This is a genomic window from Lactobacillus sp. W8174 (assembly GCF_016100975.1).
GTDB lineage: Bacteria > Bacillota > Bacilli > Lactobacillales > Lactobacillaceae > Lactobacillus > Lactobacillus juensis.
Genome location: NZ_JACFRN010000007.1, coordinates 1 through 108,443, shown reverse-complemented (window position 1 = coordinate 108,443; position 108,443 = coordinate 1). Strand labels below are relative to the sequence as shown.

General features: G+C 35.0%; 114 protein-coding genes, 5 tRNA genes and 2 pseudogenes. 21 read left to right on the top strand and 100 right to left on the bottom strand.

Going from position 1 to position 108,443, the window contains the following annotated elements; all coding sequences use genetic code 11:
* The first annotated feature begins 201 nt into the window (after window positions 1–201).
* Window positions 202–1,122: an NAD(P)/FAD-dependent oxidoreductase gene (locus H3U49_RS09730; RefSeq protein ID WP_338212384.1), complete on the top strand. Its 921-nt coding sequence runs from the start codon at window positions 202–204 to the stop codon at window positions 1,120–1,122.
* A gap of 9 nt (window positions 1,123–1,131) precedes the next feature.
* Window positions 1,132–1,782, top strand: a complete 651-nt coding sequence (locus H3U49_RS09725; protein WP_198181167.1) for a VTT domain-containing protein — start codon at window positions 1,132–1,134, stop codon at window positions 1,780–1,782.
* A 10-nt stretch (window positions 1,783–1,792) separates the two neighbouring features.
* Here H3U49_RS09725 and H3U49_RS09720 read toward each other — a convergent pair whose 3' ends face one another.
* From H3U49_RS09720 to H3U49_RS09700, 5 genes are read right to left on the bottom strand one after another with little or no spacing between them, the layout of a single operon-like run.
* Window positions 1,793–2,401 (bottom strand): TIGR01906 family membrane protein, encoded by a 609-nt coding sequence (locus H3U49_RS09720; protein WP_198181166.1) that lies wholly within the window; start codon window positions 2,399–2,401, stop codon window positions 1,793–1,795.
* Window positions 2,398–3,174, bottom strand: coding sequence for a TIGR01457 family HAD-type hydrolase (locus tag H3U49_RS09715; RefSeq protein ID WP_198181165.1), 777 nt, complete (start codon window positions 3,172–3,174; stop codon window positions 2,398–2,400). Before H3U49_RS09715 ends, H3U49_RS09720 begins: the two co-directional genes overlap by 4 nt.
* On the bottom strand, window positions 3,175–3,753 hold the full coding sequence (locus H3U49_RS09710; protein WP_198181164.1) for a YutD family protein: 579 nt from the start codon (window positions 3,751–3,753) through the stop codon (window positions 3,175–3,177). It lies immediately after the preceding gene.
* Complete coding sequence (locus tag H3U49_RS09705) at window positions 3,722–5,128, bottom strand: bifunctional UDP-sugar hydrolase/5'-nucleotidase (protein ID WP_198181163.1); 1,407 nt, start codon at window positions 5,126–5,128, stop codon at window positions 3,722–3,724. The genes H3U49_RS09710 and H3U49_RS09705 overlap by 32 nt, the downstream gene beginning before the upstream one ends.
* An 11-nt stretch (window positions 5,129–5,139) precedes the next feature.
* Window positions 5,140–5,472 carry a hypothetical protein gene (locus H3U49_RS09700; RefSeq protein ID WP_198181162.1) on the bottom strand — a complete coding sequence of 111 codons (333 nt, stop codon included), beginning with the start codon at window positions 5,470–5,472 and terminating at the stop codon, window positions 5,140–5,142.
* Between the two features lie 85 nt (window positions 5,473–5,557).
* On the opposite strand from H3U49_RS09700, the gene H3U49_RS09695 reads away from it, so the two are divergent.
* On the top strand, window positions 5,558–6,946 hold the full coding sequence (locus tag H3U49_RS09695; RefSeq protein WP_198181161.1) for a glycerophosphodiester phosphodiesterase: 1,389 nt from the start codon (window positions 5,558–5,560) through the stop codon (window positions 6,944–6,946).
* Window positions 6,947–6,977: 31 nt separating this feature from the next.
* On the opposite strand, the gene H3U49_RS09690 is transcribed toward H3U49_RS09695, so the two are convergent.
* The gene (locus H3U49_RS09690) at window positions 6,978–7,979 is read right to left on the bottom strand and encodes a substrate-binding domain-containing protein (protein WP_198181160.1); all 1,002 of its coding nucleotides are present in this window, start codon (window positions 7,977–7,979) and stop codon (window positions 6,978–6,980) included.
* 149 nt (window positions 7,980–8,128) lie between these two features.
* Here H3U49_RS09690 and H3U49_RS09685 point away from each other — a divergent pair, with 149 nt between their 5' ends.
* Window positions 8,129–9,229, top strand: coding sequence for an aminopeptidase P family protein (locus H3U49_RS09685; protein ID WP_198181159.1), 1,101 nt, complete (start codon window positions 8,129–8,131; stop codon window positions 9,227–9,229).
* 79 nt (window positions 9,230–9,308) lie between these two features.
* Here the strand turns inward: H3U49_RS09685 and H3U49_RS09680 are convergent, their stop codons facing one another.
* Complete coding sequence (locus tag H3U49_RS09680; RefSeq protein ID WP_198181158.1) at window positions 9,309–9,725, bottom strand: DUF1269 domain-containing protein; 417 nt, start codon at window positions 9,723–9,725, stop codon at window positions 9,309–9,311.
* A gap of 17 nt (window positions 9,726–9,742) precedes the next feature.
* Window positions 9,743–10,168: a DUF948 domain-containing protein gene (locus H3U49_RS09675; protein ID WP_198181157.1), complete on the bottom strand. Its 426-nt coding sequence runs from the start codon at window positions 10,166–10,168 to the stop codon at window positions 9,743–9,745.
* A gap of 111 nt (window positions 10,169–10,279) precedes the next feature.
* Between H3U49_RS09675 and H3U49_RS09670 the strand changes: the two genes are divergently transcribed.
* Window positions 10,280–11,095 (top strand): mechanosensitive ion channel family protein, encoded by an 816-nt coding sequence (locus tag H3U49_RS09670; RefSeq protein ID WP_198181156.1) that lies wholly within the window; start codon window positions 10,280–10,282, stop codon window positions 11,093–11,095.
* Window positions 11,096–11,185: 90 nt separating this feature from the next.
* Here H3U49_RS09670 and H3U49_RS09665 read toward each other — a convergent pair whose 3' ends face one another.
* Window positions 11,186–11,800 (bottom strand): XTP/dITP diphosphatase, encoded by a 615-nt coding sequence (locus H3U49_RS09665; RefSeq protein WP_198181155.1) that lies wholly within the window; start codon window positions 11,798–11,800, stop codon window positions 11,186–11,188.
* A 13-nt stretch (window positions 11,801–11,813) separates the two neighbouring features.
* Window positions 11,814–12,602 (bottom strand): glutamate racemase, encoded by a 789-nt coding sequence (gene murI, locus H3U49_RS09660; protein WP_198181154.1) that lies wholly within the window; start codon window positions 12,600–12,602, stop codon window positions 11,814–11,816.
* A 69-nt stretch (window positions 12,603–12,671) separates the two neighbouring features.
* On the opposite strand from murI, the gene H3U49_RS09655 reads away from it, so the two are divergent.
* Both H3U49_RS09655 and mscL read left to right on the top strand, forming a co-directional pair.
* On the top strand, window positions 12,672–13,091 hold the full coding sequence (locus tag H3U49_RS09655; protein WP_198181153.1) for a YslB family protein: 420 nt from the start codon (window positions 12,672–12,674) through the stop codon (window positions 13,089–13,091).
* Between the two features lie 72 nt (window positions 13,092–13,163).
* A complete protein-coding gene (gene mscL / locus H3U49_RS09650; RefSeq protein ID WP_046331689.1) occupies window positions 13,164–13,535 on the top strand; it encodes a large-conductance mechanosensitive channel protein MscL in 372 nt (123 codons plus the stop codon).
* 27 nt (window positions 13,536–13,562) lie between these two features.
* On the opposite strand, the gene trxA is transcribed toward mscL, so the two are convergent.
* From trxA to H3U49_RS09600, 10 genes are all read right to left on the bottom strand, one after another.
* Window positions 13,563–13,874, bottom strand: coding sequence for a thioredoxin (gene trxA, locus H3U49_RS09645; RefSeq protein ID WP_034980713.1), 312 nt, complete (start codon window positions 13,872–13,874; stop codon window positions 13,563–13,565).
* Between the two features lie 85 nt (window positions 13,875–13,959).
* Window positions 13,960–16,314, bottom strand: coding sequence for an endonuclease MutS2 (locus H3U49_RS09640; RefSeq protein ID WP_198181152.1), 2,355 nt, complete (start codon window positions 16,312–16,314; stop codon window positions 13,960–13,962).
* Between the two features lie 53 nt (window positions 16,315–16,367).
* Window positions 16,368–16,673: a DUF1292 domain-containing protein gene (locus tag H3U49_RS09635; RefSeq protein WP_045927649.1), complete on the bottom strand. Its 306-nt coding sequence runs from the start codon at window positions 16,671–16,673 to the stop codon at window positions 16,368–16,370.
* Between the two features lies 1 nt (window position 16,674).
* Entirely contained in the window at window positions 16,675–17,103 is a 429-nt protein-coding gene (gene ruvX / locus H3U49_RS09630) for a Holliday junction resolvase RuvX (RefSeq protein ID WP_198181151.1), read from the bottom strand.
* Window positions 17,103–17,360, bottom strand: coding sequence for an IreB family regulatory phosphoprotein (locus H3U49_RS09625; RefSeq protein ID WP_038521496.1), 258 nt, complete (start codon window positions 17,358–17,360; stop codon window positions 17,103–17,105). Before H3U49_RS09625 ends, ruvX begins: the two co-directional genes overlap by 1 nt.
* 52 nt (window positions 17,361–17,412) lie before the next feature.
* On the bottom strand, window positions 17,413–20,052 hold the full coding sequence (gene alaS, locus H3U49_RS09620) for an alanine--tRNA ligase (protein WP_198181150.1): 2,640 nt from the start codon (window positions 20,050–20,052) through the stop codon (window positions 17,413–17,415).
* 294 nt (window positions 20,053–20,346) lie between these two features.
* Window positions 20,347–21,177: an ammonia-dependent NAD(+) synthetase gene (gene nadE, locus H3U49_RS09615; protein ID WP_198181149.1), complete on the bottom strand. Its 831-nt coding sequence runs from the start codon at window positions 21,175–21,177 to the stop codon at window positions 20,347–20,349.
* Window positions 21,174–22,652, bottom strand: a complete 1,479-nt coding sequence (locus H3U49_RS09610; protein ID WP_198181148.1) for a nicotinate phosphoribosyltransferase — start codon at window positions 22,650–22,652, stop codon at window positions 21,174–21,176. The genes nadE and H3U49_RS09610 overlap by 4 nt, the downstream gene beginning before the upstream one ends.
* 75 nt (window positions 22,653–22,727) lie before the next feature.
* Window positions 22,728–23,819 (bottom strand): glycosyltransferase, encoded by a 1,092-nt coding sequence (locus H3U49_RS09605; RefSeq protein ID WP_198181147.1) that lies wholly within the window; start codon window positions 23,817–23,819, stop codon window positions 22,728–22,730.
* Between the two features lie 2 nt (window positions 23,820–23,821).
* Entirely contained in the window at window positions 23,822–24,553 is a 732-nt protein-coding gene (locus H3U49_RS09600; protein ID WP_198181146.1) for a WecB/TagA/CpsF family glycosyltransferase, read from the bottom strand.
* Between the two features lie 124 nt (window positions 24,554–24,677).
* On the opposite strand from H3U49_RS09600, the gene tagD reads away from it, so the two are divergent.
* Window positions 24,678–25,064 (top strand): glycerol-3-phosphate cytidylyltransferase, encoded by a 387-nt coding sequence (gene tagD, locus H3U49_RS09595; RefSeq protein ID WP_198181145.1) that lies wholly within the window; start codon window positions 24,678–24,680, stop codon window positions 25,062–25,064.
* Window positions 25,065–25,104: 40 nt separating this feature from the next.
* Here the strand turns inward: tagD and H3U49_RS09590 are convergent, their stop codons facing one another.
* The gene (locus H3U49_RS09590) at window positions 25,105–25,803 is read right to left on the bottom strand and encodes a GntR family transcriptional regulator (protein ID WP_198181144.1); all 699 of its coding nucleotides are present in this window, start codon (window positions 25,801–25,803) and stop codon (window positions 25,105–25,107) included.
* 81 nt (window positions 25,804–25,884) lie between these two features.
* Window positions 25,885–27,000: a hypothetical protein gene (locus H3U49_RS09585; protein WP_198181143.1), complete on the bottom strand. Its 1,116-nt coding sequence runs from the start codon at window positions 26,998–27,000 to the stop codon at window positions 25,885–25,887.
* A gap of 472 nt (window positions 27,001–27,472) precedes the next feature.
* Between H3U49_RS09585 and H3U49_RS09580 the strand changes: the two genes are divergently transcribed.
* Entirely contained in the window at window positions 27,473–29,212 is a 1,740-nt protein-coding gene (locus H3U49_RS09580; protein WP_198181142.1) for a BspA family leucine-rich repeat surface protein, read from the top strand.
* A gap of 40 nt (window positions 29,213–29,252) precedes the next feature.
* Here H3U49_RS09580 and H3U49_RS09575 read toward each other — a convergent pair.
* The 14 genes from H3U49_RS09575 to H3U49_RS09510 form a co-directional block, all read right to left on the bottom strand.
* Window positions 29,253–29,324: transfer RNA gene (locus H3U49_RS09575), tRNA-Gln, on the bottom strand.
* Between the two features lie 7 nt (window positions 29,325–29,331).
* A tRNA-Tyr gene (locus tag H3U49_RS09570) sits at window positions 29,332–29,413 on the bottom strand.
* Between the two features lie 63 nt (window positions 29,414–29,476).
* Entirely contained in the window at window positions 29,477–30,658 is a 1,182-nt protein-coding gene (locus H3U49_RS09565; RefSeq protein WP_198181141.1) for an aminotransferase class I/II-fold pyridoxal phosphate-dependent enzyme, read from the bottom strand.
* Between the two features lie 162 nt (window positions 30,659–30,820).
* Entirely contained in the window at window positions 30,821–31,549 is a 729-nt protein-coding gene (locus H3U49_RS09560) for a glycerophosphodiester phosphodiesterase family protein (protein WP_370466844.1), read from the bottom strand.
* A gap of 176 nt (window positions 31,550–31,725) precedes the next feature.
* Window positions 31,726–31,797, bottom strand: a tRNA-Gln gene (locus H3U49_RS09555).
* An 89-nt stretch (window positions 31,798–31,886) separates the two neighbouring features.
* Window positions 31,887–32,402: a GNAT family N-acetyltransferase gene (locus H3U49_RS09550; protein ID WP_198181139.1), complete on the bottom strand. Its 516-nt coding sequence runs from the start codon at window positions 32,400–32,402 to the stop codon at window positions 31,887–31,889.
* A gap of 79 nt (window positions 32,403–32,481) precedes the next feature.
* A complete protein-coding gene (locus tag H3U49_RS09545) occupies window positions 32,482–33,540 on the bottom strand; it encodes an SEC10/PgrA surface exclusion domain-containing protein (protein WP_198181138.1) in 1,059 nt (352 codons plus the stop codon).
* A gap of 329 nt (window positions 33,541–33,869) precedes the next feature.
* Window positions 33,870–34,574, bottom strand: a complete 705-nt coding sequence (locus H3U49_RS09540) for a GntR family transcriptional regulator (RefSeq protein WP_198181137.1) — start codon at window positions 34,572–34,574, stop codon at window positions 33,870–33,872.
* 236 nt (window positions 34,575–34,810) lie between these two features.
* Window positions 34,811–35,788 (bottom strand): SIS domain-containing protein, encoded by a 978-nt coding sequence (locus tag H3U49_RS09535; RefSeq protein WP_198181136.1) that lies wholly within the window; start codon window positions 35,786–35,788, stop codon window positions 34,811–34,813.
* A gap of 39 nt (window positions 35,789–35,827) precedes the next feature.
* Window positions 35,828–36,664 (bottom strand): PTS system mannose/fructose/sorbose family transporter subunit IID, encoded by an 837-nt coding sequence (locus H3U49_RS09530; protein WP_198181135.1) that lies wholly within the window; start codon window positions 36,662–36,664, stop codon window positions 35,828–35,830.
* A gap of 11 nt (window positions 36,665–36,675) precedes the next feature.
* Window positions 36,676–37,470: a PTS sugar transporter subunit IIC gene (locus tag H3U49_RS09525; RefSeq protein ID WP_198181134.1), complete on the bottom strand. Its 795-nt coding sequence runs from the start codon at window positions 37,468–37,470 to the stop codon at window positions 36,676–36,678.
* A gap of 19 nt (window positions 37,471–37,489) precedes the next feature.
* Complete coding sequence (locus H3U49_RS09520; protein WP_198181133.1) at window positions 37,490–37,960, bottom strand: PTS sugar transporter subunit IIB; 471 nt, start codon at window positions 37,958–37,960, stop codon at window positions 37,490–37,492.
* Entirely contained in the window at window positions 37,957–38,379 is a 423-nt protein-coding gene (locus H3U49_RS09515) for a PTS sugar transporter subunit IIA (RefSeq protein ID WP_198181132.1), read from the bottom strand. The genes H3U49_RS09520 and H3U49_RS09515 overlap by 4 nt, the downstream gene beginning before the upstream one ends.
* Before the next feature lie 207 nt (window positions 38,380–38,586).
* Window positions 38,587–39,582 carry an SIS domain-containing protein gene (locus H3U49_RS09510; RefSeq protein WP_198181131.1) on the bottom strand — a complete coding sequence of 332 codons (996 nt, stop codon included), beginning with the start codon at window positions 39,580–39,582 and terminating at the stop codon, window positions 38,587–38,589.
* A 183-nt stretch (window positions 39,583–39,765) separates the two neighbouring features.
* Here H3U49_RS09510 and H3U49_RS09505 point away from each other — a divergent pair, with 183 nt between their 5' ends.
* On the top strand, window positions 39,766–40,488 hold the full coding sequence (locus H3U49_RS09505) for a GntR family transcriptional regulator (RefSeq protein WP_198181130.1): 723 nt from the start codon (window positions 39,766–39,768) through the stop codon (window positions 40,486–40,488).
* A 133-nt stretch (window positions 40,489–40,621) separates the two neighbouring features.
* Here H3U49_RS09505 and H3U49_RS09500 read toward each other — a convergent pair whose 3' ends face one another.
* The 3 genes from H3U49_RS09500 to pfkB form a co-directional block, all read right to left on the bottom strand.
* Window positions 40,622–41,317, bottom strand: a complete 696-nt coding sequence (locus H3U49_RS09500; protein ID WP_198181129.1) for a hypothetical protein — start codon at window positions 41,315–41,317, stop codon at window positions 40,622–40,624.
* A gap of 693 nt (window positions 41,318–42,010) precedes the next feature.
* On the bottom strand, window positions 42,011–43,930 hold the full coding sequence (locus tag H3U49_RS09495) for a fructose-specific PTS transporter subunit EIIC (RefSeq protein WP_198181128.1): 1,920 nt from the start codon (window positions 43,928–43,930) through the stop codon (window positions 42,011–42,013).
* A gap of 1 nt (window position 43,931) precedes the next feature.
* Window positions 43,932–44,861 carry a 1-phosphofructokinase gene (gene pfkB, locus H3U49_RS09490; protein WP_198181127.1) on the bottom strand — a complete coding sequence of 310 codons (930 nt, stop codon included), beginning with the start codon at window positions 44,859–44,861 and terminating at the stop codon, window positions 43,932–43,934.
* Between the two features lie 123 nt (window positions 44,862–44,984).
* On the opposite strand from pfkB, the gene H3U49_RS09485 reads away from it, so the two are divergent.
* Window positions 44,985–45,746, top strand: coding sequence for a MurR/RpiR family transcriptional regulator (locus H3U49_RS09485; protein WP_198181126.1), 762 nt, complete (start codon window positions 44,985–44,987; stop codon window positions 45,744–45,746).
* A gap of 53 nt (window positions 45,747–45,799) precedes the next feature.
* Here H3U49_RS09485 and H3U49_RS09480 read toward each other — a convergent pair whose 3' ends face one another.
* Together H3U49_RS09480 and H3U49_RS09475 are read right to left on the bottom strand one after the other, a co-directional pair.
* Window positions 45,800–46,795, bottom strand: a complete 996-nt coding sequence (locus tag H3U49_RS09480) for a tagatose 1,6-diphosphate aldolase (RefSeq protein ID WP_198181125.1) — start codon at window positions 46,793–46,795, stop codon at window positions 45,800–45,802.
* A gap of 144 nt (window positions 46,796–46,939) precedes the next feature.
* Window positions 46,940–49,801, bottom strand: coding sequence for a TIM-barrel domain-containing protein (locus tag H3U49_RS09475; protein WP_198181124.1), 2,862 nt, complete (start codon window positions 49,799–49,801; stop codon window positions 46,940–46,942).
* 201 nt (window positions 49,802–50,002) lie between these two features.
* Here H3U49_RS09475 and H3U49_RS09470 point away from each other — a divergent pair, with 201 nt between their 5' ends.
* A complete protein-coding gene (locus H3U49_RS09470) occupies window positions 50,003–52,021 on the top strand; it encodes a hypothetical protein (RefSeq protein WP_198181123.1) in 2,019 nt (672 codons plus the stop codon).
* 67 nt (window positions 52,022–52,088) lie between these two features.
* Here the strand turns inward: H3U49_RS09470 and H3U49_RS09465 are convergent, their stop codons facing one another.
* From H3U49_RS09465 to H3U49_RS09355, 23 genes are all read right to left on the bottom strand, one after another.
* Window positions 52,089–52,490, bottom strand: a complete 402-nt coding sequence (locus H3U49_RS09465) for a PTS sugar transporter subunit IIA (RefSeq protein WP_198181122.1) — start codon at window positions 52,488–52,490, stop codon at window positions 52,089–52,091.
* Between the two features lie 59 nt (window positions 52,491–52,549).
* On the bottom strand, window positions 52,550–53,368 hold the full coding sequence (locus H3U49_RS09460; RefSeq protein ID WP_198181121.1) for a PTS system mannose/fructose/sorbose family transporter subunit IID: 819 nt from the start codon (window positions 53,366–53,368) through the stop codon (window positions 52,550–52,552).
* On the bottom strand, window positions 53,355–54,278 hold the full coding sequence (locus tag H3U49_RS09455; RefSeq protein WP_034980636.1) for a PTS sugar transporter subunit IIC: 924 nt from the start codon (window positions 54,276–54,278) through the stop codon (window positions 53,355–53,357). The genes H3U49_RS09460 and H3U49_RS09455 overlap by 14 nt, the downstream gene beginning before the upstream one ends.
* Window positions 54,279–54,288: 10 nt before the next feature.
* Window positions 54,289–54,777, bottom strand: a complete 489-nt coding sequence (locus tag H3U49_RS09450; protein ID WP_198181120.1) for a PTS sugar transporter subunit IIB — start codon at window positions 54,775–54,777, stop codon at window positions 54,289–54,291.
* Between the two features lie 166 nt (window positions 54,778–54,943).
* Complete coding sequence (locus H3U49_RS09445) at window positions 54,944–56,110, bottom strand: SIS domain-containing protein (RefSeq protein ID WP_198181119.1); 1,167 nt, start codon at window positions 56,108–56,110, stop codon at window positions 54,944–54,946.
* Window positions 56,111–56,133: 23 nt separating this feature from the next.
* Window positions 56,134–56,850: a GntR family transcriptional regulator gene (locus H3U49_RS09440; RefSeq protein WP_198181118.1), complete on the bottom strand. Its 717-nt coding sequence runs from the start codon at window positions 56,848–56,850 to the stop codon at window positions 56,134–56,136.
* Between the two features lie 156 nt (window positions 56,851–57,006).
* Window positions 57,007–57,252, bottom strand: a complete 246-nt coding sequence (locus H3U49_RS09435; protein ID WP_239386412.1) for a hypothetical protein — start codon at window positions 57,250–57,252, stop codon at window positions 57,007–57,009.
* Between the two features lie 26 nt (window positions 57,253–57,278).
* Window positions 57,279–58,697 carry a PTS transporter subunit IIC gene (locus H3U49_RS09430; RefSeq protein ID WP_045927620.1) on the bottom strand — a complete coding sequence of 473 codons (1,419 nt, stop codon included), beginning with the start codon at window positions 58,695–58,697 and terminating at the stop codon, window positions 57,279–57,281.
* A 21-nt stretch (window positions 58,698–58,718) separates the two neighbouring features.
* Window positions 58,719–59,033: a PTS fructose transporter subunit IIB gene (locus tag H3U49_RS09425; protein WP_045927619.1), complete on the bottom strand. Its 315-nt coding sequence runs from the start codon at window positions 59,031–59,033 to the stop codon at window positions 58,719–58,721.
* A gap of 11 nt (window positions 59,034–59,044) precedes the next feature.
* A complete protein-coding gene (locus H3U49_RS09420; protein WP_198181117.1) occupies window positions 59,045–59,533 on the bottom strand; it encodes a PTS sugar transporter subunit IIA in 489 nt (162 codons plus the stop codon).
* Between the two features lie 143 nt (window positions 59,534–59,676).
* Entirely contained in the window at window positions 59,677–60,474 is a 798-nt protein-coding gene (locus tag H3U49_RS09415; RefSeq protein WP_198181116.1) for a hypothetical protein, read from the bottom strand.
* Window positions 60,458–61,438 (bottom strand): sugar kinase, encoded by a 981-nt coding sequence (locus tag H3U49_RS09410; protein ID WP_198181115.1) that lies wholly within the window; start codon window positions 61,436–61,438, stop codon window positions 60,458–60,460. The genes H3U49_RS09415 and H3U49_RS09410 overlap by 17 nt, the downstream gene beginning before the upstream one ends.
* A 47-nt stretch (window positions 61,439–61,485) precedes the next feature.
* On the bottom strand, window positions 61,486–62,301 hold the full coding sequence (kduD, locus tag H3U49_RS09405) for a 2-dehydro-3-deoxy-D-gluconate 5-dehydrogenase KduD (protein ID WP_034980612.1): 816 nt from the start codon (window positions 62,299–62,301) through the stop codon (window positions 61,486–61,488).
* A gap of 12 nt (window positions 62,302–62,313) precedes the next feature.
* Window positions 62,314–63,147: a 5-dehydro-4-deoxy-D-glucuronate isomerase gene (gene kduI / locus H3U49_RS09400; protein WP_198181169.1), complete on the bottom strand. Its 834-nt coding sequence runs from the start codon at window positions 63,145–63,147 to the stop codon at window positions 62,314–62,316.
* 27 nt (window positions 63,148–63,174) lie between these two features.
* Window positions 63,175–64,752, bottom strand: a complete 1,578-nt coding sequence (locus tag H3U49_RS09395; RefSeq protein ID WP_198181114.1) for a hypothetical protein — start codon at window positions 64,750–64,752, stop codon at window positions 63,175–63,177.
* A 1-nt stretch (window position 64,753) separates the two neighbouring features.
* Window positions 64,754–66,673: a heparinase II/III family protein gene (locus H3U49_RS09390; RefSeq protein WP_198181113.1), complete on the bottom strand. Its 1,920-nt coding sequence runs from the start codon at window positions 66,671–66,673 to the stop codon at window positions 64,754–64,756.
* Window positions 66,660–66,917, bottom strand: a complete 258-nt coding sequence (gene yajC, locus H3U49_RS09385) for a preprotein translocase subunit YajC (RefSeq protein ID WP_232347694.1) — start codon at window positions 66,915–66,917, stop codon at window positions 66,660–66,662. The genes H3U49_RS09390 and yajC overlap by 14 nt, the downstream gene beginning before the upstream one ends.
* 33 nt (window positions 66,918–66,950) lie before the next feature.
* The gene (locus tag H3U49_RS09380) at window positions 66,951–67,379 is read right to left on the bottom strand and encodes a PTS sugar transporter subunit IIA (RefSeq protein WP_198181112.1); all 429 of its coding nucleotides are present in this window, start codon (window positions 67,377–67,379) and stop codon (window positions 66,951–66,953) included.
* 11 nt (window positions 67,380–67,390) lie between these two features.
* Window positions 67,391–68,206 carry a PTS system mannose/fructose/sorbose family transporter subunit IID gene (locus H3U49_RS09375; RefSeq protein ID WP_034980604.1) on the bottom strand — a complete coding sequence of 272 codons (816 nt, stop codon included), beginning with the start codon at window positions 68,204–68,206 and terminating at the stop codon, window positions 67,391–67,393.
* The gene (locus H3U49_RS09370; protein WP_034980601.1) at window positions 68,196–68,978 is read right to left on the bottom strand and encodes a PTS sugar transporter subunit IIC; all 783 of its coding nucleotides are present in this window, start codon (window positions 68,976–68,978) and stop codon (window positions 68,196–68,198) included. Before H3U49_RS09370 ends, H3U49_RS09375 begins: the two co-directional genes overlap by 11 nt.
* A gap of 2 nt (window positions 68,979–68,980) precedes the next feature.
* Entirely contained in the window at window positions 68,981–69,490 is a 510-nt protein-coding gene (locus tag H3U49_RS09365) for a PTS sugar transporter subunit IIB (RefSeq protein WP_034980599.1), read from the bottom strand.
* A 15-nt stretch (window positions 69,491–69,505) separates the two neighbouring features.
* Complete coding sequence (locus H3U49_RS09360; RefSeq protein WP_198181111.1) at window positions 69,506–70,684, bottom strand: glycoside hydrolase family 88 protein; 1,179 nt, start codon at window positions 70,682–70,684, stop codon at window positions 69,506–69,508.
* A gap of 92 nt (window positions 70,685–70,776) precedes the next feature.
* Window positions 70,777–71,529: an IclR family transcriptional regulator gene (locus H3U49_RS09355; protein ID WP_198181110.1), complete on the bottom strand. Its 753-nt coding sequence runs from the start codon at window positions 71,527–71,529 to the stop codon at window positions 70,777–70,779.
* 100 nt (window positions 71,530–71,629) lie between these two features.
* Here H3U49_RS09355 and H3U49_RS09350 point away from each other — a divergent pair, with 100 nt between their 5' ends.
* Entirely contained in the window at window positions 71,630–72,286 is a 657-nt protein-coding gene (locus tag H3U49_RS09350; protein ID WP_198181109.1) for a bifunctional 2-keto-4-hydroxyglutarate aldolase/2-keto-3-deoxy-6-phosphogluconate aldolase, read from the top strand.
* Between the two features lie 319 nt (window positions 72,287–72,605).
* On the opposite strand, the gene lacB is transcribed toward H3U49_RS09350, so the two are convergent.
* The 6 genes from lacB to H3U49_RS09320 all read right to left on the bottom strand — a co-directional run bounded on the left by lacB (window position 72,606) and on the right by H3U49_RS09320 (window position 77,169).
* Window positions 72,606–73,124: a galactose-6-phosphate isomerase subunit LacB gene (lacB, locus tag H3U49_RS09345; protein WP_198181168.1), complete on the bottom strand. Its 519-nt coding sequence runs from the start codon at window positions 73,122–73,124 to the stop codon at window positions 72,606–72,608.
* 69 nt (window positions 73,125–73,193) lie between these two features.
* Window positions 73,194–73,622, bottom strand: coding sequence for a galactose-6-phosphate isomerase subunit LacA (lacA, locus tag H3U49_RS09340; RefSeq protein WP_045927617.1), 429 nt, complete (start codon window positions 73,620–73,622; stop codon window positions 73,194–73,196).
* Between the two features lie 22 nt (window positions 73,623–73,644).
* A complete protein-coding gene (locus tag H3U49_RS09335) occupies window positions 73,645–74,400 on the bottom strand; it encodes a DeoR/GlpR family DNA-binding transcription regulator (RefSeq protein ID WP_198181108.1) in 756 nt (251 codons plus the stop codon).
* A 299-nt stretch (window positions 74,401–74,699) separates the two neighbouring features.
* The gene (phnD, locus tag H3U49_RS09330) at window positions 74,700–75,629 is read right to left on the bottom strand and encodes a phosphate/phosphite/phosphonate ABC transporter substrate-binding protein (RefSeq protein WP_046331650.1); all 930 of its coding nucleotides are present in this window, start codon (window positions 75,627–75,629) and stop codon (window positions 74,700–74,702) included.
* Window positions 75,630–75,940: 311 nt separating this feature from the next.
* Window positions 75,941–76,729: a PTS sugar transporter subunit IIC gene (locus H3U49_RS09325; RefSeq protein WP_198181107.1), complete on the bottom strand. Its 789-nt coding sequence runs from the start codon at window positions 76,727–76,729 to the stop codon at window positions 75,941–75,943.
* Between the two features lie 14 nt (window positions 76,730–76,743).
* Entirely contained in the window at window positions 76,744–77,169 is a 426-nt protein-coding gene (locus H3U49_RS09320; protein ID WP_198181106.1) for a PTS sugar transporter subunit IIA, read from the bottom strand.
* A 171-nt stretch (window positions 77,170–77,340) separates the two neighbouring features.
* Between H3U49_RS09320 and H3U49_RS09315 the strand changes: the two genes are divergently transcribed.
* Together H3U49_RS09315 and H3U49_RS09310 are read left to right on the top strand one after the other, a co-directional pair.
* Window positions 77,341–78,060 (top strand): GntR family transcriptional regulator, encoded by a 720-nt coding sequence (locus tag H3U49_RS09315; protein ID WP_198181105.1) that lies wholly within the window; start codon window positions 77,341–77,343, stop codon window positions 78,058–78,060.
* Window positions 78,060–78,833: a GntR family transcriptional regulator gene (locus H3U49_RS09310; RefSeq protein ID WP_198181104.1), complete on the top strand. Its 774-nt coding sequence runs from the start codon at window positions 78,060–78,062 to the stop codon at window positions 78,831–78,833. The genes H3U49_RS09315 and H3U49_RS09310 overlap by 1 nt, the downstream gene beginning before the upstream one ends.
* Before the next feature lie 68 nt (window positions 78,834–78,901).
* Here the strand turns inward: H3U49_RS09310 and H3U49_RS09305 are convergent, their stop codons facing one another.
* The 7 genes from H3U49_RS09305 to H3U49_RS09275 all read right to left on the bottom strand — a co-directional run bounded on the left by H3U49_RS09305 (window position 78,902) and on the right by H3U49_RS09275 (window position 85,919).
* Window positions 78,902–79,921, bottom strand: coding sequence for an SIS domain-containing protein (locus tag H3U49_RS09305; RefSeq protein WP_198181103.1), 1,020 nt, complete (start codon window positions 79,919–79,921; stop codon window positions 78,902–78,904).
* Between the two features lie 18 nt (window positions 79,922–79,939).
* Window positions 79,940–80,773: a PTS system mannose/fructose/sorbose family transporter subunit IID gene (locus H3U49_RS09300; RefSeq protein WP_198181102.1), complete on the bottom strand. Its 834-nt coding sequence runs from the start codon at window positions 80,771–80,773 to the stop codon at window positions 79,940–79,942.
* A complete protein-coding gene (locus H3U49_RS09295; RefSeq protein WP_046331647.1) occupies window positions 80,763–81,560 on the bottom strand; it encodes a PTS sugar transporter subunit IIC in 798 nt (265 codons plus the stop codon). Before H3U49_RS09295 ends, H3U49_RS09300 begins: the two co-directional genes overlap by 11 nt.
* Window positions 81,561–81,563: 3 nt before the next feature.
* Window positions 81,564–82,040: a PTS sugar transporter subunit IIB gene (locus H3U49_RS09290; RefSeq protein ID WP_045927611.1), complete on the bottom strand. Its 477-nt coding sequence runs from the start codon at window positions 82,038–82,040 to the stop codon at window positions 81,564–81,566.
* 21 nt (window positions 82,041–82,061) lie between these two features.
* Window positions 82,062–83,180, bottom strand: a complete 1,119-nt coding sequence (locus tag H3U49_RS09285; RefSeq protein ID WP_198181101.1) for an SIS domain-containing protein — start codon at window positions 83,178–83,180, stop codon at window positions 82,062–82,064.
* A gap of 472 nt (window positions 83,181–83,652) precedes the next feature.
* A complete protein-coding gene (locus H3U49_RS09280; protein ID WP_198181100.1) occupies window positions 83,653–85,053 on the bottom strand; it encodes a zinc ribbon domain-containing protein in 1,401 nt (466 codons plus the stop codon).
* 14 nt (window positions 85,054–85,067) lie between these two features.
* On the bottom strand, window positions 85,068–85,919 hold the full coding sequence (locus tag H3U49_RS09275) for a zinc ribbon domain-containing protein (protein WP_198181099.1): 852 nt from the start codon (window positions 85,917–85,919) through the stop codon (window positions 85,068–85,070).
* A gap of 309 nt (window positions 85,920–86,228) precedes the next feature.
* On the opposite strand from H3U49_RS09275, the gene H3U49_RS09270 reads away from it, so the two are divergent.
* Window positions 86,229–87,191: a D-2-hydroxyacid dehydrogenase gene (locus H3U49_RS09270; protein ID WP_198181098.1), complete on the top strand. Its 963-nt coding sequence runs from the start codon at window positions 86,229–86,231 to the stop codon at window positions 87,189–87,191.
* A 131-nt stretch (window positions 87,192–87,322) separates the two neighbouring features.
* Window positions 87,323–88,087, top strand: coding sequence for a MerR family transcriptional regulator (locus tag H3U49_RS09265; protein WP_198181097.1), 765 nt, complete (start codon window positions 87,323–87,325; stop codon window positions 88,085–88,087).
* Window positions 88,088–88,212: 125 nt separating this feature from the next.
* Here H3U49_RS09265 and H3U49_RS09260 read toward each other — a convergent pair whose 3' ends face one another.
* The 10 genes and pseudogenes from H3U49_RS09260 to H3U49_RS09220 all read right to left on the bottom strand — a co-directional run bounded on the left by H3U49_RS09260 (window position 88,213) and on the right by H3U49_RS09220 (window position 94,424).
* On the bottom strand, window positions 88,213–88,953 hold the full coding sequence (locus H3U49_RS09260; protein WP_198181096.1) for a BspA family leucine-rich repeat surface protein: 741 nt from the start codon (window positions 88,951–88,953) through the stop codon (window positions 88,213–88,215).
* 117 nt (window positions 88,954–89,070) lie between these two features.
* Window positions 89,071–89,823, bottom strand: coding sequence for a hypothetical protein (locus tag H3U49_RS09255; RefSeq protein WP_198181095.1), 753 nt, complete (start codon window positions 89,821–89,823; stop codon window positions 89,071–89,073).
* Window positions 89,824–89,861: 38 nt separating this feature from the next.
* Complete coding sequence (locus tag H3U49_RS09250) at window positions 89,862–90,572, bottom strand: uracil-DNA glycosylase family protein (RefSeq protein WP_198181094.1); 711 nt, start codon at window positions 90,570–90,572, stop codon at window positions 89,862–89,864.
* Window positions 90,573–91,005: 433 nt separating this feature from the next.
* On the bottom strand, window positions 91,006–91,299 hold the full coding sequence (locus H3U49_RS09245) for a HigA family addiction module antitoxin (RefSeq protein ID WP_198181093.1): 294 nt from the start codon (window positions 91,297–91,299) through the stop codon (window positions 91,006–91,008).
* 16 nt (window positions 91,300–91,315) lie between these two features.
* Window positions 91,316–91,600, bottom strand: a pseudogene (locus H3U49_RS09240) (type II toxin-antitoxin system RelE/ParE family toxin).
* 232 nt (window positions 91,601–91,832) lie between these two features.
* Window positions 91,833–92,248, bottom strand: a pseudogene (locus tag H3U49_RS09235) (replication protein); the annotation flags it as partial.
* Window positions 92,249–92,431: 183 nt separating this feature from the next.
* Window positions 92,432–93,052 carry a matrixin family metalloprotease gene (locus tag H3U49_RS09230; RefSeq protein WP_198181092.1) on the bottom strand — a complete coding sequence of 207 codons (621 nt, stop codon included), beginning with the start codon at window positions 93,050–93,052 and terminating at the stop codon, window positions 92,432–92,434.
* Window positions 93,040–93,270, bottom strand: coding sequence for a hypothetical protein (locus H3U49_RS09225; RefSeq protein ID WP_198181091.1), 231 nt, complete (start codon window positions 93,268–93,270; stop codon window positions 93,040–93,042). The genes H3U49_RS09230 and H3U49_RS09225 overlap by 13 nt, the downstream gene beginning before the upstream one ends.
* Before the next feature lie 70 nt (window positions 93,271–93,340).
* The gene (locus H3U49_RS09955; RefSeq protein WP_255528839.1) at window positions 93,341–93,469 is read right to left on the bottom strand and encodes a hypothetical protein; all 129 of its coding nucleotides are present in this window, start codon (window positions 93,467–93,469) and stop codon (window positions 93,341–93,343) included.
* Window positions 93,470–93,569: 100 nt separating this feature from the next.
* The gene (locus H3U49_RS09220; protein WP_198181090.1) at window positions 93,570–94,424 is read right to left on the bottom strand and encodes a matrixin family metalloprotease; all 855 of its coding nucleotides are present in this window, start codon (window positions 94,422–94,424) and stop codon (window positions 93,570–93,572) included.
* A gap of 194 nt (window positions 94,425–94,618) precedes the next feature.
* On the opposite strand from H3U49_RS09220, the gene H3U49_RS09215 reads away from it, so the two are divergent.
* Window positions 94,619–95,257, top strand: coding sequence for a hypothetical protein (locus H3U49_RS09215; RefSeq protein WP_198181089.1), 639 nt, complete (start codon window positions 94,619–94,621; stop codon window positions 95,255–95,257).
* A 296-nt stretch (window positions 95,258–95,553) separates the two neighbouring features.
* Here the strand turns inward: H3U49_RS09215 and H3U49_RS09210 are convergent, their stop codons facing one another.
* The 3 genes from H3U49_RS09210 to H3U49_RS09200 all read right to left on the bottom strand — a co-directional run bounded on the left by H3U49_RS09210 (window position 95,554) and on the right by H3U49_RS09200 (window position 97,984).
* Window positions 95,554–96,471: an SEC10/PgrA surface exclusion domain-containing protein gene (locus H3U49_RS09210; protein WP_198181088.1), complete on the bottom strand. Its 918-nt coding sequence runs from the start codon at window positions 96,469–96,471 to the stop codon at window positions 95,554–95,556.
* Between the two features lie 21 nt (window positions 96,472–96,492).
* Window positions 96,493–97,248, bottom strand: a complete 756-nt coding sequence (locus H3U49_RS09205) for a hypothetical protein (RefSeq protein ID WP_198181087.1) — start codon at window positions 97,246–97,248, stop codon at window positions 96,493–96,495.
* 136 nt (window positions 97,249–97,384) lie between these two features.
* Window positions 97,385–97,984, bottom strand: a complete 600-nt coding sequence (locus H3U49_RS09200; RefSeq protein WP_198181086.1) for a CFI-box-CTERM domain-containing protein — start codon at window positions 97,982–97,984, stop codon at window positions 97,385–97,387.
* A 235-nt stretch (window positions 97,985–98,219) separates the two neighbouring features.
* On the opposite strand from H3U49_RS09200, the gene H3U49_RS09195 reads away from it, so the two are divergent.
* Window positions 98,220–98,402: a YlcI/YnfO family protein gene (locus H3U49_RS09195; RefSeq protein WP_122051972.1), complete on the top strand. Its 183-nt coding sequence runs from the start codon at window positions 98,220–98,222 to the stop codon at window positions 98,400–98,402.
* 322 nt (window positions 98,403–98,724) lie between these two features.
* On the opposite strand, the gene H3U49_RS09190 is transcribed toward H3U49_RS09195, so the two are convergent.
* From H3U49_RS09190 to H3U49_RS09175, 4 genes are all read right to left on the bottom strand, one after another.
* Window positions 98,725–99,501 carry a hypothetical protein gene (locus H3U49_RS09190; protein ID WP_198181085.1) on the bottom strand — a complete coding sequence of 259 codons (777 nt, stop codon included), beginning with the start codon at window positions 99,499–99,501 and terminating at the stop codon, window positions 98,725–98,727.
* A gap of 17 nt (window positions 99,502–99,518) precedes the next feature.
* Entirely contained in the window at window positions 99,519–99,977 is a 459-nt protein-coding gene (locus H3U49_RS09185) for a DUF6287 domain-containing protein (protein WP_198181084.1), read from the bottom strand.
* 793 nt (window positions 99,978–100,770) lie between these two features.
* Window positions 100,771–100,843 (bottom strand) — tRNA-Thr (locus tag H3U49_RS09180).
* Between the two features lie 67 nt (window positions 100,844–100,910).
* Window positions 100,911–101,669, bottom strand: a complete 759-nt coding sequence (locus H3U49_RS09175) for an NADPH-dependent oxidoreductase (RefSeq protein ID WP_198181083.1) — start codon at window positions 101,667–101,669, stop codon at window positions 100,911–100,913.
* Window positions 101,670–101,809: 140 nt separating this feature from the next.
* Between H3U49_RS09175 and galE the strand changes: the two genes are divergently transcribed.
* The gene (gene galE, locus H3U49_RS09170; RefSeq protein WP_198181082.1) at window positions 101,810–102,802 is read left to right on the top strand and encodes a UDP-glucose 4-epimerase GalE; all 993 of its coding nucleotides are present in this window, start codon (window positions 101,810–101,812) and stop codon (window positions 102,800–102,802) included.
* 37 nt (window positions 102,803–102,839) lie between these two features.
* Here the strand turns inward: galE and H3U49_RS09165 are convergent, their stop codons facing one another.
* Window positions 102,840–103,388: a GNAT family N-acetyltransferase gene (locus H3U49_RS09165; RefSeq protein WP_198181081.1), complete on the bottom strand. Its 549-nt coding sequence runs from the start codon at window positions 103,386–103,388 to the stop codon at window positions 102,840–102,842.
* 185 nt (window positions 103,389–103,573) lie between these two features.
* Here H3U49_RS09165 and H3U49_RS09160 point away from each other — a divergent pair, with 185 nt between their 5' ends.
* Window positions 103,574–104,944 carry an amino acid permease gene (locus tag H3U49_RS09160; RefSeq protein WP_198181080.1) on the top strand — a complete coding sequence of 457 codons (1,371 nt, stop codon included), beginning with the start codon at window positions 103,574–103,576 and terminating at the stop codon, window positions 104,942–104,944.
* A gap of 116 nt (window positions 104,945–105,060) precedes the next feature.
* On the opposite strand, the gene H3U49_RS09155 is transcribed toward H3U49_RS09160, so the two are convergent.
* The 5 genes from H3U49_RS09155 to H3U49_RS09135 all read right to left on the bottom strand — a co-directional run bounded on the left by H3U49_RS09155 (window position 105,061) and on the right by H3U49_RS09135 (window position 108,443).
* Window positions 105,061–105,423 (bottom strand): DUF956 family protein, encoded by a 363-nt coding sequence (locus tag H3U49_RS09155; RefSeq protein ID WP_046331633.1) that lies wholly within the window; start codon window positions 105,421–105,423, stop codon window positions 105,061–105,063.
* A 6-nt stretch (window positions 105,424–105,429) separates the two neighbouring features.
* Window positions 105,430–106,344, bottom strand: a complete 915-nt coding sequence (locus tag H3U49_RS09150) for a PTS system mannose/fructose/sorbose family transporter subunit IID (RefSeq protein WP_198181079.1) — start codon at window positions 106,342–106,344, stop codon at window positions 105,430–105,432.
* A 27-nt stretch (window positions 106,345–106,371) separates the two neighbouring features.
* Entirely contained in the window at window positions 106,372–107,181 is an 810-nt protein-coding gene (locus H3U49_RS09145) for a PTS mannose/fructose/sorbose transporter subunit IIC (protein ID WP_187161169.1), read from the bottom strand.
* A gap of 17 nt (window positions 107,182–107,198) precedes the next feature.
* Window positions 107,199–108,209, bottom strand: a complete 1,011-nt coding sequence (locus H3U49_RS09140) for a PTS sugar transporter subunit IIB (protein WP_046331630.1) — start codon at window positions 108,207–108,209, stop codon at window positions 107,199–107,201.
* A 176-nt stretch (window positions 108,210–108,385) separates the two neighbouring features.
* A tRNA-Asn gene (locus tag H3U49_RS09135) sits at window positions 108,386–108,443 on the bottom strand.

The following is a 108,443-nucleotide window of genomic DNA, read 5'->3' as shown; positions in this document are numbered from 1 at the left end:
CCTTAGGGGCCTCTTGCCTTGCGGCTCATTGCCCGACGACAGTTATTAATACTAGCAATTATTTTTCCCTTTTGCAAGTACTTTTTACAATTTATTGAAGAGACTTACTTCTTTTTTTATGATAAAGTTGTTATATCAAGGTTTAGAGGGGAGTTTTTTAAAATAAAAAATTTTGATTTAGCAATTATTGGGGCAGGTCCAGTGGGATTATTCTGTGCTAATTTTGCCCATCTTCACGGTTTAAAAACTGTAGTTTTTGACTCACTCGCAGAAGTTGGGGGACAGCCAAAACTACTTTATCCATTTAAAAAGATTTTGGACATCCCAGCTTTTAATTCTGTTCTTGCTTGCGAATTAATCGAAAAGTTACAAACTGAAAACAAGCAAAATGCAACTTTTATCTTAAACCATCCTGTCGTAGATCTTAAAAAAATAGATAGAAAATTTATTATTGATAACAGTTTTTCTGTAAAAAGCATAATTATTGCAACTGGAACCGGATCGTTTACTCCTAAAAAATTTCCGTTAAAAATGGATAATGAAATTGAAAAAAGAGTTCACTACTATGTTAGAGATCCTCAAAAATTTAAAAATCAAAAAATAGGAGTCTTCGGTGGAGGAGATTCTGCCCTCGACTGGGCAGCTGAACTAGCAGATCAGCCAGGAACGAAAATTATTTTAATTCATAGAAGAAATGAATTTCGGGGTTTGGAATCCAGTATTCAAAAACTTAAAAGTTTAAAAAATGTTGAAGTACAAACACCCTATCTTCCTAAATCAATTCAAATTAGAGATAATCTACTTAACATTGGTTTAAAAGAGATAGGAACCAGCAATATTATTTACGAACAATTTGATCAAATAGTCGTCGGATATGGTTTCCGTGCTAATAACCAATTTGTAAAAAAGTGGGGTGTCCACTTAAACAATAACCAAATTGAAGTATCACGCTCTATGGAAACAAACATACCCGGCATCTATGCAATTGGCGATGTATCAACTTATCCCGGACGTGTACCTCTTATTGGACTTGGATTTGGAGAAGCACAAATTGCAATTACTACGATTATGCGTGCGCTTTTTCCCGAAAAGACCTTAACAATTCATTCAACCAGTATTTAGGAGATGTTTATGACAATAATCAACTTTATTTTGCATATCGACCATCATCTGATTGAAATAGTTAATCAGTTTGGCAATTGGACATACTTGATTATCTTTGCCATTATTTTTATTGAAACTGGATTAGTTATTTTTCCCTTTTTACCCGGTGATTCACTAATTTTTGCCGCCAGTTCTTTAGCAGTTAACCCAGAATATAATTTGAACATTTGGTGGATTTATTTTGCGGTATTACTTGCAGCTATCTTAGGTGATGCCTGCAATTATGAAATAGGAGCCTGGTCTGTAAGACAAAGTACAAAACATACTTGGTTTAACAGGCTGATTAACCAAAAAAATCGTCTGGCTGCTGAAAATTTTTTTAACAGACACGGACCAATTACCATTGTTATCGGCAGATTCATTCCCTTTATTAGGACATTTGTTCCCTTTATCTCTGGTGGCAGCAATATGCACTATGGAAAATTTGCTCTTTATAACGTAATTGGAGGAATAATCTGGAGTGGTTTATTTACGATATTGGGTGCATTCTTTGGTAACATACCATTTGTGAAAGAGCATTTCTCAATGTTACTGATCGCAATTATCCTAATTTCTGTTTTGCCGATTTTAATAGTTGCATTAAAAAAACGTATTAAAAACAAAAAGGAGTTTCATTAAGAACTCCTTTTTATTTTTGCAATAATTTATCAGCAAAATACAGTTCATAAACAATACCCGCAATTGCAAAACAAGATGCAAAAAAACCTTCAGTGAGGACATTAATAATTGGATCTGTCACTGGATCAAATAACCAGGTGTTGCTACCCGCAAAAAACAAATGATGAAAAGTGATGAAAAAATTATCAAAATTAGTCAGTGCAAATGGCAATATTGCAACTGGTAATAATAAGAACAATAAAGCCCATACTTTATTCAAACGTAAAAATTTTTTATTTCTTTTTTTACTCCAAAAAAGTATTATTAAACAACACAAAAAGGCAATAATTGCCAATACGAACAATTTTTTGACATCGGCGAAATGACTTGCAGCCATTGAGGAAGTAGGCAAATTACTCATTCTTAATTTTCGCTTAAAAGGCCAAATTAAATACCACATTAATTGATTATAATTGCTCATTACTTGTCCAATTGATAAATTCACCGTTTTATTCGTTTTTTGCACCAAAACAAAGACAAATAATAAGGGCCAACTAACAACGAGTGCCGTTACAACACTAGTAGAAACAGCAAAAATAAAATGGTAAATAATAGTTAGAATATTATTTCTTTTAGTCATAATTTAACCTGATCTAAGCTGTCAACCAAAATTGTCGGCTGCTTTTTTCCTTCAATGTCCGCAACTTGTGTAATACCAGTAGTTACCAGCAGTTGGTCAACATGACTGTTAAACCCTGCCTTAATATCAGTATCGTAATTATCGCCTACTAAAAGCGTATCTTTTTTAGCAAAATGAAATTTATCTAACAACATATCAATAATCACAGAAGAAGGCTTACCAATAAAAAACGGTTTTTGCCCACTAGAAGCTGCAATCATTGCACACTGAGATCCATTGCCTGGCATTAAACCTTTTTCACTAGGCAAATTTAAATCCGCATTAGTACCAATAAAGGTTGCTCCCTTCCTGATTGCACTCACAGCTACTTGAATTTTGTGGTAAGTCAAATCCGTATCCATCCCGACCACAACATATTCTGGATTAGAATCATTAAGCTCAAAAGCCGGGTTTTGCATAAATTCACGCCATAAACCAATTTGGCCAATGATATAAACACCAATTTTGTTAGTGCGCTTTTTTTCATTATTTAGAATATAACTTACTGTTGCCATACACGGCGTATAAATATGTGCAATATCAGTTTGGACGCCATGAATTTTAAGCTTATTCACTACCATTTCCGGAGTGCGAGTCGTATTATTAGTTAGAAAAATATAATCCTTATGCGCTTTTTCAAGGCGCTTAACAAAACGAACCCCAGAAGCAATAGTTTCCTTACCGCGATAAATTGTGCCATCGAGATCGATTAAAAATAAACGGTAATCTTTCACTTACTTACTGCCCTTTCTTTTTTTAATTACAAAAGAATGATGGTTCGCTCGTTGCTTTTTTACAGCTACTGTTTCAGGCCTTTTTATTCTGCTTGGACGCACATGATAGCTTTTAAAAGATTTATTCAGTTTTTTTCTATGCAAACCCTGCGCCTTATTCTTAAACGAATTTTTCCGCCTTTTTCTTTTATTGTAATGATAATGATGCACCGGGCTCAAAAGCTGTAGCACAAAATATGGCCCTCCCGGATTACAGTATTCCAGTAAATAGTCAGCAATAGTCTGCTTTTTGCGATCAATTGCTGTTGGGGCATTATCCTGGTAGAAGCCTTTTAAGCGCAAATGCTCACTTGATACATCGCCCACAATAAAATCATATTGATCTAAATATGGATCATATTTTTGCCGCAAAAGCTCAAGGTCAAGAGCATCATTCTTATTAACCACAACCTGATAAAGTTGTTTATTTATTTTTAGTTGATCATCATCCAAACTAACGACAGCCAGAGGATGCCGCAATGGTTGTTCTCGTTCAAATTTATTATCTTTAGCTTTTCTGTTGCTCGTTTGTTCTACCATTATTTTCACTTCCCGTTAACGGATATTTCTTTGCTAAATAATCCCCTATTACTTCACGCAAAAATTTGGGAAATAAGAAATCATTATCACCAACTATTGCCAAAGTAGGGAAAAAAGGCACTAGAACATAATGATCCAAAACAGCAATTTGATATTCCTGGTAGGGATCGACTTCCTTGCCATTTACAAAAACTACTCTGGTCATGGGATCAAACTTGATTCCTTTGTAGTACATTTGACCAAAAATTTTCCCCCTAAAACTCATACCCTGTAAAGGAAACTGGTCTAAAAAGTGCCGGTTTTTTTCGATTTCCATGACTAGGCGCCACAAATCACTGCCTTTTAAAGTAGAGCGTACAACATGCATTGAATGAGGCAAAGCTCTTTGTAAGTCATATTTAGTTAAAATGCCCTTTTTAAATGGAGTTAAAAAAAGACCTGAACTTAGCATAGCTAGGTTTGTTCCGGCAAAATTTGCAATGGCATCCATAGAAACCTGCAGAGCAGCTTCACGGTCATTATCATATTTCTCAGGCAAATCAGCCACAAGTTCATGACTTAAAATTTCTTTACCCTTTTGCCTGTAACCTAAAATAGTATCTTCATCATCAGAGTGAGACTTCATCAAACTAGTTGGCTCAACATGTGGCGTAATCTGACACACATGGTGATTGTCGTCAATTTCCATATAAGTATTACCCACATAATTGCCCCATTTACCTGTTTGGGTAATCCAAACACCCTTAACTTCTTTACCATGGGGTAGCAGATCGTGGCTATGGCCACCCACAATCAAATCAATTTCCGGATAATTCTTGGCTAAAAAGGTATCCATATTTAAGCCAATATGAGTTATTAAAATTAACACATCATATTGCCCCTTCATTTTAGGCAGAACGCTGTCCATGGTTTCTTTCAACATTTTAACGTGCCAATGATTAGGTTCATAAGAAAGAGGATACGCTGCAGTCAGCCCAATTAGACCAATTCGAGTGCCCTTTTTGGTAAGCAAAATTTTATCTTGAACAGCCCAATGAGGCATGGAACCGTCTTCTTCGCGCAAGTTCGCTAAAATAACGGGAAAATTAGCATGATCAAACAATTTTTCTACAACACAATGTGAATTGGAAATTCCTTCATTGTTACCGATAGTGATTGCATCGTAATGAAAAGAGTTCATTAGCTTAATGTTAGCTTGGCCGTACGTCGCATCAGTCAAGGGATGCGAGCGATCCATGAAGTCACCAGCATCAAAAGTAAGAACCTGGTCAACAGATTTATCTTTTTGCGCTTCTTTTAAATAACGACCAATTTTGGGGAAATGTTCGAAATGTGAATGTAAATCATTAGTGTGTAAAATGCGAATTTTTTCCATTATCCTGCTCTCTATCCAATTTGATTAGATTTCAAAACCATGTTATAGGCATCTAAGACTTTCCCTTTTGGCTTTTTCCATTCCACCCAATCGGGATTTTTCCAGTCATCTTCATTGGTCAAAGTTTCAAGTTTGTAGTTTTTATTAATATATTCTTCATAGGTAATAAGGGCTTTAGTACGTGGAATGTTCAACTGCAAAATACGCACGCTTTTTATTTTTCCGCGATCAGCAGCCAGTTCAGCTATCCCATTTTGATCAATATTGGCAATTTCAAAATACTTACTGCCGTCGTTGCGCACTATTTCCTCAATTAAATCCAACTCTTCATATTGTTCATTCATTAATATCCCCCACATAAATTAAATCTGTGACATGTAGCAAAAAATGTGCAACCATGCTATTGTAGTTAACAATAGAGGTGTACACATGAAATATCAAAGCCAATTAATCAGGGCTCTAGTTTTTAGCATCATTTTTATTACAACCTGTGGTTTCACTGTGGTCGGCCATCGGGGCGATCCCAGCAAATATCCTGAAGAAACTATTCAAAGTGACAACTCTGCTTTTAATTCGGGTGCTGATTACGTTGAACTTGACCTCCGTCTTTCTGCAGATGGAGAGTTAGTTGTTTCACACGATGATGACTTGTTTCGAGTGACCCATACACATGCAATTGTATCACAAAATAATTGGCGGGCACTTAGCGAGTTAACCTATGACAATGGTGAACATGTCATGAGTTTACCACAATTATTTGATTACTATCAAAAAAGACCAAATACAAAATTTATTCTCGAAACCAAAATAGATCATTCGCTAGATCCGTCTTATGAATTAGAAGACCAAATCGCAGCGACTATCAAAAAGTATCATATGGAGAAACGGGTTATGATTCATTCTTTTTCAGTTGCCAGCTTATTTCATTTCCGTAAGATTATGCCCGATGCCTACTTAATTTTAATTGTCGGCAGTCTTAAAAGAATGAATTTTAGTAATTTACCGCAAGTAAATGCCGTTAATGTTTCCTCTGATTTGATTTTAAATCATGCCTGGCTGCTACATTGGCTGCACCAGTTAAATAAACAGGTTTTTGTGTGGACTGAAATGGATGAGTCCCCTAATTTATGGCAATGGCTAATTAACAAAAATGTCGATGGCGTTGTAACTAACTTTCCAAGTACTGGTTTTAAATACAAACTGGCAAAGGAAGGTACCAAAAAGTACGATATTCACCGCAGTGGCAGTTATTTTGGCAAAAAAAAGACTAAGACTATGATGAATCCTTATGTGCGGGATAAACAAGATAAATTTGTTTATCCGGGGCAAAAATTTGAGGTAATGTATGGGGTCAGAGCTCATAATCAGCTTTATTATCAAATTGCCAATCAGACCTTTATCTCGGCAGAATTTGTTAATATGGATTTAAAGCCTGAAGATATCGCATCTTATCAAAATAAGCAAGTATTAGCCAAGCCTCAAAAAAACGTGCATATTTACCGCTTTCCTGATAATCAATCAAAAACTAATAAAGTTTTACCTGGTAATACTTTGTTAAAAATAGAGAACTTCAATGGCAGTCCCAAAAGTTTATGGCTGTATACATCTTTAGGCTGGGTTAAAGCAAGTGATATTCTGTTCTACGGCTTTTTTGACGAAACTAGTTGGCAAAATTATCGTCATTTACCACGCATAAGTCGCTATTCCAATATTGCCTTAACTCCTTACTTACCATTACAATCCGCTAAACCGCTCAATACTTGGCAGCGAATAAAACATGTGCAAAAATTAACCACTAAAAAAGTGCTGCATAACTAACATGCAGCACTTTTTATATAATAAACAATTTTTACTCATTTGTTGTACTTTGTTTTTTCAATATTTCATAAGGCAGCTCGATCTGGGTTTCTGGCACTTCTTCATTATTCATCAGTTTAGTGAGCATTCTCATGGCTACTGCGCCAATATCATAAAGTGGTTGCCGAATAGCTGTTAAAGCGGGACGTACAACTGACGCAATTTGCGTGGCACTTGCAGTAATTATTTCTAATTCTTCCGGCACCTTTTTACCAGCATCAATTGCTGAATTCAAAATTCCGACAGCGGTAACGTCACGGGTGACAATTACACCATCAACACCATCGCGGTCTAACTTAGACAATAAATTATAACCATCAGAGTGATCTTTAACATTAGAATAAATATGGCCCTCACCCAAATTATGATCCGCCATAAATTTCTTATATGCTGGAACTCTGTTTTGGGCATTAACTACTGTATCGGGATCGCCTAGCACTAAAGCCAAATTCTTTCTACCATCATTATAGAGCAAGTTTAAAGCTTCTGTATCAGCTTTTTGATAATCTATAGCAACTGAAGGAAATTCACTGTGGCTATCCTTAGTTCCTGCCAGAACCACAGGAGTATCAGTACGCTTAAAGGCTTTAACAGCTTCTTCAGGCAGTGCATCTGACATGTAAATTACGCCATCAACCTGTTTGTTAAGCAAGCCTTGAATTGCCTGATCTTCTCTCATCAAACGGTTTTCAATACTAGTGATAATAATGTTGTACTTATATAAAAGCGCAATATCATCAATCCCTTTTGACAATTCTGCAAAATAAAGGTTGGTTAGATCTGGCACAATTAAACCGACCGTAGTAGTTCTCTTGGAAGCAAGCCCTTGTGCTACTGCATTGGGCTGATAATGCAAACGGTTAATTACTTTCATTACCCGATCACGCGTATCTTTACGCACATTTGTATTGCCATTAACTACTCGTGAGACTGTGGCCATCGAGACTTTAGCCTCACGAGCTACATCATAAATTGTAATATCTTGTTTACGCATTCTTGGTTCCCCCATCTTAATTTTACTAGTATAAAATTTATCATTTTTTTCCAAAAAGTGCAAACGTTTACAACTATTCTTTCATTTTTTCAAGTCAAGAACATGATATACTTTCTTTAACTGTAAATTCAAAATGGAAGGAAGAAGCTATGAATTTAACAAAATTACAAGAATGGCTGCAAAGTTCTGATAAGGATGTAGCCTATATTTCTAACCCAACTACAATTGCCTACTTTACCGGATATGACATGGAGCCGCACGAACGAATTTTTGCCCTTTTAGCATTTAGGGATCAGGATCCGTTTGTCTTTGTGCCGGCTTTAAACGTTGAAGAAGCCAAAGACTCCGCCTGGAATGGTGATGTTTACGGTTATCTGGATTCAGAAAATCCCTGGGAGATTATCGCTGACAAGGTAAAAAGCAGAACAAAAGAGTATCAAAAATGGGCTGTAGAAAAAAACAACCTGTCTGTTTCTCACTACCAACTCATTCACGCACAATTTCCCGACGCAAATTTTGACGGCGACGTTTCGAATTTTGTTAATAAAATTCGCCTGTATAAAACTCCTGAAGAAATCAAGCAATTGCAAGCCGCTGGACGTGAAGCTGATTTCGCATTTCAAATTGGCTTCGATGCTATTAAGGAGGGCGTCACTGAAAGATATATAGCAGGACAAATTGAGTATCAGCTCAAAGTGCAAAAAGGTGTCATGCATGAAAGTTTTGAAACTATTGTGCAAGCGGGTGCCAACGCCGCCAATCCTCATTTGGGTCCTACTATGAATAAAGTTAAGCCAAATGAATTAGTTCTCTTTGACCTTGGAACAATGCACAATGGCTATGCTTCAGATTCCAGCCGTACTGTTGCTTATGGCGAGCCGACCGCTAAAGAAAGAGAAATTTACGAAATTGATCGTGAAGCTCAACAAGCTGCTATCGACGCAGTTAGACCTGGTATGACTGCTTCTGAACTCGACAGTGTCGCTCGCAATATCATTACAAAAGCCGGCTATGGTGAATACTTCATCCACCGTTTGGGACATGGTATTGGCAAGGAAGTGCACGAATATCCTTCAATTGTCCAAGGTAATGATCTTATAATTGAGGAGGGCATGTGCTTTTCGATTGAACCCGGAATTTACATTCCAAATGTTGCGGGTGTCAGAATTGAAGATTGTGGTGTCGTTACTAAAGATGGCTATGAACCTTTTACTCATACCAGTAAAGAACTCAAAGTTTTGCCTCTTTAAACAAGAATTTAAATCACTTGACCACACAAAAATGGCACTAGCAGCAATATCTTATCTGCTAGTGCCATTTTTTATTAATTTATGGTCTGGAATATGGATCAACTGGTGCATCAGACGGATCAGATGGACCTTCTGGTTTTGGAGGCTCCGGTTGATTAAAATCGTCTGTTGTTTCTGCATGATGCAGATCATTGGCTACATCTTGAGCATGATCTTTTTGTTGAACATCATCATCTTTTGAATTATCAATAACGATATCATCAAAATCCTTTAGTTCTGAATCATCTTCTACATTCTTAGGGAATGAAGCCAGTTGATTCTTCACTATTTCGGTACCGTTATCATATTTCTTCTTTAAATCCTGAACAGTTTCATTGTTCTTAACTTTTTTCTTTAACTCGTCGATTTGATCATCACTTACTAAGAGAGAACCAGCAAGAAAACCTGCGGCAGTCCCAACAATAGTTCCCAAAACAAAACTTACAAACTTTTTCATAAAAGTAACTCCTTTTACTAATCTTCACCTTTACGTCGCTTATGCCGTGCAAACACCGATGCTAAAGCAGATGACATTAATCCGTTACGCTTCCAATGAAAATTATTGAAACGTTTTGCCATTTTTCTGGTAGAGGTATTAACATCTGAAACGCTTTCGCCCAGATCAGCTGCTGCCTGAACAACAGGATCAATAGTTTTCATTTTAACATTAACATCTGCTAACAAGACATTGGTTTTGTCCAGCAAATCTCCAGTCTGATGCAGTAAACCATTAACATCTTCAGAAATTTGCTGAATAGACTCGTTAGCACTTTGGATTGCTTTTTCAGCTTCTTTAGTCGCCTTTGCGGCACGAATAAGCACTGGAATTGTGAAAAGTACTAAAATTAATAATGCAATGGCAGCAATCAACCCTGCTAATGCACCATAAGAAAATTTCATCTTTTACCTCCAATTCTATACCTAAAAAAAGTCTAGCATGAAAATGCTTTAATCTCAATCTATATGTCATATTTTGTTATAGTTAATATGCATATACGAAAGGTAATTACCATGAATAAAATATTTCAAATCAACAAAAACGTCCTCAAATTCAACTGGGACAGACTGGGTGAACAAGTTTTGGCAATTGTCTGGCAGTTAGCAATTTCTTCCTTAGTTTTTTATTTAATTGACCATTTTGGCAAAAAAATTATCAGCCATTATTTGAAGCGCAGTAAAAGAAAACAAAATAAGAGAACACAAACTGTTACAGCATTAATTAACAGTATCTTTGAATATACAGTAATCTTCTTTTACTTATTTGCGGTTTTATCCATTTTAGGCATTCCAATTGGAACTCTGCTTGCAAGTGCCGGTATTTTTTCACTAGCTTTAGGTATGGGAGCGCAAGGATTTGTCAGTGATTTGGTTAATGGCTTTTTCATCTTAAGCGAAGATCAGTTTGATGTGGGTGACATTGTTTCCATCAACAATCAAACAGGAGTTGTTGTTCAGTTGGGTTTAAGAACTACCAGACTTAAAGGATCGGATGGTTCTATTATCTACATTCCTAACCGCAACATTTCAATAGTCCAAAATTTGGCCCATGGCGGCATTGGTTTGGATATAACAATGCAGCTTAAAGCCAATAATGACTTTGCAAAAGTTCATGAACTTATCAATCAAGTTAATAAAAATTTAAGCACTAATATTAACTTTTTAGTGCAGGAGCCCAAAATAGTTGGAATCACAGAACAAACAGCACAAACTGTCAATTATGTTATTCATTTTCAAGTTAAACCTGGCCATGAAAAAGAAGTCCAAGATGAGTACCTCACACAATATTTAAAAATATTACCTCAAAATAAAATTTTACTGGCAGAATAAAACAAAAACTGATAAACATCACATCAGACAAATTCAACGAAATTATTATTCTTGTTGAAATAGTACTTGAGATTTTTATCAGTTTTTTACTTATTCAAATTGAGCCAGCCATTGAGGTAATTCTTTGAGCAGTTGGGATATCGCTTTCCCTCGATGAGAAAGGCTGTTTTTTTCTGCAATTGTCATCTCTGCAAATGTTTTCTGTTTTTCTGGTACATAAAAAAGCGGATCATAACCAAATCCATCATCGCCTTGAGGAGCTGGCAAAATCAAGCCTTCGCATTGTCCTGAAACAACTAAATCCTGGTCAAAATGACCTGGCTTAGAAACTACGATTGTAGTATTAAATCTAGCAGTCCGTTTTTTTAAGGGTACTCCGCCAAGTTCTGCTAGCAATTTGGCATTATTTTTTTGGTCATTATGTTCGGGGCCGGCAAAACGTGCAGAATGAACTCCAGGAGCACCATCAAGTGCATCAACAATTAACCCGGAATCGTCTGCTATTGTCAACATATGGCTGTAATCTGCTAACTCGTGGGCCTTCAACTTAGCGTTTTGCTCAAAAGTTATTCCATATTCATCAACTACAGGTGGTCTATCTAAATCAGCATTGGTTTTGAGGCTAACATTAATTGCAGCCGTTTTAAATGCTGATTTTAGCTCCTTGACTTTTCCTTTATTGGTGGTAGCAAATAATATTTCCATTTTTTCTCCTTTACTAAAGGTGCTGTGCACTAAATTTCTGATCCTGTAATACTTTTTTACCAAGTTCATCAAACATTTTGACATCACCTGTAGTATAGTATTTGTGTTTCCCCTCAGCTGAACTATCCGTGAACATCTGATCACGTTTCATAATATTATATGTATACTGGGCAACTTGATCGGCAGGGTCAATTATTTGTACATCGGGTTTCAAGCACTGGGTAAATTCACTGCGGATAATTGGATAATGAGTACATCCTAAGACTAAAGTATCAACACTTAAATTGTTTATTGGTAATAAAATCTTTTTAAGTGCAGCTACATAAGCTTGATGTCCCGCATTGGCTTCAATTAGGGGTACAATTTGTGGAGCAGCTATCTCGTTCACAGTTATCTCAGGATCACGTACCTGTATTTCCTTTTGATATGCATGTAAGCCAACAGTCATCTTGGTGGCCACGACTGCAACATTTTTGTTTTTGGTCGCATTTGCTGCTGCTACAGCACCTGATTGGATTACACCAATAATTTGTGGTTCAATTTCTTTTTGAATTGCTTTCATAGCCACTGCCGTGGCTGTGTTACATGCAAAAATGATTAATTTGACATTTTTACTTAATAAAAAGTTAACACTCTGCTTAGTAAGAGCGATAATTTCTGCTTTAGACTTATCACCGTAAGGAATATGAGCATTATCACCAATAAAAACGGTCGCCTCGTGTGGCATTTTGGCAATAATTTTTTTGACTACTGTCAACCCGCCAACACCAGAATCTAGCAAGCCAATTGGTCGGTTATCCATTATAAAAGTCTCCCCTAAATAATTTATACTTCAGTCAATTTTACGGTAAAATAAAAGAAAATAAAAGGGATGAATTTCTTTATGCAAAACAATAACGAGCAACACGAACATGTTTATTTTGTAAATCAACTTTATCGTGATTTCTTACTGCCAACAATTTTAGGTGAAGACAATGAAGCCATTCTTTATTGGGGCGGCAAACGAATTGCCCGCAAATATGATTTGTTGTCATTTGAAGATGTAGTTAGTTTCTTTGCAACTACAGAATTTGGCAGCTTAGAAAAGACAAGGACCCATCACAGCGAAGAAGTATTTAAGCTCAAAGGGCAAAACGTGACCGATCGGATTAACAGTGGCAGTCGAGAATTTTCTCTTGAAGCTGGCATCATTGCAGAAGCAATTGAAAAGGAAACTGGTCGCACAACTGAGTGCGAAATCAAAGTTGATGAGCGAAAAAAAGAAGTTAAATTAATCGCTAAGTTTGATTAAACTTCCAGAAACAAATAATTTAGTCTTTTGCTATTTTTGCAATATGATTAAAGTAAGAATGGAGGAAATAAAATGCTTAGAGAATTTAAAGAATTTATTCAACGTGGTAATGTTATTGATCTGGCTGTAGGTGTAATTATTGGTGGAGCTTTTACCAACATTGTTAATTCTTTGGTAAATAATTTGATTAACCCACTTTTAGGGTTGTTTATTGGAAAAATTGATCTATCCAATTTGGTATTTAAAGCCGGTGGTGCCACATTTAAATACGGTGAGTTTATCAATACTGTAATTAATTTCCTGATTATAGCATTCATAGTTTTCTTACTAGTCAAAGCTGTCAATAAAGTAATGAGACACAATGAGCAGCAACAACCTGCTGGTCCATCTGCGGAAGACTATCTCAAGGAAATACGCGATTTATTAAAAGAAAAAAGCAATTAAAAAAATTCCTGCACAAGCAGGAATTTTTTATTTTGTGTATTGATCCAAAATCTGACTCAGTTTTGCTTTTGGAGTATAGCCAGTAATTCGGTCCACAATTTCACCATTCTTTTTAATCAATAAAGTTGGAATGGCCATTACACCCAAAGAGCTTGGCACTTCCTTATTTTGATCAACATCCATTTTGGTAAATTTAACGTCTTGTCGCTCTTCAGCCAGTTCATCAACAACTGGTGATTGCATTTTACAAGGACCACACCAGGTTGCCCAAAAGTCTGTTAAAACGACACCGTCTTTTGTTTCTTCTTCAAAGTTTTGATCTGTAAGCTCATCAACCATGAAAAACCCTCCTTTAAGGAAAAAATAGTTATCTATTGATATTTTCATTATAGCAAGCAGACTTACTTTTTACAAGTAAAGCATTTTATTGTAAATGAACAATAGTAGCACCATTGCCACCCTCATTTGCTGGAGCGTAATTATAACTTTTTACATGCTTGCTTGACTTTAAATACTGCCAAACACCTTTTCTAATTGCACCAGTTCCAATACCATGAATAATCGTGACAACATCAAGGCCTGCGAGCAGTACAGAGTCAATATAGCGATCAAGATTAGTCATTGCTTCATCATAACGCTGACCGCGCAAGTCAAGCTCACTTCTCACATTGCTCCTTCTGCTTGCGCTAACAGCGCGAACTTGCTGGTGGGCGCGCGACTCTTTTGGAGAACCAATTTTTTCAATGTCGCGATCACTGACTTTAACTTTAATGATGCCCATTTGTACTTCATATTCATGTTCGGATAATTTTTTAGTAATCGTACCAGTTTGTCCGTAAGACAACACTTTTACCTTATCACCTACATTGACATGATGACGTCTTTTTTCACGTTGCAAAACACGGTTGTGAGCCAAATTCTCATTTTGCCGTGCAAGTTGATTAAATTCACCCTTAGCTGCAATCACTTCATTTTGTTTGACATTGCCCTTTTGCTCTTCAAGCTGAGCTATGATTTTATCAGCTTTTTTACGACTTTTTGTGACTACTTCATTAGCTCTTTCCTGGGCAAATTCCAGCTGCTTTTGCACACGCTGATTATACCAATCCAATGCTTGCTGCAACTTTAGTTCAAGTTTTTTAGCTCGATCAAGACTAGTTGTTAAATGACTACGCGCATCTGAAGCAGCTTTAGTTTGTTTGGTCAACTCGGTAATCATTTGGTTAATATCAACGTTTTCGTCACTCATTAACCCTTGAGCGTTTTTAACCACATCCTCACGCATCCCTAGCCTGCGAGCAATAGCAAAGGCGTTACTGTGACCAGGAATACCAATTTGTAAACGATAGGTTGGAGACAGTGTTTTTAGATCAAATTCCATAGAGGCATTAGTCGTTCTTTTACGATTATAACCATAAAGTTTAAGTTCTGGGTAATGGGTAGTGACGATAATTTTAGCTTTCTTTTGCCGTAAAAAATCCAAAATACTAATTGCAAGACTGGCTCCTTCTTCTGGATCCGTCCCCGCTCCAATTTCATCAATCAAAACAAGAGTTTCAGCATTAACATTTTTCATTATTTTAACAATATCGTTAATATGTGAAGAAAATGTGCTGAGTGATTGCTCAATAGATTGTTCATCCCCAATATCAGCGCAAATATCCTTAAAGACGCCCGCTTTACTGCCTTCTGCTGCCGGGATAAATAACCCTGACTGGGCCATCAATTGTAAAATTCCTGCAGTTTTTAATGTGATAGTTTTTCCACCAGTATTGGGACCAGTTATCAGCATCGTATCGTAATCTTCACCAAGGCGAATGTCGTTTGCAACTACTTTTTTGGGATCAATTAAAGGATGTCGCGCCTGTAAAAATAAAAGTGACTGATCATGAGTCAACTTTGGTTCAGTTGCTTTCATAGCATGAGCCAATTTTGCCTTTGCCTGGATAAAATCAAGCTCAACCAAGGAGCTTGCAATAGCATCTATACTGTCAACTTCTGGGCGCACTAAATCTGACAGATTGCGTAAAATCCGACTAATCTCCCTTTTTTCTTGCGCCAAAAGATTTTGCTGACGGTTGTTAAGATTTAAAACTGCACTCGGCTCAATAAAAAGCGTTTGCCCGCTGGCACTCTGGTCATGAACAACGCCACCAAATTTATTGCGGTATTCTTGCTTAACCGGAATAACGTATCTTTCGTCACGAATAGTCACTATTTGTTCAGATAAATATTTACTGCTATTACCTTTTGTGTAGCTATCCATTTTATCTTTAATCTCTGCATCATTATTTTTGATTTCGCGACGTAAATGGGATAATTCAGCAGATGCAGTATCAAGAACTTCCCCGTCAAAATCCAGTGAACGCTTAAGTTGCTTAAACAGTGACTGAGGCACGTCCAATTGCGTTAAAATCGAATTTATTGCCGTTAAATCCAATTTTTCATCATCAACATCACTAAAAAAGTCGTTGATTTCATTAGCAAGTGCTAAAACCAGCAATAAGTTGCCTAATTCCTTTGCATTCAAATTTGCTTTGATCCGCAAACGCTTAATACTCGGCTCAACATCAGCAAAATCTGTTAAGGGCAGTTGTCCCTTGATCCGCAAAATATCAGCACCTGCCAAAGTCTGCTTCAGTGCCAGTTCGACTTGAGCAAAGTTATCACTTGGTACAAGACTCTCAGCTGCCATTTTAGCTGGTGTAGTAATCGCCATTTGTTGCAGTTGTTCAGTAATTTTTGCAAATTCTAAAGTTTCTAATATCTTATCATTCATTAGTTTCTAAATTATTAATCTTGAATAAAAAAGGCTGGCCCAGCCAGTCTTTTTTATTCACCACTCAATCGGTCGTCGTCCAAAAATGTGTTCAAAACTCCTTGGACCATATTCCATTCATCATCCGCTTCAATCTCGTGTAAGTCACTGCTAGTGACATCACCTGCGGCATCGGAGTCATAACTAAAAGCCAAAACTTCAATTTCCTCATCATCACTGGCAGCTGCCGGATAAAGCAGAACATATGATTTATCATAGTCATCAGAATGAAATGTAAATAAAATTTCATATAATTCTTCGTTGCCTTGATCATCAATCAAGGTAATTTGACGGTCATCACCGTTAACTTCTTGTGTCATATTAATCCTTTCGGTTTAGATCCAAATAATTTTGTAAAATCAAGACAGCGGCCATTTGGTCAATCACTTTTTTACGTTGGTGGCGGTTGTGCATATCTGCTTCTTCAACTAAAACACGTTCAGATTCAACTGTAGTTAGTCTCTCATCAGAATAGTGCACTGGCAAACCAAACTTCTTTTTAAGCCTTTCACCGTATGCCTTACTTCGGGCAACCGCTGCACCTGAAGAGCCATCCATATTTTTGGGCAAACCTAAAACAAAACCCGCTGGTTCATATTGGCGCACAATCTTTTTAATTGCACGCATACCAAAATTATAACGCGTTTCATCAATAGGGATAGTTTCAAGCATTTGTGCAGTGATGCCTAATTCATCACTGACTGCAACGCCTACTGTCTTTGATCCAACATCTAAACCAACTAATCGCATTATTTATCTTTTCCAAGATAATTTTTGACAAGCTCTTCAATAATTTCATCACGTTCGTGTTTTAAAATTAAATTACGAGCATCATTATGCCGTGGAATATAGGCTGGATCGCCAGACAACAAATACCCGACAATCTGATTAACTGGATTATAGCCCTTCTCTTCCAGAGCATTATAAACATCTTGCAGAGTATCATGAACGTTTTTGCCTTTATTTTCATTAAAGTCAAAGTGCATTGTCTTATCTAGCGAACTCATAATCATTCCTCCTAGCACAATTTTACTTGAAAAACAGTATAAACTCAATCAATTAATTTTTTGAAATCGCTGTGATCACTGTCTGAATAGCCTTTTCAAGACCTTCAGGTTTTTTACCTCCGGCTTGAGCCATATCTGGGCGACCGCCTCCTCCTCCTCCAAAGATTGGAGCAGCTTGCTTAATTAAATCACCTGCTTTAAGGCCCTTGGCTAATGCTTTATTACCTAGGCTAATGATCATATTGGCCTTGCCGTCACTAGCAGTGGCCAAAATCAGCACATCTGAATTTTTGCCACTCTTCCAAGTATCGGCAAATTCACGCAAATCATTCATTCCGTTAACATCAACTTTTTGGGCAATAACAGAAAGATCACCGACCTGCTCTATATTATCAAAAATAGAGTTGGCTTTACTTTGATTAATTTGCAAATTCAAATCTTCAACCTGCTTTTGACTGTCATGCAGGTCCTTTTCAAGCGAATCAACCTTATCAATAATATCTTCTGGTTTAGTTGACTTTACTTCTGCTTGAATCTCATCTAACAGTTCAGACCTATTGGCTAAGTATTCATATGCTTTCTTAGAAACAACTGCTTCAATTCTTCTCATTCCTGCACCAATAGCTGATTCAGAAATAATCTTAAAAATACCTATTTGGTTAGTATTGGCGCAATGAGTACCACCACAGAACTCAATAGAAAAATCAGACATCTGCACAACCCGAACTTGATCACCGTATTTACCGTCAAACAAAGCCAAAGCGCCCATTTTTCTACCAGTATCAGGGTCAGTGATGGTAGTTTTGACATCAATAGCTGCCCAGATTTTTTGGTTTACCAGGTTTTCAACGGACTTAATTTCTTTTTTAGTCATTGGTTCAAGCGCAGTAAAGTCAAAGCGCAAATAATCGGGTTCAACCAAACTGCCGGCTTGATGAGTATGTTCACCCAGTACGCTTCTCAAAGCTGCATGCAACAAGTGAGTAGCCGTGTGTGAGTGGCGCAGACCTTCGCGGCGAACTCTGTCGATCTTTAGAGTATATTCCTCACCTTTTGTCAGAGGTAAAATCACATCGACAAAATGCATATTTTGGTCATTAGGCGCATGTTGCACATCAGTTACTTGGGCAACTAGTTCTCCTTCCTGATCATAAATATTGCCGTGATCAGCCACCTGACCACCACGTTCACCATAAAAAGGAGTCTTATCAAAAATCAAAACGGCATTATCGCCATCTGCTCTATTAACCAATTGATCATTGACAATAATATCAACTAGTTTTGCGTGCTTTTCTTCATAAACACCGTATTCAAACTCTGACTTATCCTTTAAGTTCATCAGGGTTTCATCTTGAGAACTCATTGATTGCAAATTACCACGAGCTTTACGAGCACGTTCTTTTTGGGCAGCCATTTCAGCATCAAAGCCTTTTTGATCAACTTTTAAACCTGCATCCTGTGCAGTCTCAAAAGTTAGTTCATAAGGAAAGCCATAGGTATCAAATAACTTGAACGCATCTTTACCAGTTATAGTTTTATCTTCTGACTTTTGTGCACTTGCAATTAAGTCATCAAGTAAAGTTAATCCTGATTCAAGAGTTAACTGGAATCTTTCTTCTTCATTCTTGATTACTTTGGCAATGAAATCTTTTTGCTCTGTCACTTCTGGGTAATGACTCTGCATAATTTTACCAACCACTGGTACAAGTTTATAAAGAAATGCACCCTTAATGCCTAAACGCTGACCATTTAAATCGGCACGCCGAATTAGGCGCCGTAAAACATAGCCACGCCCTGTGTTTGATGGCAGTGCACCATCTGCAATGGCGAAACTGACAGTACGGACGTGATCTGCAATAATCTTAAAAGCAGTGGTATCTGCCTTATTTGTGCCATATTTTTTAGCAGCAGTCATTTTTTCTGTTTCATGGATAATCGGCAAAAAGAGGTCAGTTTCAAAGTTAGTTGGCGCATCTTGCAAAATAGACAAAACGCGCTCTAAGCCCATACCGGTATCAATATTCTTATGTGGTTGATCAACATACTTGCCATTTGCCAAATGATTATATTGTGAAAAGACAATATTCCAAATTTCCAAATAACGGGCATTTTCACCACCAGGGAAGTTTTCTGGATCATCTTCTGCCACATCGTTATTTTCCTGACCACGATCATAAAAAATTTCAGAGTCAGGACCGCAAGGACCTTCACCAATATCCCAGAAATTTTCTTCCAGTTTAACGATATGATCCTCGGGCATACCAACTTCAAGCCAAATTTTATGTGCTTCTGTATCTTTAGGGTAAACAGTACAGTAAAGTTTTTCCTGATCTAAATCAAGCCAGTCGGGACTGGTCAAAAATTCCCAGGCCCAAGTAATTGCCTCTTTTTTAAAATAATCGCCCACAGAAAAGTTGCCGAGCATTTCAAAAAAAGTTTGGTGTCTGGCTGTTTTACCAACATTTTCAATATCATTGGTTCTGATTGACTTTTGTGAACTGGTAATGCGATGATTTTTGGGCACTACTGAGCCATCAAAATATTTCTTCATCGTCGCCACACCGGAATTGATCCACAGCAAGGTGGGGTCATCTTGCGGAATCAATGATTGACTGGGCAATACCATATGGCCGTGCTGCTTGAAGAAATCCAAAAACATCTGTCTAAATTCTGAACTTGTCAGTTTCTTCATCAAATATATCTCCCTTTTTGCCAAAATAAAAACACTGTTGCTTATCTTAAGGACGCCTTAAAACGCGGTACCACCTCAATTGCAACAGTGCTTGTTACCTCTTAATTATTTTTATTTATTTGAACTGTAAGGAGCATTTTTTAAATAGCAGTAAATCTTTTTCACCAGGCGATTCTCTCTTTGAACTGCTAATCTTAAAAAACATATCTTAAGTTATCAGTAATTGTACTACTTGCACAGTTTTTGTCAATAACAGGCCTACTGAGGAAAAATCAAGCTCCAAATATCTAGTCCTTATTTACGATAAAAATCATCAAAAACAGTTATGGGCAAATGCCTTTTATGTTCACTTTTACGCCATAGAGATTCAATTTTTTCAGCGGCTGTTTCAGAAACTTCATGCCCTTCTAAATAGTTGTCAACATCCTGATAGCTAACACCGAGTGCAACTTCATCAGGTAAGCCTGGCTTATTTTCTTCCAAATCTGCCGTTGGTGCCTTTTGGTACAAATGCTCTGGACAATTTAAAAATTTGAGCATCTGCTTACCTTGACGTTTGTCTAAGCGAAATAGTGGCGTTAAATCTGCCGCACCGTCACCGTATTTAGTATAAAAGCCGCTAAAATTTTCAGCCGCATGATCTGTCCCAACAACAGCTCCGTTATTAGCTCCTGCAATAGCATATTGGACTACCATACGCTCGCGCGCTTTTACATTGCCTTTATTGAAATCTGTAATTTTTTGCCCAGCTTCATTCAAACTAGCTACTAAAGCATCAACAGCCGGTTTAATATTGACTGTTAAATCCTGGTCGGGTTTTTGAAATGCCACAGCGTCAGCTGCATCTTGTGCATCTGCTTGAACGCCATAGGGTAAACGAACCGCAATGAATTGATATGAATTGTCGCCCGTTTCCTTACGCATTTCAGTAATTGCCATCTGACATAATTTCCCAGTCAGCGTGGAATCTTGCCCGCCAGAAATACCCAACACATAAGACTTCAAAAATGTATTTGCTTTAAGATAATCTTTCAAAAAATCAACTGAACATCTAATTTCTTTTTGCGGATCAATTTGAGGCAAAACATGTTCATATTTTATAATTTCCTTTTGCAGTGGTCTCATTGTGCAGTATCTCCCTTATTGATTTTAGTGCGAATATCCTGGATGATGTTCATTTTACTGTCATACAAATCTTGAGAAAGATCAACAGGGTATTCCTGTGGGTTCAAACTTCTTTTATATTCATCCCAAAGACCATCTAAATTAGCAGCACAAAAGTTTTTGATATCTGTTAATTTAGGCTTGTGATATTTCAATTGACCATTTACAAAAATATCTTTTAAAAGCGGCTCAGCAATATAATCCGTTACCACTTTATTGATATAAGTATACTGAGGATGAAACATATAAAGTGAATCAAATTCTCGCGGATCTACACCCGCCCGTGCAATCCAGTCACCCTCATTTTTCTTTTCAGTATTGGCTGAAATACGCCAAACCTGCTTTTTACCAGGAGTTGAAACCTTTTCCACATTAGAAGAAATTTTTAAAGTATCACGCATATGGTGCTGATCATCTTCAATTGAAACTAATTTATAAACGGCTCCTAGAGCGGGCTGGTCATAAGCAGTAATATATTTAGTGCCAATGCCCCAAACATCAATTTTGGCTCCCTGCATTTTTAAACTGGTAATCGTAGTTTCATCCAAATCGTTTGAAGCAAAAATTTTGGCATTGGTATAACCGGCATTATCCAGTTCGCGACGAACCTGCTTGGAAATATAAGCCATGTCACCAGAATCAATACGTACGCCTTGAAAGTTTATCCTATCACCCATTTCATTGGCAACACGAATAGCATTTGGTACGCCACTTCTGACAGTGTCATATGTATCTACAAGAAAAACGCAGTCCTTATGCGTTTCTGCATAAGCTTTGAATGCTTCATATTCACTGCCAAATGCCTCCACCAATGAATGAGCATGTGTACCAGAAACAGGAATCCCAAACAACTTACCTGCACGAACATTGCTTGTTGAGTCAAAACCACCGATATAAGCTGCACGAGTACCCCAGATAGCAGCATCTGCTTCCTGTGCCCGTCTAGTACCAAATTCCATGACGCCGTCGCCTTGCACTGCTAGCTTGACACGAGCTGCTTTAGTTGCTAACAAGGTTTGATAATTAATAATGTTTAAAATGGCAGTCTCAACTAATTGACATTGAGCCAGTGGTCCTTCAACTTGCAGCAAAGGTTCATTGGCAAAAGCTATTTCTCCTTCGCGCATCGACCTTACCGTAAGCTCCATTTTCAATTGGCGCAGATAATCAATAAAATCATCGTCATAGCCAATTTCTTCTTTTAAGTACTTCAAATCACTTTCTTTAAATTTTAAGTTTTGTAAGTATAAAATTACGTGTTCTAATCCTGCATAAACAGAATACCCATTGCCAAACGGTTCTTTACGGTAATAAACCTCAAAAACCGCATTACGTTCCGAAATTCCTTTTTTAAAATAGGTATACATCATGTTAATTTCATACAAATCTGTATGAAGAGTTAACGAGTCATCTTTATCCAATTCTTGGTAAAACATTCTGTCCTCTTAATAATCCACTAATATTTTTTTCTTATTATAAACATTTGTGGATTTTTTAACAAACTTAGTAATTTATTCAATCTTGTTATATACCTGCAAAATGCTTTCTAACTGCTTCTTTAATGAAAAATTTCGTTCAACATAATTTTTCTCACGCTGAGCCATTTCCTTAAGCTGATCTTTAGGGGTGTCTACAGCCTGCTTTAACTGGGTACAAATCGAATCTACATCACCAATATTAGCTACAAAACCATGCTTTTGATCTGGTATCATTACTTTAATATCACCAACTGCAGTTGACAACAGCGGCAAAAGATTATCGCTTGCTTCCAATAAAACTAAGGGAAAACTCTCTGAATATGAAGTTAAAACCGCTAGATCCATACGCCGATATAAGTTTTTCAATTGTTTATGCGTCATAAAGCCTTGAAAAGTTACTTGTGGACCCAATTTTAGCTGTTGCGCTAGATTTTTTAGAGAGCTTAACTCCGTACCATCCCCAACAATAAATAAATGAACATTGGCATTATTTAGTTTTTTTAATGCTTGCAGCAGCAGCGCCTGGCCCTTAACTTTTTCGGCTCTGGCAACATTTACTATATTAAAGTTGGGATGTTCATATTTAGCAGGAATTTGGCTGTCCTCATGAAAAAAAGTGCCATTATATATTACATGAACCTTTTCCGAATTAATTTTTACCTTTTTAACTAATAAATTAGCAAATCTTTTAGTAATAGCAAAAATACAATCAGCATGGCTAATTGCATGCAAATTAACTCTAGTAAATATTTTACCCTTTAAACCAAGACCGGCAAAATCAAGATAGGGGTCGGAATGAATAGTTATGCACCATTTAGCCGTAATTTTTCGCCTAATTAAAGACAGGAAAAGATTCGCTCTAGGTCCGTGAGTATGAACTATATTAAAGTTCCTTTGATTAATGAAATTAGCCAGCTTATTCAAGCCACCTAAATCATAACGACTTTTTATTCCCAAAACTTGTACATCCAGTTTTGCCCTGCGAGCAGCTTGAGCAACGGGACCTTCGGCTAAACATAATAAAGTAAAATTTTGTTGCTCATTTTTAGCCTCTTTTAGCAAATTGATGATATGGGTCAGACCGCCGCCATTTTCGAGTCCAGCATTAACGTGCAAAACTTTCATAATTATTCTTTTCCTTTTTTCGACTGGTAAACTGCGTGAACAAAATGTGGCAAAACCATCATTCTCTTTAACCGAGAGGGATTTTTAAGAAGACGATAAAACCACTCTAAATGAATAGTCTGCCAAATCTGAGGAGCTCGTTTGACCTTTCCTGAAAAGACATCAAAACTGCCCCCTACTCCCATCATAAGAGCGGGCAGCAGGTTTCTTCGCAAAACAGACAAAAGCTGTTCCTGACGTGGTGAACCCAGGGCGGCAAAAACAAGGTCAGGCTCTGTACGTTCTATCTGGTAAGCAACAAGTTCCAAATCTTCCTTAAAATAGCCGTCCTCAGCTCCTACTAGCTGAATATCAGAATAGTCCCGGGCAATTTTGCCTTGAATGGCATGAATCACCTCGGGTCGCGCCCCGATAAGATATACTTTTAAACTGCGGTCATTTGCCAATTTCATAAGCCAGGAAAACAGATCATAACCCGTTACCCGTTCTTTAAGCGGTTCTCCTAATATGTGACTTGCTTTGACAATTCCAATGCCATCAGCGGTGATATAGTCAGCATCATAAGTTAAAATCTTCATAAATTCAGGATTTTCATTAGCTGACATAACAATTTCAGGATTGGCAGTAACTATAAAGGTTGATTGATGAGCATTGATTCTGCCAACAAATTCATTTTGAAACTGATTAAAACTTTTATTATCGAAACTAACTCCTAAAACATTTACTTTAGTCATAACTATATCTCCTAATCCTCAATTTACTTTATTTTATCAAAATAATTTCGAATTGAGGATACGCTTTACCTTTTCTATAAATATGATACTATTAACTCGTCAAATTAATAGGAGTACTGGAACTATGAAAAAAATAATTACTTATGGTACATTTGATTTATTGCATTATGGCCATGTACGCTTGCTAAAACGAGCTCGCGAATTAGGCGATTATCTTATTGTTGGTTTGTCTACCGACGAATTCAATCAATTTCAAAAACACAAGGAATCGTATAATAATTATGCTGAGCGTAAATATATCCTAGAGGCTATTCGTTACGTCGATCAGGTTATTCCCGAAAAAGACTGGGAACAAAAAATAAAAGACATTCAAAAATATGATATTGATACTTTTGTCATGGGTAATGACTGGAAAGGTAAATTTGACTTTTTAACACCGTACTGCAAAGTAGTCTATTTGCCTCGTACACCGGGAATCTCTACCACTAAAATCAAAGATGATTTAAAATAACAAAAACTCCGAACTAACTAACAAAGTTAATTCAGAGTTTTTATTTTGCAAAAGTAAATTCAAAACGATCCGCAACATAGCTGGCTCTAGTATACTCAAAGGGTACGCCATTAGAGAGTTCAGTTACTTGCAGGCGAGTAATTAATGCTTCACCTTTCTTGGCATCAAGTAATCTAGCCGCATTTTCGTTGGCCACCGCTGCAGAAATATATTCAGTTACACGTCCTATTTTATAACCATTTTTTTCTAAAGTTTGATATAAATGCGAAGAAATATCGGCTTTGGACATATTTAAAATCACGCTATGCGGAATAGATACAACTTCATAGCAAATCGGAACCTCATCTGCATAACGAATACGCTCCATACGCAAAACTTCCTGCGTATCATCTAAATTCAACCGCTCCATTTCAGATAAGGAAGGCTTACCAAAACGATAAGAAATCAACTTACTTGAAGGCGTTTGGCCATTAGCATGGGTAATATCGGTAAAAGACATAATTCCCGACATTTTTTCCTGCACTTTTTGGTTAGCCACATATGTTCCGCTACCAACACGCTGTTCTAAAATGCCTTCATCTTCCAAAGTTTTAATTGCTTGTCGCAACGTCATCCGAGAAACACCAAACTTTTGGGCTAGCTGCCTTTCAGCTGGAATTTTACTACCAACTTTGTAATTATGCTTTTCTATTTCACGTTTAATTTGATTGTGAATTTTGATGTACATTGGTTCTTCCATGAATGCACCTCCATTACACATCTTATTATAATTCAAATTGGTCTACTCTGCATGATACGTTACAAATTATAATTTAGCAACCTAATTTTTCTTAGTGGTCCATTTCATGCCCCATAAACGAAATTCAGCATTTTGTCCACATTCTACCGTTATCGAATCATCACTTGTGGCAATCACGCTAGCATGCAAGTGTGCCTGATTTTCTACGGCCAAGTTTGCACCATTAGAATTAAAGATAAGATCATGTCCTTCAAATTTAGCCTGATCGCTTAAAGCTAAAAAATACTCGTACTCATTGCCACCATTGAAAGTTACGCGCCTTGAATTGCACTCAACTTCATTCTGAAAATCAGCATGATTGACAATAACAGAATTGTTAAATGTAATCTTCGCTTCCCCTGTAGCAATCAAGCGGTTTATTCTGCTGTTTTGAATAATTATGTGTGGGTTTTTCTCGCAGTAAAAGCCACCCTTAAACTCACTGCCAATGATATTAATCCAGTTCTCATCGGTTATGAACATTCCGGTATCTTCTTGTGACAAAAGCTTGCTGTTAAGCATGTTCAACCAGACCTGTCCCTGAATAAGAAGTGAGGAAACAACGGTGTTATTTATATCTAATTCAACATTTGCTTTTTTAAAGGTATCAATACTGCCATGAATGCGAGAGTTATTGATAACAGCAGTGCCATGCCCTTCCAGTGCCAAAGCTCCAATATCTTGAACGACATTTTTGATAGTCGAATCATTCATTTCCAAGCGAAAATTGGAATCAGCAAATAAAGAAACTGAACCATTCATGATTACTGTCGAAAACAGCTCCAGTGTCACTTTACCATTAGCAGCTATAGTAGCAGTATCACCACCGAAACCCTTGACAATACAATTGCGTAATGACAAAAAAGTATTGGCTGCAGCAGGCACAAATAAGCTGTTAGCATCATTTACAGTATTAACACACAAATTTTCTAAATTAACAAATTGACTGCCAGCATCTACATTCACATAACCCAGTATCGTTGTATCTTCAGGAAGATTGCCAGTTCCTTTAATCGTAATATCAGCTAAAAAAGTTCCCGCAGGTATTTCATAAAATCCTGGCTCCAGAAGCAAGACATCATCAGCACGCAAATCATTTAAGGCATTATGCCAGCTAATTTCTTTACCTCCGGCACCAACTCGCACAAGTCTTGACATATATTTCCCTTCTTAATCAAAGTTAGCTTCTTTATTGTACTATTAATAAACCAAAAATAGGCAAATTTAAGCAACTGAATTTACTTCATTCAAAGAAATTTAGCATAAATTATACAAAAAACTAAAGTTATTTTAAATAACAAATATTATTAAAAAGTTTAAAAATCACAAACTAATTCAGCCAAAAATTTTCAATGTTTAAATCTTAATTATATTCATACACATTTTTATATTTATTAAATTATTTTATTAATATTTATTTATACCAAATATATACGTTTTTATAAATAACGTTTTTTGACTTTTTCTAAATTAGCAACTATTAATTTGTCACACATCGTAGTAAACTTTTTACCTATTTTAGATAACAAAAATTAAATATTGGTCAGCTAAAAATGTTGACTGCAAAAAATAAATACTGTATAACCCTAAGCTAAAGGTAAAAGTATAAATTACGCAAGGGGTTTTTGTTATGCTAAATAAAAATGTTAGAAAGCGAAAAAATAACTACTGTTTTCATTATAAAAATAACAATATTAGATTTTTTTCTTATAGTCTACTCACAACGACATTAATAGCAACTGCATTAGGAACCTGCAACAAAGCTATTGATGTTCAAGCTGATTCAATGTCTATTTTAATAAAAAATTCTGCTAATACAAAAAGTTCAGTCTTAAAAAATAACAACAATATAAATTCACAAAATAGTAATACTATTCATGGCACAGATAACAAATGTGAATGGTCCTTTGATGAGGAGAACAAAACACTTACAATTACGGGAGGAGCACTATCCTCTACACCAATCAGTCAGTTGGTAAAAAGCCAACAAAATGATCAGGGAAAAGGTATCAATCCAAATGATATTCAGTATATTGCGTTTCAGATTGCAACTGCCGACTATGGCAGTAAGCTGAAAGTTCAACTAGCACATAATTCAAGTAGTAAATTTGCTGACTTACCAAATTTAGTTGGGTTTAAAGATCTCAATAATGTCGATGCTAGTGAGGCCAGTGATTTAAGTAACTTGTTTGAAAACGACAGTAGCTTAGAAGAACTTGACTTGACTTCTTGGGACACTATTTCAAACAGGGACATGAATAGTATGTTTAAAAACGACACTAAATTGGCCAGAATTAATTTAAAGAATTTCAGAACAGATAGTGTTTTTGACTTTAGTCACATGTTTGAAGGTGACGCAGCTTTAACCACTTTAAACTTAGCCAACTGGAAAACCGGTAACGTTAAGAACATGAGTTATATGTTTAATGGCATCGCGGCTACGGAATTACCAGATATTGCCAGCTGGCAAACTTACAATGTTACTAACATGAGTTATATGTTTAGAGACCCTAATTTAAAGCAGTTAAACTTAAGCCACTGGGATACAGGAAACATATTTGAAATGACTAACATGTTTGATGGTTTAGGAAGTAATTCTGACGGCTTTGTACTTAGTTTAGGTAAACATCGCTTAAAACCAGTAGCATTTGCCAATTTTAAAATGCCTCAAGTTATTGCAATAGGCAAGGGTAGTGCTGCCAAACCTGCAGGAAAAATTCTTTCTATCACCGATTTGGCAAATTTATATAACAAGGAAGACCAAGATTGCCCAGCAGAAACATATGTCAGCCAGCCAATTACTTGGCCTGTTGGTTCGATTGACTTAGATAGTTCCGTTAATAACATACACATCCCGGCAAATAAAATTAATAATCCCAATTATGATAACAAAACAAGTGGCTTCACAAGTTCAGTTCCAACCGAAAGTTCAAAGATTCAAGGACCTGCAAAAGATTCAACTATTAAATCTAATGCAATAACTGCCCAAGCAGAAGATAGTGATACTAATAAATTAGCTCGTAAAGTTCTATGTTCAATTCAAGTTTACGATCAAAATGGTAGCCCTATTAAAGGTTTTATACTTAAACCAGGTTTGACTATTGAAACTTATGGTATAGAGACGATTAATAATCAAAAGTTTTATAAACTCGGTCAAGATATTTTTGCTAATGTTACTGACGTTGAAGGTAACAAGAAAAAGATTGTACATAATTCATACGTTTATAACAAAAAAGGTAAGAGAGTCCGCAAGCTTCTTTTAAAAAAGGGTAAGTCAATTCAAGTCTACGGTACTCCTGTTAAAATAAAAAATAAGATATATAATATAATCGCTAAAAATAAGTACATTAAGGTCAATAACATAGCTTAAGCTGACGCAAAAAGACGACTCTAACGAGTCGTCTTTTTTATTGGGTTAGCTGGATTCGAACCAGCGCATACTAGTACCAAAAACTAGTGCCTTACCGCTTGGCTATAACCCAGTGATAATGGAGGAGGGTGGATTCGAACCGCCGAACTCAGAGAGAGCGGTTTTACAGACCGCCGCGTTTAGCCACTTCGCTACTCCTCCGTCACGCACGTTAATTATAATACCGAAAAACGTACGTGATTGCAAGCAAAATTTGCTTAAAAATTACTTCTTATTCTCTTTTACAAATTTTTCTAGGCGCTTTAGCCCCTCTTCAATTTGATCCATTGAAACAGCGTAAGAAAATCTGATATAGCCTTCTCCGCCTTCACTAAAACTAGAACCTGCTGTCACGGCAACTCTTGCCTTGTCAACCAATTCATAAATAAATTTATTATCATCTTGTTCAAAACCATCAGGTATTTTAGCAAAAATGTAGAATGCGCCTTGGGGTTTAGCACACTCAAAACCTATTTTGGTTAGGCCGGAATACAAAGCATCGCGCCGCTTTTGAAATTCTTTTTTCATTGGTAATGCATCATCCATACCGTTTTTAAAGGCTTCTTCGGCTGCATCTTGCATAGGTGTTGGCTCAGTAGTAACTATTGCTTGGTGAACTTTTGCAATTTGTTGCAAAATATTTTCTGGCGCACAAACAATACCAATTCGGTAACCGGTCATGGCCCATGACTTGGAAACGCCGTTCATTAAAATAACTTGGTCATGCAATGATTTTTCCATTGAAGCATGTGGTTGATCATAGTTCAATTCACTGTAGATTTCATCACATAGTGCAAAAATTGGCTTATCACGAATAACATCCGCCAAAGCATCCAATTCTTCTTGACTATACATTACCCCAGTTGGATTTGTAGGATAATTCATAACCAACATCCGTACCCGGTCTCCGTACTTGTCAATTACCTTTTGCAATTTTTCAGGTGTCAGCTTAAAACCGTCATTTGCTGTATTTACTTTTACGATTTCAACGCCTTCATTAATAACGCCCTCGTCAGTCATATAAAGTGGAAATAATGGAGTTGGCACAACCATAATATCTCCAGGATTCAAAGTAGCCAACACAGAATCAAAAATTGATTCAGTTACGCCATTGGTAACCAAAACCTCAGTTTCTGGATTATAATTTTGACCATATTTTTTACTTAAAAACTCACTGGCTGCCTTGCGCAATCCGATAGTCCCGTTTGAAGGTGCATAATGAGAGTGGTTTTCATCAACTCCTCTTTTTGCTGCCTCTTTAATATGATCCGGTGTATTAAAATCCGGCTCACCTAAAGTAAACTTAACTACATCGGGAATTTTGCCGGCATAATCTGAAAATTTCAAAATCGGATTAGAGGGGGCATCAGCTAGCCCTTTTCGTACATATTTAATTAAATCTACCATATTTTTCACCAAACTTTCTTTTCAATTATATAGATTATACCTTTAATAAAATTATTTTTCTACAATATTTTTCTAATTATTAATTAATTTCATATATAAAAACACCTTTGGACTATACCAGTTAAAGGTGTTTCAATATTGATAATTTTAATTTAAGGCAGCCTACCCTTGAATTTGATCACGCAGCTTAATCATCAGGGGATAGTTATTAGTAAAAATGCCTGCAACATGTTTTTGAAAATATTGTTTAGCAATTTGCGGGTCATCAACTGTCCAAATACGCTCTGTAACTGCTTCCTCTCCCGGCAATAATTTGCCTGGGTGAATGCCAGCAAAGTGGTTATCTTTAACCAATTTAGCTGAATTAACTACTTCTTCATCAGTCAGGTAACAATAGATCTGGCTAGGATCAATTTCCTGACAGTTCTTTAGGGTAACATAATCAAAAGATGAGTAAATAATAGGATGAACGAAGTGATAAAGCTGTGCCAAGCTTAACACAGTATTTTCGATACCTCGATAATGAATTACCCCAGTTTTAAATTCCAAATTTATCTGAATATTTCTATTTTCCAGTAGTGCAAATAATTCTTGCAGTGTTGGAACCGGCTCACCATTTGACAAGTGCAGCTGCCTTAGTTTGTTGAGAGTAAAGTCCTTAATATACCCGGTGCCATCAGTTGTTCGGTCAACTTTTTCATCGTGCATTACTACTGGTATGCCGTCTTTGGTTAAATGGACGTCAAATTCAATCCCCTCTGCCCCATTTTGAACAGCATTGCGGAAGCCCTCCATTGAGTTTTCTGCAAACTTGACGGGATATCCTCTATGACCAAATACTATTGTTTTATTTTTGCCACTATTCATATTTTTGTGTTGGTTAAACCTCATAAAAAAAGAAAACATTACAAACCAAACATAGAGGATATAATAAACCCTTTTCCCTAATTTTTAAATAGTAAAATACCAAAAAAGCAAAAATATTTTTTGTATAATTTTACTGCAAAAAAAGAAACAGCTCATATTACAGAACTGTCTCTTTTCGGGTTGGGTGTTCGTAAGAACAATTGGGTTAGCTGGATTCGAACCAGCGCATACTAGTACCAAAAACTAGTGCCTTACCGCTTGGCTATAACCCAATACCATCTGAGCTTTTACTTGTATGCTCAACATTTAATAGTATAGGAAATTGTGCCCTCCAAGTCAAGAGAAAACAGCTTTTTTCTTGCTATAAATTTAGCTCATATGCGTTTCTAGCGCCATTTTCAGTTTGATCAACCTGAACAACACCCCGATATTCAAATCCTAAACTTTTAATCAAACCTTGCATGCGCTTATTAACCACATGTGTATCAATACGGAAATTATGAATGCCTAGCATCAATCCACGCGATATTAAGTTTGACATCATAAATTGGCTCAGGTGCTGTCCGCGAAATTTTGTACTAATTGCTATTCTATGAATAGTGGCATATTGTTCATCATTATTTTTCCAGGTCCCATCTATTTCAGCATAATTAGGATCAGGTGTAGTTAGTAAAACGGCAACACCGGCAATTTCTTTATTAGCAACAAGACAGTATGCACGTTTTAAAGATATATCTTCTGCAAGCATTTTGCGGTTAGGAGAGCCATTTTGCCATTGAGGATTACCGTCTTTTTTCAGCAATTTTTTTGCTTCTTCAATGATTTTCATAATTTGGTCTAAATCTTCTTTTTCAGCCAAACGAATATAAATTAACATTTTATTTTCCTCTGTACTTTCACAAATTTATTTTAAAAATAATTATACAATAAAAGCAGCCTTTCAAATAGGCTGCTTTTTATGGTTGAAAACCGTTATTATACTTTTTACTTTTAACTACATACGTAGGAACGCTAATAAAATGCATGGAACAAATATTATCATTATGCGAAATACTAAAGCCATAATAATTATAATCACCGTCATGAAGCGAGCCTTGGATGTTAAACAAGTCCCCTGCATGTTCCCATTCTTGGTAATAACTTCGCTCAGATCTCTGCTCTTCACCGCTGCCAACGTAACCAAAAATCATTTGTTTCAAGCCGAAATAAACACTTTTCTTTAATTCAGTCATGGTCATTGTAGGACTAATATTATAAAAACCGGCCATGTCTTCAACAAAATTATCGTCAAGGTTAAGTCCATTGGCATGACAAGCACGAACAATTCCAGGAACATAGTGACTGTCTTTAATTGTTTTATTATTTTTGCTATATTCCAAAGCAATATCAGCTGCTAATTTACCAGTTCCATTGCTTTCAACCCAGGGAGCTAAATTTAAATCTCTTCTCGCTTCATTAATAAGACGAAGAGAAAAAGCAGTTAAATCTCCAATTTGTTTCGGCGTAAGCTGATTTAAATCAACCTGAGTTACATCATCAGCTTTACTTTCCGACACTTTGAGACGACTAAAATCATTAGTTTTCATCCCTTGCATTGAGGCATTGATAAAATTCTTGCTGGGTTTACCTTGATAAGCTAGTAACAGTTCAGTTTTAGTATAACCTTTAGGCAATTTCATTTTTGCCTGAGTATATACTCTTTTAGTATTCTTCTTAACGACTTTAACATCTTTGGCTAAAATCCAATGCGAATTATTGCCAATTTTATAGGCCGTTCTTTTTTTCTTGCCAATTTTTTTCTTGGCACTATACGGGTACTTATACTTAGATTCTGCATAAAAATTAGAATGTTTTCCAGAAATTTTATACAGGCGAACTTTTTTCTTCTTTTTTACTTTAACATAGCCCTTGATAGTGGCTGCTGTTACTTGTTCAGCTTCACCTATAGTTATTCCTGGAATTGTGATTAAAAAAATAATATTAACTACGGCAATAGCAAATTTGCTTTTCTTCATATTCTTCCTCGAGAGTTATTCTAAATTGGCTCTTTATGGTACAAATTTAATTCTAAACTTATTATGAGAGATTGCCAATTAAATTATTTTTTCAATTAAGAAACAGTTTGTAATATTTTTAGCTTATTTTAAATAATATAGGTGATGAATATGGCTGAATGCCAGTCATGATGGTATTTAAAGATTAAGTATTTTTACTGCCACCAATCTTAATGGAAATATTGACAAACACAAGCCTTTGAAAGAAATTTTTCCAAATTAAAGTTTTTCCTGAAATTTTTTAAATAATATTGTTGTTAACGAGCTTTTATAAAATGATCGGTTTTATTTTACACATGAAATTCATACCTTTCGGAAATAATGTACTGCTTTCCTGTATGTACAATGTTCTTATTTCCATCTTCAACGCTTACTTGTAACAATAATAAAGGAAAACCAACAGATTTCTGCAAAACCCTGGCTTCACTCAAACTCGCTAAGGCAATACTTATAACCATGTCCCGCGACTTTAGTTCTTTTATATGATATTGGCTGTGTAAAACCTGGTATAAGGATTTACTTAAGTCAAACTTTTCCAATCCAGTAAAGCGAGGCAGAGGAAAATAATTGCATTCAAGCATCACAGGTTCATCATCAACTAAATGCACCCGTTCAATATAAAGGGCTGTTTTTGCTTTTAATATTGTTTTTATCTTGTCAGGTGTTTCTACTTTTTTTATCTTAATTACTTGTGCGCTAGCTTTAAAACCCTCGTTAGCAGCAGTTTGTGAGAAACTTTCAGCTGAAGGAGAACTAATTATTCTTTTTACTTTATGAGGTTTACGCACAAATGTCCCTACACCATGAATCTTTTCAATTAAGCCGTCTTCAGCTAATCCGGAAATAGCTTTGCGCAAAGTTACGCGGCTAACGTTAAACTGCTCACTTAATTCAAATTCGTTCGGCAATTTACTATCTATTGGATATTCTCCTGTAATAATTTTTTGTCTTATTTTTTCCATTACCTGAGAATACAAAGAACCTGTTGCTACCAAATATCATCACTTCCATAATATTAATTTTGCCCATGTACTAACTATTTGACTAATGAATAATTATGTATTTGAGCTAATTTTGATCTATATTCACAAAGAATAGTATAAAACAAAATCAGATTAAAGTATTCCCGAAACAATATGCATTCCAAAAGAGAAATCGCCATCAAAACTTTCAGTTAACATAAAGGGATTCTACTTTCATAGAATCCCTCTAAAAATATTTTTACTTTATATTAATAAGTAAGTTTCCACATATAACGACGCTTAGTTAATGGGTGCTTTCTAGCCTTAGCAAGCTCCTCAGCATAAACACGCATCACACCGGTATGAATCATTGGATTGAAGTAATCAATTACATTTTCACTAGCAACTTCATTGAGGCCATAATCCTTAGCGTCAATATTTGTTACTTGCGCATCAAATCTTTGCAAGAATGTTAACGCACGAGCATCCAGATGACGTGTACTACCATCATTCATGAACAATAAGTATGGTGCATCCTTTTCAGTAAGTTCAAATGGGCCGTGGAAATATTCACCAGAATGAACTGTTGGAGAAGCAATCCATTGCATTTCCATAAACAAAAATGATGCAGTTGAATATGCAACACCAAGTGATGCGCCACTGCTTAGTACAAAAATTTTCTTTTCATCTTTATACTTTTCACCAAATTCTTTTGCTGAAGGTCCAACTGATTTTACTGCATTTTCAATCAAATCAGGCATGCCGTTGAAAGCTGCAACAGCTTCATCATAAAACTCGTAGCCTTCAAACTGTTTAACAATTTCAATAGCAAAGGCCAAACAATATGACATTTTTTCTGTTTTAGCAGCATAATTTTCATGGAAGCCATGAATAACTTTATATTCAGTTTCTTTAATAATAGGTGAATCATCTGCCATTGATAAAGTAATCAGGTGAGTACCTAATTCTCTAGCCTTTTTAGTTGCAGCTACTGATTCTGGAGTTGTACCACCAAGAGAAGCAGTTATTACAATAGTATGTTCTCCCACTCCTTTTGGAGTATCATAGTTAAATTCATTTGCAGTATGAATGGAGGAAAGCAGTTTGGTACTTTCATGCTCAACAAAGTAATAACCTGGATACAGGTCAGCCATTGAAGCACCACAGCCAACAAACATTACACGATCAATATCAGGTTGTTTTTCCTTAATATCACTTACAATAGATTTAACTTTTTCAAAATCCATAATTTATATAATCTCCTTATTTTAAAAACTTACTAACAACTAATTAAAAATACCTAATACGCTAAGCAGGATACCACCCAAAATACAGATAACCATGATCCACGCAGTATTAACCTTCTTTTTGATTAGGTAAAACATACCTAATGTGAATGCTAGAGATAACATCTGCGGGAAAATTGAGTCTAATGTCTTCTGTAAAACAAAAGTTTTACCAAATTTTATCGGAGTTGTTATCCCGATCATAGTTGCTACCATTGCACCAATGACCATCAAACCAATCACGTTCATTAAAGACATGATTCTGTTAATAGTACCGTTACTAATAAGACGCTGGATATTCTTTTTACCTTGGAGGTAACCCCATTTTCCGCCCCAATAAGTGACAATAACTGATGGGATGATGGAAATAATCATTGCCAAAATCGGTCCAAATATGTTTCCTTGCTGAGCCATGTTGATTCCCAGACCAAAGGCAATAATTTTAACTGTTCCCTGGAAGAAAGAATCACCAATACCTGATAAAGGACCCATTAAGGAAGTTTTCACCCCATTAATTGAATCTGGATCAAATGTATCTGGATTAGCCGCATATTCCTCTTCCATTGCCGAAGATAGTCCTAAAACAAAAGAGGTCAGTTGTGGTGTACAGTTAAAGAATGCCATATGACGATGGTATGCCTCTTTTTTCTTTTGAAGTTTCTCAGGTGTATCAGGTGTCTCACCATAAATCCCATCTATCGTTGGTGCCATACCATACATGAAACCCATGTTCATTTGGCTTTCATAATTCCAAGATGTCTGAATAGCCCATGATCTCCAGAAGAATTGCCAAAACTTATGACGTAATCGTTTATCTGTATGTTTTTGCTCGGCCATAATTTATCCTCCTATAATTCTTCCAAATCATCCAAATCATCGCTACTGCTGGTCTTGGGAGTAGCATTATTGTTTCCATTATTAGACATAAACTTATTGAGTATAATAGCGAAGATAACTGCAAAGATAGCTACACTTATAACAGTCATTTTGCCATATGCTGCAATGAAGAAACCTAAGAATAAGTAAACTGCATTTTTCTTATCAATCATAGTTGACATCAGAAGGGCAAATCCGTAAGCAGGTAAAATCTTACTTGCTAAAGTCAAACCGTTTGTTAACCAATCCGGAATCATTTTGACGAAACTGGTTACAACATTGGTACCTAAAAAGATTGCCAGAAAAACTGGAACAAAATATAACAAACCATAAATAATTGGTCCATAAACTATGTGGTAACTTCGTGCTTTTCTAAATTTGCCTGCATCTATTGCATTCTCAACCAATTGGTTAAAGGATGAAAACAACATTCTAATCACTATAGCCACTAGCTGGCCTAGCACTGCTACCGGCAAAGCCACGGTCAATGCTGCTTGTGCACTGGTATGTGACAAAATTGCAAAAGCTGAAGCTACAACTGAGCCTAAGACCATATCTGGTGGAACGGCGGCGCCTACTTGAACTATTCCCATTGAAACTAATTCAAGCGTAGCACCAACTAATAATCCTTTCGACACATCTCCTAAAACCAAGCCAACGAGTGTACTTACGATTAATGGCTGCTCGAAGTTTTCACGACCCAGCAATCTTGAGTCGAACATAGCGAAAACACCAACCAAGCCGACAACAAAAGCTTTCCAAAACATTTTTTACCCCCCCTTTTTTCTAAATCAAATTATTCAGAAATTCCTTATTAGCTGAAGGAACTTGTTGCATGGAGATCTTAATTCCCTGATCGCACATTTTCTTAGTAAGTTTAACTTCGTCAGCAGTTAAATATATAGCATTACTAAAACGTTTAGCATCAGGCTTAGAAGGAACTAAGCCATAGTTAATCTCTTCTACTGGACCATATGCATCAATAAACTTGCTTAGTTCAGTTACATTTTCAAAAAGCAACATAATGTTGTCTTTTAGAGCCTTAATTTGATCGATTTTACTAATTGCTTTATCTACGCTGAAAACGTTTAGTCTCACATCTTCCGGTTTAGCCAGTTTCAATGACATTTTTTTAAAATCATCATTTGCTGTAGCTGTATCAATCACAATTACTCTTTCGATATTTGCAAATTTAGTCCATGAAAAAATGACTTGTCCGTGCAATAATCGGTGATCAACCCTAATTACTTTTATCATAATAAATCTCCTTCATCATTATCTTCAGTCATCAACTTATTTATCGACAAAACTCCCTTCTGTCCTTGGTTAATAGCTTCCTCTATATCTTCTTGGGTTAGGCCTGAATTCGCAGTAGTAACCAAAGTTATAACCAAAGGCAAATTCATACCTGTCAACACGGTTAACTTTTGGTGATCCTTTAATAGCTGGGTAATTTCGTTATTAACTGAACCTCCCAAAACGTCAGTAATGACTACAGTATTTTCACCACTAGCCTTATCTATAGAATTCTTGATTTCACCGATAAAACTATCATCACTCGTACCATTTTTGTAGGCTTCATATGCCTCGAGATTTTTCTGTTTACCAGTGATCATCTCAACTGTATCTTTCATTCCTTCAGCAAGCTTGCCATGGCTAACTAAAATTATTTTCACTAAGCTTCACCCCTAATCCAAAATCAGACATAGTTAGTACATTTATAAGATGTATTAACATGTATATTTAATATAATAATATATAAAGAAAATCGTGTAAAGGGTTTCTTTAAAAATAATTAAATATATTTTTTACTTTATAATTTTAAAGCGCTTTTATTTAGTTTGAAATTAAAAAATAAAGTACATTAACTTTTTAGCATCCATTTATTTGTAGTCTTCCTTCCACATATATCTGCGAGTTTCATAACTTTCGTGGGTAGAATAAGAAAGTGCTCTCATATAAACATTATTTAAAATTGATGAAAAAATTGGGTGATTAAAATACGGTGAAACTGCGGGCTCGATATCATCTAGCCCAATTTCTTTACCGTCTAATACATACAATTTTTTGCCACCAAATCTTTGTTCAAATTTCAATGCACGTTCATCTTCTGGTCTTGTTTTCCCGGTAGCCAAAAGTTGAAAAATTGACTTATTCTTATCTGTTACTTCAAATGGACCATTAAAGTATTCATAACTATGAATAGTTGGTGAATTTAATTGCAACATTTCCTCAATATTACAAATTGAGAAAACATAAGCTGCACCGTATGCTGGCCCACTACCAATAACATAAATGGTTTTTTGATCTTTATTTTGCTCAGCCCATTCTTTTGCCAAAGGTGTAGTATATTCAACAGCTTTGCGATAGATAGGATCAAGCAAATCAAAAGTCTTCATGGCTATTTTAAAATTCTCATAGCCTTCAAGCTGTTCCAATAAATTCATCGCTATGCATATTCCAATACTGCCATTTACACGTTCAAGTCTGCTTTCATCTAGAGCCAAACTTTCATATTTTATTTCAAAATCACAAACCTGCACGAGTTCAGATTCATCAACATACAAAGCAATTGTCGTAGCGTTATTATTTTTAGCAACCTTCGCTGAATCAATAGTTTCACTGGTTCCTCTCATAGAACATAAAACTACTAATGTATTTTGATCCATACTCTTTGGCGGAGCATAAATAAATTCTCCACTGGTATACATACTGGAAAAAATTGTTTTTGACTCTTGATGCATAAAGTAGTTTGCACCATAAAAGCCACCAAAAGAACCTCCGGCACCAACCCAAATTACCTGCTTAATACCTCCTTTAGGTTTCATTTTTTTAACAGCTTTTTGAACAACTTGTTTAGCTTCTTCTTGTACCTTCATCTTTTTCTCCTGTATTTAATTTAGATACATGTATCTTCAATTTAAAATTATAAAGCGCTTTATTGATAAAGTAAAGGACATATTAAAAATACCAGTATCTTTTTATGGTTAAAAAAGATACTGGTGCCTAATTAATCAGCTTTTGTTATAATACAGTTATTAGTTATTCAGGAAAGAAAAAATATGTTGAAAAAGTCTAAAAATCATATGCCACTATATCTTAACTTGGCAAATATTATAAAAAACAAAATTACGGAAAATAAATATCAAGTGGGTAAAAAAATCCCTTCTGAAATGGAGTTGCAAAAAGAATATTGTGTAAGCCGGACCACTGTTCGCAAGGCTCTTAAAGTCTTAAGCGAAGAGAATTATTTAATTAAGCTTCCTGGTAAAGGAACTTTTGTTTCTGACAAAAGTAATGAAATTCAAACTCAAAATCAAAAATTTTCAAGTTTAACAGACAGCGCCGCTAAAACTGGGAAAAAAATCTCTAACCGTTTAATTAGTATTAAAAGCGTTGCAGGTAATGATGAACAAAATACATTCTTGCAAACTACTAATGAGCAACAAATAATAGAAATTAAACGGTTAAGATATATTGATGATATCCCATTTTGCCTTGAATGGATTTGGCTTGCTCCAAAATTTAATGCTATTAAAGCTGAAGATCTTAATATGCCCTTGTATCAGATATTACAAAAGAAGTTTCATATTAATCCCGGTAAAGGTAAGAAAACTTTTAAAATTGCGTTTGCAAATAGAGAAGAATCTTTTTTACTTAATGTTGACGAAAAAACGCCGTTAATGCAAATCAAGGACTTAGTTTATGACGAGCACGATCTTCCTTTACATATTACGCAAGAAATAATTCGCAGCGATAAATTTACATATGCGGTTAACCATTAATTTTTTAAAATAAAAAAGCAGGCGCTAGTTTATGATGTGAATCCTAAAATTAGGACAAATTTTTGGGGAGCACATCATTTTCAACTAGTGTCTGCTTACTTTTTTAATATTCTGTTTTTAACTGACTAACTAATTAGTACCAACCATTAGCTTGCCAGAATTGTTTAGCTGCTGCCCATGAGCCGTAACGATTAGTAACATAGTTGTTAGCAACACGTTCTTGGTTAGCAGCTGAGTAGTCTCCATTAAGATATGCGGCAGAAAGCTGATATTTACCAATGTATTGACCATTTTGTGCACTGTATGAGCCGCCAGATTCACGACTGGCAATCCATGCTTTTGCTCCAGCTTCTGAATCAGATGAAGCAGTATTGTAATTAATATTTGCAGTTGCTGTATTGTTTGCAGAATTCGTAGTTTCTACATTATTGGTATTAGAAACTGAACTGTTTTCTGTTTGGGTGCTAGTTGCAACTGCTGAATTTTGGGATTCATTTGCCGGATAGTAGCCTTTATTTACGTATTTGGCCTTAACCCATTGGTTCTTGCCTAAGTCATACCACTTGTGACCCTTTTTGTCGTAAGCAGTTTTAATGACTTTCCAAGAAGAATTACTTGGTAAAATTTGCCCAGTAGCTTCAGGATGTTTGTAACTGTTCCATACACGAATTGAATTGCCATCAACGTAGTTAACAGTTACAACTGCTGCATCATTTTCTACTGTAGCTGCTTGAACATCATTTGCTTTAACGCTGCTCATAACTGCAACTCCGGAAGCAGATAATGCTGCTACTGCTGCTGATTTAACTAAGATAGATTTTACCTTCAAAAAAATTCTCTCCTTAAATAAAAATCCATAATATGTTTTTCAAATTGAACATAGTAAACTACTATTCAATTTGATGTTATAAATACTACAACGTTAAAGTTGCAGAATCATAACAGGAATATCACTCAATCTTTAAGAATTAGTTACCTAATTTAGTAAAAATGTCACAGTTGTAACACAAAGTTAACTGTTATTTAATTTGACAAAGTCTTATCATGACAAGGTTATTCGGTTAATTGCTACTAGCAAGAACATGCGTTTGTATGTTGCAATTTAAAGAAAAAGAAATCACTTTTGCAACATAAATGAAAAAAATTAGCTAGCTTTGCATATTTATGCTATAAAAGTGATATAGTTAATTTAAAATTTGGTAGAAAGGAAATTACAGAATGAGTAAGTTCGAAGTTACACTGGACGAAAAAGATTTGCAAATGCTTGAAGATTGCCATTCAAAAAATCCTTCAATTATGAAGGCATTAAATGAAGCAAAAAAGGTTGAAGACTAATATTTAAGCTAGGAAGCACTAATGTGCTCTCTTTTTTTGCATTTTTAGAACAGCAGTTGCGTTTAAATGAACATAAAGCCCAATTGATTATAAAATTATTCAAAATTGAAAGACATAAGCAAAATAAGTCCCGTAAGTTAGACAACTTGCGGGACTTACTTTATTTAAACTAATATTTACTAACCTATTAATTATTCGCAAACAAATCTTGAATTTCTGCAGGCGTATTGGCTGCTTTTAACTTAGCAATAAAGTCGGCGTGAGTCAAAAGCTTGGCAGTATTGGATAAGTATTGCAGGTGAGCATTGCTATCGACTTGTGGTATCAGAAAAGAAATGACCGTGTCAATCTTCTTACCATCTAATGATTGCCAATCAATTGGTTGTTTGAGTTTTAAAACGATCATTGAAGACTTGGCAATTGTTGCTGACTGCGCATGAGGAATGGCAAAACCGTCTGTCATCCCTGTAGAGCCTTCTTTTTCACGCTTAACGTAACTATTGTAAACAGCTTCGCTGTCATTAGCCAAGTTGTTTTTGACGGCAAAATCTGCTAAATATTTGAGTGCATCTTTACGACTCGCAACATCAACACCAACTTTAATATTTTGTAAATCAAGAATATCACTTGGATCAAAAGTTTCTACTTTGCTTTCTGCTTGCTGGTCAGATGTGTCGTCAACACTAGGTGCAATTTCCGGGTCAGTTGCAGTTGCTAAAGCATCTTTTTTAGCAAATCTGCCAGCTATTAGAGCAAGTAATGCTCCCGAAATAGCCGATCCAATCAGAATCCACAATACCCATAAGAATGGTTTATTAACTAACGGCAAAACAATAAAGCCACCGTGAGGAGCAGGCACACTGATTTTTGTGAGGTAGGTTAAAACTGATGCCACTGAAGAACCAATCATAAAAGCCGGGATATTCCATAAGGGATGTTTGGCGGCAAATGGAATTGCGCCTTCAGTAATGTGAGTAGATCCCAGTAAAAAGTTGACATAGCCAGCTGCTCTTTCACTTTTAGAATATGCTCTGCGATTCATTAAGACAGCAAATCCTGTTGCAAGTGGTGGAGCAATACAAGCAGCAGAAACTCCTGCCATAAAGTAGTAGTTTCCTTGAGCCAGTAATACCGTACCTGTAACATAGGCAGCCTTATTAATCGGACCACCAAAGTCTGCTGCACACATTATGCCAACAATAATTCCTAGCAATGCCGGATTAGTATTCTCAAAACCTCTAAGCCAGGACATTAAACCAACGTTCAGTGCTTTAATTGGGGTATTTAACAGGTACATAATTGATCCCGTAATTAAGACACCAACAACAGGTAAAAGAAAGATTGACTTCAATCCCCTAAATTTATTATCAGGCAATGGTTGGAACAGTTTCTGCAGTCCTAAAACAACAATTGCTGCCAGATAACCGCCAACGATGGCTCCTAAAAAGCCACCGCCGCCATTAAAAGTGATAAAGCCAGCAGAAAGGCCAACTACAAAACCCGTCCGTTGAGCCAAAGCTTCAGCAATATAAGCTCCTAAGACTGGAGCCATCAAGTTCATAGTAGTACTGCCAACTGTATTTAGCATCGCTGCAAATTGGTTATATTCACTGCTTTTAGGATTAGCCGAATCAATTCCCCAGAAAAATGAGATGGCCATCAAAACTCCACCGGCAACGACAAAAGGCAACATATGAGATACACCATTCATCAAAGAGGTATAAATCTTATTTCCTAGCTTTTGCTTTCCAACGTTGTCAGGATTTGAATCTTCAGCTGCCTGTCCTTCTTTATAAATTGGTGCTGCTAAAGCTTTTTTAATTAAAGCATCGGGCTCTTTAACACCTCTTGCAACTGGAACTACAACTAGACGTTTACCCGCAAAACGATCCAAGCCAACATCAATATCGGAAGCAACAACCACGGCTTGCGCATCTGCAATTTCTGCATTTGTTAAATTATTTTCAATACCCGTTTGTCCATGTGTTTCAATTTTAATGGTATAACCAAGCTTTTCTGCAGCTTTTTCCAGTGCCTCTTCGGCCATAAATGTATGGGCAACACCAGTTGCACAACCAGTCGCACCAACTAAATCATATTTAGCCACTTTAATTCATCCTTTCCCTTACTGAAATTTGTGGTAATAAATTATCTAAAGAAAAATCTGTCAGTCCAGTGCGGCTAGCCGTATCGCTTCCTGCAGCTACAGCTATTTTGAGAGCTTCACTAATAGGTTTTTTCTTTTCCAAAAAGGCAATGAAGGTACCAAGCATTGTATCCCCTGCACAAGCTGAATTAACCACTTGTATTTTAGGAGCATTGGCAAACAGGATATGCCGTTCATTAATAAAAGCTGCTCCAGCAGCACCTAAAGAAACCAACACATTTTGGCAACCCAGTTTAACTAGCTTTTGAGCAAAAGCGACTGTTTTCTCGTCTGTCATTTCACCCTCATAATTAAAGAAAGCTGCAAGTTCTGCGTCGTTGGGTTTAAGTAAAAACGGTCGATATTTTAAAGTATCGATTACTTCAAGGTAACTACTGTCAACTACGAATTTTGCCCCCTGTTTTTGAACTAGCTCAGCCAGTTGTACTAAATAGTGAGGTTTAATTCCCCGAGAAAAACTGCCGGAAACAACTACCATATCATCCTTAGTTAGCGTGCTTTCAAGATAATCCAAAAATTGGTTTTGTTTTTCCAAGCTAACTTCTGGACCCGGATTAACTTGCTTGTATTCCGTTTTTTCATCTAAAACGTCTGTAAAAACGTTAACCCTGGTTAGATCTTTTACCTTCAAGAAATTGGTGTGAATTCCCTTTTCCTTTAAACCTGAGATCACATAATCTAATGTAAAGCCGCCACCAATACCAGTAGCTACACTATCAATGCCTAATTTCTTTAAAATGAACGAAACATTGACTCCTTTACCATTAGGTTGCAATTCAAATTTTTCAGTTCTATTAACTACCTTTGGTTCCAGCTTTTGGGTAACAATTACCAAATCAATCGCTGGGTTCAACGTTATTGTGTAAATCAAAGATTTCTCCCCTTTTTTTTGCCTTTTGCATTATTATTATAGAAGTTAAAAAGTGTAACGTTTTTCCAAATTGATAGCGTTTACTATAATTATTGGGAAACTATTTACAAAAGGAGCGTATATATGCCAAATAAAGAACTTTCCTCAGCAGAATTACATCTCTGGAATATCGTAGAAAATAATCCTCAAAAGATTGCTAATATGTCGATAGTAAAACTAAGTCAATTTGCAAATGTCTCAACTGCAACAATTGTGCGTACCATGCAAAAAATGGGTTACAGCGGTTACACCTCTTACCGCGAATCTTTGAAACTAAAAAGCAATTCAAATTCTACTTTTAGTGTGCTAAATGATGCTGACGATAAAATCAAAAGCGTGATTACTAAAAACGAAATTGAAATGAACAATACGCTGCATAACCTAAGTTACAGCACAATTGAGGACAGTATATCACTGACTAAACAAGCTAAAATCGTTTTTATTTTTGCTCGCGGCCTATCTGAATCAATTGCTCACGAAATGATGGTCAAATTGCAATTAACTGGAAAATATTGTGAATTTCATTCAGACCCGAATATTATTAAGACGATCGCTTGTAAAATAAAAAAAGACTCATTAGTAATTTTTATTACTCTTAATGGGGAAACTGAGGAATTGGTTACCGCAGCTAAAGCTCTAAATAAAAATGAAGTCCCAATTTTGACTTTCACTACTAATTCATCAGGCAGCATTTTGCCCTTATCCACTCTCTGCTTTATCGGTTACAAATCTAAAACCAACTATTTTCCCGAATATGAGGTCAGATCACGACTGCCCCTGCAAATAATGACCCGCATTTTTTGTGATGCATACTCGGTCAGGTCTGATTTTTATAAGAGCAAATAAAAAGCCTTCTATACTAATTGAAGTATAGAAAGCTTTTTAGTTAATAGGTAAAATTATTCAGCAACTTCTAGCTTATCGCGCCAAGATTTAGCTCCTTTTAGAGCCTCATTTAAGTTTTCAATATTTTCTTTGCCATGAGTTGATAGCCATTTTCTACCTGCTTCTTCACTTTCAGCAGCAAATGGCTTGATTGCTGGTTTCCAAGTAGCACGACCGCAAAGAACACCGTTGAAGTCAGCACCTGCTTCTTCAGCCATTTTAATTTCAGCAATAAACTCTTCACTGGTTACACCAGCAGATAAGAAAATATAAGGCAAATCAGTTATCTCAGACTGCTTTTTAAGCAGATCCTTAGCTTCTTCTTGAGTGTAAACAACGTTGTTGTCTCCATTAAAGCCTGCAACAAACTTAATGTTAAACGGAATTTCAACTTTAAGTACAGTTACATCGTATTCAGGTTTTGAAAATTCTTTCATTGTCTTCAAGACCTTATCAGCTTTAACTTTCGCAAATTCTTCACTCTTAGCGTCAGCGATATTTGCGTCATAAGTCAAAACTTCCAAAAAGAATGGCAATTCATTTGCTTTTGCTTCTGCACCAACTCTCTCAACGAAAGCTTGCTTTTTATCATTAATTTCTTGACCTTCGTCAGGATCATAGTAAACCAAAAACTTAATGGCATCTCCGCCTTCATTTTTAATCCTTAATCCAGACTGATTAGCAATTAAGTCAGGCATTCTGCCAGGTTCGGTTGTATCATACCCGGTTTTTTCATAAGAAAGTAATAATCCGCAATTTTTGTCTCTCACTTTAGTTGCTGGTAAACCATATTCTGGGTCAGTCAAAATTGATGAAGCATAAGGAGTCAACTCACTGGAAACTGCTTTTTTAAAATCAACAATAGTTGTTTCATCAGCAGGTTTATTAGCGGCCTCTGCTAACATCTTTTTCAAAGAGCCACGTTGATCGATTGCCAAAGCACTGATTATACCATCAGTTGTTGACAAGTTTGCCATATGTTTGGCAACTGCTGCAGAAATTGTTTTCATTATATATCTCCTTTAACATTTTCTTTAATCGCACAACTATTATTATATACTGATAAAGTTGCCTTTTAAAGAAAAGCAAGAATTTTAGTAAACTTTTTCACAATTATAAATAATTCAGAAAACATTTACCTTGCTTTACACAAATTACTTCTGCTCAACTTTGTCAGTTTTTTTAGCTTTTTTAGTTTTACAGTTAAATCTTGTTCCCCAAGGAGATGCCTTTAAGTCCTTAACTGCTCTTACCTCAAAAGTATGTTCAGATTCAGACTTCAGGCTGCTTAAAGTATAACTTGCTTTTTTAATATTAGTATATAAGACATCATCAATTTTAAGCTGATAACTATCGCAATCAGATACCGGTTGCCATGATACCGTGATGGAATCTGCAGTAGTTTTTTCCTTATCTTGTGCTAAATTAGTCGGAGTTGTCAAAGAATCATCTTCTGCTGGCAAACTGTTAAGCGGTCTTGCACTTGTATCAATGCCAGTAATTTTAACAGTTATTTCGTTTTGACTAGTATTAATCTGGCCTATTTTTATTCTCAAAAATGTCTGCTTTAAATCTGTACTAAATTCTTTTAGGTAAGGGTTAACTAGGTAGTTTTGATCAAAGAAATAGCAATTTTCTTGATTTTGAAATTCAGCTATACTATTTACTTCAGTCAAATTAATTTCTTGGTTGCCTACCAAAGCTTTGATCGCTTCCGGTGCCTTTTTAGTTCTGATATCAACTTCTGTTGCTTTTTCAGGATCAAAACCAGCATATGTACCTTTGGTTTTGTCAATTTTGATAGTCAAGACAGAACCCAGCAATTGACTGCTAATTTTGGTTTGAGCATATTCATCTTGCTCATACTTAGCAGAAAAGCCATCATCTTCATAAACTGTAAAGCTGCTGTTTCCACTTGGATAAACTACAAATTGCCGTTGCTTTTTCAGATCAAGGTATTCCTGAGGTGTGTTAGTTGCTGGTGCTACTGGAACGATTGCTCCTGCTTTAACAAATACAGGCAACTTCCATAATGGTGCAGCGAAGTTATTAATTACTTGACCGCCACGATATTCTTGACCAGTAAAGAAATCTATCCAAATTTGCTTTTCATCAGGCAAATAAATTTCGTTTCTGATATCATTTCCCGCTTCATCAACGGCAGTATCTTGATAAATCGGAGCAACTAAGAAGTTCTCTCCCCACAAATACTGGTATCTGACCAAATTAGTATAAAATTCAGGCACATCAGGATATTCCAAAAACATAGCTCGCACCATGGGCTTACTGGTAAAAGTTGCTTGCGCTGCGATGCTATAAATGTACGGCATCATCATTGATTTCTGCTTGAGATATGCGCGGTTAAGCTTATTTGTAATACCACCAAACACAAAGGGATTTTTAGGATTTTTCCCCCAGCCATCCATATTTAATTGAATGGGGGTGAAAGCTTTCCATTGATAATCTCTGGTATTGATAATAGGCTGTTGACCTCCAAAAATACCATCCATGTCTGACGCAACATTAGGCTGCCCTGAGAGCCCTTCGCCAATATAAGTTGGTATTTGGAAGCGAATATATTCCCATTCACCACCTACTTCATCCCCAGTCCAAACTGTACTGGTATTTTGAGTTCCTGCCCAGCCATCAACAGTAATAATAAATGGTCGCAGTTGATCACCTTTGATTTTGGCAATCATCTTGGCAGTACTTTGAGTGGCATTTAAGCCGAACGAATAACCGTGGCCAACCCAGGCCTCATCTGTTTTAAGTGCAGTGACGCCGGCTACCAGTTCTTTTTCAAAATCACGGTCATCTGGTTTAGGATTTTCAGGATCTACTGGGGCAAGATTTTGCTGGGTCCAAAGTCCTACTTGCACACCTTTACTATTAGCATATTTAACAAACTCAGCTAAATTTTTGAGATTGCCTTCCAAAGTATCTGTCTGACCATATCCAGCCCCATAACCATCATTAGGCAAGAACCAGCCTATAGGCATATCATTTTGCAAATATTGTTCGAGCATTGCTCGGGCACTAAACTGATAAGAAATACCACCGTGCTCGCCATTTAACGTTTCTCTGATTGACTTTGGTTTTAATTCTGCCGGTAAATCTTTTGGCTGATATTCACGATAATACTTGCCATCAGGATATTTGATAGCTCCTTTTTCATCAGATTTGACCTCAACCCAATAGTCACGGTTATATGCATTTAGATGAGCTTCATAAAAGCCGAAAACTGGTGTCAGGGCAGGCCTGCCAGTTAGCTTATGATATGCATTAATTAATTTATATGCTGAGTTGGCAAAGAAATAAATGGCATCAAAACGATTTTCTTCATGAACAGTCGTAATCTCGTCATTCGAATTGCTATTAAAGTCATAATGTCCGGGCTTAAAAGTATTACGAATTACACCGTAACCGGCAGTTGACCAGTAAAAAGGATTAGGTGAAGCTACACCTTGATCAACCCAGTTATTAGTATTAACAATTTCGATTTTTTCTCCTGCTAGTGTGAAACGGCCGTTTTGGGTACCTCCACCAAAGTAATTACTATTATGATCAACTAAAGTTTGAGCAGTGGCCGAATTTGTCAGTTCAATCGGGCGTGCCTCTTTTAATATTAATCTACCTTTTTTTGTAACACTCATAGTAGCGTCATTTTTAACTAAATTAATTTCAACTGCACCTGTATCAATTTGCCAGCCGTTTTTGGTTGTCTGGAGATTGGTACCATTCATTCCTTTGGCGCTATAAATATCTGTCAAGAAAATTTGAGCATGCAATCCTTCTTCTGATTGTTCCGGCTCCTGAAATTTCTGGCTTGGATCAATATATAACCTGAATGTTTTTGCATCTAGTATGTAGAGGCGACCAGTCAATCCATGTGCATAATGAATCTCAAAATAATCTGTTTGTTGTGTTACCTCAGTGATATGTTGCAATTCTAAATCACTAGTTTCTGTTTTTTGATTTGAGTTAGTTGCTTTATTAATTTTTCTCTCCTCCTTCATATTAGAAGAAAATTAATCTTTCTTAAAATGTTTGATAAAGCTGATTATAAGCTAAATTTGCAAAAGGATAAATAGCTAATAGCCAAATTATTGTCCAACCACTTATTTTCTTTTCTGCCGAAATCTTAGGATAAGCAGTAACATATTATGCTAAAATTAAGATAAAATGAATAATAATTTTTACACAGGAGCAACTACAATATGAGTTTTATTTACACTTTAAGATACATGCTTGATCCCAGAGCAAACACTCCAGAAAAAGACGAAAAACTAATTGAATTTGTTAAAAGGGGCAAAATTGACGATGTTGCTTTTTTTATAAATGGTGAAGAGCTAAACCATAGCCACTTAACTAAAGCTGAAACTCAGGTATGGTTAGATGCCATAAAGCCCCTACAAAAAAAGTTATCTGAGATAGGTGTAACAACTAGCTTAAACCCTTGGACGACCATTATGCATTCAGATCGAGGCTACCAAGTTAATCCTGAAATTGGCTTTAATACTTTCGTTGATATAGATGGTAATAAGGCCAAGGATATGGCTTGCCCAGCTGATCCAACATGGCGGAAATATTTAGCAAATACCTATGCCCAATATGCCAGTATCCATCCCCGCAGGTTATGGCTAGAAGATGATTTTCGCCATTATAACCATTCACCCCTCAAGTTAATGTGCTTTTGTGATTATCACATGCAACTTTATAACGAAAAATTAGGCAAAAAGGAAACGCGGGGAGAATTTGTTAAAAAGATGTTGCAGCCTGGTGAACCAACTAAGGAAAGACAGGTTTACCTTGATCAGGCTCGTCAAGAGATGATTGAAACCGAACATATAATTGAGCAGGCTGTTCACAAGGTTAGTCCCGAAACAGATTTGGCACAAATGACTTCCTACCCTGATTGGCATGCCCTTGAAGGTCGCGATTGGGATAATTTATTTAAGGCACAGGCTGGAGAAGGTCATCCCAAGGTGGCCCGGCCTCATTTACCTGCTTACAATGAAGTTGCACCATTACAATATGGCAGATATTTCGAAGAATATACTCGCATTACCGCTGCATTTTTAGGGGAAAATGCCGAACTATACCCTGAATTAGAAAGCTATATGTATTCTCCATTAGTCAAGTCAAATGCATTTACCGCATTTCAAATTATTACTTCTGCCCTAATCGGCAGTCAGGGAATTTTGCTTAATTTATTTGACATGATGGGCAATGGTATCAATGATAGTTGGCACTATGCAGAAATGCTCGCCCAAATTAAACCGTTTGTTAACCAACTATTAGAAAATCGCCTGCCGATAAACCACTTAAGAGGAATAAAAGTTTTGGTTGATCAAGACTCTAGTTACTATCTGCAAACTAAAACTGGTAAAAATGTCGAGGAACTTTTACCTCACGAAAAGAATTGGGCCAGCCTTTTAGGAGCTTTTGGCTTTGCTACAGCGATTCTGCCTATCAGTAAAAAAACTTCATTGAAAAATGAAGTAGTTGCCATTTCTGGCCAGCTTTTACGTAATTTGTCAAAATCACAAGTTACTGAATTAGTTAAAAACAATTTTGTGTTGCTTGATGGTGAATGCATTCAAGTTTTACTAGACAGAAATTTAGGCAATTTACTGCATATTGAAAAAGCCGCCTGGCATCCATTTCGTTCAAACTATCAAGTTTTTGAACAGGCAGATGGACAGATTGTTGACGGAGTTGAAAGCCCGCGAATTACAATGTTGCAGCAAACAGGAAACTATTTAAAAATTGACTATCAACCGCAAAGTGCTGTAAATGTATGGTCTTTTGCTTATAACGCACTTGATGAAAAATTGGGTAACGTTATGGCCGTTATCGACCAGCATATCGTTGTCCTCCCGATGGATCAAGATCCACGCTATGGCTGGGAATCTCAATTTACTACATACAAACAAGGACTGTTGCAACAAATACTTGATAGTGTCACGCCAGTAGACTATTTAGTGGGAATGCCAAATGTTAAGCTGTTTATTGAAAATGATGGTCAAAAAGCTTGGCTAGCCAACTTTACTTTAGATGGCTATCAACAAATAAAATGGCACTTAGGAGAACCACTAAAGGGTAAGGAAGCTACAATTATTAGAAAAGTCAATAACTCTGTCAGAAAAACCAAAGTCCACATTAATGTTGAAAACGGCATTGCTACTATTGATGAAGCCATAGCACCACTTGAAACTATTCAGTTGCTGTTCTAAATTTAATATAAACAAATAATAGCGTCTAGTCCTTTTTTAGAACTAGGCGCTATTTATTTACATCAATTTACTTTTTCATACTAGACAACATTTCGTTAACATCGACAATTCCAGCTTTACCTGCAGTCACAAAATCGGATTCTGTACCGCTCATTTGACTGTTAAGCCATTCAATTACTAGTGGTAAATTCATTCCCGAGATTAAGTGAATCTTTTGACCACCCATAATCATACGGCTAACTACATTAGCTGGGGTTCCACCCATTAAATCAGCAAAAACTGTAATATCTTCGATATTCATTCCTGAAATTTGTTCTTCAAATTTTGACTTAAAATCATCAGGGCCTTCAGATGGAAGCAAACACACTGTATGCACATGTTCTTGCTCACCCATAATTAATTCAGCACTGGCTTTTACGCCCTCTGCCATTTTCCCATGACTAATTAAAATTAATTCCTTTTCTGCCATACTCTATCTTTCCATTTAATACTCAATACTATTTAGCTTAGAGCTATTACCATACTTAATTATATCTTAGCAATAACTCCAAGACCACCTAAAACAATACAAAGTACTAAAACAATAAAGATTGCTTTGGTAGAAGTCATACCCTTCTTACCAAGAAGCCAGTAGACAAAGCCCACAACAGCAGCTGGTAAAAGCTTAGGTAGAATCATATCCAAATTATTTTGAACATTCATAGTAACTTTGCCGATTTTAGGTGCCCAAGAGAACTTGATATTAACCATAGTGGCAACAAGCGCGCCAACCATGAATACACCCAAAACGGTAGCGGAATCAGTTAAAGCGTTTAAACGGTCTCTCATATCAGTAACAAGGGAAACACCTTTATCATAAGCAAAGTGTAATTGTTTCCAACGAAAGACACAGATCAAAAGGCAGGCAATCACCCAAATGATAACCCCAACTGGGTTTCCTTGAGTTGCCATGGATGCGGCCAATGCACCAAAAATAGTTGGAATCAAAGAAGCAAAAATCGAGTCACCGATTGCGGCAAAGGAACCCATCAAACCAACTTTAATACCGGTAACAGTGTCTTTTCCTTCGATACCTTCGTTTTCCTCAACAGCAAGATCAAGGCCAGTGATAATAGTATTGAAGAAATTAGAAGTGTTAAAGAACTGCATGTGGGTCTTCATCATTTCCTTTAATTCAGGGGTATCATCACCATAAATCTTTCTTAATTGTGGCAGAATAGTGTATAAATAACCACTATTCTGCATTCTTTCATAGTTCCAGCCCAACTGGAAACCAAATAAAGATCTACGGTTAATCTGATTAAAATCTTGTTCAGTTAATTTATATTTAGGTTTAGAGTTCGTCATCAGTAATCTCTCCTTCATCGTCATCAGAGCTTGAACTTGCGCTATTACTTTGACTTTCAGTACTTTGTGCTTGAGCAGTACCTTTATTTATTGGAATATTCTTGTAATGCAAAATTGCCAGAGCTAATCCCAGCATTGCAATTGCAAGCATTGGTAAGCCGTTGAAAATAGTAGTGAAACCTTTGTTAACAGCTGATAAGCCGGTACCCAAAGCTTGCATGCCACTAAAGAGAACTGAGAACAATGTCGTGATTGTAAAGCCTAGAATCAAATATGCTGCGTGTCTCTTAACTGGTAAGTACCGCAGTAAAACAGCAAAACCGACAGCTGGTAAGGTAGCACCAGCAACAGTCAAACCATTACCCAGCCATAACAGGTCTCCATTTAAAGCATTTGCGATCTGTTGTACTAATCCCTGACCAAAGGCCAATGCGATAAAGACAGGAACTGCACGTGAAAGTGACCACGGAATTGCACCGTATAAAACATTTCTTTCAACAGCCTTATAGTTAATCTTGTCTTGATCAATCAAGTGATCAATTCTGTGTGAAAAGTAAGTGTTGGCAAATCTTGCCAAAACGTCCAATTCAATCATAATAGCAGCAACTGGAACAGCAATTGAAGAAATAGCCGTTTGCGGACTCATACCTTTAATACTAGTTGAAAATGCTGTAGCCAAAACTGTACCGGTAGTAGCGTCAATTCTTGAAGCACCACCAAAAGTACCGATACCTAAAACTGTCAACTGCATTGATGCACCGATAAACAGACCGGTAGGCAGATCTCCCATGATCAGACCGGCGATCAACCCAGCACCAACTGGTGTGTTTAATGATGAATAAATTTGCAATTCATCTAAAATTTCTAATCCTGCATACAAAGTAAGCAGTAATATTTGCCACCAAGCCATTTTTCTCCTCCTACTTCATCTTTTCATTAATCAATTTCATTAAATCCCGTGACTCAACACTAGGATTTAACTGAGCAATTAAGTTAACGCCCTTGCCAGAAATTTCTCTGAAAACATCGGCCTCATGCTCATTGATATTAACTTGCTTAGTCAGTTCAGTAGTATCATCTTGCTTAGACATATTACCAACATTGATTGTATCAAGCTTGATACCCATGTTAAGCAAATCAAGAAACTTATCAGGTTTTTTGGCAACCAGAAACAATCTTTGCTTACCATAACGGTTTTTCTTTAAGTGATCTGCAGCAATCTCAGTTGGTAAAACACTCAATCTGGTAGACATTGGAGTAGCCATTCTAAGACCACTCTTTTGGATATCATCTTCGGCTGCTTTTTCATCAAGAACGATAATCCGTTCTACTTGCAACTGAGGCGTCCATAAGTTTGCCACTTGACCATGAACCAAGCGTTCATCAACTCTTGCTCCCACAATATTCATGTTTTATTCCTCCATATCTTTTAAGGAAATCTAAATATTATATAAAACGCTTCCACACTTTTTATGATAAGGTACCAACCAATTTTTGTCAACATGTATTTTTTATATTTGAAACGATTATCATTAAAAACATATGTATACAGTTAGTACCCACAACAAAAGCACACTAATTAAATTCGTGAATGGTAACGCCCTTGACTACACGATTGACAGTACCTGTTGGTGAAGGTGTATCTGGCTTATTGTTAACTTTGATTGAAGTGAGCAATGCAATTGTCTGACCAAACATTACGTCAGGTAATGCCAAGTACGCATCAGGCAACAATTCTTTCTCAGCGAACATGAAAGATTTTCCTGAGAAATCCTGATCCTCCTTTTCCTGACCAACAGCCATCACGAGCGGAACAATTTGATCATCCCTGATCTCGTTTAAAATATCTAAGTCGTATTGCCTGGTATAAGTATTATTGGAGACAAAATCAAAAACGATCGTCTTCTTATCAAGGAATGATTTTGGACCGTGACGCAAACCCATTGAGGTATCAAATAATGCTGCAACTTCTCCCGCAGTTAATTCCAAAATTTTGAGACGTGTTTCTTCAGCCAAACCGCCTAAGCTACCACTACCTATATAAGTAATGCGATTAAAGTCAATGTCAACTAAAGATTGAATTTCATCTTCACGCGCAATGACGCTCTTACCCATTTGAGCAATTTGGTTAACAATATGTTCTTTCTTTTCGTCAGATAAAGTATCAAAGACTAGAAGTGCCATTAAACTCATGCAAGAAAACGAACCTGTCATGGCAAAGCCTTGGTCTAAAGACTTTTCGGGCATTAATAAAACAAGTCCAGTAGGATCACCTGCTAAATCCTGTGCTAAATGTCCTTCTGGTGCACAAGTAATTGCTATTTGATATAAATTCGTGACTAATTTTTTAGCTAATTCAACAGTAGCTACAGATTCCGGTGAATTGCCACTACGTGCAAATGAAACCAGAATCGTCGGAGTATCCTTTTCTAGATAATCTTCAGGAGTAGAGACAATTTTGGTAGTATCAATTGCTTCAAAGTCATATTTTTTCCTATCACCATGTTTTTGTAAATACGGCATAATCGTATTGCCAACATATGCACTAGTACCGGCACCGGTAAAAATAACTCTAACTTTACCCCATTTTTGGTTTATCTGGCTTAGAAAATCAATGATTTTGGTCTTATTATTCTGAAAAATGGACCAAGTCTGCTGCCATAATTCAGGTTGCTGCTCAATTTCACGAGTAGTAATTTTTGCACCCATTTTTGCTAATTCTGCATCTGTTTTTGAAAACATTAATTTTACCTTCCTTATATTATTTAAAATAAATCATTATATTGACGCGAACGATAAACAAATTTATCGCCTCTAGCCAAAGAAATCGTAAACTCGATTGGTACATTTTTGTCATTAATAGTCTTCCGAAATATTTTTAAGCTTGGTGCACCAACTTTTTCAGCCAGATTTTTACTCTCTTCTTGATTAAGGCAAACAGCTGCAACATCTTCAAAAGCCATCACACTGATTTGATCATATTTTTCTTTCATGACATCATAAAGTGGCTTAGCATTTAAATCGTTTAGATTGAGTTTGGAAAATAATTTTTCTGGTAAATAAGTTTTACTAAAAATACGTGGTTCGTTATCAGCAAGACGCAAACGAACCAGCTCGTAGGCTTTTTCTCTCGGTCCCAAATTCAATTGTGCAGCAATATTTTTATTCGGAGTAATTAAGTCTAAACTTAGATTTTTAGTTGAAGCCTTTTGCCCAGTTCGTTTCAATTCTTCTGAAAAAGAATACATCCCACCAATATTAGGTTGATCAAGAAAAGTACTAGAAACAAAAGTGCCTTTACCATGAAGACGGTATATTAATCCTCTTTCTTCAAGATTTTGTAAAGCCAATCTAATTGTATTGCGACTAACACCGTATTTAACTAATAACTGTCTTTCACTTGGCAATTTAGCATTCGGCTTCATATTCTTTATTTGTTTTTCCAAGTCTAGAATTACTTGGCGATAAAGTGGTTTTGCCATGAATTCCCCCTCCTTAGCTAACTGGTAGATACCACTTAAAGTGTATCAGAGAAAGCGGTTTATTGCAATTTGATTTTTACAAAATATTACTAATTAAAAGTGGTTTTTACATAAAAATACCATTGAGAGTGAGTTTCTCAATGGTATTTAATAAATTTATTTACTTAGCTTATTGCCTTTCCAATCATAATATTTTTGACTAAGGCGATTTTTAGGATTATCAAAAACAACGATTCTATATAAGGCATAAATTGTACCAACCATAGCAATTAAGCTTGTTATCCAGTTTTTAAATAAAATTTGTAGCAAGTTAACCACAATTACAACAACTGCCCAAAAAAGGATACGATTCCTTCTTGCCTTTTCCTTAGCCGTTACTTTTGTTTTCTTCAATTTAGTCACCCTTAAGCCAAATACATTATTAATGATTAATTAGCCTTTTTAGCTGCAGCGTATTCTGCATTTCTCTTCTTCATTTGTTTTGCATACCAGATAAATAACAGAAGGTAAACTGCCAAAGCGATTAAGGCATAAACAATAAACATTCCTTGTTGTTTCCAAGCATTTCCTACCAGGTAAGCCAAGAATTTTTCAACTGGACCCTCCATAGTAGTGTCTGAAACCAATGTATGTGCAGGAATAGCGGCACCTACTGAGTGAGCCATGTTGGTAACAAATGGACCAACCATAGTACCAGCCCAAAGGAAGATAGGTAATTCAACGGTTCCAATGATAATCATCCGAATAATTTTACCACGAGTAACAACTAGCAAAGCAGGAGTAACACCCATAGCGATAATACCGCCTAAGGGCATTAATCTGTTACCAGGTAAAACCATTGCCTCAAGCATCATAATCGGAGCCAAAACATTTGCGGCTGCCCAAATTTCGGAACGACCAGCTAAGAATGGCCAGTCAAGTCCGATATTAAAGGTACGGCCAGAGAATTTCTTAGTAGCAAAATCGGCAATACCTTGAGACAAAGGCTCAACGGATGCGATGAACCATGAACCAATTACAGAGAATAATTCAATACATGAACCACCAATAAATGATAGTGTAAACATATCTTTCCATCCCTGCTCAGTTGCAAAGTTATTACCAGCTAGCAAGGAAACGAACACACCAAGGTAAACACCGATAGCAAATCTACTGCCCCAAAAGCCGATTTTTTCATTCAGTTTCGTAGAATCAAAGTCAAATTTATCAAGCCAAGGCAGGCACTTGTCAAAGAACTTGTTAAACACCATGATAATTGGGTTCATCATATAGTTCATATGAGTAGTAGTCATAGGATTGCCTTCAGGAGCATCCAGTAAATCATTAAATGTCGGCTTCATTAGGTCAGAGTTAATAATCTTCATTGTGCCAATGAAAAGAACTAACAAAGTTGATAGCCACAATGGTGCACCAACATAAACACAGAACAAACCATCAAATGCCAGGTGCCAAACATCAAAGATATCCACATCAAGCGTGTTAGTTTTATTTAATACCAGTAGAACAACGTTTAAAATAATTAAAACTAACAGATAAAACAAGGTATATGGTGATCCCCAAGTTATGGTAGCAAGTGGGGCCCAACCCATATCCTGCATATCCATGTGGATGCCAGTGTGCTTAACAAACTGCATCATTGGCTTTTGAAATGCTGTCGTCAGCATATTCATAACATTACCTATCGCTGTAATAGCAATAGCTAATTTCAAACCACCTTCTAAGGCCTTGGTGAACTTGACTCGAAACAGTACAGCGATTAATGTCAAAACAATTAACATTATTGTAGCTGCACCCATATCAATCAAAGGTTTAAAAAGTGAGTTAGCAAAACTAATTATCCCATTCATTTTTTATTTCCTCATGAAATCTTATTTAGCATTAATTTCTTTAACAACTTTTTCCACATTGTCATAAACTGGTTTAGCCATAGCAGGTATACGGTATAAAATTGCTCCTGCATCAATTAACGGAATTTTTGGTTTAAAGGAAAGATCAGTCTTGGCAATTGTCAAATAACCATCATAGTGCGATAAAAGATCTTCATTGACATCCTTAATCATATAGGCATCAACTTTGACGTTATAGCCACGCTTTCTCATTTCTTCTTCAACTGCATCTTTAATTTGGTGAGATGAGTTTACCCCAGCACCACATGCAGCTATAAATTTTACTTCTCTGCTCATAAAAAGCCCTCCTACTGTTGACTAAAATTCTCACTTAAGAACTGATAAATTTTATCAGTCTCGGTAAGATTGAATAATGTTTGTAACTTTGAAACGGATGTAAGTCTAAGAAAGTCCATAATTTGTGCTAAAATGTTTGCCTGTCCTTCTGGATTATTATTCAAAATCATAAACAGAAATTTTACCGATAAGCTCTGATCAGGTGCAATCATGTTTTTGAAAGATACTGGTGCTTTTAAAGCAACAGGTACTATCAAACAAGTCTTAACAAACTCTCCTTCAGTATGCGGTACAGCAATGTTTGGTAATTCCTTTGCAATAGGTGAAGTATCTATTCCGGTCGGATATTGTTGCTCACGCTGGTTAATTCCATTGAAAAAGCCATCGTTGACCAAATCAAGAGCAAGTAATTTATCCGAAACTTCCTTAAAAATTGTGGTCGGATCTGATGCATCACTTACAAATACTGCATTTGCAGAAAACAAGTTATTTTCTTTCACAAATTAGGCCCTCCTTAACAATAGACAAGTTTTCGCTTTTGTTTGATTATGTTAGTTTTTGTTCGCTTGTCTATTGCTATTATATTTAAAGGCGAGCAAAATTGCAAACGCTTTTTTAAAAAATTACTTCGTATATATTAAAATCAAGGTCTATTTGAGCCCCAAACTATTAATTGACTTAGAGAAGGAAAAGTATTATCACCATTTGTTGCTTTGCGTAAATGAGTAATTTTGAGATAATTTATTTTTTTCTCTGTAACAGTAAAGTACTGAATTTTATCTGTCTTTTTTAAATTAACTGTGATTTTTGTTTTATCAGAAAATTCTATATCTGCTTTGGTCCAATAATTGTCATGGGGAAAGTCCGCACGCAAAAGTAAGCCAATCTTTGTGACTAATACATTACGACCAAAATCCAGTTTTAGTTCAGCATCATCTCTTTGATCTATTCCCCAAGACTGAAAAGGAAAACGACCATGTCCATCATTTGCCAAATAACCATCAATAACATTTTTTGCTAAGAAAGCGTCTTCATTTCTGGTTTCAGCATTAGCAGTAACATGAGGAAATGCACCATTATTTTGAAGTTGATCATGTGAATTAAAAGCTAAGTTTTGTTCTCTTGATATTTCTTCTTTTGTTGCTTTTCTTACGCATGCATAATGTGCAATACCACCGAAAGAAAAGTCTGGCATGGAAGGATAACGTTGAAAATTAAATGGTATATTATATCTCCAACACTTATTTGGTATAAAAATCAGAGTAGGATTCAAAACAGGATCGAGCTGAACGACTAAATACGAAGAAGGGCTTTCCAGTTCAATTTCATAATAATCTCCTAATTGATACCTTTTTTTAAAAGCAAGTGTTACTATATCATTCTGAGTTCGTTCTAATAAGACATTCGAATTCACATCTTTTAAGCTAATCTTTATTCTCATTACTTTTTTCCCTCATAAACCTTTCTAATTGCTTTACGTTTGGATAGCCATCATTATCACCGTGTGACTGAATCGCTAAAGAGCCAATTGCACAGGCTCTCTTTACTGATTGACTTATTTTTAAACCAGAAATCAATCCTGAAATTAGACCCACCGCAAAGCCATCACCTGCACCAACTGTGTCAATAATTTTGCTTGTATAATAACCGTCAATGTATTCTCTGTTGCCACTTCTTGTCTCGTAATAAGCACCTTTAGCACCTAGCTTAACCACAACCAAGTTTGTAATTTTACTTTTACTGAGATAAAAATCCGCAATTTCTTCTGGATCAGATGTACCAGCCAAAATTTTTCCTTCATTAACCCCTGGCAAAACAACGTTAGCTTGAAATGACAGATCGTTTAGTATGTGAATCATTGTAGTTTGGTCTTTCCATAGAGACAGTCGAATATTAGGATCAAAAAAACTAAGAATTTTTTTGTCTTCTGCTTCTGTTAAAATTTTTTTAGTTAAATCTAAAGCATTAGTTGATAGTGCAGCTAAAATACCTGTCACATGCACTGCCTGATAGTCAGCCAAATTAATATTCGCTAAATCTGAACAGCACAAGTGAGAAGCAGCTGAATTTTTGCGACAATATGCAATTTGAGGATCCCCTTTTGATACCAATTCTTTAAAGTAAAACCCCGTTGGCCATTCATTATCTTGTCGTAAATATCTAACATCTATCTTTTGTTTTTGCAGAAAATTGACAATTTTCTTACCTAAAAGATCATTACCTACATTTGATAAATATGTTGTTTTTATACCCAACTTTTCTAAACCAACAGCTACATTTAGCTCTGCCCCAGAGGGAAATGTTGTAAAATGTTCAGAATCAACCAATGATTGATCCAAATCTCTTGAACTAAATACAATCATTGGTTCACCAACCGTTAAGACTTTATTCTTTATAGACTCCATTATTTTTCACCAATAAAAAAGCGGCATTTGAGCCGCTCCCTATCATCCTATCTTACTAAATAACCTCCATCAACTGGTAAAATAATACCGTTAACATAGTTTGAAGCAGCACTAGCTAAGAAAACTGCTACTCCCATTAATTCTGATGGCTCTGCCCAATGACCGGCTGGAATTCGATCAAGAATTTCTTGGTTACGATCTTTGTCAGCACGAATCGGAGCAGTGTTAGCTGTTTTAATATAACCCGGTGCAATAGCATTAACTTGAATATTATAAGCACCTAGTTCACTGGCAAAAGATTTGGTGAGTCCTGCAACACCATGCTTTGAAGCTGTGTATGAGGGAATAAATTTACCACCTTGGAACGATAACATAGAACCGATATTTATGATTTTACCAGACTTTTGTTTGGCCATTACTTTAGCTGCTGCCATGGACATATGGTAAACTGCATTCAAATTAATATTAATAACTTTATCCCAATCTTCATCTTTTGATTCAAGCAATGGGTTACGTCTGATCATGCCAGCATTGTTAATTAAGATATCAATATGACCAAAAGTTTCTAGTGCTTTTTCTATAACTTGTTGGGGAACACCTGGCTTAGTCAAATCAACATCCATAAATTCTACTTTCCGTCCACGCTTTTCAATCATTGCGCGAGTATTATCCCATTCAAGTGTGCCAAAAGTAGGAATAAATATATCTGCTCCGGCTTCTGCCAAAGCAATTGCATATCCTTGTCCTAAACCAGTATTACCGCCAGTAATAATAGCTACCTTACCTGACAAATCAAAATAACTCATTTTAAACTTGTCTAGTGCTTTTTCATTATTCTTGATTTCTTCTTTTGATTGTTCCATTTTTATCCTCTTTTAATTTAAATCTTCCATTGGAATTGTATCCATATCGTCATAAGTTTGATTTTCACCGGCCATAGCCCAAATAAAAGCATAGTTTGTTGTGCCTACTCCACAATGTATCGACCAACTGGGATTGATTACAGCTTGTTCATTCCTGATAACTATTTCTTTGGTTTCATTTGGTTTACCTAAAATGTGAAACACACGAGTATCTGAAGAAGCAAACTCACAATAGAGGTAAGTTTCCATACGTCTAGCATGAGTATGTGCAGGCATCGTATTCCACCCTGAACCACTATCTAAAACGGTATATCCCATCTGTAATTGACAGGTATCCATCTGACTAGCATCAATGTATTTATAAATAGTCCGTTTATTCATGTGTTCTTGATCCCCCAAGCACTTCTTGAGAGCATCTTTAAATAACAACTTTTTATTAGGATATGTTTTCTGTGCTGGTGTTGATACAACATAGTACTTTGCGGGATCTTTAACATTTGTAGAAGTGAATACTACATGCTTATTTCCTTTACCAATATAAAAGCCATCATGTTTGGTCATTTGTTCTTTCTTACCGTCAATTTCTAAAGCTCCATCGCCTCCTAAATTAATAATTCCTAATTCCCGTCTTTGAAGGAAATATTCTACTCCTAAATCCTTATTTAAAACTATTTCTAGGGGCTTCTTGGTGGGCATTACTCCACCAAGAATCATTCGATCATTGTATGTATAAGTCAAATTTATTTTTCCTGGTTCGAATACTTTTTCAACTAAAAATTGATCTCTTAAATCTGAAGTTGAATAATTTTTTATATCTTCAGGATTATGACCATAATTAATATTCATTTTCATAAAATAAAAACCTTTCTTATATTACTTTAATTCTAAGGGCCCAATTGAAGGCGTTACAGAAACAGGATTCCCATAAAAGTCTGTTAAATTATTTGCTATTCTTGTACCAGAATTTTGTAACTCTTTCATTTGCAATAATTCAGCGATGTTGATATTTTTTATTCCTGGATTGCTATTTTGAATATCAGCTAGTAATTGTGCTACAAATTCCGGATTTTTTAACTTAATATTTTGACTATTAACAAACCATCTGTCATTAAAACCGTAAGTAGCATTATTAGAAATATCTATATCACCAGTCATATTATCATCATTAAAAGCTTTTATTGTTCCTGATTTAGACACAAGGACATTATTTACGAATTTCAGAGCTCTATTTTGAGAACTTGTCTTAAAAATTTCAGCTGTGTTGGGATTGGTAATAAACAAGTTGTTATAAATGTCAACCTTTTCTGTATCAACATCCGGTAAGTAAGAAATTAACTTATTATTGTCCCACCCATCGTTAATGCTGACATTATATCTGAATACTCCATTTCTAGAATAATTCATAAATAACACTGTGCCGCGAGCATTATCATGAGAATAATTGTGCTGAACAATAACGTTTTTGCAATTTAAGTCAATATCAAAAGCTGTGCCATCGTTACTACCATACATGCCGTTGGCAACTTCATTTCCTTCAACTACAACGTTGTCTGAAGACATTACCCATAATCCAGCATAGTTATAATTAGTATTTGCATTACAGAACTTGTTAACAACATTGTTTTTGACTGTGCCTTCACTTGCGACTTCAGAGATAATCATTCCATCACCAAACACATCGTCGACAGTGTTATTTTCATAATTAATATTTTTATTTAACTTGGGATAACTTTCCGAACCATTAGAATAAAGCATCGTTGTTTTATTCCTAATTCCAGCGGTAGCCACATTCTTGACTTGATTATCTGTTACCGAAACATTCTGAAATCCGAAGTTTTTGCTTTTGTTGATTTTGCCATTAAGATCTTCATTTATTCCAATCAGTACGATTCCACCTGTTACTTTCCAGGCGTGATCCACTTGTGTATCAGAATTAACATCATGAACAAAATTACGAGTAATTGTAATATTCTTTTCAGGTGTATTGGTATTATTGATAACTAAGATTCCCGATCTTTGCGAATGAACCGTGGTACTATAATTTGTAACTTCCAGATTTTTAATAATCCAATCATGTTGATTAATTAACATCACAGTCCCAGAATTTCTAACATAATTAGCTGTACCATTACCATTAATAAGAGGCTTTATTTTTCCACCATATTTGCTGATTGCAATTGGTTGATTTTCATTACCGTTTCCTTGAGGATGAAGTTGACCATTCCATGTAGCTCCACTCTTAAATAAAATTTTATCGCCAGGTAAAAATTTAACAGAATTTACTTTACCCAGAGTTTTCCAAGCGTGGTTTTTACTCAACCCGTTGTTTGAGTCTGCTCCCTTAGGATCAACATAATATGTAGCCGCCTTAACATCTGTTTGGGTAAAAGCTATGCCAAAAGCAGCTAAAACTATAGTTATTATAAAAGAAAGGGTTTGTTTCTTTTTCATTTTAATTCACCTCTTCCTTATTGGACCCTTCTTTAACGCCTATGTTGCCGTAAAAAGGCAAATTATTTATAAAATATAATTTATTTCCTTTAATAGTATTTTGATGCTGAATGTCAACAGTTATCTTCTTTTTCCCTTTTAAAGAAATGACTAAACCGTAATTGTGAATATCGCTGGTATCAACTTTACCATTTCTTACTGAATTAACATGCTCAACATTTTCAATCACATCTTTTTTGCCAATTACTGTGTAGGAAACATTGTTGTTTTCAAATTTATCCGAAATAATTAGTTTAAAAGTGTCCTGTAATTGATTGTACCTATCTGAAATGATTTGCTTTTCAAATTCAACCTTTTTTAGCGAATGAAATAAATAATATTCATTTTTCTCAGTGCTAATTTTAATTTGGCTTCGGGTTATTTCTTTCATTTTGCACATAGGGCTAAAAATCCAGTTATCACTCTGTAGATGTTTACCAGTATTTTCCAAAACATCTACAACAACCATTATTTCATGAGCCTTAATCCAGATATAATATCTCGTTACAATGTATTTTGCCTTTTTATCAATATACGAACATTTAACACTGTCAAATTTCTTAAAATGCTGTACTTCGTTCCTTTGATTTGAGACCACTGTGCTAAACTTCCAAGAATTTAAAGGAACAGTAGGAAAAGAATTATCTACCAGAACAACATTATGTGAATAGCCCGACTTCAAATTTCTCCGCTCATGTGAATTAACATATGTGTATCTTCCAGGATCAAGAAAAATGTCTTCATTATTAATGACCAGATCTATATGACCGGAAGCTGCATGACCATGACCACTTCCTAAATTGCCATTATATATATGCCAATAATCTTTTTTACTCGTATCCTTAAAGAAAAAGTTCCCTGAAATAACTGAATCATAATATTTTTTAGTAGTTAAATCTTGTGAAGCAAAATCTACTTCTGCATTATCTGCAAGAGAAATTAATAAAAAATCATAATACGCATCTGGATAATATTGACCATCTAAAAGGTATTTTGCTGTGGCAATTAAGTCGTCAATTTTAATTGAATCTGTGTCACCTTGCTGTAAAAGCTGGCCATTTGGTTTAACCAAGTAATCACATACTTGAAGCATTCTTTTCAAAACAACTATAATATCTTGCGGGACAGGCTCGCCATTAGCTTTAAAACTGGCCACAACAGATAACGAACTTCTAAACACTTCAATAAAATAAAGTGGTGACTGTTCCCATTGCAGACCTGTTTCATCAATTTGCAGTTTTAACTCTTGAATTAATTTCTTTAAAGCCCAATCTGCAATTTGACTGCTTATTACATCAGGATGTTCAGCAGAAAAAGTTAGTATTCCTGTAGTTATTAATACGCCCCAATTACTTAAATCATACTTTTCAATGTAATTATCTCTTAAATACTTAGCTTGACGTTTTACTGAGTCATTAATTTGAGTGATTTCTTCTAAATTAATAATTTCCTTGCTAATTAAATAACTGAGAGGTTTTGACCAATTCAATAACCTTATTCCTGTATCAATTGTTCGCCAAGTTTTATACCGTATTGAGTCTTGCATATCATTATTTTTTAGCCATTCAAAAATTAAAGTTTTTATTTCAAATAAATATTTAACTTCATTTGTTTGAAGATAAGAATATAAAAGATCCTGTAAGTATTCTTGACGTTTTAAAACATAAAGCCATTCAGGATCACCATTAGGTGACTTTAACCAACTATTTAACTGATAAATTTCGGGGCTCGGCTCCATATCATAAGCATGTTGAAATCGAAATTGATTGTTCAAGACTAATTTTGCGTTTTGCAAATAGTCTTTTGCATATGAAATTCTGCCTTCATGAACCAAGCTCTTTAAATTGATTTTTCGTTTTTCTTCCATATTATTCAGATTCATTTTTGACTTTCGAAGCTATACCATGCTTATTGACTTTGATTACGGCATTATCTGTAACTTTTAAATTAATATAGTCTTTAGTTATGCTTTTAATGGTTCCTACAACGCCACTAAGCAGCATTACTTTTTCACCATTCTGTAACGAAGAAAAAAAGTTATCCATTTCTGTTTTTTTCCTTTCGTTGCTCTTTTTTCTGGCAATGGGAATAACTACAAAATAAAGAATTATCAATATAATTACCATGATGGTTATTAAAATGTTAATCCACGACACTTTTTAGCACTCTTTTTCTAAATCTTTTCGACAAGTAATTTCTTTCATTAAAGATTTTGATTCAGTAATTACATGCATAATTACTTCATCAATGTTTTGAGTAGTTAGCTGATCAGACATATTTTTAAGATATATATCTAAGACTAAATTTAATGAAACTCCAGCAACGACACACTTATTTTTATCGTTTTGCAACAAAATCTTTTTAGCGACGATTTGATATGGAGCTCCCCCAATCATATCAGCAAAAAATATCACATTATCATGTGCTTTAAGATATTGATCAATATCTTTCTCAAATTGTTCATGAGTTGTTTCTTCGTTCAAATTAAAACATGCGATTCTGTCACAAGTTCCAGCAATTAATTTAACAGCTGACCTTATTCCAGAAGGAAAATTACCATGTCCTATGATACATACATCATATTTCATAATTATTTACCTCAAGGAACTAATATGCCCATAGCAGAAAGTGCTATTCCCAAGACTAATAGTAAAAGAATAATCTTATAAACCGTCCACTTTTTCTTAGTAATCAGCCAATAAACAAAGTAAATTAACAACACTGGCAATAAATACGGCATAATTTTATCTAAAAATGCCTGAACTGTGACTAATTGCGTCTTTCCTTTAATTACAGCGGAATATTTAAGTCCCAGATTCACTTTTACGAATGAAACAGATAATCCTGCTATAACAGTTAAACCAATTGTACTGGCAATATCAGCAATGACAGCCATTTTGTCACTCAAAGTATCAATGATACTTGTACCGACTTTCCAACCTAAATAGCCCATTAAGCATCTAACACCAAATGTAATTCCAAATAAACAGGCGAAGAACATTAATGGTGCATAAATGATACCTTGTAAAGCAAGTGAAGCAAAAATAGTAGAAAACAGTGGAGCTAAAGCAAACTGTGATAGTGCATCACCGATACCAGCTAAAGGTCCCATCAATGCCATCTTAATAGCTTGAACATCATTTTCGCTTTGACCGCTATCATACATAGCCAGCATTATGCTAGTAACAAAGGGATAAGGCTGTGGATTGGTATTATAAAATTCCAAGTTGGAAATAGCTACTCGCTTGAATTCTTGCTCATCATCTTGATAAATCTTATGTAATTCTGGCCAAATTGACTTTAAAACACCTGTTCCTTGCATATTTCCATAATTTTGAACATTTTGTAAATAATATGATCTTAAAACAGAGATGGCATAATCTTTTTTTGTTAGAACTGGTTTTCTAGATGCCATTTTCTACACCTCCATTGCTTTGTTTCTGATTATTATTTCCAGACTTCTTACGATTGTAATAATTGTTAAATGCTAATGCTACACCTACAAACGCAAGTCCAATAACTGGCATCTTGAGGTAAGCAACACAAATATATCCAAAAATAATTGCAGGAATGTATTCTTTTTTAAGCATGGTACTCATAATAAGTGCAAAACCGACAGCGGGAAGTAATCCACCTACAACGGTTAAGCCATTCATTAGCCACTGTGGAATCATCATTACAAATGCTCTTAAAGCTGAGGTACTTAATGTTGCTGTGAGACCAAACAAGAAAGCAAATAACATAAATTCCCACAAAGTTAAATTAGACATAATATTGAATTTGTGATATTTTCCTTCGCTAACAGCTTTTTTGGCAGAAGCCATAGAACCTGAATTAATAGTAAATATCAAAGTGATAATAAATGGTACCAACATAGCGAATGGATACGATAAAGTTAAAGCTGCACTAGGCGATAACTTGTGCATAGATATTGCTAAAATTGAACCAACAATACCTGGTCCAAGTGGGTTAGGTGGTGTTGAGCCTCCGGGTCCCACGCCAAAACCCATAAAGGCTAATTCAGCCGTGGCTCCAAAAATAACCGCAGTTTTTAAGTCACCTAAAATAAGACCAACACCAAAAGAAATAAATAAAGCCCTGTTAGTATATGTACCCCAAACTTGTCCCGCAAAACAAAATGCGGCCCATAAACCTACGAGTATTGCTTGCCAAACAGTAAAGTTCATAATTATTCTCCTTTCCATTCATCTACGTATTTATTCAAATTAAAATCTGACCCAACTTCGTTTCCAATAGGAGTAACACGAGTATTAAAATCAATATGATATTTATCGCGCATTGTTTTAAGGGCTGCCATATCTTGATGGTCTACCGAGATATAATTTGTGATTTTAGTTTTACCATCTTTAAAATGGATATTTCCTACATTTAATTTCTTAATTGGTACGCCTCCTTCTATTAGCTTTAACGTATCAGCAGCAGTTTTAACAATTATAAAAATTGATTGTTGAGGGGCTGCTTTAAAAATCTTGTCGATAGTTTCCGCAATTGTAAAAAATCTAACTCCAATCGAGTCTGGTAATAGTGACTTCATTAAAGTTTGCTGAATTGAACTCTTTGCAACCTCATCATTAGCAACTATGACCAAATTGACCCCTAAATTAGAAATCCATAATCTACCTTGACCATGAATTAATCTCTCATCCAAACGAACGGCAACAATATTAGGATTTGTCATTTAATTCGCCTTTTTCTACCAAAATACTTTCCAATCTTCATAAAATCTCATAAGTGCTTCAAAATAAAAGTAATCTCCCCAAATATTTCCTTCATCAACTCCTTTACCTGAATGCCAAGAGTACACACCATGATCCAATAATGGTGCGCCCGGTTTCAGATCTTTATTTGCATAATTATCAATCAAAGATCTCATCATTTTGTGCAGCAATATCACATATTTTTGCTTATAACTAAAAGATTCAGGTAAATTTTTTAGCATTTCAGCAATTCCACAAATTGCGATAGCACCCGAAGAGGAATCTTTAGGTTGATTATCACCATCATTGAAAATCAAATCCCAATATGGAATAAAATCAGCTGGTAATCTATTCAAAAAATAATTAGTTACGCCAGTAAAGATCTTAAAATCTTTATGATTATGACGATATTTGTAATGAAGTGGAATACCATATACAGCCCAAGCCTGACCTCTAGCCCAACTTGAGTCATTGCTATAACCTTGTTTAGTCATACCCTTTAGTGGCTTACCACTTTTTCTGTCAAAAAAGTATGTGTGATATGTAGAACCATTGTCTCTAATAACGGTATTAATAACATTTCGATAATGCTGATCAGCAACTTCACCATACTTAGAATTCTGGGTAACTTGTTCTGCCCAATAAAGTAAAGGAATGTTCATTAATGAATCAATGATTAGTCTGTATTCTTTATCATCTTCTAAATCGCCCCAAGCTTGAATAAATCTGCCGTTGGGCTGAAATCTCGATAATAAACAGTCAGCAGCTTTTAAGGCAATTTCCTTTGCTTTTTTATTTCCAGTAATTTTGTACTCACTAACTACTGAAGTTGAGTATAAAAAACCTAAATCATGGTGATTGACAGCAACTTTTTTATTAATTCTGTCTGCAAAAGAAGTAACATTTTTTTCTGCAATTTTTTTATAACCCGGTTCTTTAGTATGCTGATAAGCTAACCATAAAATTCCTGTCCAAAAGCCATTAGTCCATTCAGTATTACTAATTCTCTTGTACACCCCTTTAGTAGCGGCTGGTGCAGGAAAAAGATCATCAAAAAATTCAATGTTCAATTTAATTTGCTTTAATGCCTGGTCTATTGCTTTTTCGATTTCTTTTTTAGTTAAAAAAATTTCATAAATAGCATTATCATTTTTTCTGGTTAAGTCTTCATACATCGTCTTTTCCTTTCCATATAAGAAATTAAATTTCTTATTTATTCAAGCAAATAAAATATAATACAATGTAAGCGATTTTACAAGTACTTTTTTTAAATTATTTGATTAATTTGATCAACTGTTGATTTTACAAGCTTTTTTAAATCACTAAGTAACAATTCATCTAAACGATACTTCGGCGTACTTACACTTATCGCTCCAAAGACTTTACCATATTTCTGAATTGCGGCTCCGACACAAACAACCCCCGCCTGATTTTCTTGATTATCAATAGCATAGCCTTCATCTTGAACTGCAGCAATTTGTTTTTTTAATTCAGCAATACTAGTGATTGTATTAGGAGTACAAGGTCTTAATTCAACACTAGAGAAGTACTGATCTAATTCTATTTCCGTTTTCGTTGCCAAAATTGCTTTACCCATTGAAGAAGAATAGAGTTCGAGAGTTCCACCAACTTTAGAATTTAAGTTAACCGGTTGTGGACTATCAATTTTTTTAAGTAAAACTATTTGATCATGTTCTTCAATTCCCAAATTTACTGTCTCACTTGTTACTTTATTTAATTCAGTCAAATATGGTTCAGCAATAGTGACTATATCAAAGCTGCTCATTGCTCTACTCCCATATCCAATTAAATTCGTACCTAACGAATATTTTTTTTCAGATTTATCTTTTCTCACAAAATTTATGTAGTCCAAAGTATTCAATATTTTAAATGTTGTTGGCTTGGGTATAGCCGCTGCGCTGGATATTTGTTCCAAAGTTAAACTATTTTCTGATGCAGAAAGCACGTCCATTATTCTTTTTGCTTTTAAAAGGACAGTACCATAAAGTTTATCTGCCATAATTTATTTCCTTTCTTGATTAAAAAAACTGTAAGCGTTATACTCAAATTGAATTTATCATTTGTAATTATAATTTATTATTTGGAAACGAGAAGACAAAATGGATAAAAAAATAGATATTTTAAAATTAATTAATCAAAATTTCTTAGTTGCGGTTGTTAGAGGAGCTTCCGCTGAAGAGGCTTATAATGATGCCATCGCATGTATTGCTGGCGGCATCAAAACAATCGAACTCACCTATACCGTTCCCTCGGCTGATAGTGTAATCAAAAAATTAAAAGAAAAATACCAGAGCCATAATGATATCATAATAGGTGCTGGAACAATCTTGGATGAAGTTTCAACACGCTTGGCTATTTTAGCTGGTGCTGATTTTATTGTTGGTCCAAATTTCAACAAAAAAATTGCCTTAATTTCCAATTTATACCAAAGACCATATATTCCTGGATGCATGACCACAACAGAAATAACCACTGCCTTGTCCTATGGATCAGATATTGTCAAGGTATTTCCTGGTAATGTGCTAGGTACTGAATTTGTCAAAAGTATTTTAGGCCCAATTCCTAATGCCAACTTAATGCCTACTGGAGGCGTTGATATGAATAATATTTCAGATTGGGTAGAAGCAGGTGTTGCAGCAGTAGGGATAGGCAGTAATCTCGTGGGGCCAGGTAAAGATGGCAATTTTGATCTAGTTAAAGAAAATGCCCAAAAGTATGTTTCTAAATTAAAATCCAATAACCCAGTTAAATTATAAATCATTTTTAAGAACATTAATATTTAAACTAGTCAGTAACAATGAAATTATTAACTATTATATTTCTGACTTACTTTTCTAAATTGTAATTTGCAACATTAAATTATTTGTTACAAAGACAAAGGCTAATAAGATCATGTTATCAAAAACTTAATCTTACTAGCCTTTTTAAATAAAATTTTTATTAAGACACGATCACTCAAAGTAATATTTATAATAATTTGTTATTTTTGAGATATTAAAAAGCCATGATTTTACAATCATGGCTTTAATGTGCGATTAAAATTTTAATTCTTTATTTTTATATTATTTAGCTGTCTTAGTCGTGATATACGCCTTCAGCCCACTTCTTATTTTCTTCATCAAAGAAGTGTACGTTATCCTTTTGATCAGGATTTGGTTTGGCAATACCGTCTATTTTGGCAATTAACTCTTGTCTTTCTGGAGTAGACTCATATTTGGCATTTAAGAAAGAATCAACAATGTCAAAAATAAAGTCACGTCCTAAAACGATACCACCAAAACCAAGGATATTGGCATTCAACTCGCGCCGAGCATATTCAGCTTGAGCAACATCTCCAACCATTGCTGCACGAACGCCCTCGTTTTTATCTGCAGCGGTAGAAATACCGATACCAGTACCACAAAGGACAATACCTAAATCGGCACGACCATCAGCAACATCTTCAGCAACACGTTTACCGTAAATTGGATAGTGGGTTCTGGTATTATCATGAGTACCTTCATCAATGACCTGATATCCCTCTTCTTTTAAATGATCAGAAATAGCCATTTTAACAGAAGTAACGATATGATCATTACCTAAAGCAATGACCATATGCTTATCATTTTTAGGATCAACAAACTCGGGTTGTGGTCTATCATTATCTAGCATTAGTAAGCCTCCTTAAATCATTTCTTCAAGCATATTTAAACGCACTTGATGGCGGCCGCCAGCATATTCAGTATCCAAATAATGTTGCACGATTGAATAAGCCAGTTTTTCGCCTACAATACCGCTACCTAAAGCAATAGCTTTTGCACCATTGTGCATAGCAGTCATATGTGCAGTTCTTTCTTCATTAACATTTGCGGTAACCATGCCTTTAACCTTATTTGACGCCATGGCAGACCCTACGCCGTATTCGTCAAACATAATGGCTTTTTTAATGCCATTGTCTAATACTTCATGAGTTACCTTTAAACTAGATTCAACAAAATCCTCAGCGGGTTCCGGAGTAACATCCAAAACATCATAGTGATGTGCCTTCAGGTAATCTTTTACTTTTTCTTTTAAGGTAAAACCTGCCTTGTCACTACCAATGACAACCTTCATAGCCAAATCTCCTCTCAAAAAACTATTTATAAATAGTCGTAAATTGACTGTAATGCTTTTCCAACTCAGGCTCAATTCCCCGATTAGTAATTAAACCATCTACATTGCGCAAATCATAAAATTGGTGAAAATCACTATGATCCAATTTAGTATAATCAGCTGCCACAAATTTTATTTGCGAATGATTCAGTCCAATACCTTCGGTTTGACCTTCTTCTAAGTTAGCAGTTGTTAAAGAAGTATCTTTAATGCCATTAACACCGACAAAACCAACAGAAAATGACATAGTTTTTAACTCGTTATTGGCCAAAGCACCTACAAAAGCACCGCTGATTCTTCTGTAAGAACCGCCAACCATAATTAAATCGTAATCATTCATATTATTTTTGGCAGCTTCAAATACAGGCAATGAATTAGTAACAATGCGTAAATGTTTAACTTTGAGATTAGCCACCAGTAATTCTAACGTCGTCCCTGGTCCAACATAAATCGAATCATTTTCATGAATTAAATTACAAGCTCTCTTTGCTACTTCATATTTTTCTTTACTATGGATTTCACGTTTTTGCTGATAACTTTTTTCAGTTCGAGTTTGATCAGACAATAATTGCGCGCCACCGTGAACACGTAAAATCTTACTTGCCTTGTGGAGCTCATTCAGATCTCGCCTGATCGTCATATCAGAAACTTTTAAAGCTTGTGCTAATTCGTCTACTGTGACAAATTTCTGTGTTTTTACAACTTGTAAAATAGTTTTCAGTCTTTCACTCTTTAACATTAGTAACCTACTTCTTAAACTAGATTATGCAACTAACTTAGTTCATTTTAATTATAGCTGTTCTCTTTTGTTTGTCAATGTTTGAAACTGTTCGATAACTTGATATAAACTTAAAAAGTTGCTTTTTAATTAAAATCATTAAAACAATCTTTTCCTTTTTGCTAAAGCAATAATTGCAAATTATTATAAAAATTTATTCCTAACTATTTTAATTCTATATTATTTTAACCACAAAAAATGCACCTTTTCCTGTTCAAACAACAAAAGATGCACTTTATAGTAATTATTTATAAGCTTAATTACTTTTTAATTGACTCAGCAATTTTTTCATATTTACGAACAGTGTCATAGTCACTATCTTTAGCTTTGACATATCCTTCATGTGAATAAACGCGTTCGATTACTTTTCTACCTTCTTTAGATTTACCAATAGCAATAAATGCATTAGCTAACTTTTCCCGGAAGGATTTTGACAAACTCGGAATGACAGAAATAGTATCATTAGGAATTTCTGTTGTGTAATAAATTGGCACTACTTGCGATTTAATCTTAGGGTTGTCTTTAATAACATTATTACGGGCATCCTCAAAAACAAAGGCTGCATCAGTATCTTTATTTAAAACATTTAGAACCGCCTGATCATGTCCAGTTGTAGTAACCAGCTTGCAGCTACGAGGAACATCCAGTCCCTTTTGCTTTAATTCGGCAACTGGGAAAATATAACCAGAAGTTGAGGTTGGGCTTTGAATTGAAATTTTCTTACCTTTAAGATCCCTCCAGCTCTTAATACCAGAGTCTTTTCTAACTAGAATTTCGGAATGGAAAGTATGAACTAACTTTTTAGTCCAGTTACCATCTGGTCTAGTTAAACCAAAACGCTCTGACTGTAATAAAACATCAGCTGCATGCTGTTTATGTGCTTGGACATAGTCATCACCTGGTAAAAAACCGACATCTATTTTTTTGGATTTCATTGCTTCTACCAGTGCATTACCACTTGTTGAAACTGAAACGTGGACTGGAATGCCCAGACGCTTTGATAGCATTTTTTCTAATGGTTTGGCCTTAGTCTCCAGAGTATTAGCAGAAACGCTCGGTACGAACTGCACGTTGAGAGACTTTGGTGTACCGCTATCAGCTTGTTTTTTAGCTGAGTTAGAGCACCCAGCAAGTAAAGCAGTGCCCAAAACTGCAATAGCACCAACTAAAAACTTCTTAAATTTTGGCATGATTTCCTCCTGATCTGGAAATATAGCAATCAAAAAAGACTTAGCATTTCACGTTGCGTGATATGCTAAGTCCATTAATGATCATATTAAAAAACAGCAACAACAGATTGTTCAGATAAGAAAGCCGCACTTCCCCCATAGCAAATTGCTCAAAATTTTGAGTTAACACATGCATATGGAGTAATCTACCTCTCTTTCTTGGTCTAAGAAAATAATAGCACAATATTGAGAGTAATTACAGTAGTTTTATTCTCAAAAAATGTTATTTTATTCATTTAAAATAAGAAAGCGCTTTCCAAATAAATTAAAAGCTAAAATTCATCGAAACCATCATCATTCTCTTCTTCTACATCTATATTAGCTTTTTTATTTTTACCCTGATCAAATAAAATATACATGATGGCAGCCATAATTACTGCAAAGATAGCTACTCCAGTAGTGGAAATTTTACTATATGCCACCAGGAAGAAGCCTAAAAAGAAGAAAGCTACAACTTTTTTATTCATCATCATTTGAGCCAGCATTGCAAAACCGAGTAACGGAAGCAAACCAGCTGCTATATTCATTCCTGTTTGCACAAACGGTGGAATAATGTTTAATAATTTTGCTACTGTTGCTGAACCAAAATAAAAAGCTAGTGGATTGAAAATAATTCCTGGCCAATTTTGTGCCCAGCCTGATAGCAACATGTCTCGCGTTATCGCGCGCGTATCTCCTTTATCTGCATCTTTATCACAGCGGTGAATTAATAGTAACATCACGGGCTGTCCGACAGCAGTATTAAGTGCCAACATTACCGTTGCAATTGGAATTCCTAAAGTTAATGCAGCCGCCGCATTAGCATGCGACTCAATTGCTAAGGAAATCCCTAAAACCGTTCCAGCTATTAAATCAGGAGGATTATATGCTCCAATTGAGACTGCACCAATCATGGCAAGTTCAAGCGTTGCTCCCATGACAATGCCATCTTGCAAATTTCCTAGAACTAGGCCAACCAAGGGACCTAAAATTATAGGTCTTTGCAAATAGCTGGTTCCTAATAACCATTCTGAATATCCTAGAAAATTAATCAAAAATATTAGTATTGTTTTTACAATCATTTTATCCACACTATTTAAAAACTATCAAAATCATCTAGTGCATTCTTAGACGTTTCAGTGTTTAAATTATCAAAATTCACAATTCCTTCTTTAGCAGCCTCTATACTTTTATTTATAACTTCAGAAACATTTGTTTCATTGGAAGTTAAAAACTGCAGTAAAAAAGGTAAATTAATACCAGCTACCAGATGCAATCTATCACTAGAAGCAACAATTTTCTGTAAATCAGTATTTACACTACCACCAGCAATATCAGTTCCAAAAACTATGTCGCCTTTATTATTATTAATAATTGTCTGAACAGCTTTGGGAAAATCTTTACATTCTGGTGTATAGGCACATATTGCGAATAAATCACTCCGCTTTCCCATAATAAATTCTGTAGACATTTTTAATCCTTTTGCAAAATATCCGTGTGTTGCAATTACAAATTTTGTCATTATTTCCTCCAAAATATTGGTATAATTACTAGACCAATTTTTCTTTTTGCTATACCATTAAAATATCATTATCTATGCACCTAATCTGAAAAAATATTCTTCAGAATTGCTATCACTTCAGTGTTAAGCTAATATTAAGTTATCTAATATTGACAAGAAAGAGCTATTAAAATGTTCAATATCATAAATAAAAGCGAACTAATTGCCAAAGACATCAGGTTCCAAATTTCAAATAAAATTTACACTCACTATTTGCCTTCCGAAAGGAAGTTAGCAGATAAATATTCAGTTTCCCGAAATACAATTAGAGAGGCGCTGGAAATTTTAAAAAACAAAGGGATCATTTCTTTAATTGCTAATGATTATATTATTAATCAACCAAAAGAAGATTTAGATTGGCTAGAATTTTTTGGCAAGAAAACTCATCATATTATTCGTAATTATATTGTTAAGAATGAAGTTTTTGAAGCTAACAAAAAGATTGCTCAAAAACTAGAAGTTCCACTTGCTACACAAATTCGTTTACTAGTTTATAAACGAACTGCAAATGAACAACAAAATAATATAATTTTATCAATTGATTACATATATGCTCCAGAAAAACTAGCCAAAAATTTACCTTTAAAGCGACTACAAGAATGTTCTTTTTGGAATTTACTGGCTAAAAAATATCAAGGTAAAAAATTAAAAGAGTACCAAAGTTTATCAATTGAATCAGTAAATTTTGAAGATGCTAATTTATTAGATGTTCCCGTTAGGAGTAAAATTCTACAGCGCTCATCCAAAGTTTTTATTGATAATGAAATTATTTACTTTGTATCAAAGAAAATTCCGTCCAATTCACTATTAGTGTCAATAGATAATAATTTAAAGAAAGAAAAAGAAAAATAATGAATAATCTTTATCATGCCCCTCTTTATATTCAAATAGAGGATTTGCTTGAGAAAAAAATTCTTAGTAAAAAGTATTTACCTGGATCTAAAATACCGAGTGAACGCGACTTAGCAAGACAATACGGTGTAAATCGCATGACTGTCAAAAAAGCTATAGATTCATTGAAAAAAAAGGGATTGCTCTATCGCAAACAAGGTAGTGGCACATTTGTTACATCAGTAACTCCAGATAAAGAAAATGTATATTTTAATTTGGCTTTTACTGATAAAAATTCTAATTCAGGAATTTCTGAATTGCTAACCAAAAATGGTATTCACTTTTCTAATGAAGTTGTTGGTACTGATCTCATTAGCGGCAACGCTTTTTTTAATGAAAAACTTAAATTAAATGACGAAAGTAAGGTCTTTGCCTTACATCGAATTCGAGAAATTAAAGAACGACCTTTTGCTATAGAATATAACTACTTACCTGCTAAATTATTTCCGGATGCATCACAAGTCGATTTTAAGAATGTAAGTCTCTATGACTATATGGACTCTAAAAAACATAAACCCGTACATTTTTCCCAATTTATTCAAGTTATTCCAGCTTTAACAAAAGAAGCCAGATTGTTAAAAATTAAAAAAGGAGACCTTCTTTATTACATCATTTATTATGGCTTTGATGAACAAAATAATGCAGTTGAATATACGGAAAGTTATCTAATTTCAGAAGAATTAAATCTACAATTTACTCTTGGTGGTATTTTAGGTGAAAAAGAAACCTATTAAGTATAGCTACATAGACTTGCTAAAAAATCGTAAAAAGATTATGACTTTTTACGATTTTTTCTTTTGCTTTAATAATCAAATTGACGATAGTAGCGACGGAAATTAAGGTCATGACCAGTATATTGTTGATACCATGATGCTAAACGATCAGTTAAAAGCGATGTTATAATCATTGGCGAGCAAATTTGCCTAAAATCATCATCAATTCCTTCAAATACAAAGTCTTTAGTATCAAAGACTTCAAAACTATTTGTATGTTTTGGCAAAAAGCGCTCTACTCGTTCATCTAACGCACGATATTCGTCTTCGCCTTTGATTAAGTATACTGGCAAAGTATCATCAACTAATTCTAATGCACCATGGAAAAAGTCAGCTGAAGTAACAGGGCGTGTGCGAACCCATTGCATTTCTTCTAAGATACACATTGAAAACATGCATGTTTCACCCCACAGCATCCCTGAGCCCACAGTCATAGTTAATGGGGCATTGTAATATTTACGCGCAATACTCTGCGCTCTTGGCTCAAATTCTTCTCTGAATCTTAAGAGGTTAGGATAAAGTTGTTTCATTTGATTTGTCCAGCGGTCGTAATCTTTATAGTAACCCCAATTTTGATAGATACGTAAAGTTAGCATAAAGTACATTAAATAGGCATTTTCACATTCAGCTAGTGAACCATTAATTGATTCTTTTAACAATTTTCCTAAGGCAGATTCTGGATTTTTGGTAAAACCATAAACATCAATTCCTTTTTGATTGCAGTATTTCACCGCTGCTACAATTTCTTTGGTATCACCTGAATCCGAAGAAGTAAGAACCAAAGACTTATTAGTGAGATAGTTAATATCCTTTTTAACCAATAATTCACCAGCATTTTCCAAGTAAACTGGAAAATCAGACAAATGATGCAAGTATTCTGCAACTGGATACCATTCCATCCATGTTCCACCGATACCAATCATCACAATGTTTTGATACTCTTTTTTAGATAATTTATCGGCTAATTTCTCGATATTTTCTCTTTGAGCATATACATCTTTACCATTTTGCAAATATTTTTCTACATCAAAATTTTTCATTATTGTCATTTTATTCTCCTTTTAAATCTAAGCTCCTAGGATCTTGAAGTATGCTGCCGCTATACTTACCACCAAAATAATAAACATAATTAGCAACGGATTAAGCTTCTTCTTGAGCATCCAATAAGTTACACCAAATAGAGCAAGAGTAGCAATTCCAGGGAAAATGCCATCTAATAGGGACTGCACTGTTGATGCACTCTTGCCAACACCAATCTTGGTAATGAAATTAACACTGACCATTTCTTGAGTCATTGCACCTACAACCATCATTCCGATCATTGAGGCATATTTGGTGATCTTATCCATCAGTCCTGAATTTTCGACATTATTAATTACATTCGACCCCAAACTATAGCCTAAAAATGTACCATAATATCTCATAATGTAATGTGGAACATTGAATACTAAGAAAAATAGTATTGGCCCTAAAATACTGCCTTTAAGAGCTAATGTTGTTCCAATACCTGTTGCTAAAACTCTGAGAGTACCCCAGAAAAATGAATCACCAATACCGGATAGTGGACCCATCAAGGCTAATTTAACCGCTGAAATAGAAGTCTCATCAAAATCTTCATTGCTAGCATTGGCTTCTTCCATTGCCACAGAAATTCCAAGTGGTAAAGTCACAATATATGGCGTCATATTGTATAATTCCAAGTTACGTTTTAAAGCATGAATGAATTTATCCTTTTGGGGATATAATTTTTTCAAAATAGGCATTATTGCCCAAGCAAAGCCAACATTTCCCATTCGCTCATAATTCCAAGAATGTTCATACGGAATACTGCGCCAAAATAATTTAACTAAATCGGATTTGTTTATTTTCTTATCATATTTAGGTTTAATATTAAAACTCATCGAAACCATCACCTTCCTGTTCTACACTTGGTTGAGCATCTTTACCCTTTTGACTCTTATCATCTCTATCAAAGAAAACGTACATTATGGCAGCCATTATTACTGCAAAAATAGCTACACCGGTAGTTGATATTTTGCCGTATGCTACTAAGAAAAAGCCGAAGAAAAAGAAAGCTATCACCTTTTTGTTCATCATCATTTGTGCTAGCATTGCAAAACCCAAGAGTGGTAATAGTCCTGCAGCAACGTTCATTCCATCTTGGACAAACTGAGGTATTATATTAAGCAACTTTGCCACGGTTGAAGAACCAAAGTAAAATGCTAAAGGTATGAAAACCAGTCCGGGCCAGTCTTGAATATAACCAGCAATTAGCATATTTCGCGTAAGTGCTTTCGTATTACCCTTTTCTGCAGCACTATCACAGCGGTGAATGAAAGCCAACATTAAGGGTTGACCAGTTGCAAGTCCTAAAGCCTGCATAATGGCAGCGATTGGAATGCCCAGTGTTAGTGCTGCACCTGGAGCGGCATGGGTCTCAATAGCTAAAGAAATACCAATTATTGAGCCAGAAACCAAATCAGGTGGATCATAAGCACCAATTGAAACCGCACCGATCATTGCAAGTTCAAGAGTTGCTCCCATAATTATTCCACTTTGCAAATCACCTAAAACTAGTCCCACTAAAGGGCCGAGAATGATTGGTCTTTGCAAATAACTAGTTCCAAGCAACCATTCTGAATATCCCAATAATCCAACAAGAAAAATTAAAAAAGTTTTTAGTATCAATTTTTACACCTCCTTTAAAAACTTTTTAGCATCGATTTTGTTTTCAGTCGGTACCATTTGAATAAAAAGCTCAACTCCTTGATCTACCAGTTTTTGCATTATTTCTACATCTTCATGATCAATAAAAATACTCTTAGTCACTTGCTTTTTACTATCTTTAAACGGCATATTGCCCAAATTAATTGCTTTTTCACCGATAGCCTCAACAAGTTTGGCCGCAATTGGTAGAGTTTCACATATGACAAACAGCTTATATTTATCTGTAATCCCACTTTTTATTTGCTCAATAGCCTCATCACAAGTTTTAATAACTACTTTAGTTCCAGCTGGCTTTGCTAATCTCAACGCCTTCATGCGTAGCGGATCTTTTTTAACAGTATCACTTACTAGAAGTAATGCGTCTGCGCCTAAAGCTTGCGTCCATGAAAAAGCAACCTGGCCATGCAGCAGCCTATAGTCAACACGAATCATCTTAATCATTTTTAAGCCTCCTAAGCTAATTTAACTTTTATGATCTGAATCCCACTTTTGCTTGATATTTTTGATTTCTTCGTCATAATCATCTGTTTTAATTGCAATTTTTTGATCAAACTTATCAAAATAAGGATGTGTAGCCCAAGCCTGAAGCTCGTCAGTCATTTTTGCTGCCACTAATTGCACTACTGGCAATGAATAATAGGGTTCAAAAAACCAGTTATTCACAGCTTGGGTTTTCAAGATTCTATGATCTTTTTCCAAATGATTTGAGCTAGTAATAAAAAACACATTTGGCGTTATTTCTTTTAATGCTTCAAAAACTTCTGAGAATCTAGTTTTCCCAGAAACAGGCATATCATCAATTAAAAAGACGGTATGATTTGGCGTTAATTGCATATCCGGCCCATGAAGAAATTCTTCCAGTTCGTAATACATTGCAGGTCTTTTTAGCGTTTCTTGAAATTTAAGAGCTCCTTCTTTTGCAACTCCATAATTGGGTCCATTACCACAGAAAAAAGTAGGGTTTTTCATTGAAAGGGCAAAATAATTATTTTGAATAAATTTTTCTGTTTCCGCCATCAACTCCTTTTGATATGAAATAATTTGCTGTAGTTGCTTATAAAAGTCTTCTTTTTGTTGTGAATCTAGAATGCTAATTTCACAGCCCAATAACAAAAAGAACTCGACAAGTGTTTGTACGCCGACAGTTACATAATCCACGTACTCATTACCAGGTCCATAATCAAAAATTTCTTGTGAGTATTTGCTCATTTGACTATCAAGATTGCCAGTTAAAGAAACTGCAAATATGTCGTTTTTTTGTAAATACTGCAAGCAATTAATGATATTGGTCGAAGAGCCACTCTGTGACACAACAATAATAAATGTACTTTCCTGAGCTGCAATGCCAAATTGCATAACATATTCCGGTGTATGAAGATACACCGGCTTTTTTGTCATCTCTTGCAACGAATCCTGAATCATTGCTAAAGCATTATAAGAAGAACCCGAAGCAATTAAGGTAATACTCAAATATTTCTTTTTTAAAAACAGATTTGCTACTCCGCTAATTAACTCATCCCTTTTTTGAAAATTCTCACCTAATTTTTCAGATGAATATTTCACATAATCCTGCATTCGCATTTTCAGCATCTCCTAAGTGGTTTCTTATATATACCATTTATTAATTTAACTATACCACTATCAACTTCTTTTGCAAGCGGTTTCTAAAAATAATGTTTTAGAGTCAATTCTTTTTAAAATGGGAAAGAAATTTGGGTCAAAATAAAAAAGACTGCTAAAAGTCGTAAGAAAACGCTGGTTTATCAGTCTTGAAATTGAAAATATTAAACTAAATACCCCCGCTTGCTTTAAAAATGCCGTCAAATACTTAAATTATTTCTGAAACACCCACTATATTTAGAATCATTGCAATTTTGTACAGATTGAATATGATTCAGTAACTTTATCGCAGATAATTAATAAGTCTATATGAATCATACGTGACCACACTCCTTCTGGTAACTTGTGTAGTTTGCGTTTTAAGCCATAAAAAAACCTCCAAATTTTTTCAAATTTGGAGGTGCTATCAAAAAATTCACTTTTAAAAACAATATTAATTATCGTATTTTTTATCACTAATTATTTTGCCGTTGCCAATTGACTTAATCTTTTGACTGCTGTCATCGCTGTCGCCAGTTTGTTTGAAAAGTCCGCCAGTGTATAGCATCACTTGCTTATGTTCAAAATCATCGTGTTCAAAAGTGTAAGTAATCTTGTAAGTTACGCTGCTACAATTATTTGGCGCTGGAGTAATCGAAACTACAGAACATTCCATATTATATTCATTGATATCGTCATCCTTATCAAAACCGGAATTTTGAGAATGTAGTTCCTGATAGCCTTTATTTTCAGCACCACCAACAAAGTCATCTTCATCTGGGGAAGTAAAATCATTTTCTAAAAGCTCCTCAGCATCATCTTTACTAATTAAGCCAGGCCATTCGGGTTTAATGACATTACTGTTGCTATCATCGTCATCTTCAAAGCCCATATCGTCATAATTAACAGACTCTGATTTGATAGATTTACCATCAACTTTAGTAACCACATAGATCTTCATATCATCAGTTACAGGGTAATCTTTAAACACTTTCGTGCCCCTTTTATCAAGATTGCCTACTTTTTTATCATTAATGTAAATCGTGGCAGAAGGGATACTTTTAATCATGAAATTAACAGTTTTAATATTCATGTTAATTTCTTTATTAGAAAAAATAGTGGTACTTTTATCGGCCGATAACTGGTGACCAGACGCAATGGATTTTACTTCAATGTGGTATTTACCCGGAAATAAAGGAGCAATTTTTTTATAATAGTCCTCCCCACTGCCGTCAACGCCACCAAATTTTTTATTGTTGACATAAATAGTAGAATTGGCGTGATTCGTTCTAATCTGCGGTGTATAAGTCTTTAATTGCAAACAATATTTGGGAAATAAAAGTAAATAACGACCGCTTTGGACCAAGCTGACATTTTCATATTCATTACCGTATTTAAAAGCATCAGCCATTTTATCTGCTTCAACGTAGTGTTCCGCATAATATTCCTGAGTTGGCTTTAGAGCTGCCGTTGTCACACGGGCATTAGGATTTTCAGAAACTACGAATTGAGCTAAATCAGAATGAGGATTTTTCAAACTGGCTGCAATCTGATTAATTTGATTATTTCTTTGATAATGATTAGAACCCCAAGCATAGAATGCCGCAAATGCAACAATCAAAACTCCCAAGCAGATTAGCAAGACCTTATTTCTTTTTTTCATGGGATGATGGACTGAGCTCGCCGTGGCTTGTGTCTGATTGACAACTGGCTGCGCGGCAGTATTTTTCTGCTGACTGCGATATTCTTTTCTACTATGCAGGGTCTGAGGTAATTTTTGACCACAGTTAGGGCAAAATTCCGCATTCGGCTTTACCTCTTTACCACAATTAGGACAAAATTTTTTATCATTCATTTCCTTCACTCTATCTACATTGAACCATTTTGCATTGACATAATTTGATTGATGATTGAATGGACCATGGAACTATAAATAATTGAATCTAAAATCATCAGACACACAAAGATAATGGCAAAAGCAATTAAGAAGCCCAAAATTTTATCATGCACTGCTCCCTGATCGCCAAATAATATAATATGCTGGCTAGCAAAGAATAAAGCTAGCATTATAATAAATACGGCTATCACAAATTTAATACTATTTAGCCCTAAAAGCATTAGTAAAAAGAATGCAGCAGAAATAAGCAGATTGAAGTTGCAGGCATGGGCACCACGATTGATAAACTCAAAAAAGCTCAGGTTTCTGTCATAGACATACCGATAACCAGCATAAAAGCCGCCAATGACTATTGCTTCAAATATCACCAGCACCACAAATATTTCCAGCATAACGTTAAAGGGAACATGAAAATTCTCCCAGCCATTAATGTTGGCTCCCATGCGATTGGCCCAGTTAATGAGGGTACTTACTATAGTATTGGCACAATAATATAGACCCAATACAACAAAAGCATCTTCAATCAAAATGGTCAACCAACCATACCAGCTTGCTACATTAGGACTACTGGTGCCTGGATTGCGCCAGGAATCAACACACCATTGCCAGTAATTTTGAAATTGATCTCCGTAATTAATTGACTCACTTGCAGCTGCAGGCTGAGATTCAGTTTGTTTTGACTTTACTTGGGCAGTGTTTTCAACTAGATTAGTAGGTGCCTCTTCTACTTTTTGTACACTAACATTGCGCAAATCATAACCGCAAGACGTACAAAAATTGACGTCTTTTCCCATTATGGCGCCACATTGTGGACATTTTTTCATTGATAACTCCTTCTTAATTCCACTATTTTAGATATTTATTTACTACTTTAATTTTATACCACTATTTATGGACTATTGCATAGCATAAAATCTATGAAGAAATAACATACTACCACTATTTAATTTGCTCATTGCTAGTAATTGTAAGATATTACTAAAATGCATAATACAGAGTAATTTTAAAATTATTTATGAACACTGTCAAATGCTCTTTTAATCACCATCTTACTGCAATCTTATAATATATAGTTACGCCGGCAATATGTAGTAAACTATAAGGTATAGATATATTATATGTGAGGTTGAATTATGAAAATCGTTAATTTAGATAGTTATGCCTTAAATCCAGGAGACCTAGATTGGTCACCTCTTGAAAAACTAGGTGAATGCACCTTTTACGATCGTACCCCAGTGGACGACGATGATGAAATTTTAAAGCGGATTGGGGATGCTGAAATTGTTTTGACTAACAAAACGCCACTTGACAAACATGTGCTTGAGGCCGCTCCCAACGTTAAATACATTGGCGTGACTGCTACCGGTTACAATATTGTCGATACGACTGCAGCTCGTGAAGCTGGCATACCTGTTACTAACATCCCTACTTATGGTACTGATGCCGTTGCCCAATTTACTTTTGCATTGCTACTTGAAATTACCAGTCAAGTCGGTTTACATAACAAATTAGTCCATGAAGGTCGCTGGAGCAGCAATCCTGATTTTACTTTTTGGGCAAAACCGTTAATGGAACTAAACGGTAAAACTTTAGGACTTATTGGTTTCGGTCATATAGCAAAAAAAGTGGCAGAAATTGGTCATGCCTTTTCTATGAATGTAATTTTTTGGAACCATCGTCCGAAATCAGATTTACCTGATTACGTTAAGCAGGTTGAACTTGATCAACTTTATCAAAAAGCAGATATCGTCAGTTTACACGTACCACAAACACCGGCAACAACTGAAATGATAAATCAAGGAGCAATTAGTCAAATGAAAGATGGCGTCATTTTAATTAATACTGCTCGGGGCGGTTTAATTAATGAAAAAGAGGTCGCCGATGCTTTAAATGAAGGAAAGATTGCTGCAGCCGGAATTGATGTTGCACAAAAAGAACCAATTCCTGCTGACAGTCCACTTCTTTCTGCTAAGAACTGCTACATTACCCCTCATATTGCCTGGGCACCACGCGAAACCCGCAATCGTTTGCTGGGTATTGTCGTTGAAAATCTGCAGGCATTTCTAAAAGGTGAAAAATTAAACGTTGTAAATTAAATATCATAATCAAAAACCAGTAATCTTGATTGAGTTACTGGCTTTTTTATTCTCAAAAATCATTTTCCGTGCTTGACCTTGACGCTACGTCAACCAATATACTAAATTTTGCAAGTGAGGAGATTTTAAACATGTCGTATTCTATCAATGAACTAGCAAAACTAGCTGGCATTTCAACACGAACTTTACGCTATTACGATAAACAGGGACTTTTAAAAGCGCGCAGGAATCCCGAAAATAATTATCGCTATTATGAGGAAAGCGAAGTTGATCAATTGCAAAAAATTCTATTTTTAAAGCTATTTGACTTGCCACTGGAACAAATAAAACAGGTAATGCAGACTTCAACGGAAACTCAATATCAAGTTTTACGAAGTCAGCGGAGCAAACTAGTTGCGCAAGAGCAATATCTAGATGATTTGATTAGGAATTTAGACAAGACACTTGCAACAATGAAGGGAGAAACACAAATGACCGACACGGAAAAATTTGCCACATTAAAAAAAGAAATGATTAGCAAAAATGAAAAACAATACGGTAGGGAAATTAGGAAAAAATATGGTGACGCTCAAATAGATCTTAGTAATGAAAAGTTGAGTTCTTTATCTGCAGATGAATTAGCACATTTCAAAAAATTGTCCGCTGAAATTTTGACTGAATTAAAGAACTTTAATAAGACTGCTGATATCAAACAAGCTGCTGGCAAACATCTTTTTGACCTACATAAAGAATATTTACTGACAATTTGGCCTAAAGGCCAATATTCGGCAGAGGCCCACAAGAATCTCGCCCAAATGTATGTGTGTGACCTACGTTTTAGCAAATATTATGAAGAAGGCACGGGCAACCCTGACGCTGCAAAAATATTGAAAGCAATCATTGACTACTATGCCTGAGTGTCTTTAATCTATATAAACTTAATTGCAAAATAAAACCTTTCAAATACAAATTCGTTAAAAATTGTTTTGAAAGGTTTTTGTTTAAAAAGATTTTATATTATTATATCAACTTTATCTGTGATTTAATCGTCATCTTCATCATCAAAACCAATAATTTTTACTTTTGTGGTATCCAGGCCATCAAATGCATTGTCAGATATATTATCTCCCCAGCCTGTCAGATTAATTTCATTCAAAGATGTATCTCCAGAAAACATATTATTTGAGGAGTATACTGAACTCACATCCCAGCTACTTAGGTCAAGCCGGGTCAATTTTTTATCTTTGAAAAACATATAACTGATATCTCTAACAGTTCCTGTGTCTACCTTATCAAGACCAGTAATGTCCTGTAAATTATACAATCTGGCAAATAAATATGAAGAATAATCTGATAATGCTATATCGCTATCAATACTTATATGTTCAATATCAGTTGGTTTAAATATATTTCTTTTAGAAATATGTTTACCCGCATTATAAACCGTATCATAAATTGAGGTACTCCCTAGTACATCGCTATTTTCTCCTTCTTTAATATGCAATGTTTTAGTGCTAGGATCGAACTTCAAGATACAATCATTGTCTTGAGAGTATTTACTAATATTAATCTTTTTATTAACATTAGCAGTTTTATGGCTAGTTACCGACTTCTTAACCTTCTTCTTTGATTTTGCGCGTTTCTTCTTTTTGGCTTGAACATTTTGGACAAGATCTGTCTTCTCAGGAATCACATTAATAGCAACTCCACCCAAAATGCCTGCAATTGCAGAACTAACTAGCAACTTACTGGTGAATTTTTTGATATTATGATTAACTTTCATTTTTTCTTTCCTTCATAAAAAACTATTTCTTTAACCATAACTAATTTTATATCTTTTATGCATTTATTTTCAATAAGAAAAGACATAAAGCCAATTATTTCGTACCTAGTTTCACTCTCAATTGAAAGAATACAAATCTTTAAAATCATTCCGGCTCCACAACCACAATGGATTTTGCAAGTCGGTTGGCAGAAATTCAGTGCCCTGCAGTTCTTTTTTCCAAGCACTAATCACATAGGCTTGCACCTTAGTGCTTTCCATTTGTTCTTTAGTTATCAAGCCTAATTTGTAACTTGCTCTGATTACATGCCTGTCTGCAGCAATATAAATATTATTAGTGTTTTTTAAGGGAATTGCAGTGTATTTACTGAGAACATACAGCCAGTAATTGCAAAGCTTATTGCCAGACAAGTATGGAAACTTTTTCTTGGCATCTTTCTGCATGAAATGCCTTATTTTATTCACATCATTATCCAAGTTGTTAGCGAATTTAATAACACTACCATCAGAAAGCTCTGTAAACGTCTGACATAATTTAAGCCAAATATCTGTTTGCTTGTTCTTTTGCAAAGCAAGCCGATACTTAGTCAAAGCTTTTTGTACTGGATCATACCCAGCAGTAATAACTTTTGCCGGTAGAAAAACGAAACTAATTTCGGGATCTTCATACGTCTTCAAGGCACTTTCCCACAAAGTATAGGAATTTCTCTGATAGTTTAAGGCCATTGGCAGCGTGAAATAAAGCGCATTTTCATTGGAACTTGGATCTAAGTTGGGGTTGCTATCTTCAGGTAAAGTAGTATCACCTAAATCGCCATTTTGGTACATTTGATAAATTTTTCTTGCTTTTTTAAGAATTACATCTGACATAAATTGCTGACCTCACTTATTTTTTAAACTAACACTTATTATTTACACATCAAAGCACCCAAGTATTTATGCAAATATTTCTCTTTTTCTTCAGGATGATATTGTGTAATAAAACGCGGATGCTCAAGTGTAACTATTTTTTGAAAAAAGCGCCACTTTTTATTAATTTTGCTCAGTTCTTGATAATTTTGACTACTGCCTATGCAGTAACAAATAGAAGTATCAATTCCGAAGTTAATTTGCGCTTTAAGCGCAGAAATTATAAAAGAAGTTAGCATTTCTTCAACTCTCTTGTTTTCATAATAATTGCAATTTACTTGGTTACCCTTGGAATTGGTCTTGCAAATACCCAAGGGACAAACAAAATTGAGATAAAAATCATGATAAAACTTGAGCCTTCCACCGTATTTATCTATGACTTCATTTAAAAAATTAGAAGCTGCATTATTAACATGAAAATTTGCTATTGAGATTCCTGTTTCTTTTTGGAGATTGGAAGCATCTTCAAAAGGAACTCCTGTTATTGCAGAACCTCTTCTTGCAGGTGAACTGCCTAATATTAAGCGCCGCTTGTTATTGTCATTGAAATATTTGTGATAGAAAATTTGGATCATTTGTAAAACTTGTTTTTTATTTCTGCCACTATAAGGATTAATTATTTTATATGGTTCAGGTAAATTAATTTTTACATTACCTAATTCCTGATCAAATTGAAAAACTTTATCTGAAAAAGTTTGTTTTTGTTGCATAAATGCCAGCTATCCTATCAAGTTACAAAATTATATAAGCAAATTATAGTACATACGTTCGTAGCAATGCTAATTTTTTTAAGAAATTTAGTAGAAATGGAGGATGTGTCCTAAATTTGGGAGTAACATCACTAACTCACTCCAACTTTCTTTTTAATCAACTAATTTTTTTAATGTAAGTGATCTTAATCTAGAAAACCTTCTTTTGGCATAACATGGAAAGACATTGTAATTTCACCTGTTACTTTCAGTTATCTCGTCTAAACTGTTAACAGCTTAGCACAAGGATAAGTCATCAACAGGATAAATTATGGAACCAGAAAAAGACCATTCATTAACTTCAATCAAGTCATGAATGATCTTTTACTTTTAAGCATATCTATATGTATTGATGAATCTTTTTACGAAAAAATATTAAAAATCGTTTTCTTGATTAAGCAGATTGATACTTTTTAATTTGATCGTACTCTTTACCTTTTTTTGCCTTAGCATTACGAAAATCTATATCTTCCTGCAAATTCAGAAAATATTTGTCACTCATTCCAAATATCCTTCCTAATCTAATAGAAGTATCTACTGTTATTCCAATTCTGTCGTGCAATATATTTTGAATTCTTGAAGTTGGCACACCTATTAATTTTGCTAGCTTATATGCTGAAATTTGTAGTGGTTTCATAAATTCTTCCTTTAATATTTCTCCAATTGTGGGTGCTGAAATTTTAGTCATTTTATTAAACTCCTAATTAGTGATAATTAACAATTTCTACATTTGTAAAAATACTTTGCTTCTTAACAAAAAAGCAGATTCGCTATTCTTTATTAATTCTAATACTATACTGTCCGGCTCTATTACCACTCAAGCGTTCAAGATGATTAGCAGGTGGCACTCTTAAATCATTTAAATTATTAGCTGCATCTATCATCATCAATTTGCGTAAAGCTATTCGTTGTATTGACTCTGGCAATTTTTTGGAAAAGTTCCCATCATATATCTTCTCAGTCTCTTTATCTGCAAAATTACATATCATTCTTAATTCCTATATCTATTAAAATTATACATGTTCTTTGTGTACATGTCATTTATGTAGGTAAAATTTAATAATTGAAACAGTTTTTATTCTAACTTTATATACGCAAAACATTTCTAGATTATCATAAAGCTTTTATCTAATTAGCTATATTTATTCATATAAGTAAGAAATAAAAGTCGTTCAAATGCTGTCATATTATGACTTATTTGAAAGGCTTTGAATTATTTAAAATTAGCCCAAAAACAAAATCTTCTGGATCCTGATCAATTAAAAATTTTTCCAAATCAAATCCTGCGCCACTTTCAATGTCGTTAACATCATATGGTGTTTTATCAGGGTTATCTGCATGAGTAAAATAATCGTACATGCCCTTAGGCGACATTATTACCTCAACATGTGCTGGACCATTTAAAACACCTTTTACCATTTCAGATACTTGCGAATAGGTTTTAAATAGTCAAAGTGAAACGCCCCATGCTTATGAACTTTTTTAATTTCACCTGTTTTGGAATTAATATCCTTATCATGCCAAGGATTTAAAATAAATGGTATATGTAACCCTTCCAATTTATTAAAATAGTCTTTTGGAGCACTATCTTTATATAAAAGAAAAGCCCATTTACTTGATCTAATTTCTTTTTTCATTTAAATCAACCTCCTATTAATAAGGAGAAATAGTGCCATGATTCTCGGAATTTTTATATCTTTTTATGTTAATAGTTTTTATAATAATTAATTTTCTTTCTACGTGTTTGTAGTTAAAGTTAGCAACATAAAAAACCATACCAGCAATAATTACTGATATGATCGATATGTTGTCAACAGTGATTAGTTTTGGTATAAAAGCGCTAAACGATTAATGTAATCTTGGTCAATAGCTGTATGGGTTGAGTCAATAGTTTTGATATTTTTAATGTATAGTGTTGGATACATTATAGCAGATTTATCTTCTAAGTTATGATCTAGTCCTAGTGCATGTCCAATTTCATGTATAGTTAAGTTATTTAAGGTTAATGCGTAATTAGTTACTGTTGGCTTATTTAATTCATTTGTAAAGAATGTTATTTTACTTGTTTTAGAAATGAATAAACCGTGATATGGTTGACCAGTATCTTCTGTATAAGCATTACCTAAAAGGTCACGACCATTGTTTTTGTCTTTTAATGCAAAAGTTAATTTGGCATTGGCTTTGTTTGTTCTGATTAATTTAACAATATTTAAGTTGTTTATTTGATTGATAGCATCTTCAACAATTTTTTGTTGTTTGCTTGATAAATTATCATCATTATATTTAATAGTTAGCTTTGCCCAACGTTGATCTAATAGATTGTATTTATTTAATACGTTATCGGTAAACTTGCTAATTTTAGGAACGTCATAATTTGATTTAGCCTTTTGAATTTTTTGTTCTTTTGGCATGTTAAATTGTTGACGTTCTATTTTAGACATTTTGTGTCCGATGTAGCAATGTTTTTTTTGTTGTAAGTATAAGCGTAGCCAAATTTAAATTGGTGTTTGTTTTTGGCAGTTACATAGTGTTTCTTTTTGGCTTTCTTTGCTTGAATAGTTGTAGGAGTGGCTACGATTGGTATAGTTGTTTTGGTTAAAGTTATTAATGAAAGCAAAGTTACAGCTGACTTTACTAATTTTGATAAAATTTTAATCATAATTTTTTCTTTCTATGTTATTAAAAATAATGATCATTTTAATTCTATAATATATTATTTATTAAATTTTTTAAACTGTGGTTTTTTGTGAGCAATAACGATTTTTGCTTTGGTATTGAATAACGGAAGCAGTTGGTGTCATTGTGATTAAGGCTAAAAGGGTAATGATTGTTGCTTTTAACTTTTTAGTGAATTTCATGATAATTTTTCCTTTCTAAATTGTAGTTGTTGTTAGTTAGCAACATAAAAAACCATATCAGTAATGATTACTGATATGGTCGATATGTTGTCAACAGGGATTAGTTTTGGTAAAGAATAGCTAAACCGTTGATGTAATCTTGGTCAATTGTTGTGTGAATATTGTCAGTGGTTTTAATTTTATCTTCGTATGTTGTTTGTGACATAATTTCATATTTATCTTGATCTGTATGATTAAGACCTAGAGCGTGGCCTGTTTCATGAAGAATAACAGTGTTAAATACTAAATTAAAATTATGTTTATTTGTAAATTTGTTTATAAAAATAGATACTGTGGTATTTTCAATTAGACTTAAGCCTTTGTAATCATCGCTTGACTCAATTCTAGTTTCAGCAAGTCTATTAGTATTGTAGTTTATAGTTGTAACATAATTAATACTTGCGTCTTTGTTAGTTTTCTTTATGGTGACAATACCTAAATCATTAATTTGTTTAATGGCATTTTCAACTATTTGTTGTTGTTCGTTAGTTAATTTGCTGTCATTGAATGTTAATGTAGTTTTTGCCCAACGTTCATCATAAATGTGGTATTTATTTAAAATATCTTTAGTAAATTCTTTTACTTTAGGTACATCATAAGTGCTAGTGGCTTTTTCAACTCTTGGCTCATCGGAATCAGTGGTTGAAGCATGGTGTTTCTTCTTTTTATGACCAATGAAAACACCTTTCTTTTTGTTGTAAGTGTAGCTGTAACCGGGTTTAAATTCATCGTAGTATTTAGCAATGACGTAAGTCTTCTTTTTAGTTTTCTTGACTTTTTTGTGATGTTTCTTAGCTTTAGCTGAAATAGTAGTTAAATTAGTAATAGTGGTTGGTGCAACGGTTGCGCTAGTAGTAATAAGTGCTAAAGTGGCAACAGCAATTTTGATGAATTTAGTAGTTAATGGGATGTTCATGATGCATTTATTCTTTCTCAAAATAATTGATAATTTTAAAAATTAAACCATACTTCCCTCAATATATCATTACTGTCAGGCTTGAAACAAGTGTCAGTAAGATTTTTTAATGCTTATATTGCTTAATATTAAAATTAGAAATAAACTTGTATCAAATGTTGTACGCAAGCTATAAATTAACGGAGGTAGAATAAATGAATATCAATCAAATAAAACGAAATTCAATAAAAGTTAAGCCCAAACTTAAATGGTTAACTTGTGTTTTAACTATAGGTACTTTAGCTGGAGCTATTGTAACTATAAATTTTCAAAGCTCGTATTCTATACAAACAGTAAAAGCCGCAAGCAAAAAAGATATTGATGAATTTAAAAATTTACATGTTAGCCCTAAAACCTTTCCTAAGAAAATGCGTGGTACTTGGTATTCATGTTCAAGTGATGACAATTCATTAACAAAAACAGTTATTACTAAAAATAAGATGATTTATCGATATAAAGATGGAAAAGTGACAAATTCCCTTCATGTCTATAAAAAACATAGTCTTAACCCTAAGAGTAAGGGATATAGGCATAATAGAATTTCATGGCTTTTTCTTAATTATGTAAAACCTGTCAAAGAAAAAAATAGGTATTATGTTGTATATAGAGGCTGGAATCAAGTCCTTGGAACTAATGTTCATTATAATGTTTCAAAAATAAATGGCCATGAAATTTTAACTTTATCTTCGGGTTTTTATGTTTCCGATCATTCTTATAAATCAAAGAAACTAGCTTTAAAGTATAAGCAAAAGCACTATCATAATTTTATATATCATAAAATTGCAACGGATTAACAACCAGCAAAAGTCTGTTAATCCCTAGTTAGTCCAACTATTTCTGCAATTATTTAATAACAAAAATCAGCCTTGATTTACCTTCGTAAAACGTTGATAAATCAAGGCTAATTAATTTAAATTATTCTTTCGAATATTGGCTATTTGCCTATAACTAGGAGATGAACTTTTTATATAAAAATGTTTCCTTTGTTTTAAAAACTTACTAATCGTCTCATCTAATTGGCATACCGATAAATTTTTTATTTATGAAAAATAACTCTTTTGAATCAAATGATTTTCTCAAAAAATATTCTTTATGGCTTAAATGAACCAATAGCTTCTCTTGCTCCTTCTCCCGTCACAAAAAATGACGATATTCCAATATAATGAACAGAATATTCATCTCCTCTACGACTAATACTAAGACCAAAATAAGAGTATTCATCATGTTCATTTATTTCGTGACCAGCATTGCTCAACAAATTTCCAGCATGAAGCCATTCAGTATAACAACTTTTCTTTGAATAATCTCCGCCATCATAACCAAATATCATTTCAATTAAGCCATCATAAATCTCTGACTTAAGCTCAGAAATTGTCATTTTTTTAGTGCTTTCGAATCCAGTCAGATCTTCAATGTAATTGTTATCTATATTTAAACCATTCTTCTTAGCAGCGCGAACTATTCCCTCAATATAATGATCGCCAGGATCAAAAACTGACTTTTTATTTTTAGTATATTCCTGAGCAATATCATCCGCAATTCTTTGGGTACCTTCACTTTTAATCCATGGTTTTAAATTTAAATAACTTCGTGCTTCATTAATTAATCTCAAAGTATAAGAAGTAATTTCATCACTTTGCTTCCTAGTCATCTTAGTAGGATCAATTTTGGTTTTATCATCACTAGCACTTTCAGAATGTTTAAACTCATTCTGTTTAACTCCTAACATGCAAGCTTGGATAAATTCTTTACTTGGTTTATTTTCATATGCATTGGTCAACCGATCATAAGTATAGCCTGCTGGTAATTTAATTGTTGCCAAGGAATAAACTTTTTCTTTACGTTTTTTCTTATGATGCTTAACTCTTACTTTTTTCTTTGATTTACTCTTTGCCTCGACTTGGACTATTGGTGTAAATGAATTATCCACTACCCCAAATTCTACTACTCCAATTGTTATGACACTAAGCAACACTAAAAAGATTTTTCTATTACATGACTTCATCATTCAACCCTCTAAAATAAAAATTTAATACGAGATTATCCATCCTTCTGAAATTCTAATCGCATCTTTATAACTTAGTCTTAGTTTATGTCGATTACCTTGAAACCAGGTTGAAAACACCATGTTAATATTTGGATATTTGATGTTTTTCCATATAAGGTTTCTAGATTTTGCTGCTTCTTCACTTAAATAACAGTTTTTAGAATATAATTCATATACAAGCGCATTATTTGTTGCTTGAGGAACAAATTTATATTTTTGATAGACTAAAACTCGGTACTTTCTGCTTTTATATTTAATACTTTTTACCCAAAACCTATAGCCGCTATTACTACTAGTCGGTACAACATAAATATCTTTTTTTTCTTGTTTATATACATGTTCAGTGCGATTCATTCGCTTTTTATTAATTGTCCACTGAAGATTTTGAGGACTAAACCATTGTCCACGAAGTTTTTTAGGTATTGTTTTCAGTCTTTTTCCAACCAATTTTTCTTTTTCAGTTATATTAGCAACCTGAGTTTTTTTAATCTTAAAAGCTAATTTCTTTGTTTCTTTTTTATCTAACTTACTGTTATGTTTATGCCATTTTCCTTCAGAAAGATTTGAATTAAATTTATAGCCTCGACGTTTTAAACCGGATACTAGGAATTTTATGTATTTATAATCATTTGAATCTGGCGACCCATTTCTAAATGGTCCGTAATTAATTTGATAGTCTGGATAAAAAGTAAGAACATACTTCTCTTTTTCTTTAGCTTTAACGGTTTGTGGATTCATAGCATTGATTGGATTAGTTTCAGTAATACCACCAAAAATTCCTATTACTAAATAGAAACTAATAGTTTAAGTATTTTGTGCTTGCTTTTCATTTTTTATTTAACCAGCCAAATTTATCATCAAAGAACAATATAATTTACAAATATTTCTCTTCTAATGCTTCTGAATAATCTTTATAAGTTTCATAAGCTTCTTTATTTTTGCCTTTATTAATCAGGTTAATACACTTTTGTACTAAGTCCGTATACATTTTCTGATAAACAGAAGCTTTATTAGGCAAAGAATTTATTTTTGCTACAATCTTTGGTGCAATTACATAATATTTTTTAGCAGCTTCCTTCATTTCAGTTGAAGTCTGCATAAAACCATCTCTAAAACTTCTTAACGTTTCTAATTCATAACAGTCATCCGGTTTACCAAAATAATCAACACATGCAGTGGTCAAGTAGCAGTCTGCTGTCCTACCATTTTTTTCATCAACCCCATAATTTATTGCAGGTACACCATTCAACGTAGTAGTTTCATCTGGAAAAATTTCAACTATCTTTGCACCATTTTTATCATATAAAACAATTGAATCATCACTTTGAGCACTGACATTATAAACATTAATGTATTTTTGAGTTCTCTGGTTTCCATTTTGCGGTTTCATATACATATATACTTCATGGTCAGTTAAAAATTCCGGTCTTGACATAACCTCTCTTGCACAATTTTCTAAATCACTGTAACTCATTAACTTTCTCCTTTAACATTTCCAAATCTTACTATTGAACAAACTAGGCAATAAAAGCTCCTACTCTAAAAATGTATTTAGTATATTTAAGCTCTATTGCAAAAGTATATTGTGTTTTTAGTAATACTTACTTATTCACTTCCGCTGACTATCTTTCATTATCTTGTCTTGCTATTTGCAATGCATATTTATAATAGATTACTCCTTACAATGATTCCAACAGGAGGTAAACAAATTGGCATTTCAAATTAGATCAAATCGAAAAGAAACTGAAAATAAGACTATTCGCTTCCCGCTAAGTCTTATTAAGCAGATAGAAACAGCAATTGAAGGAAAAGATGTTACTTTTTCTAGTTTTGTGATTCAAGCATGTGAATATGCTCTTAGCAATCTAGAAGACACACCTAAAAAGAAGTAACTAAATTTCCTATAGTTCCATTTTACATTTTGCATTATATTTTGCAATGCTTTTTGTATTATAAAATATAATGTTAATTTGCAGCTTTATAATTGACCAAGGGAGTACTATACCTAGTCGATTACCAGATTATACACAAAAAAGCAGCGTATTGCAGCATTCACATCGTGAGTCTCAACGCTGTTTTTGTTTTATTTTAGTCTTTATTTACTTTAAAGACTATATTTATAATTCTGTTGAGAGACGGTAACACAATCCATATATACTGGCCATTTTCCTGCATACTGCTATCTTTTTGACACTTAAGCTGTAATTTTTTTATTTAAGAGATTGTATTCTGATTGTCATTCACATGTAATGCACCGTAAAGTTCTTTGCCTCTTTGTTTGATAATATCTGTAATTGCTAATAGGTAGTCTTCAAAAGTTGATTTATTTGATAATTCTTGTAGTGAAAATTTACTCTCTGCATCTCTCGCTGCAAAATTCCATAGGTAGTTTTCATCAATGAAATCAACAGTATTAGTAAATTTTTTAAAATAATCTTTTTGAAATACTATAGCTTTCTTCAACTTATCAGTACTCTTAAAATCATTCTTAAAATTACTATCATAAAGTTCATTCAGTACAATTAGAAATTTATCAAAGTAATCATTGTACGGCTCTTGAGCCCTCTTAGGATTAATTCCACCTTGAACTGGCAAGATAAAGAAATTTCCTAGTTGATAATTATTACAGAGTTGATAATATGGTTTACCCTTTTTATCAGTTTCTTCAAACTCAAAAATCTGGTCATCATTATGCGGTGTACAATTTTTTATAATACCAATAATTTCTAACTGTGTCCTTCGGTCTAAAAAGCGATAATACTTACCATAATACTTTTTTACTGCTATTCGATAGGTATTTATCGTATCACCCGCATGCATTTTTTCATCAAACCAAGGAAAAAGCTTATGATAAATGCTATTTGTTAATTCTGTTCGATCCGCTTCTTCTCCTTGAGTTAAAAAATCGAATCTTACTGCCTGTTCCTCATTTAGAGATAAAAAATCTTCTAAAGTTATTTTATTAATTCCAGAATAGTCTTTAAGTTTCATTACACACCTCTAATAAATCACTTGTCTCTTTGAAATATAAAGTTATCACCCATATTGCTACAGAAAATTGTTATCCGCTCTTTTCTAGTATCAACAGCCTTTGTAAATCGACCATGTACTTGACTCACAATAGGAATATTCCGCGGGTAAAATTCCAAACTCCACGTAATCGCACCTTCAGAAGATGCAGTAAGCGGAGGATATTTCGTTCTATTGGCCTTTGAAGGAACAGTAAACTTTAGTTTTCGCTTAAACTTTTTGACATCATTAGCGTCTGACAATCTTTTACCTCGAACAAGTTCGTATTTACCCAAAAACATCTTATTTTTAGTAACTCTTAGATTCTGAATATATACTTTATTCATATTTCTCCAAGTAATTCCTTTGCCGTCATACCGATTATTTGCAAACGCAACTTCTTTCCATTCACCAGCAATGCTAGAATAATTGCCTTTTCTAATTTGAGCTAAATTCATCTTATGGCTTATCTTGTTGCTAACTGCCTCAACTTTATGAGGAGCATTGCTATTACTATTTTTTTGAATTGTATTTTTTGACTTTACTTTTTTGTTAACTTGAACAGTTTTTACAGAACTTTCATTAGAGTTAGATTTATGATTTACACTACATGCCCCAAGCAAACTGCTACATATTAGTAACCCAATTAACATCTTTATTTTTTTATTCAAATTATCTTCAACCCTTTTCACTTTACACTTTGCAATACAGTTTAACTATAAAACTGTATTGCAACTAATATAAACCACGCCTTTTGTCATTACATACACTATGGTATTTAAACTGTCAGTTATGATGAGACAAAATCTTAAAGAAATGGAAAATAAATCTGTTAGATTTTATCTCTAGTCTTCTGAATTAATTATTTCAGCATGCGAAAACGCATTTAAGCATATGAAATAATAATCAAGAATATATCCACTTCTTCAGCAATTATATTTTACTATTTGCATTGCAAAATACAATGCAAAATAAAAATGTGAGTAGTATTATAGCTTAATTTAAATGTGTTGTTTTTGCTAAGGAAAAACAATACTCTGTTTGAGGCATATCTATTGGCACACAAAAAAGGGGTTATAAATACCGTTATATCAGCCATAGTGCCTACCTAAAAGTTTTTATCAAGAACACAGATAAAAATGTGTTCCGTATTGTGTGCATAATTATCTTTAATAAACAAAAAATAACCTTAACTTACCAACAGAAAACGCTGATATATCAAGGTTATTTAATCTAACATAAACTTCTGAATGCTGATTGCCAGAATCGAACTGGCGACCTTTTCTTTACGAGGGAAACGCTCTACCAACTGAGCTAAATCAGCAACTTTCACAACGTTTAAATTATACCAAAACAAAAAAAGTCGTGCAATCGAATGCGCGACTTTTATTTTATTTCCAATCTAGGCAAAGCTCTTGTTTGTGCAACAATTCTGGCAACTCGTCACGATCAATTCTCTTATTGTTTAACTTGTCACCAGTTATTTGCTTGGTAAAAGAATCAATACGTCTATTAGCATCCCGCAAGTCATAGTAAGTGGTAACGACTTGGTCATATTCTTTCAAGTCTGCCACTTTAAAATCACGCGGATACTCATTTTCAAAAGTAGTAAATGCTAGTGGCAAACGCGGCTTCAATTGCGGCTCTTGGTCGGGAATACCCACTTGCATCCCTAACGCTGGAAACGTCAGTTTAGGCAAGTCTAATACGTCTAACATTTTTAACGGGTGATCATTAATGGTGCCTAGAGGCACATAGCCTAGATCCATGCTTTCAACAGCATTAGCCACATTTTGCCAAGCAAGTAACGTGTCATCCATCCCCTGAAAGAAAATATCCGTGGTATGAACACGTCCGTCATCTTTACCTAACTGGCGGCGAATTTGTTGGTTGCGGTATAAATCAACTATAAAGATAAACAAATCTCCTTCAGCACCAACATATTTTTGCCCGCACAATTCTCTGATTTTTGCCCTTTTACTTTCATCAGTAATATGAAGCATTGTCGCATTTTGCATAAACATGCTGGTCGCTGTATGTTGAAAAACGGTGTACAAAGTATTTAATTGTTCTGCACTTAGTGTTTGATCTTTAAATTTTCTGATAGAGCGATGATTAATTTGCTGGTTAATTGTGGAATTATGAATCATTTTGATACTTCTTTCTAACTATCTTACTAAAAGTAACTCTATTGCAAATTTATATTACTGTCAATAAATTGTCTTTTATACTAACAGAATGTGCTAAAATTTAGACAGAATACAGAATTAATAATCCAGTGGAGGAATTTATGCGTGTTTTAGTTATCGGCGGTGCCGGTTATATTGGCTCGGTAGCTGTTAAAAAATTAATTGAACAAAATAATGATGTTGTTGTTTTGGATGCTTTATATACAGGACACAGAAAGGCAGTTAATCCTAAAGCCAAGTTTTACCAAGGAGATATTGAAAACAAGTTTTTAGTCAGTCAAATTTTACGTAAAGAAAAAATTGAGGCAGTTATGCACTTTGCTGCTTATTCTTTAGTACCAGAATCTGTGCAAAAGCCACTCAAATATTATGATAATAATGTTTCTGGCATGATTTCCTTATTAGAGGCCATGAAAGATGCCGGTGTCAATTACCTGGTCTTTTCTTCCAGCGCTGCAACATTTGGCATCCCTAAAAAATTACCAATTACTGAAGATTCACCGCTTAATCCGATCAGTCCTTATGGCGAAACCAAAGTAATGATGGAAAAAATCATGCATTGGGCAGATAAAGCTGATGGTATCAAATCAATTGCACTGCGCTATTTCAACGTTGCTGGTGCTGCAAGTGATGGGTCAATTGGAGAAGATCACTCTCCGGAAACGCATTTAATTCCTAATATTTTAAAAAGTGCTGTCAGTGGCGATGGTAAATTTACTATTTTTGGTAATGACTACGACACTAAAGATGGCACTAATGTCAGAGATTACGTTCAAATCGAAGATCTCATCGACGCGCATGTACTGGCACTAAAATACTTAGTTAAAACCAGCAAATCCGATGTTTTCAACCTCGGAACTGCTCACGGTTATTCCAACTTAGAGATCTTACAGGCGGCTCGTAAAGTTACCAATATTGAAATTCCATATACTATGGGACCACGCCGTGCAGGTGATCCTGACAGTTTAGTTGCCGATTCAGCTAAAGCCAGAACTATTTTAGGCTGGCAGCCACAGCACGAGAGCGCTGAAGATGTAATGGCAAGTGCTTGGAAATGGCATCAAACTCATCCTCAAGGATACGAAGACAAATAACAAAATTGCTGGTAAATTTTACCAGCAATTTTTTTGATTAGTTTTTAGGATTAAATGTGATATATAACTCCATATCACAGAACTTACCGTGATACTTAACTTCATCTTTAAGCCTGGCCACATATTCAAAATGCAGCCTTTCAGCAATAGCTCTACTAGGTTTATTATTATGATCTGCCAGTAATTTAATACTATGTAATCCAAACTGGTTGAATGATACGTCTACTAACTTTTTAACGGCATGGGTCATTATTCCGTTACCCTGATATTTTTGCCCCAGCCAATAGCCAATTTCGCCGCTTTCATTTTTTAACTTAATATTGTGCAGGTCAACCATTCCTGCTGGTTTGCCATTGACAAGAACAACTAGTACCAGTTTCTTATAATTAGCGGTGTCAACTCGCATTGCCTTAATAAAATCAACTTCATCTTTTACACTCGCAATCTTACCTGCCCAAGGTAAAAAATGTGCCAGCTGATCACGGTCATGGACAATAATTTCGTATAAGGTTTCCGCATGACTGACTTCCGGTAATACCAAACTAATATCCAAGTTATTTACAGTAAATTGGCCAATGGTAAACATTAAATCTTCCTCCTTAATTTATTTTTAATAAAATATATGATACTACAATTTGTCTTTAAATAAAGCCCTTTTTAACATAACAAAACTTACAATTTGACCAAATTTTATTTTGTTAAAAACATACGCTTTTGTATAATGCTATAATTTAATAATGTAACTAATTTTTAAGTATTTGGAGTGATTTAATGAGCGAAGAAGAAGAAAATAACGGTTCTGGTTACGAACGAACCTTGACAAACGCGCATATTCAATTGATTGCCCTGGGTGGGACAATTGGTACAGGTTTATTTCTAGGTGTAGGTAATAGCATTAGACGAGCCGGTCCTAGCGTCATTTTAATTTATGCCATTGTCGGTATTTTCTTATTTCTACTTATGCGAGCTTTAGGTGAGCTCATAATTTCAGACTTATCTAAGCATACCTATATTGACTTTATCGAAAAGTACTTGGGTAAAAACACCGGATTCATCTCAGGCTATCTTTACTGGATTAGTTGGGTTACCTTGGGTATGGCAGAAATGACAGCCTTGGGAATATATTTTCAATACTGGTTTCCCCATTTGCCTACGTGGGTACCTGGTTTAGTAACCATAGCTGTTTTGCTATTTATCAATTTGCTTTCTGCCCGTCTTTTTGGCAATCTGGAGTTTAGTTTTGCCATAATTAAAATTGTGACCGTTATTGCCTTCGTGATTTTAGTGGCCTACTTGTTAATAACTGGTGGCAAGACCTCTTTTGGACCCGTTACTCTTGCTAACCTTTCCACACATGGTGGCTTTTTTGCTAAAGGCGGCACCGGGTTCTTTTCAGGTTTTCAAATGGTTATCTTTAGCTTTGTTGGCGTTGAATTAGTCGGATTAACTGCTGCCGAAGCGCAAAACCCCAAAGTAACAATTAGAAAGGCTATTAATGAGGTCCCAATGCGTATCATTTTATTCTATGTACTGGCCATTATTGCTATTTTAGTAGTGATTCCCTGGAATAAAGTGACTACTAATTCTAGTCCGTTTGTGCAGACCCTAGCGGCAACTGGCATCCGCAATGCCGGCTCAATTATCAATTTTGTGGTTATTTCTGCTGCTGTTTCCTCGACTAACAGTATTTTATACAGTGCAGGCAGATTGCTATTTTCTGTTACTTTTAACGGTAAAGGCAAATTTAACCAGACGTTTGGTCATCTGAGAAGGCAATTGCCCCAGAATGCTTTAACTCTATCAGCCTGCCTAATGGCCTTAGCACCTTTTGTTATCATTGTCATCGGCAATGAGGCATTTAATTTTATTTCTTCAACCTCCACCAGTATGTTTTTAATTATCTGGTGCTTGATGCTTTTAACACATATTGCCTACCGGAAAAAGACACCTGCACAAGAACTTACCGATTTTAAAATGCCTGGTTTCCCTTTCTGGGACTATATCACCTTGATCTTTTTCATTTTGATGATCATATTACTGCTGATTTTGCCTGAAAACAGGATTTCCATGATTTCAGCACTGTTAATCTTTATAGTTTTGTCAACCCTGTCTAAAATTTGGCACGAAGAAAAGAAGGCGTAGCAATGCAAGCTTTGAAACAGAAATTGCTGGTGAATTAGGTGTTGTCGGAGAAATAAGTATTAAAAGCAAGAATTAAGTAAAAAATTCCTAGACAATTATTTTTGTCTAGGAACTTTTTATTTATGCATTATTCTTCTTTTGATTTTTTGCCACAATCCCAGTGCCTGCCGCATTCTATTGGCGGGGACATACTTACGAATAGCACGCAAAGTTTTTTTATTATTACGTGTTGTAAAAATAAATTTTCCGTTTGCACGAGTGCGAATTTCAAAACGAGGTATATAGCGTCCATGGAAATAAACATCCGCCACCACATAAGTAACTTCTGGCCACGGAATCTGGACATAATCAGAGATGTTGCGGTCATTATAGAATTCAAATGCCTTATCTCCGACCATTACTTTACCGTATGTAGATAACGAGCGAAACCAAGTCGCATTTGTCGTTAAATCAACTTTGGTGTTACTTGATTCAACCATTTTAGATTAAAGCACATGCAGAACATGCAAAACGACACCAACAATGAAGATGGCAATAATAATTACGATTGGTGAAACTTTCTTCTTTAACAACCACATACACAGGAAAGTCAAAAGTAGTCCAGCTAAACCAGGGATTAAACTATCCAAGTTGTTTTGCAAAGTAGTAACTTTAAACTTGGTTAAAGACAAGCCATTTGCCTGATCAATTAAAGCTTGTTGAATACCTTTAGCACCGGCTGGAAGTGAGCCCCAATCAATATAGCCACCCTTTTGGACAGGCGTCTTTGAAACAATCGGAGTGAACTTAATGTTAACCCAGCGTTCAATCAGGGAGCCTAAAACAAACATACCCATCATCGAAGCTCCACGGGTTACCTTTTGCAATAGACCACCAGACATATCATTAGTAATCGCAGAACCAGCCTTGTAGCCAAATTCCTGTGTGTACCACATAAAGGCCAATCTAATTACGTTCCAAATAACGAAGAACAAAATTGGTCCTAAAATATTGCCTTGAATAGCCATTGAGGCACCTAGAGCACCAACAATTGGCCGTACAGTGTACCAGAATACAGGATCACCGACACCGGCTAAAGGTCCCATCATTCCAACCTTAACACCTTGAATAGCTTCATCTTCAACTTTAGCTCCGTTAGCCTTATCCTCTTCTAATGCTAAAGTAACACCGAGAATTGGCGATACTAAGTAAGGGTGAACGTTAAAAAAGACTAGGTGTCTCTGCAAAGCAGCAGCCATATCATCTTTTTTAGGATAAAGTTTTCTTAAAGCAGGAATAAGTGAATATGCATATCCACCATTCTGCATTCTTTCGTAGTTCCATGAAGCCTGCAAAAATTGTGAGTGCCACATAACTTTGAAGCGGTCGGTTTTAGTTAATTTTATTTTTTTATCAGCCATTGTAAAATCCTCCTCTTAAATATCACTCTAATAGTCATCTATGATATCGCCGAGTGGATCGCCGGTACCTTCATCATCAGAATTTGAACTGCTGTTATTGCCACCTTTTGACTCTAATGCTAAATACATCAGAGCCATTGCCAAACCAATGGCACCCAAAGCAATCAAAGTTAAATCTTTAATAGCTGCTAAAGCAAAACCGATAGCAAAGAACGGCCAAACTTCACGGCTGGCCATCATGTTGATCACCATTGCGTAACCAACGGCAACAACCATGGCACCACCGATTGACATACCATCACTTAGCCATGCTGGCATTAAACCTAGCCAATATTTAACAGTCGATGCTGGAATAGCTAACAGCAATGCAGCTGGAATGGCAATTCTTAATCCTTGCAGACAAACGTCAATCCATTGCCACATATTAATTTTACGCCAATTACCTTTTTTAGCATCTGCGTCCATAATGTGCACAATACCAGTAGAAATTGTCCGCACAATCATAGTCAAAAAGAGTCCAGCAACGGCCAGAGGCATCGCAATACCTGTAGCCATCCCAATACCCTTTGTTCCTTGACCACTTTGAACCAAAATAATAGCCGACGCAACAGAAGCTAAAGCAGCATCAGGCGCAACAGCGGCACCGATATTAGCCCAACCCAAGGCTATCATTTGTAAATAACCACCTAGGATAACACCTAAAACCAGATTTCCGGTTACTAGGCCAATTAATGTACAAGCAACCAATGGTTGATGAAATTCCCATTGGTCTAAGATGCCTTCCATACCTGCAAGAAAGGCAACTATGACAACTAAAATCATTTGAATAGCGTTCATTTTTTACTCCTATTCTCTTACTTGTTTTGCTCGTCAAGCAAACTTTGAGCTTTATTTAAAATAGCTTCCATATTGCCTTCTTTATCAGTTGGAACTTTCCGCACATCGTACTTAACTCCCATTTTTTCAAGTTCGTGGAAAGTATCAACATCTTCTTGATTCATAGACAATACATTGTTAGCATTGACATCTCCAACTTTATAGGACATTGAACCAACATTAACTGTTTTAATGTCTACACCTGCTTTTATCACTTTTAAAACATCTTCTGGATTTTCAAAAAGTAGTAAGGCGTGCGTGTTACCAAAACGGGGATCCTTAGCTATCTCAACTAACTTGTTCAACGGTACAGTGTGCGCTTTAACACCTGCAGGTGCAGCTTCACGAATCATGCTTTTACGCATTTCGTCTTTAGCTACATTGTCTGAAACTACGATAACCCGGTCTGGATGCATAGTTGGTATCCAACCAGTAGCCACTTGGCCGTGTAATAATCGTGAATCGATCCGAGCTAAAACAAATTTAATGTGACCATCACCAACAACAGTGCCTTCCGGGATAGTCTTCTTTTTAGCTGAAGATGCTGTTTGTGCCTGCGGTTTTGTACCTGCAGTTTCCTTTGGCATTAATTCTGCCGGCTTGGTTTTAATACCATCTTTTGCTGGCTCAACAACAGCTGTTGCAATTTGATGAGCGGTAATGTCAGGGTTTGTCATCCTCTGAGTTAGAGCTTCAACAACCATTGGTAAATTCATACCAGTGACAACTGCCCAATTAGGATGCTTTTCAAGCAGAGTATTAGCTTGATTAAACGGCGTACCTCCCCACAAATCAACTATTAACAGTACTTCATCCTGATTTTCAAATGAAGTTATTGCTGTTTCCATTTTGCCCCTTATATCATCTGGCCCTTCATCAGGCTTTAAAATGACATGAGCAAAATTGTCTTGTTCGCCAAACAGCATTTGCGCAGACTGCGCAATTCCATCGGCAAATCCACCATGGCTGGCTAAAACAATTCCTACCATGAGATTTCCTCCTTTAGATAAAATGTATCCGCTAATATTGTACCGTGAAACAGGCTCTGTGTCACTTTCTCTAACTATTGCCTAACATTTTTCTAATATATTAAAACTAGCCTTTTATGGTTAATGAATAGAAAAAAAGAGGACCTTCAGGTCCTCTTCTCTTTGCTCGCTCCGGCTGTCAGACTCGAACTGACGACATCTTGATTAACAGTCAAGCGCTCTACCAACTGAGCT

Bases quoted from the DNA above. Each gene is read 5' to 3' on its own strand.
- H3U49_RS09725 (WP_198181167.1), top strand. From the start codon at position 1,132: ATGACAATAATCAACTTTATTTTGCATATCGACCATCATCTGATTGAA.
- H3U49_RS09720 (WP_198181166.1), bottom strand. From the start codon at position 2,401: ATGACTAAAAGAAATAATATTCTAACTATTATTTACCATTTTATTTTT.
- H3U49_RS09710 (WP_198181164.1), bottom strand. From the start codon at position 3,753: ATGGTAGAACAAACGAGCAACAGAAAAGCTAAAGATAATAAATTTGAA.
- H3U49_RS09705 (WP_198181163.1), bottom strand. From the start codon at position 5,128: ATGGAAAAAATTCGCATTTTACACACTAATGATTTACATTCACATTTC.
- H3U49_RS09700 (WP_198181162.1), bottom strand. From the start codon at position 5,472: ATGAATGAACAATATGAAGAGTTGGATTTAATTGAGGAAATAGTGCGC.
- H3U49_RS09695 (WP_198181161.1), top strand. From the start codon at position 5,558: ATGAAATATCAAAGCCAATTAATCAGGGCTCTAGTTTTTAGCATCATT.
- H3U49_RS09690 (WP_198181160.1), bottom strand. From the start codon at position 7,979: ATGCGTAAACAAGATATTACAATTTATGATGTAGCTCGTGAGGCTAAA.
- H3U49_RS09685 (WP_198181159.1), top strand. From the start codon at position 8,129: ATGAATTTAACAAAATTACAAGAATGGCTGCAAAGTTCTGATAAGGAT.
- H3U49_RS09680 (WP_198181158.1), bottom strand. From the start codon at position 9,725: ATGAAAAAGTTTGTAAGTTTTGTTTTGGGAACTATTGTTGGGACTGCC.
- H3U49_RS09675 (WP_198181157.1), bottom strand. From the start codon at position 10,168: ATGAAATTTTCTTATGGTGCATTAGCAGGGTTGATTGCTGCCATTGCA.
- H3U49_RS09670 (WP_198181156.1), top strand. From the start codon at position 10,280: ATGAATAAAATATTTCAAATCAACAAAAACGTCCTCAAATTCAACTGG.
- H3U49_RS09665 (WP_198181155.1), bottom strand. From the start codon at position 11,800: ATGGAAATATTATTTGCTACCACCAATAAAGGAAAAGTCAAGGAGCTA.
- murI (WP_198181154.1), bottom strand. From the start codon at position 12,602: ATGGATAACCGACCAATTGGCTTGCTAGATTCTGGTGTTGGCGGGTTG.
- H3U49_RS09655 (WP_198181153.1), top strand. From the start codon at position 12,672: ATGAATTTCTTTATGCAAAACAATAACGAGCAACACGAACATGTTTAT.
- mscL (WP_046331689.1), top strand. From the start codon at position 13,164: ATGCTTAGAGAATTTAAAGAATTTATTCAACGTGGTAATGTTATTGAT.
- trxA (WP_034980713.1), bottom strand. From the start codon at position 13,874: ATGGTTGATGAGCTTACAGATCAAAACTTTGAAGAAGAAACAAAAGAC.
- H3U49_RS09640 (WP_198181152.1), bottom strand. From the start codon at position 16,314: ATGAATGATAAGATATTAGAAACTTTAGAATTTGCAAAAATTACTGAA.
- H3U49_RS09635 (WP_045927649.1), bottom strand. From the start codon at position 16,673: ATGACACAAGAAGTTAACGGTGATGACCGTCAAATTACCTTGATTGAT.
- ruvX (WP_198181151.1), bottom strand. From the start codon at position 17,103: ATGCGATTAGTTGGTTTAGATGTTGGATCAAAGACAGTAGGCGTTGCA.
- H3U49_RS09625 (WP_038521496.1), bottom strand. From the start codon at position 17,360: ATGAGTTCGCTAGATAAGACAATGCACTTTGACTTTAATGAAAATAAA.
- alaS (WP_198181150.1), bottom strand. From the start codon at position 20,052: ATGAAGAAACTGACAAGTTCAGAATTTAGACAGATGTTTTTGGATTTC.
- nadE (WP_198181149.1), bottom strand. From the start codon at position 21,177: ATGAGACCACTGCAAAAGGAAATTATAAAATATGAACATGTTTTGCCT.
- H3U49_RS09610 (WP_198181148.1), bottom strand. From the start codon at position 22,652: ATGTTTTACCAAGAATTGGATAAAGATGACTCGTTAACTCTTCATACA.
- H3U49_RS09605 (WP_198181147.1), bottom strand. From the start codon at position 23,819: ATGAAAGTTTTGCACGTTAATGCTGGACTCGAAAATGGCGGCGGTCTG.
- H3U49_RS09600 (WP_198181146.1), bottom strand. From the start codon at position 24,553: ATGACTAAAGTAAATGTTTTAGGAGTTAGTTTCGATAATAAAAGTTTT.
- tagD (WP_198181145.1), top strand. From the start codon at position 24,678: ATGAAAAAAATAATTACTTATGGTACATTTGATTTATTGCATTATGGC.
- H3U49_RS09590 (WP_198181144.1), bottom strand. From the start codon at position 25,803: ATGGAAGAACCAATGTACATCAAAATTCACAATCAAATTAAACGTGAA.
- H3U49_RS09585 (WP_198181143.1), bottom strand. From the start codon at position 27,000: ATGTCAAGACTTGTGCGAGTTGGTGCCGGAGGTAAAGAAATTAGCTGG.
- H3U49_RS09580 (WP_198181142.1), top strand. From the start codon at position 27,473: ATGCTAAATAAAAATGTTAGAAAGCGAAAAAATAACTACTGTTTTCAT.
- H3U49_RS09565 (WP_198181141.1), bottom strand. From the start codon at position 30,658: ATGGTAGATTTAATTAAATATGTACGAAAAGGGCTAGCTGATGCCCCC.
- H3U49_RS09560 (WP_370466844.1), bottom strand. From the start codon at position 31,549: ATGAGGTTTAACCAACACAAAAATATGAATAGTGGCAAAAATAAAACA.
- H3U49_RS09550 (WP_198181139.1), bottom strand. From the start codon at position 32,402: ATGTTAATTTATATTCGTTTGGCTGAAAAAGAAGATTTAGACCAAATT.
- H3U49_RS09545 (WP_198181138.1), bottom strand. From the start codon at position 33,540: ATGAAGAAAAGCAAATTTGCTATTGCCGTAGTTAATATTATTTTTTTA.
- H3U49_RS09535 (WP_198181136.1), bottom strand. From the start codon at position 35,788: ATGGATTTTGAAAAAGTTAAATCTATTGTAAGTGATATTAAGGAAAAA.
- H3U49_RS09530 (WP_198181135.1), bottom strand. From the start codon at position 36,664: ATGGCCGAGCAAAAACATACAGATAAACGATTACGTCATAAGTTTTGG.
- H3U49_RS09525 (WP_198181134.1), bottom strand. From the start codon at position 37,470: ATGTTTTGGAAAGCTTTTGTTGTCGGCTTGGTTGGTGTTTTCGCTATG.
- H3U49_RS09520 (WP_198181133.1), bottom strand. From the start codon at position 37,960: ATGATAAAAGTAATTAGGGTTGATCACCGATTATTGCACGGACAAGTC.
- H3U49_RS09510 (WP_198181131.1), bottom strand. From the start codon at position 39,582: ATGAAGGTACAAGAAGAAGCTAAACAAGTTGTTCAAAAAGCTGTTAAA.
- H3U49_RS09505 (WP_198181130.1), top strand. From the start codon at position 39,766: ATGTTGAAAAAGTCTAAAAATCATATGCCACTATATCTTAACTTGGCA.
- H3U49_RS09485 (WP_198181126.1), top strand. From the start codon at position 44,985: ATGCCAAATAAAGAACTTTCCTCAGCAGAATTACATCTCTGGAATATC.
- H3U49_RS09480 (WP_198181125.1), bottom strand. From the start codon at position 46,795: ATGAAAACAATTTCTGCAGCAGTTGCCAAACATATGGCAAACTTGTCA.
- H3U49_RS09475 (WP_198181124.1), bottom strand. From the start codon at position 49,801: ATGAAGGAGGAGAGAAAAATTAATAAAGCAACTAACTCAAATCAAAAA.
- H3U49_RS09470 (WP_198181123.1), top strand. From the start codon at position 50,003: ATGAGTTTTATTTACACTTTAAGATACATGCTTGATCCCAGAGCAAAC.
- H3U49_RS09465 (WP_198181122.1), bottom strand. From the start codon at position 52,490: ATGGCAGAAAAGGAATTAATTTTAATTAGTCATGGGAAAATGGCAGAG.
- H3U49_RS09460 (WP_198181121.1), bottom strand. From the start codon at position 53,368: ATGACGAACTCTAAACCTAAATATAAATTAACTGAACAAGATTTTAAT.
- H3U49_RS09455 (WP_034980636.1), bottom strand. From the start codon at position 54,278: ATGGCTTGGTGGCAAATATTACTGCTTACTTTGTATGCAGGATTAGAA.
- H3U49_RS09450 (WP_198181120.1), bottom strand. From the start codon at position 54,777: ATGAATATTGTGGGAGCAAGAGTTGATGAACGCTTGGTTCATGGTCAA.
- H3U49_RS09445 (WP_198181119.1), bottom strand. From the start codon at position 56,110: ATGTTTTCAAAAACAGATGCAGAATTAGCAAAAATGGGTGCAAAAATT.
- H3U49_RS09440 (WP_198181118.1), bottom strand. From the start codon at position 56,850: ATGGCAAAACCACTTTATCGCCAAGTAATTCTAGACTTGGAAAAACAA.
- H3U49_RS09430 (WP_045927620.1), bottom strand. From the start codon at position 58,697: ATGAATGGGATAATTAGTTTTGCTAACTCACTTTTTAAACCTTTGATT.
- H3U49_RS09425 (WP_045927619.1), bottom strand. From the start codon at position 59,033: ATGAGCAGAGAAGTAAAATTTATAGCTGCATGTGGTGCTGGGGTAAAC.
- H3U49_RS09415 (WP_198181116.1), bottom strand. From the start codon at position 60,474: ATGAGAATAAAGATTAGCTTAAAAGATGTGAATTCGAATGTCTTATTA.
- H3U49_RS09410 (WP_198181115.1), bottom strand. From the start codon at position 61,438: ATGGAGTCTATAAAGAATAAAGTCTTAACGGTTGGTGAACCAATGATT.
- kduD (WP_034980612.1), bottom strand. From the start codon at position 62,301: ATGGAACAATCAAAAGAAGAAATCAAGAATAATGAAAAAGCACTAGAC.
- kduI (WP_198181169.1), bottom strand. From the start codon at position 63,147: ATGAATATTAATTATGGTCATAATCCTGAAGATATAAAAAATTATTCA.
- H3U49_RS09395 (WP_198181114.1), bottom strand. From the start codon at position 64,752: ATGAAAAAGAAACAAACCCTTTCTTTTATAATAACTATAGTTTTAGCT.
- H3U49_RS09390 (WP_198181113.1), bottom strand. From the start codon at position 66,673: ATGAATCTGAATAATATGGAAGAAAAACGAAAAATCAATTTAAAGAGC.
- yajC (WP_232347694.1), bottom strand. From the start codon at position 66,917: ATGGTAATTATATTGATAATTCTTTATTTTGTAGTTATTCCCATTGCC.
- H3U49_RS09380 (WP_198181112.1), bottom strand. From the start codon at position 67,379: ATGAAATATGATGTATGTATCATAGGACATGGTAATTTTCCTTCTGGA.
- H3U49_RS09375 (WP_034980604.1), bottom strand. From the start codon at position 68,206: ATGGCATCTAGAAAACCAGTTCTAACAAAAAAAGATTATGCCATCTCT.
- H3U49_RS09370 (WP_034980601.1), bottom strand. From the start codon at position 68,978: ATGAACTTTACTGTTTGGCAAGCAATACTCGTAGGTTTATGGGCCGCA.
- H3U49_RS09365 (WP_034980599.1), bottom strand. From the start codon at position 69,490: ATGACAAATCCTAATATTGTTGCCGTTCGTTTGGATGAGAGATTAATT.
- H3U49_RS09360 (WP_198181111.1), bottom strand. From the start codon at position 70,684: ATGTATGAAGACTTAACCAGAAAAAATGATAATGCTATTTATGAAATT.
- H3U49_RS09355 (WP_198181110.1), bottom strand. From the start codon at position 71,529: ATGGCAGATAAACTTTATGGTACTGTCCTTTTAAAAGCAAAAAGAATA.
- H3U49_RS09350 (WP_198181109.1), top strand. From the start codon at position 71,630: ATGGATAAAAAAATAGATATTTTAAAATTAATTAATCAAAATTTCTTA.
- lacB (WP_198181168.1), bottom strand. From the start codon at position 73,124: ATGGTCATTGCTTTAGGTAATGATCATATCGTTACTTCTGTTAAAATG.
- lacA (WP_045927617.1), bottom strand. From the start codon at position 73,622: ATGAAGGTTGTCATTGGTAGTGACAAGGCAGGTTTTACCTTAAAAGAA.
- H3U49_RS09335 (WP_198181108.1), bottom strand. From the start codon at position 74,400: ATGTTAAAGAGTGAAAGACTGAAAACTATTTTACAAGTTGTAAAAACA.
- phnD (WP_046331650.1), bottom strand. From the start codon at position 75,629: ATGCCAAAATTTAAGAAGTTTTTAGTTGGTGCTATTGCAGTTTTGGGC.
- H3U49_RS09325 (WP_198181107.1), bottom strand. From the start codon at position 76,729: ATGATTGTAAAAACAATACTAATATTTTTGATTAATTTTCTAGGATAT.
- H3U49_RS09320 (WP_198181106.1), bottom strand. From the start codon at position 77,169: ATGACAAAATTTGTAATTGCAACACACGGATATTTTGCAAAAGGATTA.
- H3U49_RS09315 (WP_198181105.1), top strand. From the start codon at position 77,341: ATGTTCAATATCATAAATAAAAGCGAACTAATTGCCAAAGACATCAGG.
- H3U49_RS09310 (WP_198181104.1), top strand. From the start codon at position 78,060: ATGAATAATCTTTATCATGCCCCTCTTTATATTCAAATAGAGGATTTG.
- H3U49_RS09305 (WP_198181103.1), bottom strand. From the start codon at position 79,921: ATGACAATAATGAAAAATTTTGATGTAGAAAAATATTTGCAAAATGGT.
- H3U49_RS09300 (WP_198181102.1), bottom strand. From the start codon at position 80,773: ATGAGTTTTAATATTAAACCTAAATATGATAAGAAAATAAACAAATCC.
- H3U49_RS09290 (WP_045927611.1), bottom strand. From the start codon at position 82,040: ATGATTAAGATGATTCGTGTTGACTATAGGCTGCTGCATGGCCAGGTT.
- H3U49_RS09285 (WP_198181101.1), bottom strand. From the start codon at position 83,180: ATGCGAATGCAGGATTATGTGAAATATTCATCTGAAAAATTAGGTGAG.
- H3U49_RS09280 (WP_198181100.1), bottom strand. From the start codon at position 85,053: ATGAATGATAAAAAATTTTGTCCTAATTGTGGTAAAGAGGTAAAGCCG.
- H3U49_RS09275 (WP_198181099.1), bottom strand. From the start codon at position 85,919: ATGAAAAAATGTCCACAATGTGGCGCCATAATGGGAAAAGACGTCAAT.
- H3U49_RS09270 (WP_198181098.1), top strand. From the start codon at position 86,229: ATGAAAATCGTTAATTTAGATAGTTATGCCTTAAATCCAGGAGACCTA.
- H3U49_RS09265 (WP_198181097.1), top strand. From the start codon at position 87,323: ATGTCGTATTCTATCAATGAACTAGCAAAACTAGCTGGCATTTCAACA.
- H3U49_RS09260 (WP_198181096.1), bottom strand. From the start codon at position 88,953: ATGAAAGTTAATCATAATATCAAAAAATTCACCAGTAAGTTGCTAGTT.
- H3U49_RS09255 (WP_198181095.1), bottom strand. From the start codon at position 89,823: ATGTCAGATGTAATTCTTAAAAAAGCAAGAAAAATTTATCAAATGTAC.
- H3U49_RS09250 (WP_198181094.1), bottom strand. From the start codon at position 90,572: ATGCAACAAAAACAAACTTTTTCAGATAAAGTTTTTCAATTTGATCAG.
- H3U49_RS09245 (WP_198181093.1), bottom strand. From the start codon at position 91,299: ATGACTAAAATTTCAGCACCCACAATTGGAGAAATATTAAAGGAAGAA.
- H3U49_RS09230 (WP_198181092.1), bottom strand. From the start codon at position 93,052: ATGTCTAAAATAGAACGTCAACAATTTAACATGCCAAAAGAACAAAAA.
- H3U49_RS09225 (WP_198181091.1), bottom strand. From the start codon at position 93,270: ATGATTAAAATTTTATCAAAATTAGTAAAGTCAGCTGTAACTTTGCTT.
- H3U49_RS09955 (WP_255528839.1), bottom strand. From the start codon at position 93,469: ATGAAATTCACTAAAAAGTTAAAAGCAACAATCATTACCCTTTTAGCC.
- H3U49_RS09220 (WP_198181090.1), bottom strand. From the start codon at position 94,424: ATGAACATCCCATTAACTACTAAATTCATCAAAATTGCTGTTGCCACT.
- H3U49_RS09215 (WP_198181089.1), top strand. From the start codon at position 94,619: ATGAATATCAATCAAATAAAACGAAATTCAATAAAAGTTAAGCCCAAA.
- H3U49_RS09210 (WP_198181088.1), bottom strand. From the start codon at position 96,471: ATGATGAAGTCATGTAATAGAAAAATCTTTTTAGTGTTGCTTAGTGTC.
- H3U49_RS09205 (WP_198181087.1), bottom strand. From the start codon at position 97,248: ATGAATCCACAAACCGTTAAAGCTAAAGAAAAAGAGAAGTATGTTCTT.
- H3U49_RS09200 (WP_198181086.1), bottom strand. From the start codon at position 97,984: ATGAGTTACAGTGATTTAGAAAATTGTGCAAGAGAGGTTATGTCAAGA.
- H3U49_RS09190 (WP_198181085.1), bottom strand. From the start codon at position 99,501: ATGAAACTTAAAGACTATTCTGGAATTAATAAAATAACTTTAGAAGAT.
- H3U49_RS09185 (WP_198181084.1), bottom strand. From the start codon at position 99,977: ATGAATTTAGCTCAAATTAGAAAAGGCAATTATTCTAGCATTGCTGGT.
- H3U49_RS09175 (WP_198181083.1), bottom strand. From the start codon at position 101,669: ATGATTCATAATTCCACAATTAACCAGCAAATTAATCATCGCTCTATC.
- galE (WP_198181082.1), top strand. From the start codon at position 101,810: ATGCGTGTTTTAGTTATCGGCGGTGCCGGTTATATTGGCTCGGTAGCT.
- H3U49_RS09165 (WP_198181081.1), bottom strand. From the start codon at position 103,388: ATGTTTACCATTGGCCAATTTACTGTAAATAACTTGGATATTAGTTTG.
- H3U49_RS09160 (WP_198181080.1), top strand. From the start codon at position 103,574: ATGAGCGAAGAAGAAGAAAATAACGGTTCTGGTTACGAACGAACCTTG.
- H3U49_RS09155 (WP_046331633.1), bottom strand. From the start codon at position 105,423: ATGGTTGAATCAAGTAACACCAAAGTTGATTTAACGACAAATGCGACT.
- H3U49_RS09150 (WP_198181079.1), bottom strand. From the start codon at position 106,344: ATGGCTGATAAAAAAATAAAATTAACTAAAACCGACCGCTTCAAAGTT.
- H3U49_RS09145 (WP_187161169.1), bottom strand. From the start codon at position 107,181: ATGAACGCTATTCAAATGATTTTAGTTGTCATAGTTGCCTTTCTTGCA.
- H3U49_RS09140 (WP_046331630.1), bottom strand. From the start codon at position 108,209: ATGGTAGGAATTGTTTTAGCCAGCCATGGTGGATTTGCCGATGGAATT.